Here is a 115,343-nt window from a genome sequence, read left to right as displayed (position 1 = left end):
ATGTGCGCGAAGAATGCTTCAGGCGATTGCGAATGATAATGCCCGCCTGCAATACCGCCGCCGTATGGCGTACGAATAGTCAATGTACCTGTCGTGAACTGCCCACCTGAGCGATAACGCCATTTAGCAGTTTCATTCACTATTTGATCAAATGCTGGGAATATATAATCGCCGAATTGAATTTCTGCAACTGGCACTGAGCCTTGCGATGCCAAACCATTTGCAAAACCAATAATGCCTTGCTCGGTCAATGGAGTATTAAAGCAACGACCTTTGCCGAATTTTTCTTGAAGATTACTGGTTGCACGAAATACACCACCAAAGTGCCCTACATCTTCTCCAAACACCATGACTTTTTCATCGTCAGTCATCGCAGTGATGAGTGCGTCGTTAATTGCTTGTAATAGGTTCATTTTAGCCATTAGCGTGTTCTCCCTGCAGTTTTCGGATAGGCTTCTGGATACTTTTCAATATGAGCCTGTAAGTCAGCTAATTGTTCTTTTAAGTGCCAAGGGGCTTCGTCATATACATCTTCAATAATATCAGGCAGTGCGCACACATCGATTTTTTCCGCTTTTTTGACCGCGGCTAATATATCTGCACGTGAGGTTTCAAGCAGCTTATCTGTCGCTTCTTTGTCAAACCAACCTTTGCTTTCAAGCCATAGATTAAAACGCAGAATCGGATCTTTTGCTCGCCACTTTTCTTCCTCGTCTTTTGAGCGATATCCACTTGGATCATCAGAAGTAGAGTGAGCAGCCAAACGGTAAGTCATTGCTTCAATCAACACTGGGCAGTTTTCAGCAAGCGCAATTTCACGAGCTTGCTTTGTCGCTGCATATACTGCAAGTGCATCGTTACCGTCGACTCTAATTGTTTTAACGCCGTAACCGATGCCTCTTGAGGCGATGCCATCACCCGCAAATTGTTCTTCTGAAGGAGTCGATATTGCGTACCCGTTGTTTCTGCAAAAGAAGATAACAGGACAATTTAGAACAGCGGCCATATTTACCCCTGCGTGGAAGTCGCCTTCAGAAGCGGCACCTTCGCCAAAGTAACATATTGTAATTGCCGGCTGCCCTGCCATTTTTTGACCATATGCATAGCCAGATGCTTGAGGAATTTGCGTGCCTAAGGGAGAAGAAACTGTCATAAAATTTAGTTTTTTGTCACCGTAGTGAATCGGCATTTGTCTGCCTTTATTTGGGTCTTTTTTATTGCTGAACATCTGATTCATAAACTGTTCAGTTGTGTAGCCTCGATACGCCAAAACACCTTGCTCACGATATTGCGACATCACCATATCTTGATCTTCGAGTGCCGCCGCGCTGCCAACAACAGCTGCCTCTTCGCCTGTACATGCTAAATAAAAAGAAATGCGACCTTGTCTTTGTGCACCTACCATGCGCTCGTCTAATAAGCGTGTATACTGCATGGTGTTTGCTATTTTAATAGCTTCTTCTCTTGATAAATTTGGCGTATTTTTAGTATTTGTTTCATTGCCATTTTCATCGAGAAGTTGCACCATCGGAATATCAATTAAGCCATTGCTTATTACCGCAACATCATGAGTAATGCCCACATTCGAAAGGTGGTTTCTGTCCTGCATAACATTTTTCCAAATAAGTGAATAATTCAGGGTATATACTAGTGAAGCTTGGTTTTAGCCTTGTTGCTATTTCAAGACTAATTATGAAATACATGATGATGAATATTGCGCGTGAATAGTCAAAATTAGTAATTTCCTCCTATTTGTAAAATAGATGTATATTTTCAGCTGAAATTTTGTAAGCAAGTAGGGCCTGTTGATCTCTGCTGTATGAATTTTGTTCGCTCTATGTGTTCAGCGATCGAGGCACAGACTCGCAGATGCAGTGGGCTGCTTCAAGAGGATGTAACGAAGAACGGTGAACACATTGAGCGAACCCTTTGGGCACTGACTGCTGCAAAATCATACAGCAAAGAACAACAGGCCCTAACCATTTAAAACGACTCAAAATAATAAGAAAACTGATGTTTCATGAATTAAAAGCACTACTAAAATTAGCTTGGCCATTGTTAATAGCGCAAGTTACGCAAACGCTGATGGGCGTGGCAGATACGATTATGGCCGGACGCTTTAGTTATACGGATATGGCAGCGGTTGCTATTGGCCATAGCATTACCTTTCCTCTACTGATATTCATACAGGGAATTACCCTTGCACTCTCACCGATTATTTCTAGATACCAAGGTGCTGGAGAGACTAAACCCGTCGCTAATGCCCTGCATCAGTCAATTTGGTTAGCCTTGCTAATGAGTATGTTTGTCCTTTTATTAGTGCCATTTTTACCATTTGTATTTTCTTTGTTAGATATGGAAGCGGATGTTAAACAGATATGCGTTGAATATGCTTCATTTGTTTTGCTAGCGGCACCTGGTTTTGCAGTTTATCAGAGTCTTCGGAATTGTTGCGAAGGACTGTCGGCGACTAGGCCTACAATGATCATTATGCTTATTGGATTGATGATCAATATACCCGCAAACTATATTTTGATTAATGGTTTATGGGGCTTACCTCAATTAGGAGGTGCTGGTTGTGGCTTAGCAACGATGATCGTGTTTTATCTTATGGCATTGATGACTTATTTTTACGCGACTCGTGCTCAAGTAATGCGACCTTACAAGCTTTTTATCAAAGTCCATAAACCGAATTTAACGCATATCAAACAACAATTTAAAATGGGTATACCCATTTCTTTGACACTAGTATTTGAAGTTACCCTATTTGCATTAGCTGCACTGCTACTTGCCCCATTGGGTGCAAAGGTAGTTGCTGCACATCAAATCGCTCTTAACTTTTCATCTTTAATGTTTATGTTACCAATGAGCCTAGGCATTGCCACCGCAATAAGAGTCGGTTACCAGATTGGCAACAAACAAAATGAAAAAGCAAAAATGGCGGTTAACTGCGCGTTGTTGGTTTCCATGGCAATCGCCTGCACCACGGCTACGCTAACAGTATTAGCTAATTATCAGATTGCGGGGTTGTACACGGATAACACTGAGGTTATCTCTATGGCTGCGAGTCTTTTGTTTTTTGCTGCTTTGTTTCAGTTTTCAGATGGTATACAAGTAGTATCAGCAAACTCCTTAAGGGGCTATAAAGACACAAAAGCGATGTTTATTATTAGCTTTGTTTGCTATTGGTTAATCGGTCTTCCAGTTGGTGTGAGCTTGTCTTTAACTGATTTGTTTGTACCCGCGATGGGAGCAAAAGGGTTTTGGATAGGCTTTATAACAGCCTTAAGTTGTGCGGCCGTGTTAATGTTTTGGCGCTTGCGTATTATCCAACAAAGAATCCGATTAAATTTACTCGATGCCAGCTAATGCAATTTTTAGCTGGCTCTATTTATCCAGCGATATTAGTCAATTAAAAGGGTAACTAATGCTATTTGACCTTAAAGAGTTTTCACCTTCGCAGGTTTATCACCTGATGACACAAACAGTCATTCCAAGACCTATTGCTTGGATCCTTTCCGAGAATGAAACAAAAGCCAGTTCAAGCAACGATAGATATAATCTAGCGCCGTTCTCTTATTTCAATGCAGTTTGCAGTCAACCCCCTTTACTGATGATATCAGTGGGTAAAAAGCCAGAGGGCGATACAAAAGATACTGCTCGTAATCTTACTTTAGGTGCTAAATGTGTTGTCCATATCGCACAAGAAGCGCAAGCTGCCGCAGTCACGCAATCTGCTGCCACCCTAGCTTATGGTGAATCAGAACTAAATTCGCTTGAGTTATCACTTTGTGAACAAGATAACTTTGCTTTGCCTAAACTACATGAGTGCCCTATCGCGTTTAATTGTGAAGTATATGAATTAAAAACGATCGGCGACGCTGCACAACAACTTATTTTCTTAAAAATTTTATCGATTAATGTCGATGAGTCAGTATTAGAAATTGATGATAAGGGTAGAACTAACGTATCGGCTAACATGGTACAACCGCTGGCTCGTTTGGGTGCCAATCAATACTCGGGGATCAGCAATATATTAGATTTAAAGCGCCCCAAATAATTATTGAATTTCACTACTAGAGTGCTTCAATGCCGCATTCATTTGAAGCATTTCTTGTTCAGTAAGGTGACGATACTGACCGACTTTAAGGCCTTTTAAGTCTATATGCATTATTCGTTTGCGCGTCAGTCTTGTTACTTCATAGCCAAAATATTCGCACATGCGTCTAATTTGTCGGTTCAGACCTTGCGTTAACACAATATCAAAGCCAAATTTCCCAGCTTGTTTTACAAGACACTTTTTAGTGATGGTATTAAGAATAGGAACACCATTACTCATATTGTGAATAAACTCAGACGTGACAGGTTTGTTCACAATCACGCGATAGTGTTTGTCGTGGGCATTTTCAGCACGCAAAATCTTATTCACAATATCGCCGTCACTCGTGAGTAAGATTAAGCCTTCCGAAGGTTTGTCTAATCTGCCGATAGGAAATATACGTTGCTTAAAACCGATTGCATCAATGATATTGCCCTTAACTTTTTTTTCAGTAGTACAGGTGATTCCAACTGGTTTGTTATAAGCTAGATAGACGCGGTCGGTTTTGTCAGCCTTGCTAGGTGTTATCGGCTTACCTTTGACACTAACGATATCATCTGGGCCAACCTTAGTGCCTAATTCTGGGACCGCACCGTTTATGGTGACATGTCCTTGTTCGATCAAACTATCGGCTTCTCTTCTAGAGCAATAGCCAGTCTCGCTGATGTATTTATTTAGCCGTTTTAGCACAAATCAAATCTCTTATTTAAGTCGCGCTATGATATATGGACTTAAGAAAAAGATCATTCTAAGTGGCAAACTTTCTTAATCAGACTATATTTACGTGAGACATTCAGACACTTCGTCAAACTTTATTAAGGAGGCAATGGTGGATGCTGAACGGCTTATCGCTATATTTTTAGCCTCTTTTTACCTATTCGTTGCTGGTTTCTATATTTCGCTCATCAAAATACGTCAACAAAAGAAGCAAAGTAAATTGTTGGTTCATACAGGTGTAAGATACTCAATGCACTGGTGGAACCACCTGTCATTCCGCATATTTAGAGTGGCAATCTTAAGTGTGTGTTTAACTCGCGTGTTTTTTCCACCCATAGATGCCTACTTGGGTATGATTAACTTGCCCAACGAGCTTTTGTTTAATATCGTCGGTTTATGCGCACTAGCAGTAGGGTTTACCCTTGCAATATTGAGTAACTTTACGCTGCAAAGTTCATGGCGCTCTGGCATAGACAATCGCCACATCGAATTAATTACTTCAGGACTGTATTCTTTAAGCCGAAACCCAGGCTATATCGGTGTTGGATTGGCACAAATTGGATTTTTCTTGGCGATGCCTAGCATATTTTCATTGGTGTGTATTTTGATCGGCCTTAACGCTCTGCGACTTCAAACGCAACTTGAAGAATCATTTTTAAGCCAAGTCCACCCACTTCGTTATCAAGAGTATTGTCAAAAGACACCAAAGTGGGTTTAAATCAACAAGCGTTATTTGCGTTTTAACAGTGTTTTTATGCCGTCAGTTAACCCTTCAACTGTTAAGGGATACATCCTATCTCGCATAATTTCCTTCATAATTTGAAGTGAAGCATGATAAGACCAGTAAGCTTCAGGTTGGGGGTTTAACCAAACTGCGTATTCAAAATGATTTAATAAGCGCTCCATCCATGCGCTTCCCGGCTCTTCATTCCAGTGTTCTACGCTGCCACCAGGATAAGTAATTTCATAAGGCCCCATGGTTGCGTCGCCCACAAAAATCACTTTATAGTCGCTGCCATATTTATGGATGATTTGGTGGGTATCAATAATATCGCTGCCACGTCGCATATTGTCTTTCCATACCCCTTCGTAAACGCAGTTGTGGAAATAGAAAAACTCAATGTGCTTAAACTCGCTATGCGCTGCACTAAATAGTTCTTCGCAGCGTTTGATATGCGCATCCATCGACCCACCGATGTCAAAAAACAACAAAAGCTTAATCGCATTGCGACGCTCGGGTGCCATTTTTAAATCAAGGTAACCCGCATTTTTGGCTGTTGAAGATATGGTATCGTTGACATCCAATTCATCGGCAGCGCCCGTTCTTGCAAACTTACGCAGTCTTCTCAACGCTATCTTAATGTTACGCGTACCTATTTCAACATCATTAGAAAGGTTCTTAAACTCGCGTTTATCCCAAACTTTGACAGCAGAAAAGTTTCGGTTTCCTTTTTGTCCAATTCTAACACCCTCTGGATTGTAACCATCAGCACCAAATGGAGATGTGCCGCCGGTACCGATCCATTTATTACCGCCTTGATGTCGTTTTTCTTGCTCTTTTAATCGCTCTTGCAGAGTTTCCATGAGTTTATCAAGACCACCCATGGCCTCGATTTTGGCTTTTTCTTCATCACTGAGTAATTTTTCCATTTCACTTCTGAGCCATTCTTCGGGGATGTCTTTGTCAAATAAATTGACGGCTTGAACGCCCTTGAAGTATTCAGCAAACGCTTTATCAAAACGGTCATATTGAGATTCATCTTTAACCAGCACGGTACGCGCTAAAAAATAAAACCCTTCTATGTCAGCATGCGCCATATCAGCGCTCATCGCATTCATTAAGTCTAGCCATTCAGTGATGCTAGTCTTTAATTTGTGCTTTCGAAGCGTGTAGAAAAAATCTAACAGCATGCTAACGACGCGCCATAAACATTAGTTTTTCAAATAGGTGAATATCTTGTTCATTCTTTAACAACGCACCGTATAATGGAGGCAGTGCATTTTTAGCTTCTTTGTTTTGCAATACTTCTGCTGGGATGTCATCCGCTACAAGCAACTTCAACCAATCAATCAACTCAGACGTCGACGGCTTCTTTTTCAAACCCGGTACTTCTCTTAATTGAAAGAATGAATTGAGCGCAGTTTCAAGCAAGTCTTTTTTAATAGTTGGAAAATGGACATTGACGATACTTTGCATTTCTTCACGTTCAGGGAACTGAATATAGTGAAAGAAACAACGTCTTAAAAACGCGTCTGGGAGTTCTTTTTCATTGTTTGAGGTAATGATAACAATCGGTCTTTGTTTGGCGACGACTTGCTCCTGCGTCTCGTAAACAAAAAATTCCATCTTGTCTAACTCTAACAGAAGGTCATTTGGAAACTCTATGTCCGCTTTATCGATCTCATCAATCAACAAAATAGGTCGAGTGTCAGCCGTAAACGCCTGCCAGAGTTTACCTTTTACAATATAGTTACTGATGTCGTGGACTTTATCATCGCCCAATTGTGAATCTCTGAGTCTAGATACCGCATCATATTCATAAAGCCCCTGCTGAGCTTTTGTTGTCGACTTTATATGCCACTGCAATAAAGGAACACCAAGCGCAACTGCGAGTTCTTCAGCTAGCATCGTTTTACCAGTGCCTGGCTCACCTTTAATCAATAAAGGTTTTTCAAGTGTAATCGCAGCATTGACCGCTAGTTGCAACTCTTTGCTAGCTATATAATTTTTAGTACCCGTAAACTGCATTAATGACCTCATTAGATAATTGGCTGCTAAATATGTTTATCAATTATATTTCAGTAACTTTGACGATAACTTATAGCAAAAAAGCACTTTGTTTTTTTCAAATTGTGCATACTCTTATAACTGTAAAAGTTTTACGTAATGAAAAACAGTAAAGTTTATTAATAAGCGCTCGTAACTTTAGATGATAGTCTGGATGACTAATTAACACTTGGAACCTACCACTTACTTAATTAGTGTCAATGCTCATCAAATTGACGTGCAATAACAATATATTCGACAGGATAAAAACATGAACGTATTTAACGATAATTCCTTGGCCATAGGCCGCACTCCATTAGTTAAGTTGAATCGAGTTACGAGCGGAAACGTTTACGCAAAAATAGAGGCAAGAAACCCAAGTTTTAGTGTTAAGTGTCGCATTGGTGCCAATATGATTTGGGACGCTGAAAAAAGTGGAAAGCTCACCGAAGGAAAGGAACTTATCGAAGCAACAAGTGGCAATACTGGAATTGCCTTAGCTTTTGTGGCTGCCGCTAAAGGTTATAAACTAACACTAACCATGCCAAGTAGCATGAGCTTAGAGCGTAGAAAATTGCTAAAAAGTTTGGGCGCTAACCTGGTATTGACTGAAGCTCCTAAGGGTATGAAAGGCGCTATTGCGAAAGTAGAAGAATTAATGGCTGCCGAGCCCGGTAAGTTTGTCCCGCTAAATCAATTTTCCAACCCAGCTAACCCTGAAATTCATGTCAAAACGACCGGACCAGAAATTTGGAATGATACAGATGGTAAAATAGATGCGTTTGTTGCAGGTGTTGGTACTGGTGGCACCATAACAGGTGTATCCAGATATATTAAAGAAATTGAAGGTAAAGCAATAACAACAGTAGCTGTAGAGCCTACTGATTCACCGGTTATCACTCAAGCAAAAGCCGGACAAGAGTTAACACCTGGACCTCACAAAATACAAGGTATTGGTGCGGGCTTCATCCCAGAAAACTTAGACTTAGACCTTGTTGATGAGGTAGAGCAAGTTAGTAATGAAGATTGCATGGCAATGACTAAATTGCTAATGAAAGAAGAAGGTATCTTAGCAGGTATTTCGTCTGGTGCAGCAGTTGTAGCAGCAAAGCGCTTCGCAGAAAAACCTGAAAACAAAGATAAAGTTGTCGTGGTAATTTTAGCGAGTGGAACAGAACGTTACTTAAGTTCTCCACTATTTACCGGTGAGTTTGGCGAGCAAGAAGAAGTCCAATAGACAACATTCAAACTAAATTATTAGCCAGTGTAGTAGGCTAAAAGCATTAAATGTGAGGCAACGAGATAATCGTTGCCTTTTTTATTTAAAAACAAAAAATTTTTGCCGATAAACTTTTATATTAAGGACTTTGTCAACAAAAGAGAAAACACCATCAAAAACTTATTAATAAAACTCACGATAATCACTGGTTTTTTGTTTGGTATAGCGGCATGCGATGACTCTCCGAATCGAGAAATTAGAGCGGGTAAATACGGAATGATGAGTGAGGAAAGCCCTCAATATGCCGCCATCGTTTTCCTGCTTACAATTTATGAAAATGAAAATCTAGACGAAACGATTTCGATGACAAGTCAATCATTCGGGCGCACAATAAAGGCATATCACACAAATAAAAGCGTTCAACGACATTTGCTTAACCTTCGTTTAGATAAAGTTGAAATTGAACCCATGTCAGGCGGATTCTCACCAAGAAATGAATTCACAAAGAAGTCCACTGTAGATTTAAAAATTACAGGATATTTCAATAACGAAAAAATAATTGACCTTCGCACCATTGAAATGGTTAAAAAAGGTGGCGACTGGCAAATTATCGGCGTTCGCAATACCGTACCGTAAAGACTCACTTAAACACGACTCATCCGAACAGCGTTATTTGCTCACTACTTTGCTACCGCAACCCCTTCTCTTCTTGGATCGGCGCCACCAATCAAAGTATCGTCGCGAATTTGTATTGCATGGATACCACTATTGAGGTCTCTAATTTGTACCTTGTGACCAAGAGCTTCTAGTGCTGGTTTTATATTCTCAATATTACTCCCTTTCTCTAAAGCCGTGTAATCATTACGATTAGTGACTCTAGGAAAGTTAATAGCTTGCTGCACATCCATACCGTAGTCTAAAACACCAATGATCGTTTGTGCGACATAGTTAATGATACGACTACCACCAGGGCTCCCTACTACAAGTTTTAGATTGTTATCTTTATCAAACACCATCGTTGGGCTCATAGAACTGCGTGGCCGTTTATTTGGTTCAACACGATTTAACACGGGACGTCCATTAACAGAAGGAGATAAAGAAAAATCAGTCAATTGATTGTTGAGTAAAAAACCTTCTACCATGACGCCAGAACCAAACATAAACTCAATACTGGTTGTCATAGAAACAGCATTACCTTGCTTGTCTACAATTGAAATATGACTCGTACTCGGCAATTCATATGCGTCGTCTTTCGCAACATTTGCGGTTAGGTAAGGTCTGCCCTCCTTCGCTTTTTCAAAGGGTTTTTCAAGCCCAATTAATGCACTTCTTCTTTTTAAATATGAGGGGTTTATTAATGCAACAGGAGCTAGACGACTAAAATCACTGTCCGCGATATACATACTGCGGTCTGCAAAAGCCAATGAGCTAGATTGGGCGAATAGATGGACAAACTCTGCGCTGCCAAATTTGTGTTTATTAAGATCAAAGCGCTCTAAAGACTTCAGGATTTGATACACATTTACGCCCCCTGAACTCGGCGGAGCCATACCGCAAATTTTGTAATCTCGATAAAATCCACAAATAGGCGTTCGTTTCTTCGCAGTATAATTGTTTAAATCTGAAACTTGCATATTACCTGGGTTGATCGGCGCAAGCCTTGTGGCTTTGGCAATTTTTTCTGCCAAAGGCCCATTGTAAAAGTAATCTGCGCCAGATTTAGCAATACCAAGTAAGGCCTTAGCATACAAATTATTTTGAAGTAACTGCCCTTCTCTAATTGCAAGCCCATTGGGTTTAAAATAGTTTTGAGTTTCAACGAAATTATTTAGACCGGGATGAATATCAAGCTTAACTAAACGTTCCAAACGCTCAGAGACAATAAAACCTTCGCGGGATGTATTAATTGTATCTTCAAACAACAACTCCCAATCCAAAGTGCCAAATTCTTTGTGGGCCATCTCAAGTGCTTTTAACACGCCTGGTACACCTACAGATAATCCACCAACGACAGCATCCCGCCATTTCATTGGTTTACCATCCTGAATGAAAGTATAAGCATTCGCACTTTCTGGCGCGGTTTCACGTCCATCATAAGTATGAAGTTGCTTCTTTTCATTATCCCAATAAAGAACAAATGCGCCGCCCCCAATACCACTTGATTGAGGCTCAACTAATGAAAGCATTGCTTGAATCGCAACAGCAGCATCTATCGCGCTCCCACCCTTTTCGATAATTTGTTTACCTGCCCAGCTAGCATAAGGATTAGCAGCTACAACCATGTAGTCTTTACCTACGACGGCTTGCTTTTGGTTAATACCTGTTGCTGCTTCAGGCTCTCTGTCTTCTCGTTGCTGAGCAAATAAAGCATCGCTAAAAAGAGTTAGAAAAAAAGAAAACTAAGAAGGCGAAAAAACTGGGTCATGTAATCACTCGTTATTTATAGATATCGGTATTAATTGGACGTTTCTGCATAAAGGCTTCAAAAGCTTCAATCGCTGCATCGCTTTGCATTGCTCTAGCAAATACCTTTAACTCATCGTCAATATGTTTTTGAACGCCGTGCAATTGATTTCTGATCAACGTTTTCGAAGCGACTAGAGCCTCTAATGGCTTTGCTTTCAATTTAGCGATCAGCGTGGTGACTTCTGCATCGAGAGATTCAGCGTCAAATGAGTTATTTATAATGCCACATTCTTTTGCCATATTCACATCAAATGTCTCACCAAGCAAAAGTAATTCGTTAGCCTTCAGATAGCCAGCTGTTCTAGGGATGATATAACTAGACGCATATTCTGGTACTAAGCCAAGATTAATAAATGGCATTGCAAATTTGGTATCTATGTTTGCTAATACAAAGTCACAATGTAACAACATAGTTGTACCTATACCTATTGCCAGTCCCTCAACCTTCGCCACAACCGGCAACTGACAGTTCAAAAGTGCAACCATAAAGCGATACGTGTCGTTTATTTCACCTTGACTATCATTTCTAATAAAATCTGCGACATCATTGCCAGATGTAAAACAGTTGTTTGCACCTGTCATTAAAATCACTTTAGCGCCTTTCTCTTGTGCTGTTTCAATAGCAATTGCAATGTCTTTGTACATACTCTGTACCAGCGCATTTTTTTTTTCAGGGCGGTCAATCACAATGCTTAATATTTGTTGGTCTAAATGCGTCTTGATCATGCTTTACCTATTGTTTTATCAATGAAATTAGAATTGAAACAACTATCTAAACTTGTTGTTACTAATGGATATATTGAAATTTACGCTATTTTGTCTGTTGCTACACTACTTTGTGGTGATAGCATTGCATTAATTTAATCAATGCTATCCGAGTCAAGATTTGCCGCAAACCAAGCTGCCACTGTCACTTTCTAATACACTCGTCATGGTCTGTATAAGCTTACTGAGTATTAGCTTGTTTTTATTTGAGCCATACAGTTCTCAAGCACTACAATATGATAGATTAGCAATTAATAATGGTGAATGGTTTCGATTAATTAGTGGGCATTTTTTACACACTAACTTTACACACCTAGCTTTTAATTTAATTGGTTTTTTATTGTTATGGGCATTGCATGGTGACGACTACACGATTACCAATAATTTAATTTTAATTGTATATCTTGGTTTTGCGGTATCGTTTTCAATACATTACTTTTCACCCGAACTCAGTCTTTATGTCGGACTTTCAGGTGTCTTGCACGGTCTTTTTTGTTGGGGCGTCATACAAGATATACGCAAAAAAATGACTACCGGATATCTGTTATTTATCGGTGCTGTTTTAAAAATAGGAAGCGAACAGCTTTATGGCGCAGGTGCATTAATGCCAACACTTATTGAAGCCGATGTAGCCGTGGATAGCCACTTATATGGTGCAATCTTTGGTACGATTGGCGGTATTGTATGTGCGCTTTTTTCTAAAAAAGAGAACACATAAAAAAACACCGCGATAACTCGCGGCGTTTTTATTATTTACTCAAAACCAAAAGCTGAATTAAAGATTCTGTTCAAACAATTTAAATATGCGGCGATACTCATCTAACCAAGAACTTGGCTGCACAAACCCATGAGGTTCTACTGGGTAAATAGCCGTTTCAAAATTTTCTTTTTCAAGTTCGATTAAACGCTGAACTAGACGCACTACATCAACAAAAAACACATTATCATCAACCATTGGTGCATTCATCAGTAGCGGCTTAGTTAAACCTTCTGCAAAATAAATCGGTGAACTACGTTCGTAAGCGATTGGATCAACATCGGGGTGATTTAAGATATTTGCAGTATACGGTAGGTTGTAATGCGCCCAATCAGAAACAGGTCTTAATGCTGCTCCAGCTTGAAACAGGTCCGGTTCATTAAACAAAGCCATAAACGTTAAAAAACCACCATACGAACCACCATATGTACCTATTCTTTGTCTGTCGACGTTTGCATTTTCAACCAGCCAGTTCACACCATCAACCAGATCTTGTACTTCTGGCGTTCCCATTTGGCGATAAATCGCGGTACGCCAATCTCGTCCGTAACCAGCAGAAGCTCTAAAGTCCATATCTAGCACCACATAACCTTTAGATACCAAGAGGTTATGAAACATGAACTCTCTAAAATACCCTGACCAGCCTAAATGAGCATTTTGTAAATACCCTGCCCCATGATTGAATACGACAGCTCTGCGTTTTTCAGTAGTAGTATCACTTGGCTGATAAACCCTAGAATAAATAGGTTGTTCGGTATGGCTCGACGGCACAGCCACAATGGCCGGTGCTTGCCAATCAATACTTAAAAATGCTTCGCTTACCGTGCTTGTCAGTTTTTGCGCCTTATTTGTTGAATTGATGGTTTTAACATACAGCTCAGGCGGCATTGTGAGTTTGGAATGCGTTAACAATAAAGTTTGTTCGTCATGCGACAACTCAAAATCAGTCATCCCATTTAGATCGGTTAGCGCGGTTGTTTCACCCGTTTGGGAATTGGTACGATAAATTTCATAGATTCCTGGGTGTTTTTTATTTGCTTTGTAATAAAAAAACTCATCGTTTTTACTCAAAACAACATCATCAACAACAAATCGACCTTGGGTCACTGCTTTAAGGTCTCCGTCTAGCGGTTTGGTGTACAGTTGAGAGTAACCACTTTCTTCTGACAGGAGATATAGTGTCTTCTGATTATCAAACCAACCAAATTGATTGAATCGATAGTTTACCCACGCTTCGTCATGCATACGATGTTGCGTTTCTAATTTCGCTTTATCTGTATCAACAGTGACAATCCAACGGTCTTTGTTGTCCCAAGCTTCCAGCATTAAGGCAACGTGTTTACTTTCATCATGCCATTTAATGGGCATTTCAGTTGCATACCAGTCAAAAAGCAAGCCAATATCTCTTGGTAACCTATTGGGTGTATAAGTTTCGCCTTTCGCTTTTGCGTTTTCTGCTTTGACGCTGGCTAAGACATCTTCATTATAGCCAGGTAAGTTCACATAACTTAATGACTTCTTGGTTCCCCTGCTGATATCCACTAACCATAGCTCATGACTTTGAGACTTAGCATCTGCGACTCGCTGACGAACAGCTTGAGCCTTAATGCGTCCGTTTTCTTCAATATAGTCAGGCATGATGTCGCTTTCGTCTCGGCTACTTCCCTTTTCTCTTGTCGCTACAACCGCAAATTTGCCATCGGGAGATAGGCTAGCTAGCAAGGTTTGTTGATCTTTCGAAAAATAGAAAGGTTGAGCGGCGATGGTTGAATTTGCGCTCGCGAGGGCTTGTTTTCGTGCTTCTCTTTCTGCTCTATTTTTGCGTTGCAATTGTATGTATTGAATGAGCTTAATTTGCTCTTGTTCTATGTAGTCTCTTGGTTTATCAACAGCGACGGGGGCGTCTTTAAACTCCCAAGAAAATACTTGCTCTTGAACGCCATTATTGATGTCGACGGAATAAAAAGCATTTCCTCTTTGAAACGATACTGCGGTGTCATTTAAAAAGGCAATGTTTGAAATAGCCTCTGATGATTTTGTTAGCTGCTTGACCGAACCGCTTATTTTATCTTTTATAAACAAGTTGCCTTCATAGATCCATGCGACAAATGTGCTGTCTTCATCGTCGATACGCTGCGAATACTCATAAAGATGTAAGGAGGCTAAATCAGCCTTTTCTCCATTTCCTTTATCTTGATCAGTAACGTATGTGTCCAAAAATGGAAAGCCAAACTGCTTGCGTTTATAAACGATGCTCCCATCTACAGCCCAGCTCGGATTACTAGGTTGTCTGCCTAACCAATCTGGATCAGACATAATCTGCTCCATAGTAAGGCTGACTTTTGCATCAAGCGCGTCGGAATTTGTGACGGGCTTGGTACCTTGAGTAATAGTCTGCGTATTGAAGTTTTCGCGAGCCGCACTTGGCTCTGTATTGTTTGAGCTTACACAAGCGGATAGTAAAGAAAACGTAACCGCACTGGCTAGTATTTTTATAGTTGTCTGCATTTTTATGTTCTTAATCGTTAGGTTTACCGTTATATTAGGTATGTTGATTTATGTATTTCTTTTTTACACTGAAAGCTAAAACAGTGATCAACACTCATAATAATAAGTATAAGAAAGCGAATAAACTACCGTTATTATTAAGTTAATCAAAATGACCGCTATTAAAAGAGTAGGAAGCGACCGATGAAAAAATATGTATTGATGTTAAGTCTGCTTATCTCAGCTGCCAGTGCAACTGCTGCCGAGTGCCCTGAGTTGCTTAAACACATGAAACGAAAACTTAACTCTCAAGAAACCGTTAACATGTGTGAAGCATATAAAGGAAAGACAATACTGTTTGTTAACACCGCCAGTAAATGCGGTTTTACTCCGCAATTTGAGGGGCTTGAAAAACTATACTCCGAATACAAAGACGACGGATTTGTTGTGTTAGGCTTTCCATCAAATGACTTTAACCAAGAACATGGTGATGAGAGCAAAACGGCTGAAGTATGTGAACTGACCTATGGTGTGCAATTTCCTATGTTCGAGCCACTTTCTGTGAAGGGTGATAATGCTGATCCTTTGTATGCGAAGTTGGCAGAGAAAGCAGGCACTGCACCAAAGTGGAATTTCTACAAATATTTAGTAGATAAACATGGCGAAGTGGTCGAATCTTACGGGTCATTTACCAAACCTGATGACAAAGCGTTTGTAAATGATATTAAGACGGCACTTGCAATGGACTAGGCTTTCGATTGTATGCCTTTTGAACTTGTAAAAAAAAGCCCCGCAACAATGGCGGGGCTATAAGCACACTCAACTAGGAACACACTATTGGTCTACAATGCTCTACACGTAACCACTAGTAACAGATTAGTCCTACAATTTTTCAATTAGTTCCAAAAATTCCTCATTAATTTTTGAAAGAGCTGCTTTTGCTGATTCTTCGCCCATGGCTAAGCCCTCTGCATAGGTAACTTCCACATCTTTAATACCAATGAATCCAAGGAAATTTTTAACATATGGAGTTTGAGTGTCCATCGGCGTTCCTTGATAAGCTCCACCTCGCGCAAAGATAACAACTGCCTTTTTTCCCTCAATCAAACCAATAGGGCCATTTTCACTGTATGAAAATGTCACTCCCGCGCGCGCTAATCGGTCAAAAAACGCTTTTACTACAGATGGACTATCAAAGTTATACATTGGCAATGCCAACACGATTAAATCAGCCTGCTTGATACGCGAAATATACCCATCAGAAATCGAAGCCAAAGTAGCTTCTTGTTCATTTCGAGCTTCCTCATCAACTCCCCACGCGGCCATTTCTGACTGACTTAGATGAGGTAAATCTTCGTTTGCTAAATCAAGATTTTCAACAATATGCTCGTTTTTTGCATTTAGTTTTTCAATAAATTGTTTGGCTAACTTTACCGAGTTACCTGATGCACCATTTAAGCTAGCAGTTATTACTAATACGTTTTTCATAAATATCTCCAATAAACACTTTATTTTGATGTTTATCAGTATAAGTTCAGATTTTTAAAATAAAATCGCTAAAATTAGAGTAAAGCTTTCTATTTTTTAGAACATTAATCAGCAGGTGAACGCTTGAAAAAGCATGTTACTCATTGGAGAGACTGTTTTTTAAATGCCTGTGAAAAATCGTTTTGTAAGTCTTCTATATTTTCTATACCGACTGACAGCCTTATCAGAGACTCATCAATCCCCATTTTGATTCGCTCCTCTAGGCCATTTTCATAGAAAATCGTTGTGGCGACAGGTAAGGCTAAAGTGCGCGTATCACCCAAATGAGTTGCACTAATCACAAGCTCTAGATCGTTTAAAAATGTTCGCAGGTCGACCTTGTCTGCTAAAGTAAAACTAAGAATGCCGCCGCACATACCTGATGTGAATAATTCGGTTGCGCGTTGATGTTGAGGATGCTCAGGAAGCCCTGGGTAATGAACAGTTTTGACTTGCGGTAATGCTGACAAAAATTGTGCGAGGGCTAATGCATTGTTGCATGTTTTATGCAACCGCATGGTCATTGTTTCCAAACCAATAGCAACTTGAGCGGCCGCTTCTGGGGCAAGTGTTGCCCCCATGTCACGTAGGCCTCTTTTTTTAATTTGAGTAAGCCCCCATTGCGCGGTGTCGCTGACTTTGTAGTGTTCGCTTATATTTTGATATTCAGTCCAATCAAAGCTCCCCATATCAACCAAAACACCACCCAACACTGATCCATGCCCTGCAACATACTTGGTTAAAGAAGTGATCAGTAATGAGGCTTTTACCGAATTTGCATCCAATAAAGCACTGGGCGTCATCGTATTATCTAGCGCAAATATAATCCCATTGTGCTCACAAATGTTACCAATGGTCTTTAAATCAGCAACTTGAGTCACTGGATTGGCAATGCTTTCGCAAAACAAGAGTCTAGTATTTTTTTTAACAGCAGCTTGTATATGATCTGCACGACTGACATCAACAAAACTAATTTGAATACCAAAGCCTTTGAGTGTTTCCATAAAGCTGCGTGTGTTGCCAAACAAAAATTGACTCACAATGATGTGGTCACCTGTTCTAAGCAAAGAAAAGAACATGGCACTTATGGCTGCCATCCCCGTGGAAAAACAGACAGCACCCACACCGCCCTCTAAATCATTTAACACTGTTTGCAAGCTTACAACGGTTGAAGAGGAAGATCTTGAATAGACATGCCCCACCTTTTTACCTTGAAAAACTGCCTCTAAATCAGCCACATCATCAAATTCAAATAAAACTGAGTTGTTAGTTGATGAATGCACTGCGCCGTGTTCAGGTTTATTTAGTTTTCTATCGGCATGTACTAATTTGGTTTCAAAGGAAAGCTTTTTCACAAATGCAGGTCTCTATATATCAGTGTATTAAAACGTCGATTAGATAAAGGCAGACTAAGAATCAGATTTTTTGATTATTGAAATCGCCACTCGTCAAATTGACTTATGATTAGGATAATACCATAGTTGCTTGGATCGATTGCTCACTCAACTATAAAAAACTAACTTAAGTTATGCTTTTACAGCTATTTTTATTAATTAAAAAGGATGCTTGAACCTAGATGTGCATTTTGTTTATCGCAGTTAACCAACACCCCGACTACCCTCTAATCATTGCAGCTAATCGCGATGAATTTCACCAAAGGCCGACTGCAATTTCCGCATATTGGGATGATGCCCCTCAAATACTTGCCGGAAAAGATCTTCAAGCGGGTGGTACATGGATGGGTGTTAGTAAGTTAGGTAGAGTCGCCGCACTTACGAATATTAGAGCGCCAGGCAGAGAAGTTGACAATGCAATTACGCGTGGAAATTTAGTGTTAGACTGGCTAAAAGGTACGTGTGAACCAAGCGCATCTGAAAAGTCTTATCGACAAGAAATTGGTCAGCAAAGAGCGTTTTTTAATGGTTATAACCTCTTGTTCGGCCAACTTGATAACTTGTATGTCTACAATAATTTTGAAGATTCTTTTATTCACTTAGAAGATGGTGTCTTTGGTTTATCGAATGATAACTTAGACAGTCCTTGGCCTAAAATCATGAAAGGAAGAGATGCGCTAGCTAATGCTTGCAAAGAAACCGGCCCGCTGGATAAAAATAGGCTCTTCGACATTCTTGCTGACAAGGAAAAGGCAGATGACGCTACTCTGCCGCAAACGGGTGTTCCAATTGAATGGGAACGACAACTTTCATCAATTTTTATAAAAGGTGAAACTTATGGTACGCGTTCATCAACCCTACTTACGCTTGACCAACATCGAAATGTCAATTGGGAAGAGCGAGTTTTTAATTCATCTGGTGATAGAGAAAACAGTCAAATGTTTAGTTTCAATATTTGATGCTACTCTCTCCATTCTTTTTGATAAATGAATAATATTTCACTTAATTTGAATATATTTTCATAATTATAAATATTTTCGCTAAATTTACTCGAATTAAAAACTAAAACTGGCATAATGCGCGCTGAAAATCATTCTTTTGCTGTTATTTGAGGAAATACTGTGTTTGAACAACTACCTGCCATTGCTCCCGATCCTATCCTTGGTCTCTCTGCTGCCTTTAAACAGGATACTAATCCATCAAAAATCGACCTTGGTGTGGGTGTATATAAAGACGAAAACGGTAATACACCGATTTTAAAAGCGGTCGCTGAAGCTCAAAGTCGACTGCTAGCCTCAGAAACATCAAAAGTTTATATCACTCCTCAGGGTGTACAAGGTTTTATTGACGGCATGCTCGGGCTTATTTTGGGTCAGCAAAGTTCAGTGATTAAAGATGGCCGTGTTGCTGCTGTTCAAGCACCAGGCGGTTGTGGCGCATTGAGAATTTTAGCCGAATTGCTTAAGCGAACTAATGCTGACACAAAAGTCTGGGTAAGCGATCCAACATGGGCAAACCACATTCCATTAATCGGAAATGCCGGACTTGAGTTGGCTACATATCCATACTTTGACAAAGCTCAGGCAAGCATCAAATTTGACGAAATGATGGCGTGTATCAATACCGAAGTAAAAGCCGGTGATGTTGTATTACTTCACGGTTGCTGTCACAACCCAACAGGGGCTGATCTGACTAAAGAACAATGGCACGTAGTGAAAGACGCAGCACTAAAAATCGGCTTTATTCCGTTTATCGATGTTGCTTACCAAGGTTTTGGTGTTGGCTTGGAAGAAGACGCTTACGGCATCAGATTAATAGCTGAAAACGTACCAGAGTGTTTAATAGCAGCTTCATGTAGTAAGAATTTTGGGCTTTATCGCGAACGTGTTGGCCTAGCGGCTATTATCTCTAGCAATTCAGAAACAAAGCAAATTGTACAATCACAAATTCAGTCAGTCGCGCGTGGTATTTATTCAATGCCACCTTCATACGGCGGTGCACTAGTAGATATTATTTTAGCGGATACTTCATTGAATCAATTATGGCAGAGCGAAGTCACAGAAATGCGTGAGCGAATGATTCAACTCAGAGCTTTATTAGTCGACAATTTAGCAAAACAAAACGCGAGTAAAGACTTTAGTTTTGTGAATGACCAAAAAGGAATGTTCTCATACTTGTGTATTTCACCAGAACAGGTACAGAAACTGCGCAAGGAAAATAGCGTCTACTTTGTTGATTCTAGCAGAGTGAACATTGCAGGTATTAACCACAACAATGTAGAAACATTAGCGGCTGCCATAGCTGGCGTTCTATAAACATTTCATACTTCTTTTGTTGACGCAAAAAGGCTTCTTATTTAGAAGCCTTTTTTATCACCGTCTCACATCAAACTTTCAATAACTCCTACCATATACAACACTCACGAGCAACTCATAGGTATAGCTTTTTATAACATTATATTAACTAAAATATAGCAACTTTAAATACATGGTGTCATATTTCATCATGTAAAGATTTACACATGCCAATACGCGTTATCTTTGAAGCGAAATTGAGCATATTCTGTGTTGTGTATAAAAATTAAAAACCATATGTTTGCCAAATTTTATGGATAGTCCATGTTGAAGTTTATATCAGCCCTGTTAATTCGCAGCTTGAATATTGGGACGACTTCAGAGAAGCACTCTGAAGCAAACCAACAAATAGTCGTTGCAAATCTTTTTGCAATGATTGGGTATTCGATTACCTTTTTAATGGCATTGAGCGCATTTTTAAGGAGCGATACGCTGCTGGGGCTTTCTCTTCTTTGTGCAAGTGGATTATTCTTTTTTGCACATTGTATCAATGGTTTTCAGCACAGAACTAAACACCCAACCCACCGTATATCGGCCAACATTATTTTGTATTGTTTATTAATCTTAATGATTTACTTACTTTACACGGGCGGTCACAACAATACAGGACCACTTTGGGTATATATCGTCCCACCGGTCGTTTTTTTCTTTGGTGGGTTGAAAAGTGGCGCTATACAGCTTCTACTATTTGCGTTTTTAGTAGCCTTTATTTTGTTTGTTCCTGATACCCTGATTGGTGCAACACAATATGACAATGACTTTAAATCTCGTTTTTATTACTCATTTTTAACGGTAGCCTTACTGTTTGGATTTTATGAGTTTAGTCGGCATAAATCTATTGAACGCATTCAGTCACTAAGCGATCAATTCGAGCAGCAAGCAATGCATGACCCTCTCACCAACCTTCCAAATAGAAGAGGCATGAAAGAGTTTTTAGTTCATGAGTTTAATCGTTCAAAGCGAAGTGGTTTACCGATGAGTATTCTACTTTGCGATATTGATTACTTTAAAAAAATAAACGACCAACACGGTCACGACGCTGGAGACGTGGTATTGGTTGAATTATCGAAATTACTAACTACCAATCTAAGACAGCAAGATAAAATTGCTAGATGGGGAGGAGAGGAGTTTCTATTTTTACTGCCAGAAACGGATGGAAGAGAGGCATTTGCAATTGCCGAAAAAATTAGAGCCCTGGTTCAAGATGCCACATTTACCCATGAACATTCTGAAATCAAAACGACACTAAGCTTTGGCGTGAAGCAAGTTTCACTTGAAAGCACCATTGACTATTCAATCAATGTTGCCGATCAATACTTGTATCAAGCTAAGGGTATGGGAAGAAATATGACATTGCCTACTGTCGGTAATAAGTCTACATTATCCGTTGTGTAGGCTAACTTGAGGCCAACCACCGATCTAGTTGATTCGCAAAATTCATTTTATCTTTCGCACTAAAAGCTTTGGGTCCACCCGTATGCTCTCCACTCGCTCTAATGGTGTCCATAAAATCTCGCATAGTTAAGGTAGCTTTTATTGTATCCTTTTCGTACGCGTTTCCTTTGAAGCTAATCGCTGCAACATTTTTTTCAATCACTTCAGCGGCAAGCGGGATATCATTTGTCACGACTAAATCACCGGGCTGACATCGCACTACAATTTCATCGTCTGCGACATCAAAGCCACTTGATACGCGTAAGCTATTGATATGTTGGTTGGGTGGCACGGGAATATGCTGATTAGCAACCATTGTAACAGGTACTAAAGTACGCTGGCTTGCCTTGTAAATAATCTCTCTAACTACTACTGGACAAGCGTCCGCATCCACCCAAATATGCATTAAGCTAACATGCCTCCATCGACAACCACTGCTGCACCTGTTGTATAACTTGATGCATCAGAACATAAATATAATACAGTACCTGCCATTTCGTCAGGGTCTGCAACTCGCCCAAGTGGAATCACCTTAAGGGCATGCTTTAATATAGCATCGTTAGTCGTCAATGCCGAAGCAAACTTGGTATCGGTTAAGCCAGGAAGTAAAGCGTTCACTCTAATATTAAGCGGGCCACATTCTTTTGCGAATGATTTAGTCATGCTGATCACGGCTGCTTTTGTGATCGAGTAAATACCCTGCATATCACCTGGCGATACCCCGTTTACCGACGCAGTATTTAAAATCACTCCGCCGCCCTGCTCTTTCATCATCTTTCCAGCTTCAATCGACATAAAGAAATAGCCGCGTACATTCACGTCCACTGTTTTCTGATAAGCCGCGAGGTCAGTATCTAGAATATGACCAAAATAAGGGTTCGCTGCAGCGTTGTTCACCAAAATGTCAACTTTGCCGAATTCACTTTTAACATGTTCAAAAAGTGCCGTTATTTGTTCCATTTCACCCACGTGACATGCAAAAGCAGTGGCTTGATGGCCTGCTTCTCGAATGCTGCTCGCGACTGCTTCACATCCGTCAATCTTACGGCTAGATACAATCACATGTGCGCCTTTGCTCGCAAGTAGTCGAGCTATCGATTCACCGATCCCTCTACTCGCCCCCGTTACAACCGCTACTTTCCCAGTTAAATCAAACAAATCTTTCATTCTTTTTCCTTTTCAAAATTTCACGTGGTTGGACTAAAACCAATCTACGTCCATCGCACTACATACGTCGTTATCACTCATTAACAATTGAACATCACGTTTTACAGCAGGTAGCTCCCACTCTACAAAATACTTAGCGGCTTGAATTTTACCTTTGTAAAAAGCAGTTTCTTTTTCGGTTGTTGACTTTTGCAGTGCTTGCTCGGCAGCAGATGCTTGTCTGATCCAAATCCAGCTGACTACAATCTGGGCAAAGATATTCATCAATGCTTGCGCATTAGCGGTCAATGTCAGTTGTTTTTCTGATTGTAGGCTTGCACCCACATGTTGAAGCACCGTATGCAGTTCTGACAAATAGGGCTGAAGTGAAGCTACCAGTTTTTGGCTTTCAGGCAAACTCGCCTTTTTAAAGTCATCTAACATATGTTGTTGCAAGATTTTTAAGCCAGTACCGCCTTTTTGCCAAAGTTTTCTAAATGTAAGATCTAAGGCTTGTATACCGTTTGTGCCTTCATGAATAGGATTAAGCCTATTATCACGCCAAAACTGCTCTGCGTAGTACTCTCGGGTATAACCAGAGCCACCCAAGACTTGAATCCCTAAATCATTTGCTTTAGGACCAAATTCAGAAGGCCATGCCTTCAAGACAGGCGTGAGTAAATCAAGCATCTCTGATAATTGCGTCTTTTCTTCTTCAGATTCACAAGTATTGATACGGTCAATAAGATGCGAACCATATAAACACAAGGCCATCCCACCCTCTGCATATGATTTTTGCGCAAGTAGCATGCGCTTAACGTCACCATGTAAGGCGATCGGCGCGGCCGACTTGCCCTTATCATGAATTGGGTGACGCCCTTGGGTGCGCTCTTTTGCATATTCCAATGAGTATTGATAACCACGATAACCTATCATGGCTGCACCAAAACCAACACCGATTCTTGCTTCATTCATCATCATAAACATGTAGCGTAAACCAAAATGCGGTTCTCCAACTAAATAGCCATGACAATCATCGTTTTCACCAAACGTTAACGCTGTTGAAGTCGTACCGCGGTAACCTAATTTATGAATCAAACCGGCTAAGGTAACGTCGTTGCGTTGATCAGGCTGACCATTTTCGTCCAAACGATACTTAGGCACAACAAACAAGGAAATACCCTTAACGCCCTCGGGGCCGCCTGGTATTTTAGCCAGCACTAAATGCACAATATTCTTCGATAGTTCGTGTTCACCACCAGAAATATATAGTTTGCTACCTTTTAACCGATATGTACCGTCTTCTTGCGGATGAGCCGTTGTCGTAATATCTGCCAATGATGAACCTGCATGAGGCTCTGTTAAGGCCATGGTACCCGTAAACTCGCCCGTCAGCATTTTAGGCATAAACGCTTGTTTTAATGAATCACTGGCAAAGTGACAAATTACGTTTGCAGCTGCCGCTGTTAAGAATGGATACGAAGTGGTAGAAGGGTTTGCCGCCATAAAATAAGCAGCCGTGGCAGTCATTACAACTTCAGGGAGCTGCATGCCACCGTCGTCAAAATCGTAACGCCCAGCGATAAAGCCGGCATCGCAAAAAGCGTCAAATGCGACCTTAACTTCTGGCATCATTGATACTTTATGACCATCGAATGTAGGTTCATTTTTATCAGCCAAATGATTATGAGGCAAAAACAAATCAGTCGCGATGCTATCCGCAGTTTCTAAAATAGCGTCAAAGGTTTCTTTGTTGTGTTCGCTAAAACGTGGTTTATCACACAAGGCTTCAGTATCTAAAACCTGGTAGAGCTGAAAATCCATTTCCATTTTATCGACTAGTGGTGAAGACATAGATTCACTCCGTATTTATGATGAGTATAATTTCGGGTTAGTTATCAAACTAAATAGCGCATTAAAATTATAGCGTTTAATATTTACATTATTTTAACGTAGTAAAGACCAACTCAAGATTGTCATATTTGACACTTGTTTGTCCATTTGCGACACGCATTAATGTTCTTTATACTCTTTAATTAATCAATATCACTAAGTCTTTTACCCAGTGAATAAAACCGACCCAATATCAGTTGTTATTCTAGCCTTTGACGGTGCACTTGCCTCTGCGATAACCGGTGCAGCTGATTTATTTTCATTGTCGGGTGTCTCATGGCAAAGGTTTCATAAACAAGCTATTCAACCTAGTTTTCATGTGCAAATTTGCAGTTCAAATGGCCAAGATGTGCAGTGTATTAATCAAATCAAGTTGAGTGAAAATCGAGACATCAACACTATCGAGAAATGTGATCTCTTGCTTATCCCTACAATAGGTGCTGATATTGATAAAACGATTAAGCAAAACCTAAATTTACTACCTCACATTACAAGACTAAGAAACCAAGGCGCCGAAATTGCCAGTAATTGCAGCGGTGCGTTCTTCCTGGCTGAAACCGGCTTACTTGATAACAAAGAAGCAACTACCCACTGGGGATATACTGATGTTTTTCAGACGCGTTATCCCAAGGTAAAATTACAAACAAATAAAATGATTACTCAATCAGAAGGTGTTTTTTGCGCAGGTGGTGGCATGGCTTGGTACGACCTTGCTCTGCTTTTAATTGAGCGCTACGTGTCGCGGCAAATGGCTCAAGAAACAGCAAAGTCACACTTAATCGATATGCAGCGAGGCAACCAAAGTGTCTATGCTAATCTGCGCCAACTCCGCCAGCATAAAGATGAAATAATATTATCCGCGCAGCAATATATCGAAACACACTACCATGAAGCTATCAGCGTATTGAACGTAGCAACTCATTTTCATTTATCCACTAGAACGCTTATCCGTCGATTTAAAAAAAATGTGGGAATAACGCCCATTGAATATATACAACGAGTGCGTCTTGAACAGGCAAAACGGATTTTAGAATCTGAACGAATTAATGTGTCAGTTGTTGCTCAAAAAGTGGGTTACGAAGATATCTCTTCGTTTAGTCGGATATTTAAACGCTCAACGGGGCTTTCACCCGCTCAGTACAAACTCAAATTTGCTAAACCCCTGTCATAAAACTGACACCAATAGTCACATACTTTCATTTTCTGCTATACTTCTCGCGCGAAAGTTAACGTGGCGTCAAGCGAATAAGTCCTAAACACATTTACACTTATTTTATTGGCGTCTTCTTATCAGTTTATCACGCTGATAGGCCGTTTTTATTCTCTCAATTGGACACAATAATGAATCGATTTAAGATCGCAACGCTAGCCCTCAGTATCTCAACTGCTTTGGCAAGTACGCAAACCATTGCTCAAGAAGCAACAGAAGCACAACTTGAACAGATCACGGTAACTGCAACCAAACGTACTCAATCCATCCAAGACGTTCCTATTTCTATCGCAACCTTAAACGGTGAGCGTTTTGAAAGCCTGTTTGCTGGTGGTGAAGATATTCTCGCCCTAGCCGTTCGCGTACCTGGGCTTTATGCCGAATCATCAAACGGTCGTGTTGCACCGCGTTTTTATATTCGCGGCTTAGGTAATACAGACTTTGATCTAGCTGCATCACAACCAGTTTCTATCATCATGGATGAAGTCGTGATGGAAAACGTTGTACTTAAGTCTTTCCCGCTGTTTGATATCGAACAGGTCGAGGTCATCCGTGGTCCACAAGGCACATTATTCGGACGCAACACTACGGCGGGTATCGTTAAGTTTGACTCAGTCAAACCTTCAGAAGATTTTGATGCTTACGCAAAGGTAGGGTTTGGTAGTTTTGGTACATTTAACGTTGGGGGCGCTGTAGGTGGCGAGTTAGCTGACAATCTAAGCGGGCGTTTTTCAGTCTTGTCACAAACCCGCGACGATTATATAGACAATGCGATTTCTGGTGAAGATGACGTGATTGGTGGCTATGATGAATTAGCATGGAGAGGTCAGTTACTATACTCACCATCAGCAGATTTAGACGTTTTGCTCAACGTGCATGGTCGTGATTTAGAAGGTACTGCGTCTATATTTAGAGCGAATGTATTTACACAAGGCTCTAATAATTTAAATGAAAACTACGATCGTGAAACCGTTTATTATGATGCAGATTTATTGGGTAATGGTTTTGATAACAACCCACAAGAATATGAAAACTTTGGCGCATCTGTAAAAATCGATTACGACATGGGTGATATCAGCTTTACGTCTATTACTGCAATGGAAACAGCGGAAGGCTTTTCTCTTGGTGACGTAGATGGCGGTTCAGGTAGCGGTGATACTTCATTCCCTGGTTTCATTCCATTTACTGCGGTCACGCAAGATTTGCTTAATGATTTAGAGCAAGTTACTCAAGAAATTCGCTTCGCGAGTAACACCGATGATGCGCTTCAGTGGCAAGCTGGCGCGTTTTACTTTGACTCTTCTTTTAACGTTACAAGCGTAGATGGATTTTTCGGTGCAACGACTGTTTTTCATGAAAACACGACTTGGGCTGTATTTGGTCAATCTACCTATCAAGTCAATGATGCGTTAAGTATCACCGGTGGTATTCGCTATACTCATGATGAGAAGTCACTATTTATTGGCGACCAAAACGTTGACGGGTTCGCCTTGGTGATTGGTGCCGCATCTATCCAAGACTATGATGACATCAATGTTGATGACGGTCAGGTTAGCTTAGAAGGTAGCCTAAACTACAAGCTTAATGAAAATACTTCACTATTTGCACGCTATTCAAATGGCTTTAGAGCGCAAAGTATTCAAGGACGTGACGTTGCCTTTGAAGGAGCGCCTTCAGTGGCAGACGCAGAAACCATTAATTCGTTTGAAATTGGTGCTAAATCTGACTTACTTGATAATAGCTTAAGACTCAATGCTGCAATCTTCATGTACACAGTCGACGATATTCAACTGTCAGCAATTGGCGGCGGTGCAAACAATACTGCACTAATAAATGCTGATAGAGGCGAAGCTTATGGCTTTGAAATTGACGCTACTTATGTCGTTAATGAAAACTTAGTAGTGACAGCAGGTTATAGCTATAACCATACTGAGCTTAAAGATGATAGTTTAACGGTTCGTCCTTGTGGTGCTAACCCAGACTTCGGTGCGTTGGGCAACTGTACGGTATTAGACCCTCGCGGCCCTAACGGATTTGACGCAGTGATTGACGGCAACCCGTTTCCACAGGCACCTGAGACTATCTTTAACTTTACAGCACGTTATACGATACCAGCGGGTGATAGCGGTGAATTCTTCGCATTCACTGATTGGGCATTCCAAGGTAAAACTAACTTATTCTTATACGAATCTGTTGAATTTCAAACCGATGACAATGTTGAAGGTGGTTTAAGACTCGGTTATGAAAACTACGATCACAACTACACGGTTGCTTTATTTGGTCGCAACATTACCGATGAAGACAACGTGAAAGGTGCAATCGACTTTAACAACCTAACGGGTATCGTTAATGAACCTCGCGTATTTGGAATTGAATTTAAGAAGTCATTTTTCTAGAAATTAACTTTTGAAATTAGTCTAAGAAACAAATGCACGATAAAAAAGCACCTAACGGTGCTTTTTTTATGTCTACTCATGAGTATCTAAAAAACGCTATGCTTTGCGCATGAACCTTGGGTTACACATTTTGCTCATGAAGCTCAATATCCGTATCAGTAGGCTTAGTTTTCTTGCGCTTAAACAGCCCTTTAATGTCATTCAGAATTAAGTAAAGAGACGGCACAAGAAGCAAGGTAATCACGGTCGCAAACAGAATGCCAAAAGCAAGTGATATCGCCATTGGAATAACGACTTGTGCTTGCAAGCTTCTTTCAAACACGATGGGCATCAACCCCATAAAAGTAGTTAAAGAAGTCAGTATGATTGCTCTGAAACGCTCACTACCAGAGCGCACAACTGACTCAATCAAGCTTAAACCTTCTTTGCGCGCCTTGTTAACAAAGTCCACCATAATTAATGAGTCGTTAACGACAACACCGGCCAATGCAATAATCCCACATATCGAAAGTACGCTTACCGCCTGCCCCAATACCAAATGCCCGAAAATAGCGCCTACCAAACCAAATGGAATTACCGACATAATAATAATCGGTTGAGAGTAAGACTGTAATGGAATTGCCATTAATGCATAAATCACGAGCATCGCAAACAAGAAACCAAAGGCCAGAGAAACAAGTGCATCACCCTCTTCTTGCGAACTTCCTACCAATCTTGATTGAACATCTGGATAACGCTCAAGCATTTCAGGGATCACACTGGTGGTCACGTCAATCATTAAATCTCGCAAATCAACTTCATCCGAGTTTACTTTTGCAACTACCGAAACAGCTCTGCTGTAATCAACGCGCGTAATCGTGCTGTAACCCTTGGCTAATTCAATATCTGCCACTTCGCTAAATGGAATGTCGTCGCCATTGGGTGCACGAACTCTCATATTTTCTAAGTTAGCAATGGAGTTACGTTCCTCTTGAGGGTATCTCACCATGACTTTAACTTCTTCGTCATCACGTTGAAGACGCTGAGCCTCAGCTCCGTAAAAGCCAAAACGTACCTGTTGTGCAAGTTGCGATAAATCAAGCCCAAGTACTTCTGCGCTAGGTTTAATATTCAGTCTAATTTCGTCGCTGCCCTCACTGAACGAGTCAGTGACTTCATTGATACCATTGTAGCCATTTAAATAAGACCGCATTTCTTGCGAAACTGCGCGCAATTGGTCCACATTGTTTGAACGAAACTCAAAACTTAGATCATTTCCACCTGGACCGCCGCCTGCAGCACCAATTTCAAAGTTTTTAACACCTGGCACTTCTGGTAAATAACTGCGCCAGATCTCTTGCATTTGACTATCGGTAACGGTTCTATCTTCGCCTTTGGTCAATTCCAAAAAGACTTGTCCCGCATTGGTGCCTTGATCAAACGCAAGGTAATGCTTAACTGCCTTCTCGCCATATTCTTCTTCAACCTGCTTTTCCATTTGCTTCATGGAGGTCAACAATATTTGTATTGCTTCATCACGCTGTTGAAGAGATGAGCCAGGCTCCAACTCAACACTTGCGATCATGAAGTCAGATGGAATAGTTGGAAAAAACTGCCATTTAACTAAACCACTTCCAAACAAACCAGCGGTCAAAAACAATAATCCAATGAAACTCGCTAGCGTGGTGTACCGATACTCGATGGCTTTTTTCAAAAACGGAACATATCTGTTTTTAATAAATGTTTTGATACCAATACTAAAGATGTCTCTAAATTTTTGAAACGCATTAGCTTTAGCAGGATCGTAGGGTTTGAGTTTCATATTCGCTAGGTGAGCAGGTAATATTAGCTTTGATTCAATCAACGAGAAAACCAAACACAAAATAACCACTAACCCAATGGTTTTCCAGATAACGCCAAAGGTCCCAGTAACCATCAACATAGGCGAAAACGCCGCTATGGTAGTCAAGACACCAAAGGTAGCCGGCATAGCTACTTTCTTAACGCCACGTATCACGTTGTCGATACTATGCCCTTTTTTGTCTATTTCGGAATAGGCGGACTCACCCATGATAATCGCGTCGTCAACCACTATCCCCAATACCAAAATAAAGCCAAATAGCGACAACATATTAATCGATACCGCGAAGTACTCCATTGGCATTAGCATCAGCGTACCTAAGAAACAAACAGGTAATCCAACAATCACCCACATCGCCACTTTGACTCTGAGGAATAAAGATAAGACGATAAATACAAGTAACGCCCCTGCTCCCATGTTTTTCAGCATCATGCTTAAGCGATCGGCCAAATAGAATGAGCTATCACCCCATGAGTCAGCGCTTAAATTAGCCGGCATAGTTTTACGCTTATCTTCTAAATAACGATTGACCGTTTTAGAAATATCCAGTGCGTTTTGATCGCCCACTGCACGCACACGAATGCTCATGGCAGGCTTACCATCAAATAGCGAAAATTGATTATCTTCTACAAAACCATCTTCAATTTCTGCAATGTCACCCAGTAATAAGCGGGTGCCGTCTTCTCGAGTCAACAAGACTATTTTTGCAAACTCCCAAGCCGTGTATGCTTGGCCATTGGCTCGCAAAAGAATATCGCCATTTTCAGAACGAATCGAACCTCCCGGGATATCTATTGAAGAAGCTCTGACCGCGTTAACCAATTGGTTAAACGTTAAATCATATTCTTGTAAGCGTTGCTCGGATATTTCGATAGAGATTTCATAATCGCGATCACCAAAAACCGTAACATCTGAAACACCTGGTAAGTTTGCAATCTCATCTCGTACCGCATTTGAATATTCTTTTAACTCGCGCTCGGTAGTATCACCATAAACAGACACCCACATCACATCCTGAGGGAACTTAACGCGATAAACGACAGGCTTTTCTGTATTAGCAGGTAAGGACGGAATGGCATCCACCTGCACTTTCACTTCATCAAGCAGGGTTTGCGTATCGTATCCGTCTTCTACCTCTATACTCACACTGCCCATACCTTCGCGAGCCGTGGTGGTAATTTTTTTAATACCTTCAAGGTTTTTGATTGCTTCTTCTAGCTTGAGCAACACACCTTGTTCCACCTCTTGAGGTGCTGCTCCCAAATAAGGCACTTGAATTGAAATTGCGTTGATCGTAATGGCAGGAAAGACCTGTTTTTGAATCTTAAATATACCATTGATACCGCCTAAAATAATCAGCACCATCAATAAGTTTGCCGCAACGCTATTACGCGTAAACCACGCAATAAGGCCTTTTTTTGTATCGATATGGGCACTCATACTAATTAACCTCTGTTAATGCAGTATCTTCTTCAGATGCTGTGGGTAATTTGTTGTCTTCCAAAAATCTCACTGGCATGCCTTGGTAAGGATTCGGTACTGCACTCATCACCACTTTTTCATCTCTTGGCAAACCATTTTTGACGTAGATAAAGTTTTCGTCTGCTTTTAATACTTCAACATCGTTAATTTTGATTTTCATATCTGAATCAACGGTCAAAATGGTGTTATCCAAGCGCAACACATTACGCGGCAAAGTCACGATATTATCTACCGCGATACCAGTGACTTCAGCACTGACAAAACGTCCAAAACGCAGAGGTACACCTTTGTTAGAAACTGTTGTGTCTACATTTCGTTGATAGGGGTCGTTTATCTCAACAACGCCATAAATCACGCGACTACGACCATCAAGCACCGCTTCATCTCTCACTAGCTTTCCCAACCATCTGATGTCTTCACCTGCCACATCGGCTTTCAAAACAACGTCAGCTTGTTGATTGCGAATGTCATTTAAAAAAGCAACATCATCGTCTGTTAAGGGAAGGCGAATTTGAGCAACATCAGTTGAGAATATCTCGCCGACTTGCCCACCCATCCCAAGAAACTGACCTAAATCTACGTTGCGGGATTTTACAAGCCCGTCATATGGTGCCCTAATTTTGGTGCGTTCAAGATTTCGCTTGGCTCTTTGAAGGCCTGCTTTTGCAGCTTTCAGATTAGCTTGCTCTCTTGCCAACTGCGGTTTACGCAACCCTAATTCGGGGGCGATTCCAGTATTTACCGAGCGCCATTCTTGTTCAGCAACGCGGCCTCGTGCAATTTCCTCATCTAAAGCGGCTTGAACTCTAGCTAACTCAGCTTCCGCAAGTAATAAGTCAGTTTGATAATCATCAGCTTCAAGCTCGACTAAAATATCACCTTTGTTAAAAAAGCCACCTTCAATAAAGTTATCGGCGATCGAAATAACCCGACCACTGACTTGTGCGCTTAGCATCGTTTGATTTTTGGGTTCAACGCTACCTTGCGAATAGACGAAAAAATCGACCGTACCAAATTGAATATCTTTCGCATCAACCAAAAAATCCTTGGTCTCAACCTCTTCCTTTACGGGCTTTTCCTTCATGCTAATTAAGCCGATCATCACAATAATTGCAACAATGACGATAATGAACGGTGCGCCTACTTTTTTTATTGACTTGCCCATTGGTAACCTTTTGGTGAATAACGATATTTTCCACTTACTATTGTACGCAAAATATCTGAAGTTAATGCTTAACTTTTCAATAAAATTGTTAATAGATGTTACAGGCTAATACACGATTAAAGAGTTGAATTTTTACAAGCGTGACAATTAGCCGCTCGGGTGACTTTAAACTCAGACCATTTGCTTGTCATTGCGTCGAATATCGAAAGCTTATTCGATTCAACATCACCATAAGTTGCGAGCAGTTTAATTGCTTGCAAGGCTTGCAGATTACCAATAACCCCAACGACTGGACTCAATATGCCAGACTCAGAACATGCCGCGTTTTGCTCAGTAAAAAACGAACTGATACATTCAAAACATGCAGAGTCTGTTTGCTTTGGCTCGTAAGTGAATAACTGCCCTTGCATCCTAATAGCCGCGCCACTGATAAGTGGGATGCGAGATTTTGCAGCAAATCGATTTATTTTAAGCCTGACTGCCATGTTATCAGTGCAATCTAAAATCAAGTCAATTCGAGCCCCATTAACGGCAGACATGTTTTCATCAAACTTATCAACCACACAATTAACCGTTGCTGGATAGTTTTGAGACAACAAACGGGCTTTTGCTTGCGTCGCTTTAGGCAAGCCAATATCAGCTTCACAGAATAATATCTGCCTAGACAGATTACTAAGCTGAACCGTATCGTGATCGACAATCGTTACTTCACCTACTCCTGCGGCACAAAGCGTTTGAGCGGCATAACAACCTAAACCGCCTACGCCAACAATCAGTACGTGCGCCCTCAGCAATTTCTCTTGACGAGCAAAATCAAAGCCTTCTAGATTTATCTGAGCTGCATACTTGATTGCATTTTTCGAGTCTATTTCCATAGCACCTAAGTTTATTCGCTCAATTTATGTGATGAAAAGTATATAATGAATAGACACTTAGCAACATTAGCTAGAACACTTAATTATAAAATTACGCGATATTAGGAAAACAAAGACCATGGACACTTCATTGAGTGTATCAATTCAAACCAATGATTTTGAACTTCATCAAGCCAATCAGGCCTTAGAAGCTTCGGCACAGAATATTAATCAAGTGGGTGCAATCGTCAGTTTTGTCGGTAAAGTCAGAGCGTTTTCAAAACAAAACAAACTCAGTGAAATGTACTTAGAACACTACCCAGGCATGACTGAAAAACAGCTTAACGACATTCTGCAACAAGCTAAGTCTCGCTGGCCGATCGCCAGTGCGAGTATTATTCATCGAATCGGCACATTAACACCCAATGAACAAATCGTATATGTCGGCGTCACATCAGCGCACAGAAAAGCCGCGTTTGAAGCTTGCGAATTTATTATGGACATACTCAAAACAACCGCTACTTTTTGGAAGAAAGAGCGTTTTGGAGAAAGTGAAGAATGGGTAGAGGCTAAGCAGAGTGATTATGAACAAGCGGGCAAGTGGTGATGCTTAGTGTTTATTATGTATTGCAAGAAATCTAGCTTACGATAAAAAAACAAACGACAACGGAGCGTCAACAAAATGATTCTGAATCTGACTTTAGTTTCAATCCTGTTTTTTTCAATTTGCACTTCTGTTTTTGCAAAGGAAAACGACCAAAACGTAAAGTCTTCAACTCTTCCTAAAATCGCACACGACATTGCAGTGCAATACGAAAATCTTGGATGGTTTTCAGGAAGTCTGCTAATAATGAAAGATGGTAAAGAAGTATTTTCATCTTCATATGGCTTGCAGAATATCGAAGAAAAAATACCTAATACGAGTCAAAGCCGATTTAACCTTGGTTCTATTATGAAAGACTTTACAAAGGTGCTGATTTTACAACAAATAGAAGAAGGCAAGCTCAGCTTGAACACTAAGCTCATTTCTTTTGATTTAGGCTTTAAACAGTCTTTTGTTGATGAAGTTACCATTGCACATCTTCTCAATCATAGTGCTGGGTTTGATGATATCTTTATTGCTGAATATCGCGAAAACCCACTTTCATTTGATACGCTAGACAAGAAGCTTGAGCTATTGATAGAAAAGCCACTTTTGTTTAAACCCGGCACTGATAATCAATATTCGAACTACGGGTATATAGTACTAGGTATCATTCTTGAAAAAGTTGCGGATAAGCCATTCGAAGAATTACTTAAAAACAAAATTTTCATTCCTGCGAAGATGGCATCTACAACATTAAAAGCTTCCAATTCATCTGAACATCAGTCAGTCAGATATGCCTATCAATATGACAACTCACTCAAAAAAGTAGGTGTTACTGAGCATCCTAGTCCCGATGGCGGCATTGAATCGACTGTTGCAGACGTACATCGATTTTATTATACCCTGTTTTATACCGATGAGTTACTGCAAATCTCTAACCGAAATAATCGCAAAATATTTGCTATGGATAACGCTCATTGGGGCGCGTATGGGGGTGGACTTGGCGTCAGTGCAGCAGTAGACATTGACCTATCGAGTGGTTATCAAGTAATAGTGCTCGCAAATACTGACAACTTGGTGGCGGAACTTATTTCTGGTCGAATACTGTCCTTTATCAAAAACGGAGACTATGAAGCAATTAGACAGTTGGAAAAAAACTTTGCCTTTGAGTTCTACAAAACTAAAGGTAAACACGAGTTTGCCACACACTTCAAACAGGCATATAGCGATAATGGCTACACACGGTTTATTGGTCGAACTATCAACGAACTCGGAATGGAACTGCTAAGAGATGATTTATTTACTGAGGCATTTGATATGTTCGAATATTTAGTGTCACTGTTTCCAGATGCACCGCAAGTATACGACAGCTTAGCCTTTGCGTATTTATCTAAGGGAGATAAGGAGACTGCACAAAAGACTTTCGGTCAGGCATTAGCAATCAAGTCCGATTTTAAAAGTGATTATGTAGCTGATAATTATAGTCACATTAATATGCGGGTTGATTGAACACGAGTAATTTCTTTCCAAAAACAGTATAACGCGAATTTTATTAAGAGAGTAAAGATGGACCTTTTCAAATACTTAGAAAAAATACAGAATATTTTTGACCTTCTTCCCTCCAAGTATATGCTTTTAAATGGAAACATTGAGAAAAACTTAAAATTTTACTGCGGGATGATGATCGAAAGCGATCAAGGTCCGACTTCCTACGTCATGGATAAAAAAATACAAGGTCACGAAATAGATCTTTTAGCATTCTTAGATTCAGAATGTTTAAACGCATCTGAGTTCAAATGCACATTTGCTTCCGATAGACGTTCAACTCTGACTAGCGCAAACGATGCGATAAAGAAAATTCAAAAAACAGTCGAAGTATCAAGCCTAAGTATGGCCAACAAGCAAATTATTCATTTCCTTAACAAGTCAGATCCTTGTAGCTCAACGAACTTAAATCCAGATTGGATAAAGAGTAAATACCCTACAAATCAACAATTATCAACTGAGACTCTTATCGAGCAATATAAAAAGCACCTTGGAACTCAGCTACAAAACAGTAGATTTATTACTTATAATTTCGCCGACAACGCCTTGGCACTAGACGTCATAGTTGTGGATATCGCCCGATAAACCGAGTTGATGTAATTATTAATTAAGTAAAAATAAACAAACGCCAAGGAGCAAAATATTGATTGCAAAAACCCCAAAGCCCCCTTACTACGCAGTTATATTCACCTCTATAAAATCTGAGCAAACAGATGGCTACGCTGAAACTGCAAAGCGTATGGTCGAATTAGCATCAAAACAAAAAGGATTTTTAGGCTATGAATCTGCTCGAGAAGAGCTTGGTATTACTGTATCGTATTGGTCAGATTTGGCTTCGATAAAAGCTTGGAAAGCAAACAGTGAGCATTTAGCTGCTCAAAAACAAGGACGTCTTTCATGGTATGATTGCTTTAAGGTAAGAATTTCAAAGGTCGAGCGTGAATATGGCGACCACATTTAACCGCACATAAAAACGAAGTATTCTTTGCACAATAACATCCTACACCAACTTTTATCCCTTAGGAGATGAACATAAATAACGTAAAAGGGATAGCGCTCATGATAGGCGCAATGGCTGGGTTCGCAGTGTCTGACGCCTTTATTAAGGTATTGACGCAAACCTTACCTGCGGGACAGATTTTAATAGTCTCAGGACTATTAGGGTTTATCTTTCTATTTGGTATCGCTCATCTAAAAAAACGGTCTCTAACTGGCTACTTTCTTCGCTTACCCATATTTTGGATGCGTCTTGCATCTGATATGTTTTCAGCTACTTTTATCGTAGCTGCACTTGTGATTACTGATTTATCATTGGTATCTGCGGTAATGCAATGTTCTCCGTTAATTGCTGCATTACTGGCATCACGATTGTTAGGTGAGTCTCTTTCTGTAACAAAAGTATGCGCAATCCTTGTTGGTTTGTTTGGTGTGTTAATCATTTTAAAACCGTGGAGTGCTGAAGTAGAAATCGGTGCACTATTGGCCCTACTTGGCTCTGTATCTATAGCACTTCGAGATGTGCTCACCCGAAAAATGCCAAAAGATATTCCCAGTACTGTGTTAATAACCTACGGTTATCTTGCGCTTGCGCCCGGTGGTTTAATGGTATTTTTACTCAAGCCCGAAGTATCTGAAATTAGCAATCAAGACGCCTTTTTAATTTTTGGCGCCGCGGTATCAGGCATGATTGCCTACGTGATGATCACCATCTCAGCAAGAACAGCCGAAATCGTTGCTATTGCTCCGTTTAGATATTCAAGGTTGTTATTTGCAATGCTTATCGGTGTTTTTATTTTTGGAGAAAGTCTGGAAACATCAGCGCTTGTTGGGGCCAGTTTGGTGATAGGCTCAGGACTTTACATATTCTTGCAAGAGGCATACAAGAAACAGCGTTTAAAAAGCCTTAAGCAATAAAGGGGAAATGTTCAATCATCCTACTTTTTAAGGCCTATTAACTGCTTTTTAACGCAATTACCTTTTCGTTAGCCAATGCACACCACTTAGCTTTTAGATTAATCGATTTGACTACACTCTGCCTCTGTTTTAGAAATAGGGGTAATTACGAAGTTAACAAAATATTCATTTGGTAGGACTTTACCACACCCACCTTTGAGCTCTTCACCGCCCTCAAACACTATTTCATAACGGTACATAGTCTCTATTTGCCTGACACCGCGATAAATTTGAATCGATTGCTTAGGAGCAACACTCGAAAAACTGAGTCTATTCTTACCCATATAGACATAGGCTTTTTTGATTGGCGAAGAAGTTTTGTTCACGATTGTGACGCTTGGGGCCGCCCAAAAATAAGTTTTGTACCCCCCGTAAGCAAGGCCACCGACGACAATGATAAGTATTAAGAGCTTCTTCATATTAACCTCAAGTAACAACCAAGCGATATGTTTATTGGTTTTTCATGTATTTACTGTATCTTTAAAATTTCTAAAAACTTTAGTCATCTTCTAAAGAAATACCAAACTCAACACGCTTTTTCTTCGATAGGCCCTGACAAACTAATTTGTAAGATGCATCGATGTAATAACGCAACTCTTCATCCAAGGTTTCACTTTGTTCTATTTGTTGAATCCACTTCATCCCGCGACTCGCCATGTAAGGAGCGGGTATGTAGCTTTCATGGTGCGATAGAAAGTCAAAATTTAGAGGCGATGTTTTGAATGTGTATGCCGGAGTGCCTTGTTTGGTTACAGTGCCCAAAGCAAACACTTTTCCGGCAACTTTCCACACATGCGACCCGCCCCACTGTTGGACATAAGTCGTCGCCATAAATTCGGAACAAAATTGATTAAACTGTTCGTGAGTCATTTTTCACTCTAACGCTTTATACATAATAAATGCATCAATAAAACCCAAAGATGGGTGGTTAAATGCGTTTGGCAAGGTCCCAACGCTTTTAAAACCAAGTTTATGCCATAGAGTAATCGCGTTTGTATTGCTAGAAACCACAAAATTAAACTGCATTGCACGGTATCCTAATGAAATTGCTTGTAGTTGAGAGTGTTCACACATTTGACGAGCAATTCCCTTACCTCTCGCATTTTCGGAAACCATATACCCACAATTGCAGACATGCGCACCGGGCCCAGCTTGATTCGTCTTTAAATAATAGGTGCCTAATACTTCGTTACCTTGCACGTAAACATAGGTTTTGCGAGGCAAGCTCATCCATAACTCAAAAGCATTTTGCTTATTTATATCTGGATCGAAAGCATAGGTATTACCTAGTCTAACAACCTCTTTAAAGATAGGCCAAATGTCGTCCCAGTCGTTTTCTTTTGCTTCTCTAATCATTGTCGGCTTTTTATTTGTTCAGTTGGGTCATATGCAGTAATTCACCACTTGGGCCCCAAAGATAGAACACTCTTCCCCAATGCTCATTTGAAATATCGCTAATTTTGCTTTTGTGCTGACTTTTACGGCACAGCTCAAAGGCTGTTTGAATATCTTCAACGCAAATCTGAAGCATGAAGTTTTCAGCCAGTGCTTCTTGATAGAAGTTTTGCAAGAAAAATAGGCATTCGCCATTTTGAAACAACGCTAATTCGTCATTAACGGGCATCAATTCAAAGCCAATTTCTGTATAAAACTGCTTGGATTTTTCAAAATTCTTGCTCGGTATAAATGCTTTTATATCGCTTACTTGCATTTTCGTCTCCTTTTGACCGTATAAGGATCTGTTGCCTTATTTTAAATTTGATTTATCTTTTTGCTTGAACAACCAAAACAACGAGAGGCATAAAATCCCAACCACAAAACCAACCAGCGTATTAACAAATACAATGCCTGCAACCGTTGCGGCAAATACCCATAAGTTAAGCTGTTGTCTTTCAGACCAAGCAGATTTACAAAGTGACAGACCCGCTACAATCAATAGTGGCGCGAGAACAGACTTTGGATAAACGCTCATCGCTTGAATTAAAAAACCAGTAAATAACAAGGCTAGTATTATCTTGATCATCCCTAACATAACAATACTTCCACCAGTACGAGCACCAAATTGATATTGAGCGGCTAGCCCTGAAGCACCATGGCACATTGGCAGTGCGCCAAATGGTGAACAAACGATATTCATCCAAGCCACACTTGATGCCATTTTGTCCGTGCCAATTGCGTTTTTAGGAAAATAATCGGCGCTTAAGGCACAAATCGCGATGACTGAGTTGAGTAAAGTCAGCGGAAGCTGTGGAAGTACTGCGTACCAAAATGAATAGGCGACGTCGTTTGCTTGCGGAAAGCTCAAAGTTTTAAAATGATATTGAAATGACTGATAGCTTGAATCGTCGTAATTGAGAGCATGAGTAAGTCCCACATATAACAAGCCTAACGAAACGATAAACAGTAAAACGGGAAACTTTGACTTTAGACTTAACAACAACACGAGCAAGATGACGATTGCACTTAAACTAGTATCAAACCATGAAAACCCTGCACCAGAACCAATAAAAGCCATTTCACTTACCCATTCAAAAGCAAGTAATATCAGTTTTAAACCCACCCCAACTTGTATACCGCGAATTAAAACTTTTGGCACTTTATCAACAACACATCGCAACCAGCCAGTGTGAGCGAGCAAAAGTAAAATTACCCCCATAAGCAAACCAGACGCCATTAATTGCGATTGGTTGAGGCCATCTGCAATCGCGACAGCCGCTATTGCTTTCATAGGCTGAACAGGGATGGGTTGATTAAATAGAAAACCCGTTGCAATGTTCATTGCACCTGCGGCAATTAATACAACGCCAATATGCATATCAGTACTAATACATACCGCCAGCACGATTGGGATAAACAGACCTAAGTCACCCAGCGAACCCGACAATTCACGTAAGTTAAAACGCATTTTATAAAGCGGATAAACGTTCAAGGTCTAGATATCAGAAAAAAGTTGAATATTGACAATTTCACCCGCATCCATTTTTCCATTATCTTGGGGTAAAATCACATAACAATTAGCAAAGGCAATTGAACTTAAAACGCCAGAATTTTGCTTTGGCATCGGCTTAACCAACAATTCACCTTTTTCATTTGTATAGGCAATACCGCGCTGAAAATCAGTGCGCCCAGCTCGCTTAAAAAAGGTTTTGGCTAATACCGCCTTGTGAGTCGCAATTGCGGTATTCAAACTACCAGACAGATGCCTTAATGCAGCAAGCGCTATTTGCTGAAAGGTAACAACTGAAGACACGGGATTACCCGGAAGCCCAATAAAATGAGCATTACCTAGTTGTCCAAAAGCAAGTGGTTTGCCGGGTTTCATTGCAATTTTCCAAAACCCAACTGTGCCTAATTCGTCTAACACATCCTTGGTATAATCAGCCTCGCCGACCGAGACGCCGCCAGAACTTAACAATACATCAACTTCTTTTGATGCTTTTAAAAAGCAGGTTTTAATAAGTTCTCTATCGTCTTTTAATACGCCATAGTTTTGAACATCAAAGCCTTTATCACGCAGCAAAGCTTCAAGCACAAAACGATTACTATCATAAATCTCTCCCGCCTTAAGTGTGCTTCCGGGTTGCATCAACTCATCGCCGGTTGACACAATTCCAACACTGATTTTTTTGTACACCAAGGTTTTTTCGATACCTAAAGATGCGAGCAAGCCCAAATCTATTGGCTTAATTAAGTGGCCTTTGTGAAACACTAGTGAGTTTTCAGCAATGTCTTCTCCCGCTCTGCGAACAGCAAGCCCTGATTTTGGGATAGAAGTAAAACTCACTTTGCTTGCCAAACTATTATCACGTTCAGCATTTTCTTGCATAATGACTGCGTCTGCGCCTTTAGGAAGTACTCCGCCAGTCATTATTCGAACACATTCGTATTCTGATATTTTTCCTTGAAATGGTTCGCCAGCAAACGCGGTGCCGACAATTGTGAAGTGTTTCACTTCTGCATTTTCGCTAAAGTCTTCACTTCTTACTGCATACCCATCCATCGCAGAATTGTCAAAAGGCGGAACATTGATGGGAGAACTAATATCATTTGCTAATACTCGATTAACTAGGTTTGGCAACTCAACTAATTCGGTCTCTGTAACAGGCTTGATTGAATCAAAAATCACTGATAATGCTGTTTCAACAGTTAATAAACCCTGTGTTAACGCTGGAGAATCACATGAAAGGGTTTGGCCTTTTGATGACATTAAAAAGATCCTTGTTTGATTGATGTTGAACTACGCTTTTACCTTGCCGCTAACTTATGCTGCACATTGCGTGTTCGAAACGCTTTAATAAAGACTTACGCAAACAAAAAAGCCGCTGAGGGGAAACCTCAGCGGCTTAAAATATATCATAACGCTTTATTTTAACTAGTTTTTATTCAACATTGAACGTGAATGATGAATAAAAACGTCAGTAAAATTTAAAGTGCACCTTCTAGCTCAGGAAGTACAGTGAACAAATCACCCACTAAACCATAATCTGCAACCGAGAATATTGGAGCTTCTTCGTCTTTATTAATCGCAACAATGACTTTAGAGTCTTTCATACCTGCAAGATGCTGAATCGCGCCAGAAATACCGACTGCGATATAAAGCTGTGGCGCCACGATTTTACCCGTTTGCCCTACTTGCATATCATTTGGCACAAAGCCGGCATCAACAGCTGCTCTAGAGGCACCGATCGCAGCCCCCAGTTTATCAGCAATGCCATTAAGTAGCGCAAAATTATCACCATTTTGCATACCACGGCCACCTGAAATGATAACCTCAGCAGCGGTAAGCTCTGGACGTTCGGACTCGGTTAACTCAGCCGACACATAAGATGACTTATCAGACGCGATGGCATTGTCGATTGACACAACTTCTGCACTGCCGTCGTTGGCTGCAGCATCAAACGAAGCGGCACGTACTGTGACGACTTTTTTGTTATCAGATGACTGAACAGTTGCGATAGCATTACCTGCATAGATAGGACGCACAAACGTGTCGTCTGATTCTACTTTAATAATGTCTGAAATTTGAGCAACATCTAAGAGTGCTGCAACGCGTGGCATAAAGTTTTTGCCTGTTGTGGTAGCCGCAGCAAAGATATGCGAGTAATCACCGCTTAATTCGATCACTAAATCAGCAATATTTTCTGGCAATTGATGTTCGTAAACTGCGTTATCTGCAACTAATACTTTGCTGACACCTGATACTTTAGCAGCGGCTTGTGCAACATCTGCACAGCTAGTGCCTGCAACAAGGACTACTACATCATCTGATGCACCCAAAGCAGCGGTTACTAACTTATTAGTTTCTGGTTTTAATGTGCTGTTATCGTGTTCTGCATATACTAAAACTGTCATTAGATCACCTTCGCTTCATTTTTTAACTTTTCGACCAACTCGGCAACATCTGCCACTTTTACACCACCACTGCGTTGAGCTGGCGCTTCAACCTTCAATGTTTTCACACTGGATTCAATGCTAATACCAAACTCACTCACCGGCTTCACATCAAGGGGCTTTCTCTTTGCTTTCATAATATTAGGCAAAGAAGCATAGCGAGGCTCATTCAAGCGAAGATCTGTGGTAACTACTGCAGGTAATGACAATGCAACTGTTTGCAAACCGCCATCGATTTCGCGAGTTACATTAACCTTACCGTCAGCAACATTAACTTCAGAAGCAAAAGTACCTTGAGGCATACCAGTTAAAGCTGCGAGCATTTGACCTGTTTGGTTATTATCTGAGTCGATAGACTGTTTACCAAGAATGACTAAATCCGGTGATTCAGCTTCCACCACTTTTTGTAATAACTTGGCAACTTGCAATGAATCAACCACTGCACCCGCCTCAGTTTCAATATGAATACCGCGATCAGCACCTAAGGCTAAACCCGTGCGAATTTGTTCTTGCACCGCCTTGTCGCCTACAGACACGACAACTACTTCTGTTGCGACGCCTTTTTCCTTCAAGCGAATAGCTTCTTCAATCGCGATTTCACAAAATGGATTAATCGCCATTTTCACGTTATTCAAATCCACGCCACTATTATCAGGCTTAACTCGTACTTTTACGTTGTAATCTATTGCCCGTTTGACCGGAACTAAAATCTTCATAATCACCCCTTCTCGCGGCATTTAAATAAAAAATTGCTTGTCATAAACAAATACTATTCGTACTTGGCGCGCTTTCGTTCCATTATAAATACATCGTCATAGCATATTTTAAAGATAGACGGTGAATTCAAAAAGTGAACAGGAATTTACTTGCAGTTGACGTAAACGTCAACCTAGATTACCTTTGCCGCCAATAGAATATGATCTTTATTGGAACATTGATTTTACAAGAATTTGACAACAAGTCGTATTCGAATTACTAATACCTGACTATAACTGGTCTGATTTGTACGGGAGTTTATAATGGAAAGAGAAGTCATGGAGTTTGATGTTATCGTAGTTGGAGCAGGTCCTTCAGGGCTCTCAACTGCCTGTAAACTAAAGCAATTAGCAAACGAAAACAATCAAGAATTAAACGTTTGCGTGCTTGAAAAAGGCTCCGAAGTTGGCGCTCATATCTTGTCAGGCGCAGTATTTGAGACACGAGCCTTAGATGAATTATTCCCCGATTGGAAAGAAAAAGGCGCGCCTTTGAGCACTGAGGTGACTGAAGATCATATTTATCTGCTCAAAAATGAAACAAGCGCGACCAAACTTCCAAATATCATTACGCCAAAAACCATGCATAACAAAGGGAATTATATCGCAAGTATGGCCAATATGTGTCGCTGGCTTGCTGAACAAGCTGAATCGCTTGGCGTAGAGGTTTTCCCGGGCTTTGCTGCTGCGAATGTTCATTACAACGAAGACGGTAGCGTCGGCGGTGTGATCACCGGTGATATGGGCGTATCAGAATCAGGTGAGGAAAAAGATGGTTACATGCCCGGCATGTTACTTACCGCAAAATATACCGTATTTGCAGAAGGTTGCCGTGGGCATTTGGGTAAACAAATTATGGAAAAATTTGAACTTACCAAAGATTCCTCACCGCAACATTATGCCATCGGGTTTAAAGAAATTTGGGATGTTCCACCTGAGCAACACCAAGAAGGATTGGTGGTTCATACGGCTGGTTGGCCGTTAAATGATGCGACGGGGGGGAGCTATCTCTATCACGCAGAAAACAATCAAGTGTTTGTCGGTTTGATTGTTGATTTAAACTATGAAAACCCTCACCTCAGCCCGTTTGACGAGTTTCAGCGCTTGAAGCATCATCCCGTTATTGCTGATACGCTAAAAGGCGGAAAACGCGTAACGTATGGTGCACGTGCAATCGCTAAAGGCGGTTTTCAATCATTGCCTAAAATGCATTTTCCTGGCGGCTTATTAGTGGGTTGCGACGCGGGCACACTCAACTTCTCAAAAATAAAAGGCAACCACACTGCTATGAAGTCAGGCTTAATAGCGGCCGAAACGATATTTGCAGAAATAGCAAAAGAAACGCCACAAGCTGATTTAACTAGTTTTGCAGACAACTTTAAAGCCTCTTGGCTCTATGACGAATTATACCGTTCAAGAAACTTTGGTGCTGCAATTCACAAGTTTGGTACCTTTGGCGGTGGCGTATTTAACACGCTTGACCAGAATATATGTGGCGGTAAACTTCCTGTTAGTCTTGAAGATTCAACACCAGACCACGTGACCTTGAAGAACGCTTCTGACATGCCAACAATCAGCTATCCTAAGCCTGATGGTGTTTTGAGTTTTGACAAGTTATCGTCAGTGTTTTTATCAAATACAAATCACGAAGAAGACCAACCTTGCCATCTTGTACTAAAAGACAAGTCGATCCCAATTCAAATAAACTTGCCAAAATACGATGAGCCGGCCCAACGTTACTGTCCAGCAGGCGTATACGAGATAGTCGAAACAGAAGGTGAAAAAACATTACAAATCAACGCTCAAAATTGCGTTCATTGTAAAACCTGTGATATTAAAGACCCCAACCAAAATATCAATTGGGTGGTGCCGGAAGGTGCTGGTGGTCCTAATTATCCAAACATGTAAAAAGAGTACTGGATGACACTGTTATATTCGCAATCTTACGGCAAGCTAGAAAAAAGCAAGCCAAGTTTAGTGCTCGTCCATGGCTTATTTGGAAATAGCGACAACTTGTCGGTGATTAGACGCCATTTTGAAGATCACATGCATGTATTGAGTGTGGATTTACCTGATCATGGTAAGTCCCCTCGCACGCAAATATGGTCGTTTCAAAATGCGGCTGAACAGTTAGTCGCGACGATTAGAAATGCAGGTATCGAAAAGGCCTATTTAGTGGGGCATTCACTGGGTGGCAAAGTCAGTATGCTAGCGGCTCATTTGGATAGCACGTTATTCGATAATGTAGCAGTTTTAGACATTGCGCCAGTGAAGTATGGTATACGCCACACAAACGTGTTAAACGGGCTTGGAAACGTAGATTTAAGTAAGTTGACGGGTCGCAAGCAAGCACAAGAAAAAATGGCTAAATATATTGTAGAGCCTGGTGTTATAGCCTTTTTATTAAAAAGTCTTTATCAAGACGAAGATAAAAATTGGAAGTGGCGCTTTAATTTACCTTTATTAGAGCGTGATTATCACATCCTGATTGATTGGCCATTTAATGGCGTTCTCTTTGAAGGTGACATTACCTTTGTCAAAGGTGCCAACTCTGATTATATTTTACCTGAGCATCAATCTACAATTCTTGAGCAATTTCCAAAGGCAAAGGCGAAAATTGTGCCTGCTGGGCACTGGCTGCATGCAGAAAAAACACAACTTGTTAATACCTTGTTAAGCCGCGTATTACTTGACAACTAAGCGTGACGTTTAATAACAAATTAAAGTCATTTTTAGCTTGCTTATTCTTCAATTAAGAGCGTTATTTTGATACTATCCGCGCTCAAAATTGAAGCCGAGGCTAAAAATGAGTCCAGAGACTTACCAACATATCGAAGCAATCGTGATGAATATATCACTGGTTGTGCTATTCGGTTTGATGGGCATGGCAGTGCATGATGTGCTTAAAAAGAACAAAGTACCGATGATCGGTCGAGTGGTCGCATACGGGGTACTAGGCTTGGGTGCCTTAGGTTTTCTTGCCAAAGGTATTATACAAGTATTTTATTTATCGGCTGGCGTTTCATAAATAAACATTCTGAATAATTCAGAAATAAAGTGAAGCGTTCGCATTAGTTGACGAGGTGGTAAATGGCAAGTGTAGGGCTATTTTTTGGCAGTGATACTGGTAACACAGAGCACGTTGCAAAGATGATTCAGAAAGAGCTAGGTAAGCAACTGATCGACGTGCACGATATTGCTAAAAGCAGCAAAGAGCAAATCGCTGAATATGACTTATTGATCTTCGGCATCCCTACATGGTACTACGGCGAAGCTCAGTGTGATTGGGATGATTTCTTCCCAGACTTAGAAGAAATTGATTTTGAAGACAAACTAGTCGCGATTTTTGGCTGCGGTGATCAAGAAGACTATGCAGAGTACTTTTTAGACGCAATGGGCATGGTACGAGATATTGTTGAGCCAAAAGGCGCGATTCTTGTCGGTCAATGGTCAACTGAAGGTTATGATTTCGAAGCGTCTAAAGGCATGGCCGACGATGATCACTTCGTAGGTTTAGGTATTGATGAAGATCGTCAGCCCGAACTTACTGAAGAGCGCGTCAAAGCTTGGTGTAAGCAGATTGATGAAGAACTATGTTTGGCCGAGTTAGCATAAACAATAACTAATCAGTTAGAACAAAGCGGGTGCACCTATTTGGTACACCCGCTTTGTTATGTCTATCCTTTTTTTACTACCAAGGCTTTTTTATTTTAGGGTCATTGTGTACTCTTATTGGAACTCTCATTATATTAATGATGAGAATTAACTCTTTGCCACTATCGTTCCTCACGAAAATTAGAGTTAAATCAATTCAAAAACGACAGAAAATATAATTAAAACAATAAAGACAAACCAACAAGGAAAGCACCATGAAATTCATCAACGCTAATACGTTGAAAAATAGCTTAGTCGCGCTTGCGCTTAGCAGTGCCATAGGCTTATCTGCCAATGCTGGGGTTATCATGAAACCCACCTACTCTGCTGATATTGATTATCAAGTTTCGATGTTGACAGGCGAATATTCTGATTCGATTACACACCCTGATCAAATAATTGGCTTTGAAGTGGGTCATCGCGTCGCTTCGCCAGCCGAGATATCGAAAGCAATTGAAGTATGGAAAACGCAATCAGACAGAATGAAGGTTGTTGAATACGCAAAAAGCCATGAAGGTCGGCCCTTGTATGCGATATATATGTCAACTCCTGAGAATCTAGCAAAACTAGACGATATCAACAAAGACATTACTGCCTTATCAGATTCCAGAAAAACCAGCGATGCTCAAGCTCAAGCGATTATTGATCGACTGCCTGCAACTGCATGGATGGCGTATTCAATTCATGGCAATGAAACCTCTGGTGCTGATGCGGCCTTAGCCGCTATATATCACTTGGCGGCAGATCAAAGCAAAGCAACCACTGATTTATTAGACGACATGATCATCGTGATAGATCCGATGATGAATCCAGATGGGCGGTCTCGCTTTTCTAAATCACTCGAACAATATCGAGGAACGGCGCCTAATGTAGATGATCAATCCTTATTGCACAGAGGCGATTGGCCTTTTGGACGATCAAACCACTACTTTTTTGATCTAAATAGAGATTTCTTTTACTTAACACAACCTGAAACCAGAGGCCGTGTTGAGTTGATTAATAAATTCAGGCCTCAACTGATGATTGATGGCCATGAAATGGGGGCACAAGATACCTATTTGTTTGGGCCAGCAAGAGAACCCAAGAATTTTAACTTATCGCCTGCTGTTAAAAAATGGGCGCAAACATTCTCAGTCGAACAAGGCACAGCTTTTGATAAAAAGGGCTGGCGTTACTACACAGGTGAATGGTTTGAAAACCTCTACCCCGGTTATTCAAACTACGCTGAGTATCGTGGCTCAACTCACATTTTATATGAGCAAAGCCGCATGGCGGAAGATGGTGTAAGACGTCCTGAAGGCACCGTGCAAACCTATAAAGAATCGGTTCATCACCAGTTTGTATCAACGATTGCAAACCTTGAAAGCTTAGCGCGCTACTCAAAAGATATGTATAAGGACTATTGGCAAGATCGAAAGAGTGTCTTAGGTTCAAACAGTCGTTACTCAAAACAAAGTTTTGTTGTACTGGCCAATGAAAATCACAGCCGAACACAAAGACTGGTTGATATTCTGCAGGCTCAAGATATTGAAGTTTATCAAGCCACTAGCATTTTTAAAGTAAAGAAAGCGAAGAACCACTTAGGACAAGTGCTCGACACCACTGTACCTGAGGGCAGTTTGGTGATTCCCAATAAGCAACCCGAAGCCAGATTATTGGCAGCAATCATGGAGTTTGATGCGGGTATCTTACCTGAAGTCATTATGGAAGAGCGCCAAAAAGTACTTCGTGAAGGCCGATCGGTGATGTATGACACCACGGCATGGAATCTCACCATGATGTATGGACTTGAAGCACTGACCGTTCCTCAAAACATCACTAAAAATATTACTGAGTACACGGCAGCAGCGATTACACAAAGTGATATCGATACCAACGCTATCGCTTGGTCAGTGTCTGGTGCCGATGACAAATCTCTAGCCTTTGCCGCAAGACTCATGGAACAAGGTGTGATTGTGCGTGCCGTCGATAAAGCGACTCAGCTAGGCAATGTGAGTGTTGGACGAGGAGATATCGTTGTCACTGTGACAGATAACGTTAAGCTAGCAAACTACCTCGATATCGTTAATCAAACCAAAGATGAACTTGGCCTAAATGTATCTTCTATCACGACAGGCTATGGCACAGGCGAGATGCCAGAATGGGGCGGCGACCACTTTGTTCTGCTCTCAAAACCGCAACTAGCAATAGTGACACAAAGCGGCGTAAGTAGCTTAGATGCTGGTTCTACTTGGTATAGCGTCGATAGTAACTTGGGTATCAGACATTCGCACATTGGCCTATCTGATATTGCTCGTACAGACTTACGCAGATACAACGTATTAGTGATGCCATCAGCTTGGCGCGTTAGCGAAGCAGTCGTCAATAAAGTTAAATCGTGGGTTCAAGAAGGCGGTACTTTAATTGCGCATGACAATTCAAGTGCAGCACTAATTGGCAAAAATGGACTTAGTCGTATCAAAGCAGTATCAGATATTTTTGAAGAGGCCGGTGACTATAATTTAGCTTTACATCGCAGACTATTGGCGGAATCTCCTGTCTATAAAACTGAGCAGATCAAAACTAACAAATTAGTCACTGATGTCACTTACCCTTGGACGAGCACACCAAAACCACTTAAGAAAGATGAACTTGAAAAGCGTGATGAATGGCAAAAATTATTCATGCCTTCAGGTGCCATGGTGGCGGGTAACGTAGACCAGCAACACTGGTTAAGCTTTGGCGTTAATCCTGTATTGCCACTCTTGTACAGCGATCAGCCTGTTATGATCGCCCCCCAAAATGCGGAAGTGGTAGTAAGCGTTGGTGTTTATCAAGATAAAAAAGGTAAAACTGAAGCTGCTGATGAAGCATTTGCTTGGTATACATTGCCTGAGAACAAAGATTTGTATGTGCGTATGAGTGGCCTGTTATGGCCTGAAGCCGCTCAACGCATTGCAAACTCAGCTTACCTAACACGTGAGCGTCTAGGGAACGGCCAAGTAATTCTATTTTCTGGACAACCTAATTTCCGTGGCGCGGCCTTAGGTACTAACCGCTTGCTGCTTAACGCAATTGTGTTGGGGCCTGGCATGGGGACTCGGTTGAATATTGATTTGTAAGTTAAAACTAGGTTGGGGTATAAGCCTCAACCTTTTCGTCTTAATTATTATAGACTTTTCAAAATTAACAAAGCGCTCCGTAAGTTTTATTCAGCTTTTGCCAGATAGACCTTTTCCCTTTATAAAACCGCTTTTCGGCATCCTTGCCCGCTTCTGATTCTACGTCCTTGTGGCATAAGATTTTATAAAGGGAAAAGGTCTATCTGACGCGCTGAATGTTCTTTAGTACGACAACTCGATAGAAAAAACATCGCTCAAAAACCAAAACAATCACCTTTCCGCAGAATCTGATATAATCCGCCATGGTTATAATTGCAATGAATATTGCACACACACAGTAGTCAAACATGCCAAGTCCTCAACGCGTTTCTAAAGCCAAACCAACAGCCAGAATGAAGGCTGAAAGAAGTCTGTTTTCTTATCCAAAATATTGGGCTGAATGTTACGGCCATGCGCCATTTTTACCCATGTCACGCATTGAAATGGATATATTGGGTTGGGACAGTTGTGACATCATCATTGTCACCGGAGATGCTTATGTGGATCATCCAAGCTTTGGTATGGCAGTAATAGGTCGCACACTTGAAGCTCAAGGCTTTAGGGTGGGCATTATTTCTCAACCTGATTGGCATTCAAAAGATGATTTTATGAAGTTGGGCGAGCCTAATTTATTCTTTGGAGTGACTGCGGGTAATATGGACTCAATGATCAACCGTTATACTGCTGATCGCAAGTTGCGACACGATGACGCATACACGCCAAATAACGTTGGTGGCAAGCGTCCAGATCGCGCGGTAACGGTCTATACACAACGTTGTAAAGAAGCCTATAAAAAGCCTGTTGTAATCGGTGGAATTGAAGCCAGTCTTCGACGTATTGCCCACTATGATTATTGGTCGGATAAAGTGCGTCGCAGCGTGTTGTTTGACTCCAAAGCCGATATGCTGATGTTTGGTAATGCGGAACGTCCCCTATTGGAAATGGCTAGCCGTTTTGCAAATGGTGAAACGATTGATCAAATGCAAGACATACGTGGCACGGCAGTTATCCGAAAAGAACCGCTTCCAGGTTGGCAAGGTGTCGATTCAACACATGTCGATACGATAGGGAAAATTGATCCTATCGTTAGCCCATATGAATATATCGAAGACAAATGTGCCATTGCATCTGAAGAAGACAAGCAAGCCGCCATTGAGGCAGAAAAAGCCCAACCTATCGTCATTCAAAAACATCGTAAAAAAGAGCGCCGCAAACCTTGGGAAAAGACCTACGTATTATTGCCTCCATACGATGTAGTGCGCGCAGAAAAAACACTTTATGCGCATACTTCAAGAATTTTGCATAAAGAAACGAATCCAGGTTGCGCGCGCGCATTAGCGCAGCGTCACGGCGATCGTATCATTTGGATAAACCCACCTGCTTACCCGCTTGAAACCGAAGAAATGGATGCGGTGTTTGATTTGCCTTATGCACGTGTTCCCCACCCTAGTTACGGTAAAGCAAAAATACCTGCATATGACATGATTAAAACCTCCGTGAATATTATGCGTGGTTGTTTTGGTGGCTGTACATTCTGTTCTATTACAGAGCATGAAGGACGAGTTATTCAAAGTCGTTCTGAAGAATCAATTATTAGAGAAATCGAACAAATCCGTGACAAAGTTCCCGGCTTTACAGGCGTTATTTCGGACCTTGGCGGCCCCACTGCGAATATGTACAAACTTCGATGCAAAAGCGCGAAAGCAGAACAAGCATGCCGTCGACTATCCTGCGTTTGGCCATCGATTTGTGGGCATTTAGATACCGATCAAACGCCAACAGTCGAGCTATACAAAAAGGCTAGAAAAGTAGAGGGTGTGAAAAAAGTCCTAATTGCATCTGGCGTACGCTACGACTTGGCAATTGAAGATCCAAATTACGTCAAAGAATTGGTCACGCATCACGTCGGTGGATACTTAAAAATCGCGCCCGAGCACACCGAAAAAGCGCCCTTAGACAAAATGATGAAACCAGGCATGGGGACTTACGATCGCTTTAAGGAGCTATTTGAAAAGTATTCAAAAGAAGCGGGCAAAGAACAGTATCTCATCCCCTACTTTATTTCTGCTCATCCGGGTACCACTGATGAAGATATGTTGAACCTAGCGTTATGGTTAAAAGAACGCAATTTCAAGCTTGATCAGGTTCAAAATTTTTACCCATCGCCGATGGCAAATGCAACAACGATGTACCACACTAATAAGAATCCGATTCATAAAGTGACGCATAAAAGCGAAGCGGTAGAAGTAGCCAAAGGTGAAATTCACCGACGCTTGCACCGTGCATTTTTGAGGTATCACGATTCGGCTAATTGGCCTTTACTCAGAAAAGCATTGACCGATATGGGTAAAGCGCATCTGATTGGCCATAGCAAAAAATGCTTGGTTCCACCTGAAGGTAAAGACGAACTAAAGGGTCGTGATGCGAGAGAAAATGCTCGGAAATCTATAAATAAGGCGCATGCTAAAAGTAAGACAAGCAAAGCTGCCAAAGCTCAAAAAGGATTAACTCGATTTAGCGACAATCAAGGCCATAACGAATTAGCCAATCGAACTGAGCGAAAGCCTAAAAAATGGAAGCCTAGTAAACAAAGATAGTTAGCCGAAAGGGTAGAATATTGATTAGATCACTTTTCAGTTTTAACGACAAATCAAGTGTTGTTCTGTCTTTATGATTGTTCATGCGGGTAATCTCAAAACCCCCATATGGATCTATGATATAGATCGTGATTGTATTTTTTGGGCTAATGACAGTGCCCTTAAATTATGGCAAAGCCCCTCACTTCAAGAATTAAAATCACGAGACTTCTCTAAAGGCGCTTCTAAAGCAGTCACTCAGCGGATCAAACAATATCAAGAAGGATTCAAACAAGATCGTATTTATTATGAGACTTGGCAATTTTCACCAAACGGTATAGACACAAAGGCGTTGTGCGTTTTTTCGGGATATATTTTGCCAGGGGGAAGAATGGCAATGCTCGTCGAAGCAACACCATCAAGTGACTTTAGGGGAAGCGTTCAGGCATCTTCAAACCTGCTTGCAAGTTTTTCTGTTTCGAGTGAATTTATTAGTGGTAACCCCGCTTTTATTAAAGCATTTGGTTCACAGATCCTTAGTTTACAATCAATTTTTTCGAGTCTCTCTGATTATCAGGAAATTATCGCAAAGATTATGAAAGAGCATCATTATGAAAATGATGTGCGCCTAGAGACCATTAGCGGAGAGCATTGGTTTCACCTAAATGGTGAATTAGTCAATGATGTGACCGGCACAGAGCATATTCTTTTAAACCTTTACGATGTGGACGCACGAAAAAAAGTAGAGCAACACCTAAAAGAACAAGCTTCAAGAGACCCTCTAACTGGACTGTTAAATCGAAGAGGTTTTTTGACTGCGCTTTCAAAGTATATCGATAACGCACAGGCGTTTTCACTGTTTTATATCGATATCGATGGTTTTAAAAGGGTTAATGACTCACTGGGGCATTCAATCGGCGATAAAGTACTCGTTGAAGTTGCAGAGCGATTAGTTGAACATAGCTATCAGTTTGAACACATTGGCCGTTTCGGTGGTGATGAATTTTTAATAATAATGCCTATTATCACAAATGAAATAGAGCCGCTCTCTATCGCAAGGACACTTGTAAGAAAACTGTCAAGGTCCTATCGAAATATTCAAGACACACCACTTTTAGTATCTGCAAGCATTGGAATCGCCAATTTTCCAAGCGACTCTATTAATAGTGATGATCTAATTATGTTCGCTGACGCTGCAATGTATCATGCAAAAGTAGCGGGTAAAAACAGGCTACAGCAATACGAGATAGGCCTAGAGTTAGCATTACGACGCACAAGTGATATTTCTCGCTACTTATCTGTTGCAATAAAAAACAATGAACTATCACTACACTACCAACCAATCATAGATTCAGTATCAAAAGAAATTGTTAGCTTCGAAGCACTTTTGCGATGGTCAAATCCTCAGTTAGGTGAAATCAGACCTGATGAGACTATTAAGGTAGCGGAATCAACCGGATTAATCGAAGTTATTGAGCATTGGGTTCTTAATCAGGCTATGAAAGACTTAACCATTTTACGCACCGCTATGGATTGCGATGCCAATATGTCTATCAACATTTCAGGTATGCATATGGCTCAAACTAATTTTGTTGAAAACCTACTAATGATAATTCGCTACAACGACCTTCAACCAAAGGATATTGCAATTGAACTGACAGAAGGTGTCTTGTTAGAAGGACTTGAAAGAGAGAACTCTCCGGTCAAGCAAATGACATCGCTAGGGGTTGCACTGCACATTGATGATTTTGGAACGGGGTATTCCTCTCTCGCGTACCTTCATCAAATTCCTGCTAGTGTGGTAAAAGTGGACAAAGCTTTTTTAAGTAGTAATTCTGATGTTTCAACAACCCTAGACGTTATCAATACGTTGTTACATAAGCTAAACATGAAAAGTACGATTGAAGGTGTTGAAACCAAAGCTCAAGAGATTGCAGTACAGGCCTTAGGATTTTCATATCAACAAGGTTATTACCATTGTCGGCCAAAACCACTTGCTGAACACTTACGAACAGCTAAGAACCCTACTATTTGATCAAAGTTTGAAGCGATCAACCGCTTGCTTCAAAGACGACATTTGAATACCCATTTGACGGGTAGCTTCGTTTGTTTCGTGTGTGCTATTCGCAGCCTGTTTGGACAATTCAACAACATTTTTCAAACTGTTATAAACATCATTCAAAAGTCCGTCTTGACTCTCTGTATCTTCCACAATCTTGCTATTCACATGTGAAAGTGCTTGGATTATTTCTTTGATTTGAATCACTTGTTCTGTCACGCTTTCGGTGATTTCTACGCCTTTTTGAACCTGTTCGCTGCTTTCGTTAATTGCCCCGACAGCCTCATCTGAATCTTTTTGTAAAGCCGTGATCATTTCTTCAATTTCTTCCGTGGATTTATGAGTGCGAGTTGCCAGTGTTCTTACTTCATCGGCGACCACCGCGAAGCCTCTTCCCTGTTCTCCTGCCCTGGCCGCTTCGATTGCAGCATTCAACGCTAACAAATTTGTTTGTTCTGCAATGGTCTTAATCACGTCTAAAATTCCGCCGATTCTTCGACTGTTTTCGCCTAATCGGTGAATAATGTTTGCTGAATTTGAAGCTTGAATAGCTTGTTGATTAACTTGATTTTTAGATTCTTCAACGAGGTCAACGACATGTGCACTTTGCTCAATTGCAAGTCGAATCTGTTCGTTAGCTTGTTGTATTTGGCTCAAGTTATTTAAGCTAGTTTGTTTGATTGTTTGTGTGTGTTCTGAGGTATTTTCAACTTGAGCTTGCTGAGACGCAGCCATCTGAAGGTTGGCTGAACCCAACTCAATTGACTTTTGCGTTATATGAGTTAACTCTTCCTCCTGATTATGAATACTTCCAATCAATGAATGCAAGGAATCAATTAATCGATTTACATTTCGAGAAAGTTCAGAGAATTCGTCGTTACCGTCATCTCTCATACGTTTAGTCAAATCACCACTGGCAATTACCTTTAGTCGTTTGTTAACCCTTGCTAGTGGTTTGGCGATACTGCGTGTCACGATGAACGCAAACCCTATTGTTGCGCCAACGCCGAAAACCGATACAAGAATATTTTGAGCGGTATTACTCGAAACTGTATCCAAAATATCTTGTTGCCCCTGCAACGTATCATCGCTAACTTGCTTATTTAAAGCCGTTATTTGGCTGATTGTCTTTGCCAGTGCCTCGTTAATTGCAACTTTGGATTGAGAAGCCAATGTATTTAATTCGATTTTTTTGTTTTGTATCGCAAATAAACCTGTTTCACCATTTAATGATTGTTTTAAGCTTTCAATTTCTTCATTAAATAACGCGAGTAATCCATCGGTTTCAACGGATTCGGCTAGCCTATTCATATACGTTTGATCGGCTTCGATATTGCTTAAATTGTAGCTGACATCATCGATACTCGACGCACTCAACTCAGGGTCTGATGTTGACTGGAGTTCCTTTAATATCGGTAACACTAGCCCTAATTGATTATCTACTTTTGTACTAACACCTATCAGCGTTTCAAGGTCTCTAGAATTCCCTTCTAAATATGATAGGTCCATCATTAAAGCACTTGCTTCATCCGCATGATTTAACGCAATATTTGACTGCGCTTCCAAATCATTCGTGGTTTGTATCAAGTTCAATTTACGTTCAAACATTATTAAAGAGTTTTCAATATATGCTTGTGCCGAGTTAAGAGCTTCTTCAATCAACGATTTGTTTGCTGAAGAACTTTGTTTTCGCAAAAGCTGTTCGTTTAATTGGTATTCATTGGCGATTTGTTTAAACTCAATTAAACTATTTTTAACTTCCAGTGCGTCACTTTCGAAATAGGCATTACTTGTCAGATTTGAGAGCGTCAAAAATTGTGATTGAATTTCAGACATTGCGCGTTGCAAGGGCATTTTTTCAGCTACCACTTTTTCTGCAGAACCTTTGATATCCTGCAAGCCGAAGTAGGTTAAGAAGCTAGTAAAAACAAGTAAAATAGCCAAGCTAGAAAAGCCAAGCACCATTTTTCTTACAACAGTTAGTTGAACGGAATTAAGCTGCATTCATCTACCTTTTTTATCGCCACAAATGATTACAAAAATAAATTATGACAAACATTGAATTTTGCTCAGTACCTTCTATGCTTTGCAAGAAGATAATCGTATAGTTTAATTACGGCAAATGCTGATAAATCTTTACAACTAACTTATAATGCACCCAACGAAATAAGATGATGACGCGTAGTTATGGACCAAAATAAAGAATTAAAAAAAGCAGGTTTAAAAGTCACCCTTCCTAGATTGAAGATTCTTGAGATTCTACAGAACCCGAGTAACCAGCATATAAGCGCTGAAGAAGTTTATAAAATCCTTCTTGATCAAGAAGAAGATATCGGTTTAGCAACTGTATATCGAGTATTAAACCAATTTGATGATGCAGGCATTTTGAATAGACATCATTTTGAAGGCGGTAAATCGGTTTTTGAAATTAGCCATAAGCAACACCATGATCACCTTGTTTGTTTATCTTGTGGAAAAGTATTCGAGTTTGAAGACGAGGTTATCGAACGTAGACAAGAAGAAATTGCGGCAAGGCACAATATGAAACTCACAAACCACAGTCTATATTTATATGGAGAGTGCACAGATAGCAACTGCGGTTTAAAAGAGGAAAACTAAAAGAAAATCAGTCTCTGAATTTTTCGTGGTTGTAAGCAGTTTGAGCGGTCAACCACGCTTCTCCAACTTGACCATCACCTATTACGTTTCCGTCTACTTCTACAACAGCACCGATTTCCTTGCTGGAACTGGTAATCCACACTTCCTGAGCATTTATTAGTTCATCCACACTAAAAAACGTTTCCTCAACAGTAAGTTGAGTGTGTTTCCTTAATGCATCTAACACCAGTTTTCGCGTAATACCTGGCAGTAACTGATGATCTAATGGTGGTGTTTTGACAACGCCGTTATTCACAATAAATACATTACACGCGCTTGCTTCAGTAATAAGCATGTTATCGTTATAAAGAATGGTTTCATCAACACCAACTTCCCGCCCTTGTTGAAAATGCATAACATTGCCAAGCAATGAGGTAGATTTGATGTGACAACGTTGCCACCTTAAGTCTTGGGCTAGAGTTACTCTAAATCGTTTTGCCGTTTTGCAATCTAGTGCTTGGCTTGCCGGTATTTCAAACGCATATGCAAAAACCGTAGGCTCAATATTGTCAGGGTACGCATGAAAGCGTCGAACATCTGCTCCTCTGCTTACATGCCAATAGATACCAACTGATTCACTGCTCACTTCCTTAATCAATCGCTTTGCTATCGCTTCTATTTCTTGGTAGTTGGCTTTATAGTTAATGCCAATTGCGTCAAGCCCATTTTGCAAACGTTCGATATGATCACTTAATGCAACAGCTTTTCCTGAAAACGTTGGGATGACTTCATAAATACCATCACCAAACAAAAAACCTCTATCCATTGGCGATATAGACGCTTCATTAGCTTCTACAAAATGACCATTTAGGTAGACTTTAGGCATTTCTCATTTCCTTTTAATACTGATGCTAACACTTTAAGTGCTCTATTATGCATTAAGAATTCTTGTCGCGCTGAGTATAAATCTGTTTGCTTAAACTCGACACTATTTTCGGGTAAACACTGTCCCATTTTGCTTATACTTCTTGGTGTTAAACAGCCTATTTTGGGGTACCCCCCAATTGTTTGCCTTTCTTGCATCATAATTGTTGGTAATCCATTGGGCATAATCTGAATAGCGCCCAAAGTCATTCCCTCTGATAGCAAACCAAAATCGATATGCCGAGTATTCAAAGGTTTAGCGTGTAACCTAACCCCCATCCGATTTGAATCACTGCTGACGGTGTACACTTGATTACAAAATCTCACAAAGTCTAAATGAGTGAATAATGACGATTGATATGCACTAATGAATTCAAGGGAATAATGCTGTTTAGGATGTACTTGCGAGCTTGTTATAAGTGGAAGTATTTCTTTAGAGTGCTGATTAAAAACACAAATACGACGATTGATTTCACTCGTTTTTATTTTAGGCCTTAAATCAAGCTTGCTTGAGACGCTTAACGCATTTCCATTGCCCTCTAGTCCTCCATTATTCTCACTTAAACACGTCGTTTGGCTATTTGCAAATTGCGAGGTATTTATACTTGCGCTGAACGCTAAATACGAACGAGCTCCCTTTCCTTTGTGCACAATCAGCAACTTACTCCCATATGCGGCGAAAATGGGCGTATTGCTAGCAAATCGCTCGTCATTCACAAAAATATCGCAGTCCGCGCCAGTGACACTGACTAACAAATCACAAGTGAGAATCGCTTCGAACCTACCGATTAATATTTCAATGGCGGGAGCAGAAATGCTATTACCTACTAACGTATTTGCCAAGTAGAAACTATGCTTGTCCATCGCCCCGGCTTCAGTAAAGCCTTGATGGCGAACAGCTTTTCTTCCCTCATCAACAAGGATTGCTAGAAAGCCGGTTGAGGTAATATTCAAAACATCACCCTATTTTGCTTTCATTTTGTGAGCTCAAAATGGCCTCATATTGAGCCGCGTCAATAGCTTCAAAACGAACGCTATCACCAACTTTGAATGCATTAATTGCTGTTGCTTTTTGTCTCAAATCAAGTGGGCACAACCCCAAAATATGCCACCCACCAGGAGATGAATTAGGATATACCGCAGTTTGCTTATCCGCGATTGCCACTGCTCCTCTTGGTACCTTTACACGTGGTTTAGCTAAACGAGGCATTGATAACTCAGCGGCCAATTCTCCAAGATATGCAAATCCGGGCTGAAATCCAACGGCATAAACCTTGTACTCTTTTTTAGTGTGCAGTTTTATTATCTCGTCAACACTCAGGTTCTTTTCAGTGGCAACTAATCCAAGATCGTTTTGTGCTTGAGTGACGCAATACCAGACGGGTATGCGATGAACACTTGGCTGATTTACAAGCCTGTCATTTAAGGAATGGTCTGGTATTGTATTCGGCATTTCTGTCAATTTAGCCAATACTTGATGATGATCTGATGCAAACGCATCATATTCTACTAAGCAGCTGGCATAAGAGGGAACGAGCTCCGTTACCCACAAAGCACAATGGGATTGTATGGTTTCATAAAATCGACTTACATTAGTACTTTTAGTGTTTAAATCAGTGCCTTTAAAGTAAAAAATGAGCCCATTAAAGGACGCCACCTCAAAATGACTGATTTCATAAGCTTGCATCCATTGATTGAGTGTACTTTTCACTAATGACTACCAATTAGTAATCTAATTTGATTTGTCATTTCTAATGCTCCGGGAGAGTCGCCATGAACACAGATACTATCCGCCTGTAAATTCAATTTAGTACCAGAATTACTGATTACATAACCCTCATTTATGATCAGCTTAGCTTGTTCGATAGCTTGCTTTTTAGACAACACGGCTCCGTCTTGTTCACGAGGTGCGAGCTGGCCATTTTCGAGATAGAGCCTGTCGGCAAATGCTTCGAAAAATAATGAAACATTGTAAGCCTTTGCAAAAGCTATATGTTCTTCTGATTTTGCGGTCGCTTGCATCATTAATGTTAAAGGTTGATAAAATGAAGCAATGGCTTGTAATACATGATCAAATACACTCGGATACTTGATCATGTCATTATAAAGAGCTCCGTGTGGTTTTACATATTCAACGACGGCCCCCATGCTATTGGCAACGCCAATTAATGCCCCAATTTGAGCGTGAATAGTCGGGACTAATTCGTCTTTCGGCATTCGCATCGAACGTCGACCAAAGCCAGTAATATCAGGATAAGAAGGGTGCGCTCCAATTTGTACTTGGTATTGCAACGCTAACTTTACGGTACGAGCCATTGTGATTCCATCGCCTGCATGCCCGCCACAAGCTATATTCGCTTGATCAAGATACGGCATTACATCTAAATCTGTATTAAGTTGGTTTAAGTCCGATTGCTCGCCGATATCGGCATTAAGTTTCATGTTGCCCCTTGCAGGTGATGATTATTGTAAGTTTGCTATCAATAACTTGATATACTAAGCAAAATTCAAATTAATGAGTAGCCCAATGCTGGAAATTGGTAAATTTAATGATGTTATTGTTGTCGATAGTTCGCCTGTTGGATTGTTAGTCGAAAAGTATAATGACACCCCTTCGGAAGAAAGAGAAACCGCCCTTTTACCTTCAACAGAACTGAATCAACTAAAAAATGAATCGCTAGGTGTAGGCAGCAGGTTCAATGGGTTCGTTTATTACTCTGAGACCACAGACTTGCTTGTAAGTACGTCAAACATACCAATTCAAATTGATGAATTTGCTATTTTAACTGCAACAGGTTCAATTGATTCAGGCGCATTTTTTGATTGGAAACTGCCAAGAGATCTGTTTGTTCCTCAAGGAATGCAACACCGACCGATAGACGCAGGTTTGAATTATGTTGTGCGATTAATCCATGACGAAGAACGTCAAAAGCTAATTGGCACAACCAAGCTTCACCGATACTTGAACGAAGATGGTGAGGGCCAGTTTTCTCTTGGTGAACCAGTGGACCTCATTATTTATGACAAAACTGATTTGGGCTATAAAGCGATAGTCAATAATACGCACCAAGGTTTATTATTTCATTCCGATATGTTCAAGAAGCTAGCTATTGGTGAGCGTACAAAAGGCTTCATAAAACAAATCCGAGAGGATGGAAAAATAAACTTGAGTCTACAACTTACTTCCAAAAAAGGAATTATGTCATTGTCAGACCAAATATTAGAAGATTTAGTAGCACACGGCGGTATCTCAAGTTTAACGGATAAATCCCCGTCGGAAGAGATCCATGCCCGCTTTGATGTCAGTAAGAATGCATACAAAAAAGCCTTAGGTACGCTTTATAAGGCGAAAAAGATAAAAATTGAAAAATCGCATATTAGTTTAATTACGAAAATTTAGGAGCAGCAATGAAAGCAAGTGTTAATTGGGTGCCTTCACAAGCCGGCCTAGCCTTTGAGGGCAAAACTGAGACTGGCCATACCCTAAAGCTTGATGGAAATGGCGAAGGTCTGTCACCGATGGAATCAGTTTTGTTATCGGTAGGTGCTTGCTCATCTGTTGATGTCGTTGAAATTATGCGAAAAGCCAGACAAACGCTTGAGTCGTGTGAAGTAGAATTAAGCGCACAACGCGCCGAAAATCCGCCCCGTATTTTTACCGAAATCCATGCTAATTTTGTGGTGCGCGGACAAGATATAAATGAAAAACACCTAAAACGTGCAGTCGAACTATCTACTGAAAAATATTGCTCAGTCATGTTGATGCTAAATAAAGCAGTCAAAATAACAACGTCTTACGAGATAAGATAGGTAAAGCGTGTATCTTAGAGTTTTGTTTGTCGTTATCGCTTTATGCCTAAGTTTTTACTTAGGCTATAAGTTAGGGGTTTCAGATAGTAAACCACGGTTATCAACAAATACGATATCTACATCAAACTCTGATACTCATGAGAGCGCGCTGGGCATCACGCAAACACATGAAGTTGCAACAGATGCATTAGATACACCTGCAAATGCTCTCGAAACTAATGCGCTTGAAGTCGATGAGTTAATTGAAACACAAAACAATACAAATATAAGCAACGACATCGTTGATTTGTTTTCGGAACTTATATCACTGCAACATTCTAGTTCAGACTATAGGCTTTACGGCAGTAAAATTGACGAAATTCGACAGCGTCTGATCGATAACCCTACTGACATTGCGATAATTTCAGAGCACTTTGAAACACTTGCAACCGATAGCAACGAAAGTTATGTGATCGTTTCAATTCTACAAGGTTTACCCGATAAACAAGGAGTAAACGCATTGACGCAACTAGCCCTGCAATCGTTAGACTATTCAAATGAAAAAGGTAACCAACAGTTTTTAGAAATTGTAGGCCGTACAGGTCTTACAAATGAATCAATAACAAACGGGCTAAAAAACATTGCATTGTACGGAGAACTCAGCGAGCAGCGACTCTATGCATTGGATATGCTTATGCCTTTTCAACTTACGCAAAACGAAAATCAAGCAGTGCTAGCACAACTATCACAAATGCAACTAAGCAATGAAGATCAAGGCAAGGCAAATTATTTATTCGGTCAGACCCTTCGTTTTTCTGACAGTCAAAGCCGAACAGAGTTGGCTTTGAATACATTGCAAGATGATAGTATCGACATTAACAGGCAATCCATCGTACTAGACTTTATCGAGCTTGGACAAATTGAAAAGTCACAAGCAACTAAAGAGACACTATTCGCCCTTGCCAGAAGCCAAGGTCACCCTTTACAAGAGAATGCTATCAAAGTATTGGTCAGTAGCTTTGATATCAATCAGGAAGAATATCAAGAGCTACTTACTTTTGATGGTATTGAACTCCCAGTTTTGCGATAAGCTAAAGAACTAGAAATTAATACTTCCTTAATTCAGTTTTAACTATTTCATTAGTTGACGCACGTGATTAAAGTGCCAGTACGAAGGGAGAACAACAAGCACCACAATCAACATCAACGCCATTTGATAGTGCTGACTGAAAACGTCGAAATTTGCTAACTGATAGGCAAGTTCATTGTTTACTTCTTTTGCATAAGATATCGGCCCGATAGCAGCATCATGTGCGATTGAAAAGCCATTGCTAAATGCACTTTCCCATCCTAATGAAGAAATAGAGGAATAGGCCTTATAGGCAACTGCTGTCAGACCAAAGCCAATTACCCCAATAGCGACCGTACTTAAGCTTAAGACACCGACACCAACAGCACCGATAGAAATAACACCAAAAGAAATGATGCCCACGCTAATCGGCGCAACAGCCACCCCTCCCCAAGCAAACAGAGCACCATATGCTTTCACCCCTCCGGCAACCCATCCAATTGTAGGCTCATCACCCTGTTCTGGCGCACCTAATTGAAAGTGAAACAACGGTAGGCCGAATAAAACCAATCGACTTTTGTAAACTCGCTTTTTCGATGATATTTGATCTATTTCTCTTTTGAATGCCTCGGGATGAAAAATTCTCTCATGTGCTCGTAAGGTACGAACACGCTTGAATCCCACAGATGTCATCAAAAAATAGCAAATCACAAAAAGTAAAATTAAAGCTTGAGCTATTAGGGTGTATAGGATCCGGTTTTCATGATCAGTCATCGCTATATGTTTTAATGCATACATGCCCGCAACAAATATCACTGCAATGAGTAAAAACGAGGAAACGAGTTTAATCGTTAGCTTTCTTTCGTTATTTGTTCTAGATTGATAAAGGCTCGCGCGCAAACCAAAAAACAAGCTAATAAATCCAGAAATGGATGCAAGAAAAGTAGCAATGAAGCCCATTTTAAAAAGAGAACTTGTTTTTATTGATGTCGCTCCTAAGGCAGCAGCGGCTGCTGACTTAGTAACATCTTCAAGCGCAAAAGCAACTGCGGTTGTAAACGCTGCTCCTGGTTTGGTTTTCTCGAGTGTCTCTTCGACCAATCCCATCATGGCTTTCTTTAACATAGCTCTGCCACGGGATAAACGTTGCTTAGCCGTCCCTATAGTTAGATCTAGCTCATTGGCAACATATTCAACTGATTGTTGTTCTCGATAAAACAAAACCAAAGGTTCTCTATAAGTAATATCGATATTACTTAGCGTATTCCATAACAAACTTTCTTGTTGATCTTTGATAGCGTTATTTTCTAAATCAATATTAGAAAAATCCTCGGTAATTTGTGCATCTATATCTTGAGCAGCTGTGAGAGGCTGTTTTTTCTGTTTACGAAGATAATGGCTTATTTTAAAACGCAAGATGCCGCATAACCATGGCCTAAGCTTTTCAGGATCGCGAAGCGTATCTAACTTTTGCCATGCCTCTACAAACACTTCTTGCGCCAAATCTTCACTTTGCTTGATATCTCCGATAGAGGCATAAGCTAGCGAACACAATAGGTTTTGATATTTGGATACAACCATACAAAAAGCATCTCTATCACCACCAAGTGAGGTCATTACCAAGCTTGTATCGTCGGTTGCTTCAATTGATTTTCGCTGTTTAAAAACTGTCATTTTTGCTTATTCCTTCATACGAATAATCAATAGGTGTACCCCACCGCTTAAAAGGTGACACAGTTTATTGAAAAAAACATTCTTTTTGTATTTGAGTCTAATTTGAATGGTTTTGTCACCTTTTTAATCAATCTTGTCACTTACCTACTAATCGCACTTTGAATCGAATGTTTTATTCCCTTTCAAGTGCGCAGATCATTAATTTAATAAAGGAAAACAAATGACACAGTTACTATCTATTTTTAGTTCAAATAGTCAAAAGAAACGTCTATTCGTTATTGTCAGCAGTATTGCTTTGATCATGCTTTCATTTTGCTCGAATGCAAAAACAGACATCACCTTAGTAGACGATTTTTCAAATAGCCTTAACAACAGCTTAGGTTTACCCAGACAAATCATGGACGACAAAATGGTTGGTGGGAAGACAACTGCTGCCGCTCAAGTAAATAATGGAGTCATGCATCTAAAAGGCACGATTGAGCCACCACGAGGCCAGATTGGATGGGCCAGTGCGATATTACTGCTTGATCCAGAAGGAAAAGCTGTTGATACAAGTGCTTACAAAGGAATTCGTCTGTTAATAAAAGTTAATCATGGGCAACTTTCTGTTTCAGCAAACAGTACCGAAATTACTAATTTTGACTATCATTCTGCAGTGATTGCAACGCCAACTGATGGCAAATTTCATGAGGTGAAAATACCATTTGATTCAATGAAACGGACGTGGTCAGAACAAATTACGCTAAATAAGCAAAGCATAAATAGTATCAGTCTTGTGGCATTCAGCCTTCAAAAAGCACCTTTTAGCTATGAAATAGATGAACTCAGCTTTTACTAAACCCTTCAATGATGGGATAAATTGACATGCAAAATCAAATTCAAACAAGACTATACTACTTGGATGCTGTGAGAGCGTTTGCATTGATCTTAGGCCTTGTTTTTCATGCAAGTTTGTCATTCATGCCCATCTATATAGGCTGGGCAGTAATGGATATAAATACGAGTGAAGCCATACCGCCATTTGTTTTGATCAGTCATTCTTTCCGAATGGCCCTATTTTTCCTAATAGCAGGTTATTTTAGTCGCATGGCTTTTAAGAAGAAGGGACTACAGGTTTTTCTAAAATCTCGTGCAATTAAAATTGCTATTCCTTTGCTAATTGGTTGGTTTTTGTTGAGACCGCTTCTTGTATCAGGATGGGTAATTGGCGCCGAAAGTATGCGAGGTGAAGCAAATATTCTAAATGGATTAAAAACAGGCTTTGCAAGCTTATTAGACCTACCCGCACATTTCCTGATTGGTACTCATCTATGGTTTTTGTATTATCTATTGTTGATTACGCTAACTGTTGTTTTCATTAGCAAGCTTTTTGAGCAACGCACTCAAAGTAAATATTATTTAACCAAAATAATTGATAGTTCAGTTGATTTTGTCAGTAAATCATCATGGTCGCCGCTATTTTTAGCCATCCCCACAATCGGAGCGTTATGGTTTATGCAAAACTGGGGAATCGACACGCCGGATAAATCGCTTGTACCTGTACTTCCTGTTTTTATATTGTACGGAGCTTGTTTTACCTTTGGCTGGTATTTGCAGCGCAACCCCACCTACGTAGAAAACTTAAGCACTCTCTCTGCACAAAAGATCCTGCTTAGTTTAGGTGGTATTGTGTCGGCTATACTCTTGTCAAAATATGAAATGAATGTCTCACACGCTCACTTTACTATGCTTAAATCTGCATTTTTGTTTGCTTATGCGATCATGTTGTGGGGCTTAATAACGCTCATATTTGGCATCTTTAAGGTCTTCTTTTCCGAGCCCAATAAAATAGTTAAGTATTTTGCAGATGCGTCATATTGGCTATATTTAATCCACTTACCTTTGGTGATTTATCTACAAATATTCTTTGCCGAAATACAGCTTCACTGGTTAGTAAAATTAGTTTCGATACTGTCCCTAACCCTTGGTATTTCTTTATTGATGTATCAATTATTTGTGAAGCGCACATTCATAGGTAGGATAATATCTGCCAATGATTCTCCTCAACGAAAGTAAAGCTAATATAATAAGCGCTGGCCAAGAAAGGGATCCACCAGTGCTTTGCTCATCACTTGAAACCGAATCAGAAGGTTGACTAGCTTCAGGGGCAGTGGGTAATGGTGTTTCTTGCTCTTCAAAAAAACTAGCTTGCTGACTAAAGAAGATGTTATCAAAAAAGAAACTTCCATTGCCTTCAAACTTCAATTGGAATACCGATGATAGATCAGGGCTAGTGTATTGACTCAAAGGTATTGATAACCTTTGCCACTCGCCCTGTTTGACTTCAATTTCCACAGGGTTTTCTCGGGGACCAGGGCTAATTACAAAAACTTCGAGCTTGGTTGAATTATGAGTCCAGTAATTGAGATTTAGATAATTCATTTCAGTCAGATCTTGGGGTGCCCCTTCAAAATCTATACCTTGATAATTCATATTCTTGTAATTAAGAGTGGGATTATTGTCTACTTCAAGTAATTCAAATTGAGTAACCTGCCCCCAGTTTGGAAAATAGTCTATTGCTTCTATATTTTGGTATTGCTCACTAAAAATGGAAACAACAGTATCAACCTCATTTAATGGGTCGGGTGCACTTGAAGTGGGTATCGTACTTAGTAGACACCCCAAGGTATCGACTGGCGTATTGATAGGCGTGTTTGGACATTGATCATTGACATTGCTAACGCCATCATTATCGTCATCCGCTATCGGTGGCGTCGCCTCATTACAGTTAGATAGTTGGTTATTATCTGAAGGAACGCAATGTGCAACATAATCGACTTCTAAAGTAGCTTTATCTAAACTGGAATCAATTTGCCCGCCTATATTTCCTCCCATGGCAACATTTAAAAGTAGGAACATAGGCTCTTCGTATTGCGGGCAATTACTCAAGTCGTGACTAGCCACTAAGGTATCGTTAAAGTAAAACGCAATATTATTAGCATTGTATTCAATGGCGTAAATATTAAATGATTGCACATCTGGTGAGCCACCCGGGTAATTATAACGAATTTCACTTCCACAGTTGTTCACATTAAAAAAGTTAGTAATAACACTGTTTCCATTTGCGCCATACCACTCCCAAATATCTATTTCGCCAGCCCCAGGGTTGGGCCAGTTTACTGTGTCGTTGTCCCCCTTTATGGGCTGTTCTGCGATACGATTTTCCAGCATCCAAAATGCCGGCCATGTACCTGCTCGCAATTCATCAAATCGCAAACGAGCTTCGATACGACCAAAGGTAAATTCAGCTTTATCTTTGCTATTTAGCCGCCCTGAAGTCCAATCGAGGGCACGCCCATTTTGTCCTGGACAAGAGATTGGTTGACGCCTTGCGATTATTTTTAATGTGCCATTTGAGACTTCGTAGTTTCGTAAGTCAGAGTTTTCATCATCGGTATAACACTGCACTTCATTGTTGTAGTTTGCAGTTGTTTGAGCAGTCCAATTGTTCCATTCGACACTGTTACCCGAGAAATCATCTATCCAAGTGCGTTCCCAGCCGGCATGCAACCAGCTTGAAAAAAGGCATAGACATAAAAAAGCGCTTATTTGGCGAGAATTCAGGAAGTTGTTAAACAATAAATGAAGGTTGGTGTGCATGACTTCTTTAATATTTTGTTAAATTTATGAGTAGTAACCTATCTCTTGACAACTAAACTAACAAGTCATGTGAGGTAAAGTGCATAAAATCGCGTTAGACGGGACTTTTAGTTCACTTAATTCTTATAAGCAGAAAAGTACACTATTTACCGCCAGTATTTTTGCTTAAACCAAAAATAAAACAAGTGACTAAAAGCAGCTTAGCTCAATCCATAAAATAATGTACTCAACGTGAGCACTAACATTCCGTAATTAGTTTTCGAAGTAAAATTACCGATTTTAATTAATATTTGGATTTCTAAGAAACTCATTCTTCTATTTTCAGATGATTGGCAAACCAATTTAGTAACTCAGTATTCGCTGCTTCTCTATTATTAGTTAGCGAATGGTTATCACCCTCAAATATTCTTAATTTGTAAGGTCGACCATTTTTTTCAAATTTTTCTGCCAGTTTAATTGAATTTGACACATCCACCCGTTTATCTAGTTCGCCATGAAGCAATAATATAGGCAAATTAGTCTCTATTTCATCTGACCAATAAATAGCTGAACGCTTTTTTAATTGTGAGGATTTTTGTGATTCATAGTTTGGTATGCGATTTTTGTAGACGTTTTCCATCTCTGGCCTAAACGCTAATTGCGCTTCCAGATCATAGATACCAGCGCTTAAAACAACCGCTTTTAATGGTTTACTTCTCTCACGCAGTACCATCATAGACTGCATGCCACCTCGACTACTGCCATAGAGTCCCACTCGCTCAAGATCGGCATGATGTAAAAACTCAAGATTATCAATTAAAGTAAGTACATCTTGAACATCAGCGCCACCAAACTCATCTTGAACTTCGCTTTTTCGATGATTTCCACGGTATTGAGAACCTATCACGATAAAGCCCTCGTTTGCCAAGGGCATTAAACTGCCAATCATTGCAGCAAAACCTACCGAACCATAACGTCCGTTTCCGCCCCTGTTATACACAATAACGGGAAGGTCTTTAACTGCTTTGGGCTTGATTGCATAACCGTCAACCCAAATGCCATCGACCTTATAGCGAAACGTTACGCATGAGATATTTTTCTTGAAGTTTTCATACTCAGATTGAGGAAACCTAGTTTTGAACCCATGTATTCGATTAGATAATTCAAATTCATTGCTACTGCGTTTTTTAGAGGATTTGGTGATCATGGCTAACCATGATTCATACGAATCAAAAGGTGCTCTAAAGCAATTTTTTTCATTGATGATGTGTGTTTGAGGAGAAAAAAACTCAGACTGAGATGCTTGTGAATCTAACGACGAAAACATGGCAAACTGAGCCATAAAAAACGATACGGTAAGCTTATACACTTTAGGTTATTCCTTTAACACTTTAAAATGTTGATGTTTTTTTGGAGATTAACATAATTTCACGGAAGTACACAAAGCTATAAATAATCTGATGGTTTATGACAGATCCATTCGCTGCCTAATTTTAATCATACCTAATCCTCACTCTCCAAAAACTTCCCATCTATGTTCTTAGTCGGCTGAACGCCTAGAGATTTAAACTTTTCAGCTTGAGAAAGTAAATTGCCGCGCCCCTTAGAAAGCTTACTTATTGCGCCATCATAATATGTATTTGCACTTTCTAGCGACTTGCCCATTTTATCCATATCAGTGACAAACCCGGCTAGCTTTTCGTACAACTTTCTAGCTTGCTCAGCAATCTTATTCGCATTTTGATTTTGATATTCGTATTGCCAGATATTGTTTATTGTTCTTAATGCAACCAGCAGGTTAGTCGGGCTTACTAACATAATTTGATTGTCTAAGGCCAAATTGATCAAGCTTGAATCATTTTCAACCGCACAAATAAACGCAGTCTCTATTGGTACGAACATCAACACGTAATCCAATGTTTGAATACCTTCAAGTGCTTGATAGTCTTTCTTACTCAGGCCTTTAATATGCCCTTTAAGTGAAGCAATATGTTCTTTTAATGCACTTTTTTGAACCTGTTCATCATCAGAGTTCACATAGCGTTCATATGCATTTAATGAAACTTTAGAGTCGATGACAATGTCTTTTTGATTAGGGAGATGAACCACAACATCTGGTTGATAACGCTTACCTGCTTCGTTCGACAGCGACTTTTGAGTTTCATATTCATGCCCTTTACGCAGGCCAGATTCATCCAATATGCGCTCTAAAACAAGCTCACCCCAGTTTCCTTGTTGCTTGTTATCTCCTTTAAGCGCATTGGTTAAGGCTGCAGCTTCTTGCGTAATTTGTTTATTGAGCGCTTGTAAGCTTAAAATCTCCGATTTCAAAGATGCTCTATCTTTCCCTTCTCTGATATGTTGCTCATTTATCTGTCGCTTAAAGTCGTCCAGTTGATGCTTAAGCGGAGCGACTAATTGAGTTATTCCTTTTTCATTGTTTTCAGTAAAGGCTTTTGCTTTGCTTTCAAATATTCGATTGGCAAGGTTTTCGAATTGTTCGCCCAATTTTTGTTCTGCTTGTTCGAGCATATAGAGCTTCTCTTCAAACGCTTTGCGCTCTTGTGTAAACGAAGCTGTTTTGACTTCCAGATCAGAACGAGCCTGCAAAAGCTCCGTCTTAATACTGTCCAGCTCAAATCTTAACTCTGCGTTTTGATCTTGTTGACGACTCAATTCATTCGCCTGCTCTTGTAATCGCCCAAGCTTTAATTGATGTTGAGAAATTAGCGATTGCATGTTGTGTTTTTGAGTTTCAAATTCTTGCTTCTGGTCACTTATAAATTGCTCTGCTTTGACTAGTTGCTCACGAACAAATTGGTTGTCTTGTGACTGGGTTTGTAACTTAAACTGCAGAAGATTTAGTTCATCATTTAATTGTTTATTTGTTTCATCGAAGTTGTCATTTGCTGTTTGATTAGCTTTAGACAAATTAGCTAACTTGATGATTAAAAACGAAAGTGCAACCAGAAGAAGCGCAAGTACGCCTGCCGCTATGTAAAAATATATAGGTTCGATTGAGTGGTTTTTTAGTATTTCTGACAATGGTTAGCCTTTGCATTAGTTTTTTTGAAACGAACACCACCAATGATAACTGTATTTATATACAGTTTGTAGTGTTTGAAAGAGTTTTTGTGCGTTGTTGTGTTTTGTGGTTTAACACGCTTGTTTGATTATCGATTGTTGTGTTCCAAGGAGGTTCCCTTTTTCAAGGGAATGACGTTTCGCTGTTGTTAATAATTGTGGGTTTCAAGGAGGTCCCCGCATTCGCGAGGATGACGTTTCTTCGGTGTGACAAATTTCATCGTCATTCCTTCGCAGGAAGAAATCTCGTAAATCAACAACCATTCAATCAAACTATTGAGCATACACTACCAGAGAACATTCAGCGCGCCAGATGAGCCCTATGCATTCATAAAAACTTCCAACACAGGACGTGTTGGCAGTAGCGGTCATGGATGGCGAACAGCGGTTTTATGAATGCATAGGGCTTATCTGGCAAAAGCTGAATATTGCTTACAAAGAGCGGTGGTTGATTTTAGGGGATGCTAGGTTCCAAGGAGGTCCCCGCATGCGCGGCAATTACGTTTCTTTGTTATTAACTGCGGTGTGTTTCGTGGAGCTCACCGCTTATGCGGTGAGCTTGTTTTTTTATCAGCAATCAAGGCAAACTTACTTGCTCATTTTAGCATCAAGTTCTTCGATTTTAGCCTTCCAAATCGCAGGACCGGTTTTATGCGCATTTGCACCGGTACTATCAACTGCTACGGTCACAGGCATGTCTTCAACTTCAAATTCGTAGATTGCTTCCATCCCCAAATCTTCAAACGCAACCACACGAGACTTTTTGATCGCTTTTGAAACTAGATACGCTGCACCACCAACGGCCATCAAATACACAGCTTTGTGTTTAGCAATACTGTCGACTGTCGCTGGGCCGCGCTCAGCTTTCCCAATCATGCCAATTAGCCCTGTTTCTTCAAGCATCATGTCAGTAAACTTATCCATGCGCGTTGCTGTTGTGGGTCCTGCTGGCCCAACGACTTCATCGCCAACTGCATCAACAGGGCCGACGTAATAAATAAAGCGATTAGTTAAATCGACGCCATCAGGTAAGCCTTCACCGTTTTGAAGCATGGTTTGAATACGTTTGTGGGCAGCATCGCGTCCCGTTAACATTTTACCAGACAGTAAAACAGTCTCACCGACTTTCCACTCTTGAATATCTTCTTTTGTAACGTTATCAAGGTTAACCCGACGAGTGCCTTCGCTGACTTCCCAAGTGACTTCTGGCCAGTCTTCTAGCTTAGGTGGTTGCAGTTCAGATGGACCCGAACCGTCTAAATAAAAGTGAGCATGTCGTGTTGCAGCACAATTTGGAATCATTGCAATCGGTTTAGAGGCAGCATGTGTGGGTACTGATTTAATCTTGATATCAACAACTGTTGTTAAACCACCCAAACCTTGCGCGCCAATGCCTAACGCATTTACTTTTTTGAAGATATCAACGCGTAGTTTTTCTTCAGTCGTTTCAGGGCCTCTAGCAATTAATTCTTGGATATCAACGGGATCCATGAGGCTTTCTTTTGCAAGCACTGCAGCTTTTTCGGCAGTACCACCAATCCCTATTCCCAACATACCAGGAGGACACCAACCTGCCCCCATTGTCGGCAGTGTTTTAACCACCCATTCTGCAATATCGTCACTCGGGTTTAGCATGACCATTTTCGACTTATTTTCAGAACCACCGCCCTTAGCGGCTATCATCACTTCAATTTTATCGCCTGCTACTGTATCGATGTGCACAACAGCCGGTGTATTGTCTTTGGTATTAGTGCGCGCACCAGCAGGGTCTGCAACAATTGATGCTCGCAGAGGGTTATCAGGATTTAGGTAAGCGCGTCTTGTGCCTTCATCAACCATGTCCTGAACCGTCATATCGGTCTTATCCCACGTGACCCCCATGCCTATTTTTACAAAACAAGTCACGATGCCGGTGTCTTGACATAAAGGTCTTTTGCCCTCAGCTGACATTCTAGAGTTTATGAGGATTTGCGCCATCGCATCTTTTGCAGCTTGGCTTTCTTCTCGCAAATACGCTTGTTCAACTGCTTTTACGTAATCTAGCGGGTGATAATATGAAATGAACTGTAACGCATCTTCGATACTGTCAATAAAATCTTGCTGGCGAATCACTGTCATGTGGGCCTCTTTATTTAAATTTTAGTGATGTTAAAAATTTTACCTAGTATACTACGTAACATACTAAAAAACCGCCAAATTTCTATTCAAACTTTGGTCGCGTTATGCAAATTTGATGTCTTTTTGTTGCGCTAAAGGAAGTGTATTTATTGTCTTCACCTACTAAATTAATTATTGAAGCTCCACAAGACTTGCAGAACAAAACACTAGAAGAAGTGTTTGAGTGCTTACAACACTTGCCTTGGTCTGGTCTTTTGGATACTTGTGAAAATAAGCTAAGCGATGGACGATTCGATATTATTGTTGCCCAGCCTGTCTCTACTATAAGGGCTAAGAACGGACAATTATCATTGTCCAGTGATTTAGAAAATGCACTCAATACCAACTGCCCGTTTGATTACTTAGATAAAGCAGTAAGCCAGTTTTCAAAACGTATTTCAGTGCCTGAATCTATTCAATTAGAAGACGATTGGTTACAAGCGCACAAGCTACCCTTTTTAGTCGGTGCGCTAGGCTTTTTTGCTTATGATCTAAACACCCAAATAGACGGCATCACTAACCCAGATATTATTAAAACAACACCTGAACATTTTGCTGATGATTTCGCGGTTGGTATTTATGACGAATCCATCATTTTTGATAATCATACAAATCAAGTTTTGTATTGTCACTTAGGTGAACGTAAGCTTTTGACACAAATTTCACAACGTGTCAGCAAACCGCAGCAACACACTCACCAAGCGTTTAGTATTGACGAGCACTGGCAAGCTAACGTTGACCAAGCCACCTATATAAAAAACATTGGGCGCATTAAAGACTACTTAGTTGCGGGTGATTGTTATCAAATAAACTATGCACAACAATTTAGAACGCAATACGAAGGTTGTGAATGGGAAGCTTATAAACACCTAAGAACGATTAATAAAGCGCCTTTCTCAAGTTTTCTTCGGCATCACGACTATTCGATTCTTAGCTTGTCCCCTGAACGATTTTTGCAAGTTAAAAATGACAACGTAGAAACCAAACCGATAAAAGGTACAAGACCTCGCTCAAACGATCCTGTTGAGGATAAACGGAACAGCGATGAACTATTAAATGCAGAGAAAGACAGAGCCGAAAATTTGATGATTGTCGATTTGTTAAGAAACGACATTAGTAAGCATTGTCTTGCTCACTCTGTCAAAGTACCCGCTTTATTTAAGCTTGAAAGCTATCCCGCGGTGCATCATATGGTGAGTACCGTCGTAGGAAAAATAAAGCCTGATTCGAGTCCGGTCAAACTGCTAAAAGGTGCATTTCCTGGCGGTTCAATCACGGGTGCGCCAAAAGTGCGCGCCATGCAAATTATCCAAGAACTAGAACAAAACAAACGGGCAATATATTGCGGTAGTATTGGTTACATTGGTATTCGAGGCGATATGGATACAAGTATTTGCATTCGTACAATATTAGCTGAAAATAATCACTTGTATTGTTGGGCTGGAGGCGGAATCGTATTAGATTCAGATGCGCAAGACGAATATCAAGAAAGCTTGCACAAAGTTGCAAAAATACTGCCCGTGTTGAGTAATGACTTCGCTGATAAAACAGCAAGGAGTGATTAAATGCAATTAGATGAATTACTCAAAAGGTTTAATCAAGCATGGCAAGCTAACCCGGTGCATGACTACCCTCACTTGACTTCAAAGCGCCCTGCAGCTGTTTTAATTGCATCTCAATTGATCGATGGTGAACTTCAGATACTTTTCACCAAACGAGCTGAACACTTAGTGCATCATGCAGGACAAATTAGCTTTCCGGGCGGTAAATACGAAGAATCAGATAACGATATTGTTTATACAGCGCTGCGTGAAGCGGAAGAAGAAATTGGGCTACCAGCAGACAGTGTCTCAGTCATTGGCAAACTACCTGAGTTTAAAACCATCAGCGGATTTGAAGTCACGCCTATTTTAGCCCATATCGAAACACCAGTAGATATCGATACTCAACTTTTCATTGATCAAAACGAAGTTGCAGAAGTATTTCAAGTTCCGCTCAGTTATTTGATGGATGAAAAGAATTTATTGGTTCAATATGTTTCACGAAACGGAATCGAAGCGCCCGTTTATTTTATTCCTTATAAAGATCGATACATTTGGGGTGCCACAGCAGGTATCTTGGCCATGCTCAGAGCTCATCTTTTCAATGTTAGTTAGCATGAGCAAAAATAACTAATTTACAATTCATTAGCAATTTTAATGCATTTGATTAGCAATAATCATTTGTTAATCTGTTAAGTTCTGCCAAACTGAAAAATCATAAAAACCGTAAGAGAAGCAATATGATCAGCGTATTTGATATGTTTAGCATTGGAATTGGCCCTTCGAGTTCACACACCGTTGGTCCCATGCGCGCCGCTTTTACTTTTTGTGAATTGTTAAAAAATCAAGGTCCACTTGAAAGCATTGATGAAGTCGTAACTGAACTTTTTGGCTCGTTAGGGCAAACGGGTAAAGGACATGGCACTGGAAAAGCTGTCATCCTTGGGTTATTGGGTTATGAGCCTGAAAGTGTGCCTGTTCAATTGGTCGATAAGATGTTGTTAGACATCGAAAATTCGCAAGCGCTCATGCTGTTAGGCGAGCACAAGATCAAATTTCCTAAACAAAATGCAATTGTTTTTCATCGCCGTAAAACCCTCCCCTTACATGCAAACGCAATGACTTTACGTGCGTTTTCAAAGGGCGAAGCTGTTTTAGAGAAAACCTACTACTCAATTGGCGGTGGGTTTATTGTAGAAGAAGCTGATTTTGCAACTCAAAAGAACGAGAAATTGGCGCAGCAACAGATTGACGCTCCATTTCCATTCAGCAAAGCATCTGAATTACTCAGTATTTGCCAAGAAAACGGTTTCTCAATTAGTAGCCTAATGATAAAAAACGAAACTGCATTTATGCCAGAAACAGAATTGCGCTCAAGACTCGTTGATATATGGCAGGTAATGCAAGAGTGCGTGCAAAACGGAATTAGTACCGAAGGCATATTGCCAGGTGGTTTAAAAGTACACCGCCGTGCCTCTGCATTGCATCGACGTCTACTGAATGAACATAGCACAGATCCAATGCTCGCAATGGATTGGGTGAACCTATTTGCACTGGCAGTGAATGAAGAAAACGCAGCAGGTGGCCGAGTAGTTACAGCACCCACAAATGGCGCGGCTGGTATTATTCCTGCGGTGCTACATTACTTTGATAAATTTATTCGACCAGTGGATGATGATACTGTTTGTAGATATCTATTAACCGCCGCTGCGATTGGTATTTTGTATAAAAAGAACGCCTCAATCTCTGGTGCCGAAGTTGGTTGCCAAGGAGAAGTCGGTGTAGCCTGTTCTATGGCTGCTGGTGCATTAACTGAAATTTTGGGCGGGTCAATTCATGCAGTTGAAAACGCAGCGGAAATCGGCATGGAACACAACCTTGGTTTGACGTGTGATCCGGTTGGCGGGCTAGTCCAAGTGCCTTGTATCGAACGAAATGCGATGGGTGCGATAAAAGCGATTAATGCATCAAGACTTGCAGTACGTGGAACGGGTAACCACAAAGTATCGTTAGATAAAGTCATCAAAACGATGTGGGATACAGGCAACGACATGAAGACTAAATATAAGGAAACTGCCAGAGGTGGACTGGCAGTTAATATTATTGAGTGCTAAATCTACGCAATATTGCACCCCTAAATTTGAAGTAAAAACCTTACTTTACTGGCAGCGTTAAGCCCTTAAACATTTTCTCTACTTCATCATTGTTCTTTTGCATCATTGCACGTTCTACCACTTCTTTGGTTAAGTGCGGTGCAAAACGCTCAATAAAGTCGTACATATAATTACGCAAAAAAGACCCTTTTCTAAAGCCAATCTTAGTCGTGCTGTAATCGAACAGATGACTCGCGTCAATTTTAACCAAGTCAGAGTCTAATTCATCATCAACGGCCATCGAAGCTATCACACCGATTCCTACGCCTAATCTGACATAGGTCTTAATTACATCTGCGTCGGTCGCGGTAAATACAATTTTGGGTTCTAAGCCAGCGCGATCAAACGCTTGATCTAATTCAGAACGACCAGTAAAGCCAAAAACATAGGTGACTAACGGGTATTTAGCAATGTCCTCGATACTAATTGTGCCTCGTTTAGCCAATGGATGTTGTTTATTGACGATGACACTTCTGTTCCAGTGATAGCATGGCAACATCACTAAGTCGTTGTACAAATGCAGTGACTCAGTGGCAATCGCAAAGTCTGCCTCTCCTTTCGCTGCTAAGTCACTAATTTGCGAAGGCGTACCTTGATGCATATGCAAAGATACTTTAGGAAACTTAGTCATAAAGCCTTGAATCACGTCAGGCAGCGCGTAGCGTGCCTGAGTGTGTGTTGTCGCAATATTCAACTTGCCTTGATCGGGCAACGTATGCTCGCGCGCAACCGCTTTTATGCTTTCTACTTTCGCGAGTATCTCACGCGAAATATTAATCACATCTTTACCAGATTCGGTCACGTGAGTCAGATGCTTTCCACTTCTTCCAAAGATTTGAATACCCAGTTCATCTTCTAACATTCTTACCTGTTTACTGATCCCAGGTTGAGAGGTATATAAACTTTCTGCAGTTGCAGAAACGTTTAAGTTGTTGTTCAGCACTTCCACGATGTATCTGAGTTGTTGTAACTTCATTATCCAGCCTTGATTTGAGAGCGATTTGACGCAGAAATTAGGTAAGTCGGCTTACTTAATTTGGTATATGCATTTTTATATCTAAATTTTGCTTAAAAAGCTATAAAAATGCATAAGAATTTTCATTAATTTTACGACGCCCTAATTATTACTCCATTTCTCGTTTAATTTGCCGATAAAGGTCTAATGAAGAAATTGTGTAGTCGCTAAAGAATGAATCAAGAAGAACAACCTGGTTTAGCCGATATTGATTTTCCAACAATCATGGCCGTCGCGGTTCACGATATGAAAAACTCATTAAGCCTCTTGATGCAATCTGTTGAACAACTGTCTAACGAAATTTCCGACAAGGAATATCAGGCAAGACAACATCTAACTGACGTTCATTATGAAGCAAATAGAATGAACACAACACTAGTACAGGTTTTATCGCTATATCGAGCCGATATGGATGCATTACCAACGAATATAGATGAATGTTTTTTAGATGAATTGGTCGAGGAATTAGTTGACACGAACTTAAGTTATACCAAACAAAGAGACATTAATGTAACGGTTGATGTTGATGAAGACCTATCTTGGTACTTAGATAAGGATCTCGTGTTCTTGTTGATGCATGACGTTATCGTCAATAGCGTAAGATATGGCGCTAGTACAATATCCATTGCTGTTAGTATTGAAAATGAATACCTAGTTATAAGTGTGAGAGACAATGGACCGGGCTATCCTGATAACATGTTGCATATGAGCAATGTTAAATTAGACAAATACTGTATAAACGAAGGTAGAACTGGTTTAGGGCTTTATTTTGCGAGAATGATCGCACAAACACACAAAAACAAAGATAAACAAGGTTGCATAAAGCTGTCCAATTGCGCTGCAACTGGCGGTAGTATTTTTCAGTTGTACTTACCATAGCGTTGCGCCTAGAAATAAAGGAAACATCAAAACCATGTACGCGATGATCATCATTCTTATAGTTGTATTGATACTTGCAGGTATTGCGGCAAGTGCTATTCAGCAACATAAGGAAAGAAAGGAAGCCGAACTTCGTGATGAAATGGCAAGGCAAAAATCAATCATTGATGACACCGAAAGTGCAATAACCTTAGCAGGCCAAATGCCCGTTTCTCAGCAGTTGATTGCCCTTCTCCACAAGCGCATTTTAAATGCTTTAAAGCAAAGCCTTGAATCAAACCCTCAACCTGACACAAAGCAGAGAATTGCTGACATCACGGCCGTTATCAAAAATATCGACGAGACTGAACCAGCCCCTGATTTAAGCACTTTTCGATTGCCTCAAAGTGATAAAGTTATTATTAAGTACATTCAGGCGATTAAAAAGCTTCGCGTGATATTGCGATCTGAAAATCAAAAAGGGAATGTGCCACCAAAAGTATTTACAGCGGAAGACAAAACTCTAGAAAAGCTTCAATTACGTGTAAACGTTGAAACCCTTGGTAAAAGAGCAAATGATGCCATCCGCACCAATATGCAGGGTTCTGCCAAACAGTATGTAGAAAAAGCCATTGGTGCGTTAAAGAAACAAAACCCTCAAGATGAGTATACGACTTCTCGTGCCGCAGAGTTTGAACAGATGCTCAGTGGTATTGATTCCGCCGCCGCTAAAAATATAATCACTCAAGCTCAAGCCGGAGAAGAAAAGAAAGAGGACATCGACTCACTATTTGCTCCTAAGAAAAAGTGGTAGAGACTCTTAGGTTTTTACTTAGTTCTTTGAGAAATAATTGAGCAGCGCTCGATAATTTTCCGCGTTTTTTCATTAACACACCAATTTCTTTAGTAAACTCATTACTTGAAAAATTGACGCAAACACAACCTTTTGAAAGCATCAGTTGACGACATATCTTTGGTGCAATCGTTACACCCATGCCATTCGCTACCATCTGACCTAAGGTGCTGAACTGTGAAGTTTCTGCGATCATATCTGGCTTTATATTAAGACTTTCAAGGTTATTATCAATCCAAGTTCTTATACTAGAGCCATGATTCATGAACACCATGGGAATACTATTGAGTTGCTCAATCTCAACTCGATCATAACTTGCATATTTATGCTCTTTATTGACGACGAGCATAAAACTATCTTCTATGAGCGGCGTAAATATTAACCCAGTCAAATCATTGGGTCTGAAAACAAACCCTAACTCGGTCCTTCCATCTTGTACATGCTGTATGACTCGCTCCATGACTTCATCGAGTAAACGTATTTGAATATTGGGGTTATTATTATGATAGTTAGCAAGGTTGGTAGCCAAGATTCCATCAGCAAAAGATGGCATTGCAGCGATATTCAAAACCCCTCTTTGTAATTTAAATAAACTAGTTACATCGCTAAGCGCTGTCTCCCAGTCGTTCAAAAGACGCTTTGCAACAGGTAAAAACTCTTTACCCTCGGGTGTTAAACTAACGCGTCGAGTAGAACGCGAAAATAGCTTGCCACCGATGCTTTCTTCCATGTTTTTAATCGCAGTCGAAAGCGCAGGTTGTGAAATAAATAGGCGTTCTGATGCTTCGGCAAAACTGCCTAATTCTGCAATCGTAACAAAGGCGACTATATTTTTATGGGTAACATTCAAAACAACACCTAATTGATAAATATAATTTATTAATATACATATTAATTCAATTTTACAAAAAGCCAACTTTATTAAATACTTTAAGCATATATGCGTTAAATTTTGAAAAAGGGGAATCAAATGGCAGGGTTTGACAAAGTAGTAACTAGCTACGAAGCAGCGATGGAGGGCCTAAAAGACGATATGACAGTTATCGCCGGAGGGTTCGGCCTATGTGGTATTCCAGAGGGTCTAATTGGTCAAATAAAACACATGGGAGTGAAAGACTTGACGATTGTTTCAAACAATTGTGGCGTTGATGGATTTGGACTTGGGGTTTTACTAGAAGACAAGCAAGTAAAAAAGATGGTGTCTTCATATGTAGGCGAAAATGCCCTTTTTGAACAACAATTATTAAATGGCGAGCTTGAAGTAGAACTTACACCGCAAGGCACGCTCGCCGAAAAGATGAGAGCGGGTGGCGCTGGTATTCCTGCTTTTTACACTGCAACTGGATACGGTACTCCTGTTGGCGAAGGCAAGGAATCGAGAGAGTTTAACGGGCGCAACTATATTCTAGAAGAAGCTATCACAGGCGATTTTGCAATCGTTAAGGCCTACAAAGCTGACCGTTATGGAAATTGTATTTATCGCCATACCGCAATGAACTTTAATCCAATGGCGGCGACAGCCGGTAAAATCACCGTGCTGGAAGTAGAAGAAATCGTCGAACCCGGGGAACTTGAGCCAAGCCAAATCCATACACCAGGTATATATGTAGACCGCGTTATTCAAGGTAGTTTTGAAAAGCGTATAGAAAGATTAGTGACTGCTAAGGGAGGTAAATAATCATGGCCTTATCAAGAGATCAAATTGCAATGAGAGTAGCAAAAGAGTTCAAAGATGGAGACTATGTGAACCTAGGTATTGGTATTCCAACCTTGGCGGCAAATTTTGTTCCAGACGATATCTCTGTCATGCTTCAATCAGAAAATGGATTGTTAGGCATGGGCCCGTATCCAAACGAAGAGGAAGTCGATGCTGATATGATCAATGCAGGAAAAGAGACGGTAACCGCGTCAACCGGAGCATCAATTTTCAGTTCTGCGGAAAGCTTTGCCATGATTCGAGGTGGGCACGTTGACTTTACAGTGTTGGGAGCTTTTGAGGTCGATGTCAATGGCAGCATCGCTTCATGGATGATTCCTAACAAATTGATAAAAGGAATGGGTGGTGCAATGGACTTAGTGGCTGGCGCTAAAAACATTATAGTCACGATGACCCATGCGGATAAGCATGGTAACTCAAAGCTCCTACCCGCCTGTACTCTCCCCCTAACCGGCGTTAACTGCATTACGCGTATTATTACTGATTTAGCGGTGTTAGAAGTCAAAGACCAAGCTTTTCACCTTAAGGAGCGCGCTCCTGGTGTGTCTATCGAAGAAATTATAGAAAAAACCGCAGGCAAGTTGATTGTTGGTGAAAACGTTCCTGAAATGATTTTAGATTAAATAGTGAATATCGATACTTTTATCGAGCTATGAATTTCTATTGCTCGATAAAAGTATTAAAAGCAAACTACCCCAAATCCTTTTCAAATAACCATACCATCTTTACTAACATTCATTGTCATGCATACCCAGACAGCCTTGGATAGATGAAAGATAGATAAAAGTTGGTTAATTATCTCAATTACTAGATAATACGCGCAAATGAATTAAAGAGTGCCATACGTGTTATTTGAAGATCTTCCGATAGACCACAGAATCAAGAAATGTTTAGAGATAATGCAATTAACTCAACCCACTATGATTCAGCAAAAAAGCATACCTGCTGGTATCTTAGGAAAGGATATTTTAGCATCATCAAAGACAGGTTCAGGAAAAACGCTGGCGTTTTTAATTCCGGCAGTCAATCGCTTACTGACTCAAAAACCGCTATCTCGACAAGATCCAAGAGCAATTATCCTTGCTCCTACTAGAGAACTGGCTAAACAAGTGTTTATGCAAGCCAAGAAACTCACACAAAAATTGCCGACTTCAGTCACACTCGTCGTCGGCGGTGAGAATTATAATGACCAGGCCAAAGTGCTGCGCAAAAACCCGGATATCATCGTTGGCACGGCTGGTAGGATTGCAGACCATATTGGCGATAAGCATTTCTTTTTAGACGGGATAGAATTATTAATCCTTGATGAAGCTGACCGAATGCTTGAACTAGGATTCTCTCAACAACTGCATCTTATTAATGACAAAGCAAAACATAGAAAGCGCCAGACTATGATGTTTTCAGCGACCATTGATAGTGCAGCGATTCACAATATGACACATCAAATGCTAAATGCGCCTGAAAAAATCATAATAGATGAACAGTCGAGTCCACATATTGATATTCAGCAGTCTTTCTACTTGTCTGATGGGGTAAGTCACAAAGATATGTTGTTACTCAAAGCGCTAACGATAAAAGATCGCGAACAAGCTATCGTATTTACAGCTACCCGCGAAGATACCGCTAGGATTGCCGGACAACTAGAAAAAGCAGGAATGATTGCAGCTGTATTACATGGTGAACTCGCACAAAATCAACGTTCGGCTGTTATCAATAGCTTTACCAGTGGTAAACAAGATGTATTGGTCACCACAGACTTAGCAGCGCGTGGCTTAGATTTACTTAACGTCGCACTCGTCATTAATTACGACATGCCTAAGTTTGCAGATGAATACATCCATAGAATTGGCCGAACCGGACGGGCTGGCAATCAAGGTGAAGCAAAGTCATTTATTAGCCGCAAAGACTGGGGAAGCTTCCAAGCAGTCAAGACTAAATTGAATCAGGAATATGAATTTTCTGAAATTGAAGGTGTGACTACAAAGTTTTCTGGCGTGAAAGCAAAGAAAAAAATCACATCTAAACAGCAAAGTACTAAGTCTAAAGCTGGTAATAAAAAAGCCAATAGTTCCTTTGATTCATCTTTAAAAAAATCATCAAAACGTTTGCTTACTGAGGGTTCAGTAGATGCTGGATTCATTCCTGTGAAACGGAAAATTAGGCCACTTGATAACAGTGCTTCAATTGATACTGAAGAACCAACAGAAAACCTTAAGCATTCAGATTAAAAGAATAGCGCAGAAGCAAAATCTATATAATTCGTGCATATCCATTAATTAAATTGATAGTAAACCAACATTTTGTATAAGTGTTGGTGCTGTTAACGGCATGTTAACTTATCGGGATATTGAACAACCGATGAGAATAAAAAATGACAACACCTACCCAACTGTTCACCGAAATAAGCTCTCAAGGCGAGTTAAAAATAACATTAGACGAAGTTAAAATGCCGACACCAAAACCACATGAAGTGGTTGTGGAAATTCAAGCTGCGCCAATCAACCCCTCAGATATGTGGCCAATGTTTGGCCCAGCAGATTTACGCGAAGCATCATTGTCTGGCAACACACTAAGCGCACCGGTTCACAAAGGTATGCTGCCTCGTATTAAATCTCGTTTAGACCAAAAACTGCCGATTGGAAATGAAGGCGCAGGCATAGTTGTTGCGGCAGGCGAAGATCCAAAAGCTCAAGCCTTAATCGGCAAAATGGTTGCAGTGTTATCTGGCGCCACTTATGCAAAATACTGCTGCGTACCTATTCAAGCTGTGATGCTTCACAACGAAGGTACTACTGCACTTCAAGCTGCGTCTTCATTTGTTAATCCTCTTACCGCATTAAGTATGGTTGAAACCATGCGCCAAGAAGGCCATAAAGCACTTGTGCACACCGCTGCTGCCAGTAGCTTAGGCATTATGCTCAACAAAATTTGTATGGCGGAAGGTATTGAGCTAGTCAATATCGTTCGTAAACAAGAACAGGTCGAAATACTTGAGTCACTTGGTGCAAAATATATCTGCAATTCTTCAAGTGATAGCTTTAAAAAAGACCTTTATTTAGCGATCGAAGAAACAGGCGCGACGCTCGCGTTTGACGCCATTGGCGGTGGTGAGTTAGTCAGTGATATTTTAACGGCAATGGAAATGGTAGGTAGTAAAGACGCGACAGGCTTTAATACTTACGGTTCAGCTGACAATAAACAAGTCTATATTTACGGTGGTCTTGATTTCTCCCCTACTACATTAAACCGAGCATACGGCATGACGTGGAGCATCGGTGGATGGTTATTAATGCGTTTCTTAGGAAAACTCGATATTAAACAAGTATTGGCCATGCACAAACGCGTAGCCGATGAAATCGACAGCACATTTAAGCTTGATTTTAGTGCTGAGCTAACACTTGCAGAAGTCTTGGAGCCGAAGAATATAGCTGCCTATAATGCGAAAAAAACGGGTGAAAAATACTACGTTAATCCATCTAAATAAAGTGAATTAAAAAAGCTAATTAGAAACACCGAGCCCAAACTTACATGCGTTTGGGCTTTTTTATATTGCGAAGGCAAATTGATAACACTTCCCCTCGGCCCTTTCAAAATAAAGGGCTCGAACCGCAAAATCAATAAGAATTTAAAATACTAACTCGATTTAAACGCTTCTTTCAAATATGCGTGAAATGCAGGTGTTGCTGCTTTTCTAGCTTCACTTATTGCAATCACTTCCGGCATCTCATTCAAACGTTTCATCAATTCTTTTGAGCCCGGTGCATGCTCGAATAAATCCACATCAAATAACTTTTTTGCCACCGATGACGCTAGGTCAACTGAGTATAAGAAAAAGATATCAGCTGCTGAAAAAGTATCACCAGCTACATACGGCTTAAACGATGCCGCACGAGACAGAGATTGCATGCCATTAAATAATGCTCTTTTAACCTCTTTTTTTGTATTCTCATGAACGGGGACACCCCAAAACGCCTCTGTATGGCAACGCCGAGCCGGCAGTTCGATATATAATTCAATCATTTTGACAAGCTCTTTAACTCTAGCGGATTCAAAACTATCTTTAGGATAGAGAGGATTTTTTTCTGACATGGCGTCGATATATTCCAAAATCACATTTGTTTCAATTAACACACCATGATCTGTTTTTAATGCGGGTACCTTGCCTGTTGGACATATCTGTAAATACTCTTTTGTTTGATTTGGGTAAGTATCAACTTGTGTGTACTCTACCCCTTTAAGCGCAAAACCGAGTTTTAGCATATTGTGGTAGTTACTAACGTCGAAACCATAAAGCGTAAGCATAGAGATGTCCTTGATTATGAGTTGTATTTTCATCAATACTTTGGCGCGAGAAACGACAGTGTGCAACATTCATATAGTGATAGTTGTCTATTAATCTTGATTAATTTAAAACATACTAAGGTTTTGGAATATAAATTTTGTCCACAAAAAAAGCGCTTTAAAAGCGCTTTTCGTATTACCTTTTTTAGATGGTTTAAGCACTTAGTACTCCCACCAACCTTCTTTCCACCATTCTAAGAATTCTTCAAAATCAATTGCACCATCATTATTCGTATCAATCAGCGAGAAACCATCCTGAACGTGACTTGCTTTTGTTTTTGGCGATAATACAGTCAAAAGCTCTATAAACTCTTGCATATCAATAGAACCGTCTTTATCTCGGTCAAAAAAGTCAAAATCGGAGCGTACTTCAGCAATTTGCTCTGCTGTTAGTTGTTTATCTTGCGCCATGCTATGCCCTTGTTATTTTTATACAAGTTTACTCTTTTATCGCGGGCAAAGTCTAGGCTATTGCTCGTTTAATGCTTGGTTTTTCTCCAAAGCACGCTCACTTTGAGCCTTTGCTTTTTCACGACGTTTATGACTGAGTATTTTTTGTGCCTCACTACCTACATGCTCTTCATTGCGCTGTTTGGCAAGCCTTACTTGCTTTTCTCGCTCGCGAAAACGGGCTAGTTGCTCTTCGGTGTGTTTTCCAAAACATTTAGGACAAGTGACGCCTGCTTCAAATTTTTCAGAAAGCATATCGTTTTCAGTTATCGGCAAACGACAACCATAGCACTGTTCATAATGGCTTTTTTCTAAGTCATGATTAACCGCAACGCGATTATCGAAAACAAAGCATTCACCTTCCCACATTGATTCTTCTTTGGGCACGTCTTCTAAGTATTGTAATATGCCACCTTCTAAATGATAAACTTCTTCAAAGCCTTGTTCTTTCAAGTAAGCGGTTGATTTTTCGCATCGAATCCCCCCCGTACAAAACATAGCGACTTTCTTGTGTTTAGTGCTATCTAAGTTTTCTGCCACATACTGAGGGAAAGCTCTAAATGTTTCGGTATTTGGATTAATCGCATTTTGAAACGTCCCTATTTCAATTTCGTACTCATTGCGAGTATCAATCAATGTGACATCTGGGTCAGAAATGAGAGCATTCCAATCCTTTGGCTTTACATAAGTCCCTACCGTATGGCGAGGATCAATACCCTCTACCCCCATTGTCACAATCTCTTTTTTGAGCTTTACTTTGGTGCGGTAGAAGGGTTGCTCCTCATGAATGGACTCTTTATATGAGACTGGAAAAATGCGTTCATCCGCATTTAAGTATGCAAGTAAACTATCGATACCTTCACGTGTGCCTGATACCGTGCCGTTAATCCCCTCTGCAGCAAGTAAAAGAGTGCCTTTGATATCTTGCTCGCGCATAAAGTCTAACAGTGGTTGACGGAGAGATTTGTAATTTTCAAGCGCGACAAATTTGTACATCGCGCACACGATATATGAGTTCATAAAATTCCTATTTGCTAATTGGAGCGTAAGACCAGTGCAAAATTGCGCGCGCAAGATAGCAGAAATGGTGGTGAATGGTCAATTGATCTGTATCAATCTACAGTCTTATTTGGTCCATAGATTCTAAAATATCAAACAGTAATGTGGGCTCTTGATCGATTTCATTTCCTACTTCTATTGAATGATCTAAATTGGATAATGCTTGGGCTTGTTTCGCCAACCGTTGCTTGGCAGGTAGCGCACTATTTTCTAATACTTCCTGGTCTATATGCAACGGGTCATCAAATGCAGATAAGGATTGTGGGTGAATACACTTAAGCAATGTTATGTGTGTGAAATCTTTAATCTGAACACTTTTTGAATATTCGTTTTGAAGAGAGAAATCTGCGCTAGATTGTTTGAAAGCTGGATTGCGATAATAAGAAACGGGTTGTGAGACAACAAATCCATCATTATTATCTGACTTTATTTTTAAAGTCTGGGTCGCATCTCCATGTGCCATCGCGAGCAGCAGACGAAACAAAGAAGCGTCTGATTGTTTAGATGCAGATGCTATGCTGTTGTTGAACCGCGTTTGCTCAACTATCTGAATGGGGGTGATGTTAGCCATCGATAAACATTAATAAATTGCCTTAATTGTGATATCGGCAAAATGCCACAAAAGCTCAAGAAAACCGTTTAATCATCGATATATAAAGCTATAGACTCATTTCAGATGTAATGCCTTACATCAAATCTATTTTAGGTAAACTTAGTTAATGGAGAAGCTAGACTACTCAAGTAAGCGATGCTTAGTGGTAGAAGACCGCAGGCCCTTTGCTATGCTACTAAAAGGCTTATTGATTAGCTTAGGTGCTAAACGCATTATCACTGAATTATCGGCGGAAACTGCATTGAAAACATGCAAGAAGACTGCATTTGATGTTGTTGTATGTGACCTCCACTTGGGTACAAACCGAAAGAATGGATTTGAATTTTTAGAAGAAATAAGAAAAAGACGCCTTATTAGCCCAAGTACTGTTTTTATTATGATTAGTGGAGATAGCGCACGATCAATGGTGCTAGGTTCGCTAGAAAAACAACCCGACGACTATCTAATAAAGCCATTTTCTCAAGCACAGTTAAACTCACGAATTGCGAGAGCCAGTAACCGTCGAGTGTCGCTCAATGCGCTATACAGCCAAATTGAACACGGCAACTACAAATTAGCGATTGAAACCTGTAAGCACTATTTAGAAACAGGCTCTAAATACACAAAGCATTTGATTCAGATAATGGTCCAACTGTATTGGAAGTTAGAAGAGTTTGATAAAGCAGAGAGTATCCTTGATGACATCCTTAAGGAGCGAGAAATTCAATGGGCGCTCTCGTCAATGGCAAAAACGCAACTGCTCAAAAAGAATTATTCAAAAGCCATTGAACTTGGCAAAAGGTCCATCGAAAACTCAAAGAATAATGTCGAAGCGTATGACATCATTGCAGATGCTTGCTTACATAACAATATGAAACCAGAAGCGCTAGGCTATATTCAAGAGGCACTTGCATTATCCCCTCTTTCGATTGAACGTCATTATCGTGTGTGTGACATTGCACGAGCCAACGAAAACTACCAAGCTGCTATGGATTCAGCAAAAGCAATATGGGAGTTATCCCAGCGCTCTGTTCATAGAAATATTAATCACATGTGCAGCTACATTAGAAGTATTCTAGACGCCGCTGAGCAGGCTGAAAATAGAAATGCGAAAAACAAACTAAAACAAGAGGCCTTACTTGCTTTACAACGATCGCAACATGACGATATCGCCGCAAAGCATCAGGACGGTTTTGATTTTGAAATTTTTGAAGGCATTATTCACTCTAGAATTTTTTACCTTGAAGGCAAGCATACCGAAGCGAAGCGAGCATTAGAGGAAGCACAGATCAAAATTGAAGATAATTTTACTGAATACCCCTTGGGACTTGCGCCGGATAGTCTCAAAGCAATGTTTGATTTAGGCGATTATGAAGAAGCAAATAAAGTCGCTAACGCACTCAAATCCCAAGAAATAGAGGTTGATTCTAACATTCAATATTTAATGGATAGTGAGTTAGAGAGTGCTAAAGATAAACGCACTCGATACATTACTCATAATAAAAAAGGTATCGAACTATATAGCACTGGTAACTTTAAAGCTGCATATACTGAATTCAAAAAAGCGAAGGTAATTTCAAACACCAATATTGGTGTGACTCTCAATTTGATGCAATGCCTTATCAAGTTAATGGAAAGTACCGATAAACCTGAAGGTGCCTTTATTAAAGAGTGTCGAGAACTCTATCGATTCACTAATTGCATGCCATTAAGAGCAGCACATAAAAAGAAGTTTGAAATTATAAAACCAGACGCAGAAAAATTTATCCACGCATAATCCCACTTACCTGAGGTTAACTTTCATCAATATGCGCCTTGGGAGCTCAATGGTAAAGCGAATTAAGTATCGAAACCTCAACACTCATGCTTATTCAGTTTTGTATTGAGGACTTCCCAACAAGGGATAAGCGCAAGAGGACAAATCAACTATAATTGTTGATTGGCCATAATAAGGTAAAGCATGAACCGGATCGACCATTTGATTCAATCGTCACTTCACCCTCGTAATAATCCATGACTTTTTTAACTAACGCTAAGCCAAAGCCAGTTCCGTGTGTTCTTGATTTTTTAAGCCTAATAAACCGCTCAAAAATTCTCTTTTGATCGCTTAATTCAATGCCAGGGCCATCATCAATAATTGAAATTTTATGCTGTGCTTGTAAACGTTCATACTTGACTTGAACATGACCATCGCCCCTATCGTGATGCTTGATTGCATTGGAGATTAGATTGGTGAGTATCATTGTCAATGGGAATTTCGGTAGCTTAAAGCTTGCTTGGTCACAAGAAAGTGTAAATGTATCGGGCATCTCTATACGATGCTTACATGCATCAACTACTTGCTCTAATGCTAATAATTCATACTCGTGGTTTTCACGTCCCACCTTTGAATATAGCAATAAGTCTGACAACAAGGCATCCATTGAGTTAAGGCGTTTAAACGCCATAGCTATATGACTTCGGCCTTCATCCCCTAAATCTTCCTCAAGCTCAACGAGTTGCAGCAAGCCTCTCACGGCATTCAGTGGCGCACGCAAATCATGAGATGCGATATTTGCAAATTCATCTAAATCCTTATTTGAAAGACTTAGCGCCTCAATAAGCTTTTCTTTTTCTGTTATATCTCTAGCAACACCCAGTATAAATGGTTCTCCCGCATCATTTTTAAAACGCGTTTTTATCGTCAAAAGTGATTTCATTTCACCATTTGGCATTAAAAGCTTCTCAATGACTTCTGACCGGCCTTGCTCAAATGCAATACGATCGTTTTCTAAAAATGCTTCGACTTCATCTGGTCGATATTTTTCAAGTGTTGTATAGCCAATCACTTCATCACGCTGGTCTTCAGGATACATATTCATAAAGGCCTTATTAGCCATCACCAAGCGAAACTTTTCATCTTTTACAAAAATTTTATCGTTACTTGCATCATAGGTAAGCTCGTGCAAGCGCATCATTTGCTTGATTGAGTCTTGTTGCTTAAATAAACTGACTTGGTTTGCAAGTATTTGAGCAATCATTTGTATGGATTGACGTTGTTGCTCGGTCAAATATACATCTTCTGATATTGCAATATAAGAACGTTCGTTTGTTAGTCTTTCTTCATCATCATGCAAGGCGAATACATTACTGCGTTGATTTGCAACGCCAAGCGTTAATGATGGTTTGATATCAGAAGGGTTAGCATCAATTGTGCTATTTAAGCTCAATGCTGTGTTGAATATACTGTGGTATTCAGTATTTAAATGCCAAGTGAGAGGCGCACCTATTATAGTTTCGACTAAGCGCTCACAATTCAAAAAAGAACTAGCAAGGCTGCGATAAGCTAATTCAAAAAACTTATCATTAGATGTTTGATTGCTGTTCTCAAAGTCAGAAGTCATATTTTTAATTAAAAATGTTTTGTAGGGTTAATGATAAATCACTAATAGAAGTGCCTTTCGATAAGCATGCATCAAAGGTGTTTTGCTCGTTTTCTAATTCAGCGATGCTCGCACTACTCATGAGCACTAGAATAGGACATTTGAAATCCACTTGCTTAAACAAGGCTTTTATTTGGTTAGCGCAAACACTTCCGGTAGTATCGCCGAGGTAATAATCTAGCAATATAAGGTGAGGAATATTTGCACCAGATTCCATACTTAATCGAAGATGCGACATCGTTTCATCAAGACTTGCTAACTGAGTAATTGAAGCAATATTTAAATCACTTAGCTGACGGCAAAGGATATATCGATCCATTTCGTTATCATCAACTACCATTACTACCAGCTCGGATAAATCCATAATGACTGCAAGTTGTTCTTAATCCGCCTATAGCTTAAATGCACAGCCTAAATTGGTCAACAAAGATACATTCTTGGTCACCAATATCAAATCATCCACTAAGTAATCAGTTCAATAAATCGACAAAATCTTCTTTGTACTCAGCGACTTCCTCAACAAAATGTGTACGTTGCTTTTCGGTTGATAGTACCATCATCGTCAACAGCATGTTTTTATAAAGCTCAGCATTACTTTTATTCCGGTCAACGAGTTCTTCGCTTCTGAACTGTTCTGGGTTGAGCAGTAAATCTTGCAAGGCCATTTTGAATGAGGTTCCTCGGTCACTTTTTGCAAACAACAAACGTAATTCATTCTGATAAGCTCTTGTATATTCGAGCCACAGCGGCGAATTTGAGTAAAACTGAGGTAGTGTATTCTCGATTAAACGCTCCTGCTCTTCGGTTAATTTACCCAACCAAGTTTGCGCATCTTTTAAACTGTTTTTCAGTCTTTTTTTGCTCGTTTTTCGGGTATTTGTTCATTTCGTTCTTGTATTTCTTCCTCTCTTTCCAAGTTCCTTTTCTCTAGCGCAGCGAACAGGTATGTGACTTGCTCATCAGTAAGCATTGGCGACATTTCAACCGCATCAGGAACGACGCGAGCACGCAATCGCTTCCAATGTGCTTGCGCTTTGTCTTGGTGATATTGAATCCTTTCTAGACTTAGTTGTTGGTCAAATACATCAGTGCTCAATTCAGCGATATGATCAATGTATTTGGGTAATTCAATTTGCTTATGCCAAGCAAGCCATTCATTTAGTTTTACATCAAACACTTCTTTTTGTTCATTATTGAGTTCAATGTAATCATCTAGATACCAATAGGCTAACCAATCTATATTTTTATATACAAACTTCGTTGAACAACCACTAATAAATAAAACCAGACAAAGTATTATTATTTTTTTCACTTTATGTTTTCCATGTTAAAACTTTTGGTATGCTAATCGGACTAATCTATATACGACAATAAAAATAATAAAGGTTTCAAATGACAGTCAAGAAAATTGGGATTTTGACATCGGGTGGCGATGCGCCGGGGATGAATGCGTGTATAAGAGCTATATGCTTAACTGCTGAGCACGCTGGTATCAAAACAGTTGGATATAAACATGGCTACAATGGTTTGCTTAACCAAGAGTTTATCGAATTAGATCCAACGCGCGTCTATAACCTAATTCAACGAGGCGGTACGATTTTGTATAGTGCTCGCTGTGACAAATTTAAACAAGACCCATTTGTCGAACTTGCTGCTCAAAATCTTGATGCTAATAACGTTGATGCACTCATTGTGATCGGCGGAAATGGTTCATTTAGGGGCGCAGCTAAACTGCAAAGCGTTTGGAACAAGCCCGTTGTTGGTGTACCCGGTACTATTGACAATGATATTTGTGGTACCGATTTTACGATTGGTTACCACACAGCGATTCAAACTGCTGTAGAGTCGATCGATAAGGTCAGAGACACAGCAGAAGCCTTTGAACGCATATTTCTAGTCGAAGTAATGGGCAATAAAGCGGGCTTCATTGCCCTAAATTCAGCAATTGCCGCAGGGTGCGATCACGTGTTAGTCCCCGAGCGCTTTACCACTGCTGGAGAAGAGCTAGTTAAGATTATAGACAAATTGGATAGCCGTAGAAAAAATAAAAAGTTCGCTAGCTTGGTCATTACTGTGACTGAAAACCTGTGGCCTGGCGGCTTAAATGTTCTAGCTGACTCGCTGGCATCCGAAACGGGAGTCGATGTAAGAGTGTTAACACTCGGTCACGTTCAACGTGGCGGTTCACCATCTTCTGAAGACCGCTTGTTAGCAACTCGTATGGGGACTTATGCTGTGAAATGCTGTGTAGATAAAATGCAGAACATAATGGTCGCAGAAGCACAAGAAAAGCCAATAGCGGTACCAATAGAAAAATCGTGGTTAGAGAAAAAGAATTTAAACGATTATACCGTTGAAATTTTGGATAAAATTACGTTATTGGGGTAATCGACACAAATGTGCCGACTCAGTAACTAATGTTCATCTTTTTAAACCAGTGTCCCCACCACCAACATGGCCCGACTAAAAGGTAACGAAGGTCTTCAAAAAACGATGGCTTTTTGCCTTCTATATGATGGCCCACAAACTGTAGAATCCACATCACAACAAATAAACCCAAGCAAAAAACCCAAACAGATATATCAAGGGCAACTAATAACTTAATTAAACCAAAAGAAGCTATTATTAAAAGCGTCATGGCCGCTCCCATAGGACCGGATAACTTAAAGTAGTAAAACAATACCGGGATTGATGCGACGTGAGCAAACGTGACATCCATTGCTGCCATAAATTCTGGTATTGGGATCGACCAAACCAACCCAAGTGTGACAAAAAAGATGCTCGGAACCGCAATAGTGTGAATCAAAACATTCATTTTATTTTGATGACTCTCACCATAGTGTGACATTAATCTATCTATTTCTCGCATATTATTTCCTGCTTTGGCAGTGCTACAAAGATAACTAAACAAGATGTTTAGGTGAATAGCCCATTATTTAACCTTTATTTAACATCTCATTGTAACTTTGCTCCTCATCACAAACAAGTTTTGATCTTATAAATTGCTTTGATGATATGATTTAGTCAAGGTAAACCATGTTTAGAAAACTAAATGACCATTTCATATCAATTATCAGTTTTATCCATAAGCGAACATCTTTTTTCTGTCAAAATAAGTGTCCCACACAATGAATTCAATGCCTTGACGCTTCAGTTACCGGCTTGGATTCCGGGTAGTTATATGATCAGAGACTTCGCGAAAAACGTTCATCGCATACTTGCGCATACTCAGGACGGCAGTGTACTTAAGGTAGAGCAACTTGATAAACAAACTTGGTCTGTTACCAATAATAAACAGGCTTGTTTTGTAGAATATGTTATTTATGCTTTTGACTTATCTGTAAGAAGTGCTTATTTATCAGATGAATATGGTTTTATAAATGGCACGAGTGGTTTTCTACACGTAAGAGAACTCGAAGATGCGAAATGCGAGGTAATGTTTGAAAAATCCTCAATTCCAGACACATGGACAATTGCAACTTCATTACCCTTAGAAAATGAAACTTATACCGTTGCTAATTATGACGAACTTATCGACCACCCCATTCTAATTGGGTCGCTTGAGCAACAAAGCTTCGATGTATCAGGTACGAAATTTCATTTGGTATTCACTGGCAGAACCGAAACTGACATCGCCAAAATTTGCGAAGACCTCGTTCCAATTTGTGAACATCATATCGAGTTATTCGGCAGTATTCCTTGTAAAGAGTACTGGTTTTTAACTTTGCTCGCCGATGATGGTTTTGGTGGGCTAGAACACCGGGCGTCAACCGCATTGCTATTTCCACGCTTCCATTTACCTATGAAACATGAATTTTCAAACAGAAGTGAACAATATCAACAGTTTCTAAGCCTTTGTAGCCATGAATTACTACATACTTGGCATGTCAAAAAGTCACGCCCACAATTGATGTTAAAACCCGATTTAAGTGCTGAGGTGTATACCAATCAACTTTGGATTTATGAAGGGTTTACTAGTTTATACGATGATTTAAGCCTCGCGCGTTGCAAATTAATAACGCCCAAGCGCTATGCACAGATTCTATCTGAAGCAATTACTCGTTTATTGCGCACGCCAGGGCGACACCATCAAACAGTTGCCGAATCTAGCTTTAATGCGTGGCATAAGTTTTATAAGCAAGATGCGGGTTCAGTTAATCATATCGTCAGTTATTACAACAAAGGTGCTGTAATCGCGCTTTGCTTAGATATTACACTGCGACAACTCAGTGATAATAAAGTCTCGTTGGACAATATAATCACTGATATTTGGCATCAGTTTGGTAAGGATGAGCTAGGTACAAATGATGAAGTCGTTATCGAAATATGCAAACAAAACTATGGCATTGATATTAAGCCATTTTTGGACATAGCAGTACACACGACGATGGACTTACCTTTGCAAACCTTACTAGATTCAATTGGTTTGAAATTAACGATGCGGGCGCGTCTGTCAGCCAGTGACAAAGGCGGATTAGTAGACAGTACACAAACAAGCAATGAGTTTGGCGCAGTATACAAGGCCAGTGACAGTGGATTACTTATTCAATCGGTTACGTCCGAAAGCGCGGCGGCTAATGCAGGCATACAAGTTAATGATAAATTGATAAGTTTTGATGGATGGCAAGTCACAGCTGACCACTTTCCTCGCCTATTAAACGCGAAAGAGGCAGACAGCACTGCCAATATTCATCTGTTTAGAGCGGGCCGCCTACTAAAAGTGAAACTGTCTGTAAGGCGTGCACCTTTTGATACGGCTGCTATAGAGATCCGTGATTCAGCAAAATTCGAGTCATGGATTGGCTTAATCAACTGATCCTGCAGACGGCAATTCAACCAGTAACGCGGGGTCGAGTCTTTCTTTAAACCAATTAATCCGCCAATCAAGGTGCGGCCCAGTCACCCTGCCAGTCGCACCAATATCCGCTATCAACTGACCTTGCTTAACGACTTCGCCTTCTTTTACATGGATTTTGCTTAAATGAATAAAGGTAGAAGATACCCCCATTCCGTGATCCATGATCAACGTGCCGCCAGAGTAATACATATCATTATGAACTAAGGTGATTACACCATCAGCGGGCGCAACCACCGCGGTGCCTATTGGTGCAGCAACATCTAAACCAAAATGAGGACGCCTTGGTTGCCCATTAAAGACACGCTGACTGCCATAAACACCTGATATTCTGCCCTTTGAAGGTAAAATAAAATCGGACTGAAATGCGGTTAAATCAGAAACTGTCGCCCTAGCTTTCGCAATCTTTCGATTATCAGCTTGAATACGCTTGGTCACTTCTGCAGGTGGCGATACATATTTTTTAGCCACCCCCTCGATTCGTTGAATATCATATTCACGAGCACTCAAGGTTAAGGTCTTTTTTTGAAACGCACTTTGAGTTGGTAACCTATATTCAACAACATGGTTAAGCTTTGCATCTCTTCCAAAGCCAAAGACAAAATCGCCAGCACTGCTAATTTTGATATTTTTGCCGTTGAGTTTTATCTCACTACCAACGGGTAAAGTGCCTCTGATCAGGCTGCCTTGGGTTAACTCACCTGTTAATTGCAGTTCATTTGCTAGCACTTCATCTTGTGCACTTGCACTTGCACTTGCATTTGCATTTGCATTTGCACTTGCACCCAAGAGTAAAACCCAACCCACGAATAATAGTTTTTTAAGCGTGCTTGAACGTCTATTCATCTCGAACAATTGCACCTTTACCCACTCCCTCAAACGCACGCACTTCGATTAAATTACTATTTTCCGTCTTAATTTCATCGTAAATGTATTGCGCTAAGCACTCTACCGTAGAGTCAGTCTCAATAATTTCACAAACAGACTTTGGAATAGCCATTTCAAATACGCCTTGCGAAGATTCGTATTTAAATGCGAAGTAATCATCATCAGACAACCCAAGAGAATGAGATAAGGCTTTTACAGAGACCAAGTCTTCGCGGGTACCAATATAAATATCAGCCCACCTTTCTGCCCATGCTTGTTGAAGAGCAAGGCTTTCTTCGCCATTTTCATAAATCAACACTTTTGAACGGTGGCCATGAGCAATTCGCTGACAATTACCTTCATGTTTTTTGAGACCATGCGTGTAGTGATAAAAAGGTGTGGGGATCTCTTCATCTCGTAGCGTAATTTCAACTGATTGAACGTTTTCGGGTAGATGAATTGCAATGACTTCTTTCAAATAAGCATTAACACTTTGTTTGTCGACTTGCTCAGAATAAACAAATGCATACGCTTCAGGCGGACAATAAAGATGGATATGCTGATCGTTTGCAAATTCAAAATCAACACTGACCCTTTCTTGTTCTTCTTGATGAACGACTTTAGTACCATGATATTCAGCCGGAACAACCAGCTTATGGTCGACATAATCATCAATCACGCGTTTGAGCTCTTTTTTGACGATACCAAAATCTTGCACCATGCTTTCTTCGTTCAAGCCGCCGTCAAGGATGATGTCAACGATCCAGCTTTCTCCGACCATACCACGCTGTGGGCACAAGTAAGAGAAGTCCATTACGGTTAAATCATTTACAAATAACTTCATCTTTACTCTTGCTCATCTGTGCTTGCGCGCATTAATTGGTCTTTAAGGTTAGGTGGTATTCCCTTTATCATCAAGGTATCTGTATGAGGATTGTAGATTACTCTCTCGCCCAAAAGGTTGCGGTCGAAATTAATTGTGACTCCCCCGCCGCTTCCACTAAATTTTGCCAACCCTTTCAACATGGTTTTATCTGGTTGAAAACTGGGTTCTAACGGCGTTTCAACCTGTGCATTAAAGGCTTCGAAATCGATTGTCTCGTCTTCATCTTTTGGCAAAATTTGCGCGAGGTCTTTTATGCTTACGTCTTCCTCATTGGCAATTTGTTCTTTGTAGTAATTTGCAACTGAAGCGCGGTGTTCATTTTTTTCTTTGGGATCCGCTTGTTGGGACGCTAAATAAGTATCGACTTGAGTCATTAACTGTTTATTTTGCTGTTTAACGTCAACTTGCTCTTCACAACCAATAAACTTCATAAAGAAATCCGATACTTTGCGTCCCATTCGTCCTTTAATGAAACTGACATAACGAAATTGATCTGGCGTTATTTTCCACTGTGTCATATCAATACGTACTGCAATTTGCATTTTTGACAGTTCAAGTTGTTCAGAATAGTTAAGATTTAAATCTTGATTAACCGCGATTTGTTGCTTGCTATCTAACAAGCAAATCATTAAATATTCTGTCGCTAAATACTCATAGTGCGCAAAAATCAAAAAACCAGTTTCGACCATTTCATCATTAACGAGCGTTTCTAACAAAGACTTACCACTGCTGACACTGAAATCATAAAATTCAAGCGTTTTATCACTTACTGCTTTTAACTCATCAGAGAAAGTAGACTCATTGTCATCAGAAAAACCACCTAACCCCCTTTGCTGGTTTTGCATTATATGCGGCATGCATTTGCTGAGATAACGTTTCTATTTGACTCGATAATTCGAAGCAACTAGAGCGAGGAATAAAATGCAATTTGCCATCATCAGACAATGACAAACGATGAACCACAAAATTGTGAACCATTAGGGACATATAAAACGATTACCTTTGCTAAACAATTGTCGATTAATTGCACGTTCTGTTGCAAAATCAGTGAATTAACTTAACAATTGATTGTGATTGAAATTTGTAGGCTTATACTTTCAGCCTTATACTCTTAATTGTACTCACTTTCTGAAGAAAAATCACAGGACTTATCAATGCCGCAGCAATCAAAATATTCAGACGAATCATTCGAAAATTTAATGCAGGACGTTATCGTTGCATTAGAGAAGCACAATGCAGGCACTGATTTGTCATTAATGGTATTGGGTAATGTCGTTACAAATATTTTTGCCAATCAAGTCGCACCGCAAAACCGAGAAGCGATGATTGAAAAATTTTGCGAAATTTTAAAGCGCAGTACTAAAGGCAATTAGGTAAGAAATGATTTATACCGAATCACCACGTCGTAAATTAATTAACGACCAAGTTAGTTGGGGACACTGGTTTGCTTTTGCTAACATAGTTTTAGCGATTATAATTTCGTCTGTGTATGTGATTGCATCACCGGCACCTACTTCCTTCATCAGTACTGTTTATTTGTTCATCACTTGGTTTGGTCACATCAGCTTTATTACTTTTTTTGGTTTTATCGTGTTGTTACTTCCATTGTGTTATCAAATATCAAACACTCGTGTGCTAAAAATAGTTGGCTCTGTTACCGCAGCTATTGCATTAGCTCTTCTAGCATTTGATGCACTTCTGTTTAACAAGACGGGCTTTCATATCACATTGAGTTCTGCGGAACTTTTAAGAACTGAGACGCAAGGCCAGATTAGCGCGTTTAGTTGGTTACAATGGTTTTATTTGGTGCTTTTATTTGTTGTGTGGTTAATGTTCCAACTGGTTATCGCAAATGCCATTTTTAGACATCTAAAACGATTCCAAAAAATCAAGATTGGAAAATATGTCACTACCGCATTTTTAGCCTGTTTTGTTACCAGTCATGCAATTCATGTATGGGCCGATGCAAAACTATATGCGCCAGTGTTGCAGCAAGACAACATGTTCCCGCTTTCATATCCGGCAACGGCCAAAACACTGATGTCTAGAGCCGGTTTATTGGACCTTCAAGACTATCGCCAAAGACAAAACCTTCAGTTTGACGACAATGCATTTAGCATTAATTATCCACCTGAGCAGATTTATTGCAGCGTTGACAATACCAAGAAAACTGTTTTTTTGCGTGTAACAGGATTTGAAGAAAATACTTTGAATTCACTTTCAGACAGTGGATTGAAAAATAATGGCTACCACTTTATCAGTGACACGCTTGAAAGTGATTATCTTGCATCAGTGATTTACGGCATGCCTCAAGCTTTTTTAGACGGCATTAGCGCTGAGATGCCGGTTAGCTTGGCTTTACCCAATGCATTTAATGTTGATATCAATATTTTTTCAAACGATGCCTTATCTCACAGTAGAAGATTCGAAGACTTTAGAATCGCTGAGGCCATTGAGTTTATAGATAAACTCGAGCAAATGCCTCAAGGTATGTTTATCGCTAGTATTACTCTAGAACAACTTAAATCAATTAATTTAAACGTATTGTCTCAACAAGCGAGTGTTCTCATTGCGATTGACTCTGCAAATACTTATTACAAAGAGCTCTATAGCAACATTGACACTGCAGCACAGATGTCTACGACTGAAGACATTGCCCCTACGCTTATAAACGAGCTGGGCTGCAATGCACAAGCTGAACAATTTTCTATGGGGCAAGCACTTCAACTACCGAAAAGAAAATGGTCAATCAGTACGCAAGGTCCTCATTTAGTTGTGGTGCATGATGGTCTTATTACAGAAGTAAGCCGTGATGGTAGCTTTGAAATTAGAGACTACATGACCAACCAAAAGGTCCTTACAGAAATAGACACTAATCTACTTAGTCGTTCAATTAAGCATTTCTCTACTTTCACACAAAAGTAAAAAATGCTTAATTGCTTAATACGACCTCAGCAAGACTCTGTATTATTTTTATACTCGCATTGTTGGAATTAACTATGTTCATACTTTTGATAGTGGAAGAATGATCTAACCAATAATTATTCTTGATCCCTGCATTAAGGCCCGCTTTCATATCAGAGTTTTTATCGCCGACCATAATTGACGTAGATAGATCAATGGCATACTTTTTTTTCGCTGAGATAAACATGCCAGTCTCTGGTTTTCTGCAATCACAGATACGAGTATATTCACTATCCCCATGCGTCGGGTGATGAGGACAGTAAAAGACATCGTTAATGATAGCCTGCTGTCGAGCAAACTGAGATTTCATCCAATCTGAAAGCAATAAGAACTGTTCTTCAGAATAATATCCTCGCGCAATGCCCGATTGGTTGGTGACAACGATAACTAACAGTCCGAGTTGATTCGCTTCCTTAACTAACTCAAAGATACCTTCGCAAAACACAAATTCTGACGCGTCGATAACGTAGCCATAGTCTTTATTGATAATGCCATCTCGATCTAAAAATAAAGCGCGCTTAGTCATATATAAACTCATCGTTTCTTATAAATGTTTATTGAAAAATCAGTGGTGACCTTTCTCAAATGATTATTAATGTAAGCCTTTTGAGCTTCGTCCGCGCTCCAATAATATGGAGTCATTTTCAATAAATTAAGTGCGCAATTAGGCGTAGAAAACTCAATTGTCTGAGATGCGTTTAACATGCTCAATAAGTCAAAGCCTTCTATATTATTTTGCTTTGTTTGGTGTGCTTGAACAGTCTCATAAAGCATTGCTTTTAGCTCTTTCAAATGAGACGTTGCTGGCTCGACAATGACCAAAATACCATTTTGCTTGAGTAATCGGCGATATTCATTTTCACATGGTGGCGAAAAAACTTGAACAATAAGGTCTTGGGTCTCGTCCATAATAGGGACGTTGACCGTCGACGCTACGCAAAACGAGATATGTTTATACTTTTTTGATGCACAAATAATCGCTTCTTTCGAAATATCATGGCCTGAAAGTTGAGTGCCATTTAGTAGTGAGCCCAACTGATTAAGATAATAACCTGTTCCACAACCAGCATCATACAGAGTATTTAGTGAATTTTGATATGCTTGCAAGTACCCGTAAATTGTGTGGATTAAATGATCATAATAACCCAATGACAAAAACTCATGCCTAGCCTGTACCATTGATTTATCGTCGCCGGGAAGCTTCGAACGCTTATTTTGTACCGGCAGCAAATTGAAGTACCCTTGCTTAGCTTGATCAAACGTATGGTTGTTATCACACTGCAAAGCACGATACTTACTTGAACTATTAGGATTGTCTGCCAAATGCTTGTGACAGATTGGGCAACGCCACATCAGACATTAACTCTATGTATGTTTTTGTGAATAATACAAAAACATACATAGTAAACCCAGCTTTGTTTTTATTTTGATGTTTTGAAGGCTTCAAAAATACTTGAAAAATCCTTAGCGCCGTATCCTTGTTGAGCGTGAATTTGATACAGCGATTTTGCCAAAGCCCCCATAGGCGTAATCGCAGATTTATCACTCGCGTTATCCATTGCAAGTCCTAGATCTTTGTTCATCAAATCAACCATAAAACCGCCGTTGTATTCATTTGAAGAAGGCACGTTGGGCATAACATCAGGGCAAGGGTTATAAAGCTCCAAAGTCCAATTACGCCCGGAACTTTGTAGCATAATCTCAGACATGACCTTGGGATCTAGGCCGTTAGCAATGGCTAGATTTAGTGCCTCTGACGTCCCCGCCATTAAAATAGACAACAGCATATTATTGCAAATTTTCGCAGCCTGACCAGCTCCAACACTTCCTGCATGAAAGATATGCTTCCCCATGTTAGCTAATATCGGCTGTGCAATTTCAAAATCACTTGTTGCGCCACCCACAATAAACGTTAGTGTACCGGCGGCCGCACCCGCTACTCCACCAGAAACGGGCGCATCAACAAACCTATGACCGTTTGCACTTAATTGTGAGCTAATTGATTTTGATGTGTTTGTTTCAATCGTACTACAATCGATAAACAGCGCATTCGTTTGCACAACATCCACAAGTCGTTGACCATCGCCATGTTTTGTGAAGTATAAACTCTCTACGTGTTTTCCAGCCGGCAGCATAGTAATAATGATGTCTGCACCCATTCCAGCCTCAGCCGAAGAAGAAGCCCCCTTAGCACCTGCGTCTATTAGTCTCTTAACTTGCTCGTCTACTAAATCGAAGACAGTGACATCAAACCCTGATTTTATGAGGTTTGTCGCCATCGATGCCCCCATATTACCCAGGCCGTAAAATGCAATTTTTTGTTTTTGTGTACTCATTGCCGTGTTCCTAATTAAAGTCTTCTGCTAACGAAAATAAAGGATGTGTTTGGTCTTTAAAAAAGCTAAAGAAGCTATCAATCACTTCTTTGGGTACTGATTCAGGTGAGTCAAAATGCCACCTAGGCGATTTGTCTTTATCTATTAGCAGCGCGCGGACCCCCTCACAAAACTCACCATTAAATAATGACTGAAAAACCATATTAGTTTCTTGTTCAAAACACTCAGCAAGCGACAGTTCGCTACCCTGTATAAGCTGGCGATGAGTGATAGCTATTGCGGTTGGGCTAGCACTCGTGTATGAATTCTTTGCTTTACAATGCCATGCTGAATCTAGCTTAGACTCGAATAGCTCGTTAAATTTGCTATCAAGTTTTTTTACATCCTGTTCATCATACAAAGACTGATAGGCTGATAACGCGCCTAGGTGAGATTGAAGGCCTTGCCACTCAGTGGATTCATCCATAAACTCAGACGCTAAATCATTTAAACTACGTGTTGTAAATTGTTCACAAGTTAACAAACGCGCTTTAAACTCAGCTTGTTTCGCGGCATCAATGATATGAGTACACATCGTCGCACAGTGCGCATCTCTGGCGTTTAGCTGGACACCCGTTAGTCCCATAAACATCCCAACACCCTTGGGTAATTGATTTAAAAAATAGCTCGCGCCGACATCTGGGAATAAACCGATACTCACTTCGGGCATTGCCATCTTAGTCTTCTCGGTAGCAATTTTGATATCCGCTCCCGAATAGATACCCATACCACCGCCCATAATATAACCATTACCCCATGCAATAATTGGCTTTGGGTAAGTGTGTATCATGTAATCTGTTTGATATTCATATACAAAAAAATCGTCAATCTCTTTGGGCACAAATTCAAAATTGGCCGCATCAGTATTATGTTTAACTTGCTCGGACTTAATAGCTTGCATACCTTTGTAAAGCGCCACCACATCACCGCCTGCACAAAACGCTTTATCACCTTGTGAATTTATCAATATGGCAACAATAGAATCATCTGTGCGCCATTCACACAAAGCCGAATGGATAATTTTCAGCATTTCTAGGTTCAGAGCATTTAGAGATTCAGGCCTATTCAACGTGAGGCATGCGAGATATTTTCCAGCATGCTTAGTCTCGAGTTTTTCTACATTAACAACTGCCATTAATACCCTCACCTACCCATCAAAATAATTAACATCAAAGGTTGTGTTAAAGCCCATGTATGATTATAAAACCTCAGCTTCATCACTTAATAGACGACGAGAAACGATGACGCGCATGACCTCATTCGTCCCCTCCAAAATTTGGTGAACTCGCACGTCTCTAACATATCGCTCTAATGGATATTCTTTAATGTAACCATAGCCACCATGTATTTGTAGCGCTTGATTGCACACCTCAAAACCTACATCGGTAGCGAAACGCTTTGCCATTGCACAATAAGTCGTTTTATCAGCATCGTTGTTGTCGATTTTACTCGCTGCAAGTCTAATCATTTGTCTAGCAGCGACCAATTCCGTTGCCATATCGGCAAGCTTAAATTGCAGCGCTTGAAAGCTGGCTAAGGTTTTTCCAAATTGTTTACGCTCTTGCATATAGGCCCTAGCCGTTTCTAATGCTTTTTGCGCAGTACCCAAAGAGCAGGTGGCAATGTTAACGCGTCCTCCATCTAGCCCTTGCATTGCAAACTTAAATCCTTCTCCTTCGTTACCCAATAAAGCACTTGCAGGAACGGTTACATCAACAAAAGATACCATTCGAGTTGGTTGTGCATTCCAACCCATTTTTTCTTCTGCTTTGCCATACTCAATACCTTGTGCATCGGCAGGCACAACAAATGCGCTCACGCCACTAGGGCCTGCTCCACCAGTTCGTGCCATGACGATCAAAACTTGCGTCGAGCCAGCGCCTGAAATAAACACCTTCGCACCATTGATAATGTATTCATCGCCTTGTTTGCGCGCAGAAGTTCTCAGCGAACCGGCATCAGATCCGGCATCGGGCTCCGTCAGACAATAGCTAGCTAGCGCATCCCCTGTCACTAAACGTTCCATCCATGTATGTTTAGCGTCTGAGGTCCCCCACGTTGCAAGCATCCATGTCGCCATATTATGTATGGTCAACATAGCAGTCGTTGCTGTACAGCCGGTAGCCAACTGTTCAAATATAATGGACGAATCTAGCCTTGATAATCCCAAACCGCCTTCAGATTCTGGTGTATACAAACCACAAAAACCCAACTCACCGGCTTCTTTAATCGTATCAACGGGAAAAATATGCTCACGGTCCCATTTTGAAGCATATGGCGCTAGCGCTTGATCAGCAAATTGCTTAGCCGTTTCAGCAAATGCTTTTTGGTCTTCATTTAATTCAAAATTCATGATTACTTCCTATTACGCTTACTTCAGGTCAATCGTCATGTTTGGTCCACTTGGGATATCATCGTCCAACCAACGTGATGTGATCGTCTTCGTCTCAGTATAGAAACGCACCGCTTGCTTTCCATAAGCATGTAGATCACCGTAAAAACTATTTTTCCAACCAGTGAAAGAAAAGAAGGGAAGCGGCACTGGAATCGGTACATTGATACCTACCTGGCCAACCTCAACATTTGACTGGTATTTTCTGGCAGCCGCGCCACTCGCGGTAAATATTGAAGTACCATTTCCGTATGGATTATTATTCACCAACTCAAGTGCTTCATCTAAAGTATCTACTTCAATACAGCACAGTACGGGACCGAAAATTTCTTCTTGGTAAATAGACATATTTGGTGTGACATTGGCAAACACAGTAGGCCCGACCCAATTGCCAGATTCATAACCGGCAACGGTAGTGTTCGAGCCATCAACCAATACCGTTGCGCCCTCTTCTTTACCTTGTTGAATAAGAGAAAGCACTCTAGCTTTCGCAGCTGGGCTGATTAAAGGACCAAAACCCGCCTCTTTATCATCCCATAGGCCTGGTTTAACCTTTGCGATTTGTTCTGCAAGCGGTTTAATCCACTCTTTACTGTTGCCAACAAAGACAGCAACGGAAATCGCCATACAGCGCTGTCCAGCTGCGCCAACTGATGCACCAACCAAATTGTTGATAACGTGCTCTTTATTTGCGTCTGGCATGATAACCGAATGGTTCTTTGCACCAGCGAAACATTGAGCTCGTTTCATATTATCAGTGGCAGTTTTGTAGATATGCTGACCAACTGGCACACTGCCGACAAACGAAACAGCGCGAATCGCCCGGTGGTTCAACAAATAATTGACTTGATCTTTTGAACCGTGAATAACATTCAATACACCTTTAGGGGCGCCTGCCTCTATAAACAGCTCTGCAAGTCTAATTGGCGTAAGCGGGTCTTGCTCAGAAGGTTTGAGTATAAAGGTATTACCCGATGCAATTGCCATCGGAAACATCCATAAGGGAATCATTGCAGGGAAATTGAAAGGTGTAATACCTAAACAAACACCCAATGGTTGAATCATGCTGTAGGTATCAATGCCCTTTGCAACATTCTCAACCGTTTCGCCCATCATCATTGAAGCGATGTTAGCAGCTTGCTCAACGACTTCAATGCCGCGCCATACGTCACCTTTCGCATCATCAAACGTCTTCCCTGTTTCACTCGATAATATTTTTGCTAATTCATCGTGATGCTCTTTGAGTAAATGTTGATATCTAAGCATCACTCTTGCTCTTTCTGAAACGGCTACCTTTTTCCATGTCTGAAATGCCATTTCAGCTGCTGCTATTGCTTGGTCAATTTCGCTTTGCAAAGCAATGGGGGCTTTTGCAATTTCTTGATTATTCGCAGGGTTTGTTACTGAAATCCATTCTTGAGTTGAAGATTGGACGAATGCTCCGTCGATTAACTGTGGAACCTTGTTCATTGAGCCTACCTTTTAAAGAATACTGAGTGCTATCGAATTAATGAGTAAAGTAACCAAGGTTTACCTTTACGTAAACGTAAAGTTTAGCAGTAAGCTGACAATTTTGTAAATTAAATGTGACAAGAATGGTGGCGCTTCACACTACTTTTAAATTTTTTATTTACAAAATAAAAGGGTTCTATTCCTATATTTGTATATTTATACGACAAACATGCTGTATTAAATGGATTAGATTGGTAAGCTTTAGGATATATTGTTTAAAAACCACTGAGTTGCCGTGCAAAAAAATCGTATCGCCATTGTTGAAGACAATACGACTGCAAGAATTAATCTTCGAAGCCATTTAATAACAATGGAAAATCTTGAAATATCAAGTTATAGCAATGGTAAGGAATTAAGAAACGGCCTGCGTACTAAAAACTTTGAAGTCATCTTCATTGACTTTCATCTCGGGCAGAATAAAAATGGTGTTGAGTGGGCGCAATCGCTCCTAGAGTCTGAAATATTAAATCCTTCAACCAGTTTAATATTCATCACGTCGGATAGGCTACCACAAACCATTGGTCAAATATTAGACCTGCATCCCGACATGATTCTTCTCAAACCCTATACAATTAAGTCAGTTGTGACTGCGCTAAGAAAATGTTTGGCAGTCCGAAGCGAACTGTTACCTGCACTGGACTTTTTAGACAAAAAAAACCGAAATTAGCTCTCAATTACATCCAATCCAGATTGTCTAACAATTTAAAAAAACGCTTCAGAACCGATTTTATAAAGCTTCAAGGTCGTTTATTCATCGAGCTTAAGGACTATGATTCAGCCATTGCGCTATACAGAGATATATTAGAACACTCTAACAGTATTTTATGGGCACACTGGGGGTTAATTAAAAGTGAGTATTTAGCGGGCCGTTGGCAAAATTGCGAAGCGATGATTGATTCGTTACTTTCAGCACAATTAACCAAAGAGAAAGCATTCGAGTGGCTCGCTTGTCTTGCCATTTCACAACAGGACTATGAGAAAGCTGAGCGTCAATTAGACAATATTAATGACAATGATCTGACTATCCAAGCAACTAAGCTAAAAATATTAGCTTTTCAAATGCAAAATAAAGACGATGAAGCTATCGAGTTGTTAGAAAAGAAACGCCTTAGCAACTTTACGGTTAAAGAACGCTTTGACGAATTCACAATCGAATTAGCTCGCTACTATCTTTTACAGGCAGAACAAGTCGATATTGACGATCGACTAGACGATTTACTCTCTGCTAAAAAGCTAATCGGTAATGCCAGCCACTTTATGATAGACCGGCAATCCGAACAACAAAGAACCTACATGCTTGCTCATGCAAGTCTTTTAGAAGGTGATGAAGATAAAGCGTCAAGGCTATTAGAAGCTAACCCATATAAAAACGATATCATAAATAAAATACCTACAATGTCAGATGCGATAAAAGTTTGGTTTGGGCTCGGATACCCCGACAAAGCGAAAGAGATTTTATTAACGTGTGAAACTCGTATGGCGGAACAAAACAACCAGATAGATATGGTACTTGCAGACTTTTTGATACAAGATACCGAAAGTAAGCTAGGCTTAACCAAAGACAAAGCTATTCGTCACAATGATCAAGGAATGCAACATTACCTCAACGGCGACCATCGAAAGGCTCTAGAGTGTTTTTATAAAGCGTATATTTTGTATCCTGATGTGCCAGCATTTGCACTTAACTTATTGCAATCTATGTGTGAATTAAAACAAAAAGACTATAAAAAAGTAGATGCAAATGCACTTATTAATGACCTAGATGCTATTACCCTATCCGATACTAACTTGGACAAACTATCAAAAATCAAACCCATGATTGCCCGTTTTTAATCGATTGCCTTTTAAAATATTCATGTATAAAACAAACAAATATTAAGGTAGAAGCGTAAATAGTATGATGGAAGAAAAATAATTAGGAACGAATATGACACAAACGATTTACGACTTTGATTACACCAATAATAAAGGCGAAACAATAAGCTTTAGCACTTACAAAGGCAAAGTACTATTGATTGTTAACACTGCCAGTAAATGTGGTTTTACACCACAATATGACGGCTTAGAGGCACTTCATAAAACACATCAACACGATGGCTTAGAAGTCATTGGCTTTCCATGTGATCAATTTGGTCACCAAGAGCCTGGTAATGATGACGATATTGCTAGCTTCTGTGAAATGCGCTTTAACTTAAGTTTTCCGCTTTCAACCAAAATTGAAGTCAATGGCCAAAACGAAGCACCTGTTTACACATGGCTAAAACAAGAAGCCCCCGGCCTATTGGGAAGCAAAGGAATTAAATGGAATTTCACTAAGTTCTTAGTCGATCAAAATGGGAATGCAATTAAGCGTTATGCGCCCACGACAAAACCTAAAGATATTGAGGCGGATATATTAAAGCTATTGGGCAAGTAAAAACCAAAATCATTTGAGAATAAAGACATAAAAGGACTAAAACTTGAACCAAAAGTACAAACACCCACCCTGTATTATTGATATAGAGGCCAGTGGTTTTGGTTCGCATAGCTACCCAATCGAAATAGGTGTGATAGATGAATATGGAGAGCGCTTTTGCAAACTCATCGCGCCATTCGATGATTGGGTTCACTGGGATCAAGCGGCAGAGGATCTGCACGGTATATCCAAACAGACACTTCACGATAATGGCGTTCCGGGTGTTGAAATCTGTCTCGAGCTTAATGCATTATTTGCCAAAAAAACCCTATATTCGGATGCTTGGTCTGTAGATGCTGTTTGGTTAAATAAACTGTTTGACCGAGCTGGTGTTACAAAAGCGTTTTCAGTCAGCGCACTAGAGATGATAATGACAGAATCTCAGATTGACAAATGGGACTTTGCCAAACAAGCTTTCATTAAGCAATCTGGGATTCAAAGACATCGTGCAAGTAGTGACGCGTTCATTATTCAAGAGACGTTCTTGAGTACGACTAAGTGATCATCAAGCATAATTTACTGTATTAAGTTTGCCCAGCGACTACCTCTATCTGCGAAATGTCCTGCACTTTTATATGCGTTTGATAATAATACTTTTCCGTTCTCTCTCCTTTCGAATAAAAGTAAATTTTTGCTCTCTTCGCTTCACCATTTATCTTAATTGATTTACCAATAAAGAATGTTTTGGGGTTCTGTTCATAATTTTTATAAAGCTGGAGAGCCACTTTCGGACCCAGTGCAACTGTTATATTTCTTTGGTCGCGGTAATCCAGTTCAGTATTAAGATAAATACCCGAGCGATCACTTCCTGAAGCTTTGACATTTAAAATATACTCGCCTTTTACCCCTTTTGGTGCCGAAGCTGCAGCGCTTCTAATCACTTCCATGGTGTCTGAATATAAAGGCCCTGTCGTGGTTGAACTGGTTGAAGAACAACCACATAAGACCAAAATTAAACCTAGTAAAACAAATCTCATTAAAATATCCTTATACATACTCAAATTCGAGCAGCGTTACTAAACATCTAACACCCTCATGACATGCCCTGATTAACTACATTGATTGACTTATTATCTGAGAATTTAGCATGAAATATCTTTGCCCTCTGCAAGCATTGATATTGCTTGTGTAATAAATTCGTTAGTTCGAGTTTTAGCGATATCTTTCGTCTTGCTAATCGTTTCTTGGATATCAGCATCTTGCTGAGGGATCAACTGTCGTAGTTCTAGCAGTTTTTCTTTTCTCCAGTCCGCATCTAGAGATTCAATATATTCTGAAGGGCTACTAGCATCATATTGCATTTGATATTGACCGATTTTTAACACCTAGTGCTTTAAACAAGCGGCCATTTCCCGCTTTTGTAAATGATCCGTCTTCATGTTTTTGTTTATGATTTATCCGAGTAGCAAAAGCTACGCCTTTTTTATTCAAAAAAGCAAGAATCTAAGGAGGCTAACGCTTGTTATTCGTTACCTTGGCCTTAACAATAGCTGCCTGATGTTCAGGCTTTAGAGGCAATTTTTGAAATGGGCTAATGTTTGAACCACCAGTATTTCCGATGGGCACTAGGCCTATTGCTGTCTTTGTTAAAGCACCAAACATTCGCAAGATTTGCCCAAAGAATTCCTTGGGACTTCGGTTTCTGATTGACCACAAAAACATAAGAAAATGAACTTTAACGTGCCAGTAAGTTGATTCCTGACCAAGTACATGAGCATTTTCAAGATGGCTAAAAGCTATATCATTTTGATTCTTAGCGCTGGCAACCTGAGAGAGTTGAATCTCATCCTCTACAAATTGAGCAATATTTTTAGTGAATTTGATGTTCATGTTTTCCAGTTCTACAAGATGCAACGCCCAAATAACAGGCTAAAAATAATGGGTTAAAATGGAGTGAAGCGAACAGCCCACTTTTTTAGTCCTTATTGATTTGCTTGTTAGAGGCCTTGGCAGACAAAGCTAATTCTTGTGTATGCTTTAGCAAGCTAACATCTCCAACTTCACCATGCCCTGGAACAACCAATTTGGCATCAGGATAACGATTAATGACTTTTTGCATAGAGTTTGGCCATTCACTAATATTTGCATCGCCCGTATAACCCAAATTTTTATTTTCAAGGCTTTTTACAAAGCAACCTCCAAACAATATCTTTTCATTCGGAAGCCAAACAACAATATTGTCCTCTGTATGCCCCGCTCCGGGATAAAACACACTGGCAACACCGTCAATAAATTCAAAGGTATTACTTGATATTTCATCACTAGACGCTTCTTTCTGGTTTAATTTAAGAAGCTTATTAGTTAGTGATGTTGCATAGGTTTTTATTTTTAAATCAGTTAAAAAAGGTATATCTCCACTAGCATCCTCATGGAAATGAGTAACTACTGCACTTTTTATAGTTAGACCTTTAGCCTCAATCCATTCAATTAGTTGTTCTGTTCCTTGGGTTGTCCAAGGGGTATCGATCATATGCGCTTCAGTACCATTAATAACAACTAGACCTGAGGCTCCAATTAAGCCCCATGGCTCAACCTTCTTATATGAGATATGCTGATAAACGTTATCGCTTAATTTTTTTATTTTAAGCTCTTTAGTGCCTTCGTTGCTTGCAAATACAATACAAGGAATGTAGAGAGCGAATAGAATAATATACTTCATGATGAAACTCATAGTTGAGTGGCCTCTAACACCTTCTATAACCGACGTTGGCCGCACTTTGCCAAGGCCCGGTTAATAGTTTTGTTAGCTAGCCTATGCATAGTAGTCCTTCTAACCCTAACATTTATACAGAAAAACATAAGTAATATCATCGATACCCTAAATAAACTAAAGCTCCAAATACAATTATAGGTATCACCAAAAAATTCAATGTACCCATCACATCATTATTAATTATAGCTATTACGCCTAGAAAAATATGAAAAAGAGACACCGCGCTCGCAATAATACCGAATATTAATAGTCTAAGAGTAAACTCGACATCAGGGTAAAACAAGTAAGCGACAACGCATATTGGTAGCAGAATCACTAGCTCCGTTATTACGAATGAAGCATCATTTACATACTTAACGTATTTCTGAATTAGTGTCATATAGAACCATTGAAGCTAACACTAATCTGACGGGCATAAACGGAATGCGAAAATTGGCGCAACCTCGCATTGCGTTTGTGTCCCAGTGACCGAAGGGAACGAGTTTAGCGCTTTGATACTCATTGAGCCTCCTCCTCATTAGCATAAACAGAGTTTATCCTAATAGGCGACCAAACCAACGGAGAAAACTCAATGAATTTCTATACTAATACACATCCATACTATTGTGGAATCGATTTACACACGCGTCTACTTTATGTCTGCATTATTGACAATGAAAACAATGTGCTCGTGCATGAGAAAATAAATGATTCGCCCGAAAAGCTACTCACTTTGCTTCGACCCTATCTTGGTGCAGTCGTAGTAGGTGTCGAGTGTATGCATTGTTGGTATTGGGTATCGGATTTTTGCGAACAGCACAATATTGACTTTATTCTTGGCCATGCCCTTTACATGAAAGCCATTCATACAGGTAAAACTAAGAATGATAGAATCGACGCGCTTAAAATCGCTAAACTCATTCGCGGAGGTAACTTCCCTCTTGCTCATGCTTACCCCAAAGAGCATCGCTCTATCAGAGATGCATTAAGAAGGCACACCCACATCATGCGTATGAGTGCTCAACTCAAGGCTCATGTGTCCAGTACCGTCAGTCAATATAATTTACCGGCCCCAGAAACACGTTTAAACCTGCAAAACCAAAGCACTATCCGCTTTGGCACATAAAATAGGACGCTGTGTTTATTTCATGCTAAAGAACCAGCAGGTATTTAATGAAGACAAGTTTTTAAACGGGTAAGCCGCGCAATGGCATGAGCTTCATCGTCTAACTGGGAAAATGGCGAGTATCTTGTTATCGCACATCAATCTGCCACTAGCAGCTTCGATAACTATACCAATATGCCTTAACCAAATCGCTTTGATTAGACATGCCATTGTCGCGCAACATACCCGTTTATCAGATTTTGCTTACACCTTCACTGAGCCCGATACTAACTGGACCTATAAACCATGTAACTTTGAATAGGACAGATGAAGGTTAACCGATGAATGTCTAGTGACCCAATAATGCGTAGGGAGATGCAAACATATTGGCAGCAAATATGCGTAAGACGATCCGGTGACCGGCGCAGCTCTATATGTGTTTGACGTAAGCAACCTGCTTAACATCGACCATGACAGACGAAGTAAACAAACCTGATACTAGGATTCAGATTGATCTTGAAAAAGTGATCAAAGGATATTCTTTGGTTATTGACAGGCTGGGGGCTCATATGTGTTAGAAGCCACTTGCATAGTACGGTTCAATTTCAAATAGTCCATTATCAACTGATAAAACTGCTGGGTAATATGCTCGATAAGTAGCATCAAGAATTTCATCGACAACCCATAGTAAATAC

The 115,343-nt window shown here is 40.2% G+C and carries 106 protein-coding genes and 2 pseudogenes (1 of these 108 running past the window's edge); 50 read left to right on the top strand and 58 right to left on the bottom strand.

Annotated elements, in window-relative coordinates:
- Window positions 1-422, bottom strand: partial view of an alpha-ketoacid dehydrogenase subunit beta gene (locus KUL10_RS00540; protein WP_110426962.1) — the beginning only. It extends 556 nt beyond the left edge of the window; the window shows 422 of its 978 coding nt (coding positions 1-422); it begins with the start codon at window positions 420-422; its stop codon lies beyond the left edge, outside the window.
- A complete protein-coding gene (locus KUL10_RS00535) occupies window positions 422-1,609 on the bottom strand; it encodes a thiamine pyrophosphate-dependent dehydrogenase E1 component subunit alpha (protein ID WP_110426961.1) in 1,188 nt (395 codons plus the stop codon). The genes KUL10_RS00540 and KUL10_RS00535 overlap by 1 nt, the downstream gene beginning before the upstream one ends.
- Window positions 1,610-1,819: 210 nt before the next feature.
- Between KUL10_RS00535 and KUL10_RS18570 the strand changes: the two genes are divergently transcribed.
- Genes KUL10_RS18570 through KUL10_RS00525 form a run of 3 tightly spaced genes read left to right on the top strand, consistent with a single transcriptional unit; the run spans window position 1,820 to window position 4,060 of the window.
- Window positions 1,820-1,987, top strand: coding sequence for a hypothetical protein (locus KUL10_RS18570; RefSeq protein WP_158525287.1), 168 nt, complete (start codon window positions 1,820-1,822; stop codon window positions 1,985-1,987).
- A 26-nt stretch (window positions 1,988-2,013) separates the two neighbouring features.
- Window positions 2,014-3,369 (top strand): MATE family efflux transporter, encoded by a 1,356-nt coding sequence (locus tag KUL10_RS00530; RefSeq protein ID WP_110426960.1) that lies wholly within the window; start codon window positions 2,014-2,016, stop codon window positions 3,367-3,369.
- A gap of 58 nt (window positions 3,370-3,427) precedes the next feature.
- Window positions 3,428-4,060, top strand: coding sequence for a flavin reductase family protein (locus KUL10_RS00525; RefSeq protein WP_110426959.1), 633 nt, complete (start codon window positions 3,428-3,430; stop codon window positions 4,058-4,060).
- Here the strand turns inward: KUL10_RS00525 and rluF are convergent, their stop codons facing one another.
- Window positions 4,061-4,789 carry a 23S rRNA pseudouridine(2604) synthase RluF gene (rluF, locus tag KUL10_RS00520; RefSeq protein WP_110426958.1) on the bottom strand — a complete coding sequence of 243 codons (729 nt, stop codon included), beginning with the start codon at window positions 4,787-4,789 and terminating at the stop codon, window positions 4,061-4,063.
- A 136-nt stretch (window positions 4,790-4,925) separates the two neighbouring features.
- Here rluF and KUL10_RS00515 point away from each other — a divergent pair, with 136 nt between their 5' ends.
- Complete coding sequence (locus KUL10_RS00515) at window positions 4,926-5,534, top strand: isoprenylcysteine carboxylmethyltransferase family protein (protein ID WP_110426957.1); 609 nt, start codon at window positions 4,926-4,928, stop codon at window positions 5,532-5,534.
- Between the two features lie 11 nt (window positions 5,535-5,545).
- On the opposite strand, the gene KUL10_RS00510 is transcribed toward KUL10_RS00515, so the two are convergent.
- Window positions 5,546-6,727: a VWA domain-containing protein gene (locus tag KUL10_RS00510; protein WP_110426956.1), complete on the bottom strand. Its 1,182-nt coding sequence runs from the start codon at window positions 6,725-6,727 to the stop codon at window positions 5,546-5,548.
- Between the two features lies 1 nt (window position 6,728).
- Window positions 6,729-7,565, bottom strand: coding sequence for a MoxR family ATPase (locus tag KUL10_RS00505; protein ID WP_110426955.1), 837 nt, complete (start codon window positions 7,563-7,565; stop codon window positions 6,729-6,731).
- Window positions 7,566-7,854: 289 nt separating this feature from the next.
- On the opposite strand from KUL10_RS00505, the gene cysK reads away from it, so the two are divergent.
- Together cysK and KUL10_RS00495 are read left to right on the top strand one after the other, a co-directional pair.
- Window positions 7,855-8,820, top strand: a complete 966-nt coding sequence (gene cysK / locus KUL10_RS00500) for a cysteine synthase A (RefSeq protein ID WP_110426954.1) — start codon at window positions 7,855-7,857, stop codon at window positions 8,818-8,820.
- Window positions 8,821-8,892: 72 nt separating this feature from the next.
- A complete protein-coding gene (locus tag KUL10_RS00495; protein WP_233499658.1) occupies window positions 8,893-9,438 on the top strand; it encodes a hypothetical protein in 546 nt (181 codons plus the stop codon).
- Window positions 9,439-9,482: 44 nt separating this feature from the next.
- Here the strand turns inward: KUL10_RS00495 and ggt are convergent, their stop codons facing one another.
- Together ggt and KUL10_RS00485 are read right to left on the bottom strand one after the other, a co-directional pair.
- Entirely contained in the window at window positions 9,483-11,084 is a 1,602-nt protein-coding gene (gene ggt, locus KUL10_RS00490) for a gamma-glutamyltransferase (protein WP_110426953.1), read from the bottom strand.
- A gap of 154 nt (window positions 11,085-11,238) precedes the next feature.
- Window positions 11,239-11,994 (bottom strand): enoyl-CoA hydratase-related protein, encoded by a 756-nt coding sequence (locus KUL10_RS00485; RefSeq protein WP_110426952.1) that lies wholly within the window; start codon window positions 11,992-11,994, stop codon window positions 11,239-11,241.
- A gap of 160 nt (window positions 11,995-12,154) precedes the next feature.
- Here KUL10_RS00485 and rrtA point away from each other — a divergent pair, with 160 nt between their 5' ends.
- Window positions 12,155-12,751: a rhombosortase gene (rrtA, locus tag KUL10_RS00480; RefSeq protein WP_233499657.1), complete on the top strand. Its 597-nt coding sequence runs from the start codon at window positions 12,155-12,157 to the stop codon at window positions 12,749-12,751.
- Between the two features lie 57 nt (window positions 12,752-12,808).
- On the opposite strand, the gene KUL10_RS00475 is transcribed toward rrtA, so the two are convergent.
- Window positions 12,809-15,298, bottom strand: coding sequence for a prolyl oligopeptidase family serine peptidase (locus tag KUL10_RS00475; RefSeq protein WP_110426951.1), 2,490 nt, complete (start codon window positions 15,296-15,298; stop codon window positions 12,809-12,811).
- 183 nt (window positions 15,299-15,481) lie between these two features.
- Here KUL10_RS00475 and KUL10_RS00470 point away from each other — a divergent pair, with 183 nt between their 5' ends.
- Window positions 15,482-16,027 (top strand): glutathione peroxidase, encoded by a 546-nt coding sequence (locus KUL10_RS00470; protein ID WP_110426950.1) that lies wholly within the window; start codon window positions 15,482-15,484, stop codon window positions 16,025-16,027.
- Between the two features lie 132 nt (window positions 16,028-16,159).
- Here the strand turns inward: KUL10_RS00470 and KUL10_RS00465 are convergent, their stop codons facing one another.
- Both KUL10_RS00465 and KUL10_RS00460 read right to left on the bottom strand, forming a co-directional pair.
- Window positions 16,160-16,765, bottom strand: a complete 606-nt coding sequence (locus KUL10_RS00465) for an FMN-dependent NADH-azoreductase (RefSeq protein ID WP_110426949.1) — start codon at window positions 16,763-16,765, stop codon at window positions 16,160-16,162.
- Between the two features lie 140 nt (window positions 16,766-16,905).
- The gene (locus tag KUL10_RS00460) at window positions 16,906-18,159 is read right to left on the bottom strand and encodes a cystathionine gamma-synthase family protein (RefSeq protein WP_110426948.1); all 1,254 of its coding nucleotides are present in this window, start codon (window positions 18,157-18,159) and stop codon (window positions 16,906-16,908) included.
- A gap of 221 nt (window positions 18,160-18,380) precedes the next feature.
- Here KUL10_RS00460 and KUL10_RS00455 point away from each other — a divergent pair, with 221 nt between their 5' ends.
- From KUL10_RS00455 to KUL10_RS00445, 3 genes are all read left to right on the top strand, one after another.
- Entirely contained in the window at window positions 18,381-19,157 is a 777-nt protein-coding gene (locus tag KUL10_RS00455; protein WP_110426947.1) for an NRDE family protein, read from the top strand.
- A gap of 162 nt (window positions 19,158-19,319) precedes the next feature.
- On the top strand, window positions 19,320-20,513 hold the full coding sequence (locus tag KUL10_RS00450) for an amino acid aminotransferase (RefSeq protein WP_110426946.1): 1,194 nt from the start codon (window positions 19,320-19,322) through the stop codon (window positions 20,511-20,513).
- A gap of 303 nt (window positions 20,514-20,816) precedes the next feature.
- Window positions 20,817-21,947: a GGDEF domain-containing protein gene (locus KUL10_RS00445; RefSeq protein WP_110426945.1), complete on the top strand. Its 1,131-nt coding sequence runs from the start codon at window positions 20,817-20,819 to the stop codon at window positions 21,945-21,947.
- A gap of 1 nt (window position 21,948) precedes the next feature.
- Here the strand turns inward: KUL10_RS00445 and KUL10_RS00440 are convergent, their stop codons facing one another.
- From KUL10_RS00440 to KUL10_RS00430, 3 genes are read right to left on the bottom strand one after another with little or no spacing between them, the layout of a single operon-like run.
- Window positions 21,949-22,392: a YaiI/YqxD family protein gene (locus KUL10_RS00440; protein WP_110426944.1), complete on the bottom strand. Its 444-nt coding sequence runs from the start codon at window positions 22,390-22,392 to the stop codon at window positions 21,949-21,951.
- A complete protein-coding gene (locus tag KUL10_RS00435) occupies window positions 22,392-23,153 on the bottom strand; it encodes an SDR family oxidoreductase (protein ID WP_110426943.1) in 762 nt (253 codons plus the stop codon). Before KUL10_RS00435 ends, KUL10_RS00440 begins: the two co-directional genes overlap by 1 nt.
- A gap of 33 nt (window positions 23,154-23,186) precedes the next feature.
- The gene (locus tag KUL10_RS00430; RefSeq protein WP_110426942.1) at window positions 23,187-24,986 is read right to left on the bottom strand and encodes an acyl-CoA dehydrogenase; all 1,800 of its coding nucleotides are present in this window, start codon (window positions 24,984-24,986) and stop codon (window positions 23,187-23,189) included.
- 211 nt (window positions 24,987-25,197) lie between these two features.
- Here KUL10_RS00430 and KUL10_RS00425 point away from each other — a divergent pair, with 211 nt between their 5' ends.
- Both KUL10_RS00425 and KUL10_RS00420 read left to right on the top strand, forming a co-directional pair.
- On the top strand, window positions 25,198-26,196 hold the full coding sequence (locus KUL10_RS00425) for a GlxA family transcriptional regulator (RefSeq protein ID WP_110426941.1): 999 nt from the start codon (window positions 25,198-25,200) through the stop codon (window positions 26,194-26,196).
- A gap of 170 nt (window positions 26,197-26,366) precedes the next feature.
- The gene (locus KUL10_RS00420) at window positions 26,367-28,631 is read left to right on the top strand and encodes a TonB-dependent receptor (protein WP_110426940.1); all 2,265 of its coding nucleotides are present in this window, start codon (window positions 26,367-26,369) and stop codon (window positions 28,629-28,631) included.
- A 121-nt stretch (window positions 28,632-28,752) separates the two neighbouring features.
- Here the strand turns inward: KUL10_RS00420 and KUL10_RS00415 are convergent, their stop codons facing one another.
- From KUL10_RS00415 to KUL10_RS00405, 3 genes are all read right to left on the bottom strand, one after another.
- Window positions 28,753-31,911, bottom strand: coding sequence for an efflux RND transporter permease subunit (locus KUL10_RS00415; RefSeq protein ID WP_110426939.1), 3,159 nt, complete (start codon window positions 31,909-31,911; stop codon window positions 28,753-28,755).
- 1 nt (window position 31,912) lies between these two features.
- A complete protein-coding gene (locus KUL10_RS00410; protein WP_110426938.1) occupies window positions 31,913-33,118 on the bottom strand; it encodes an efflux RND transporter periplasmic adaptor subunit in 1,206 nt (401 codons plus the stop codon).
- Between the two features lie 116 nt (window positions 33,119-33,234).
- Window positions 33,235-33,993 carry a molybdopterin-synthase adenylyltransferase MoeB gene (locus KUL10_RS00405; protein ID WP_110426937.1) on the bottom strand — a complete coding sequence of 253 codons (759 nt, stop codon included), beginning with the start codon at window positions 33,991-33,993 and terminating at the stop codon, window positions 33,235-33,237.
- A 118-nt stretch (window positions 33,994-34,111) separates the two neighbouring features.
- Here KUL10_RS00405 and KUL10_RS00400 point away from each other — a divergent pair, with 118 nt between their 5' ends.
- From KUL10_RS00400 to KUL10_RS00380, 5 genes are all read left to right on the top strand, one after another.
- Window positions 34,112-34,579, top strand: coding sequence for a molybdenum cofactor biosynthesis protein MoaE (locus KUL10_RS00400; RefSeq protein WP_110426936.1), 468 nt, complete (start codon window positions 34,112-34,114; stop codon window positions 34,577-34,579).
- A 75-nt stretch (window positions 34,580-34,654) separates the two neighbouring features.
- Window positions 34,655-36,067, top strand: a complete 1,413-nt coding sequence (locus tag KUL10_RS00395; protein ID WP_110426935.1) for a serine hydrolase domain-containing protein — start codon at window positions 34,655-34,657, stop codon at window positions 36,065-36,067.
- Window positions 36,068-36,124: 57 nt separating this feature from the next.
- Complete coding sequence (locus KUL10_RS00390) at window positions 36,125-36,688, top strand: hypothetical protein (RefSeq protein ID WP_110426934.1); 564 nt, start codon at window positions 36,125-36,127, stop codon at window positions 36,686-36,688.
- Between the two features lie 58 nt (window positions 36,689-36,746).
- Window positions 36,747-37,064, top strand: coding sequence for an antibiotic biosynthesis monooxygenase (locus KUL10_RS00385; RefSeq protein ID WP_110426933.1), 318 nt, complete (start codon window positions 36,747-36,749; stop codon window positions 37,062-37,064).
- Window positions 37,065-37,129: 65 nt separating this feature from the next.
- Window positions 37,130-38,017: a DMT family transporter gene (locus tag KUL10_RS00380; protein ID WP_110426932.1), complete on the top strand. Its 888-nt coding sequence runs from the start codon at window positions 37,130-37,132 to the stop codon at window positions 38,015-38,017.
- A gap of 98 nt (window positions 38,018-38,115) precedes the next feature.
- Here the strand turns inward: KUL10_RS00380 and KUL10_RS00375 are convergent, their stop codons facing one another.
- The 8 genes from KUL10_RS00375 to KUL10_RS00340 form a co-directional block, all read right to left on the bottom strand.
- Complete coding sequence (locus tag KUL10_RS00375; RefSeq protein WP_110426931.1) at window positions 38,116-38,475, bottom strand: hypothetical protein; 360 nt, start codon at window positions 38,473-38,475, stop codon at window positions 38,116-38,118.
- Between the two features lie 79 nt (window positions 38,476-38,554).
- Window positions 38,555-38,926, bottom strand: coding sequence for an MmcQ/YjbR family DNA-binding protein (locus tag KUL10_RS00370; protein ID WP_110426930.1), 372 nt, complete (start codon window positions 38,924-38,926; stop codon window positions 38,555-38,557).
- Between the two features lie 3 nt (window positions 38,927-38,929).
- Window positions 38,930-39,412: a GNAT family N-acetyltransferase gene (locus tag KUL10_RS00365; RefSeq protein ID WP_110426929.1), complete on the bottom strand. Its 483-nt coding sequence runs from the start codon at window positions 39,410-39,412 to the stop codon at window positions 38,930-38,932.
- 10 nt (window positions 39,413-39,422) lie between these two features.
- Complete coding sequence (locus KUL10_RS00360; RefSeq protein ID WP_110426928.1) at window positions 39,423-39,767, bottom strand: lactoylglutathione lyase; 345 nt, start codon at window positions 39,765-39,767, stop codon at window positions 39,423-39,425.
- A 36-nt stretch (window positions 39,768-39,803) separates the two neighbouring features.
- Window positions 39,804-40,961: a putative sulfate/molybdate transporter gene (locus KUL10_RS00355; RefSeq protein ID WP_110426927.1), complete on the bottom strand. Its 1,158-nt coding sequence runs from the start codon at window positions 40,959-40,961 to the stop codon at window positions 39,804-39,806.
- 27 nt (window positions 40,962-40,988) lie between these two features.
- Window positions 40,989-42,263 (bottom strand): gephyrin-like molybdotransferase Glp, encoded by a 1,275-nt coding sequence (glp, locus tag KUL10_RS00350; RefSeq protein WP_110426926.1) that lies wholly within the window; start codon window positions 42,261-42,263, stop codon window positions 40,989-40,991.
- A 218-nt stretch (window positions 42,264-42,481) separates the two neighbouring features.
- Entirely contained in the window at window positions 42,482-43,408 is a 927-nt protein-coding gene (locus KUL10_RS00345) for an electron transfer flavoprotein subunit alpha/FixB family protein (RefSeq protein WP_110426925.1), read from the bottom strand.
- Complete coding sequence (locus KUL10_RS00340; RefSeq protein ID WP_110426924.1) at window positions 43,408-44,163, bottom strand: electron transfer flavoprotein subunit beta/FixA family protein; 756 nt, start codon at window positions 44,161-44,163, stop codon at window positions 43,408-43,410. The genes KUL10_RS00345 and KUL10_RS00340 overlap by 1 nt, the downstream gene beginning before the upstream one ends.
- A gap of 303 nt (window positions 44,164-44,466) precedes the next feature.
- Between KUL10_RS00340 and KUL10_RS00335 the strand changes: the two genes are divergently transcribed.
- From KUL10_RS00335 to KUL10_RS00305, 7 genes are all read left to right on the top strand, one after another.
- Window positions 44,467-46,110, top strand: a complete 1,644-nt coding sequence (locus KUL10_RS00335) for an electron transfer flavoprotein-ubiquinone oxidoreductase (RefSeq protein WP_110426923.1) — start codon at window positions 44,467-44,469, stop codon at window positions 46,108-46,110.
- A gap of 12 nt (window positions 46,111-46,122) precedes the next feature.
- The gene (locus KUL10_RS00330; RefSeq protein ID WP_110426922.1) at window positions 46,123-46,902 is read left to right on the top strand and encodes an alpha/beta fold hydrolase; all 780 of its coding nucleotides are present in this window, start codon (window positions 46,123-46,125) and stop codon (window positions 46,900-46,902) included.
- A 106-nt stretch (window positions 46,903-47,008) separates the two neighbouring features.
- Entirely contained in the window at window positions 47,009-47,230 is a 222-nt protein-coding gene (locus KUL10_RS00325; protein ID WP_110426921.1) for a DUF2788 domain-containing protein, read from the top strand.
- Between the two features lie 62 nt (window positions 47,231-47,292).
- Complete coding sequence (gene fldA / locus KUL10_RS00320) at window positions 47,293-47,817, top strand: flavodoxin FldA (protein ID WP_110426920.1); 525 nt, start codon at window positions 47,293-47,295, stop codon at window positions 47,815-47,817.
- Between the two features lie 254 nt (window positions 47,818-48,071).
- Window positions 48,072-50,957 (top strand): M14 family metallopeptidase, encoded by a 2,886-nt coding sequence (locus KUL10_RS00315; protein WP_110426919.1) that lies wholly within the window; start codon window positions 48,072-48,074, stop codon window positions 50,955-50,957.
- Window positions 50,958-51,304: 347 nt separating this feature from the next.
- The gene (locus KUL10_RS00310) at window positions 51,305-53,593 is read left to right on the top strand and encodes a YgiQ family radical SAM protein (RefSeq protein ID WP_110426918.1); all 2,289 of its coding nucleotides are present in this window, start codon (window positions 51,305-51,307) and stop codon (window positions 53,591-53,593) included.
- Between the two features lie 73 nt (window positions 53,594-53,666).
- Window positions 53,667-55,607, top strand: a complete 1,941-nt coding sequence (locus KUL10_RS00305; protein WP_110426917.1) for a bifunctional diguanylate cyclase/phosphodiesterase — start codon at window positions 53,667-53,669, stop codon at window positions 55,605-55,607.
- On the opposite strand, the gene KUL10_RS00300 is transcribed toward KUL10_RS00305, so the two are convergent.
- A complete protein-coding gene (locus KUL10_RS00300; RefSeq protein WP_110426916.1) occupies window positions 55,608-57,635 on the bottom strand; it encodes a methyl-accepting chemotaxis protein in 2,028 nt (675 codons plus the stop codon).
- A gap of 183 nt (window positions 57,636-57,818) precedes the next feature.
- Between KUL10_RS00300 and fur the strand changes: the two genes are divergently transcribed.
- Window positions 57,819-58,250 carry a ferric iron uptake transcriptional regulator gene (gene fur / locus KUL10_RS00295; RefSeq protein WP_110426915.1) on the top strand — a complete coding sequence of 144 codons (432 nt, stop codon included), beginning with the start codon at window positions 57,819-57,821 and terminating at the stop codon, window positions 58,248-58,250.
- A gap of 7 nt (window positions 58,251-58,257) precedes the next feature.
- On the opposite strand, the gene KUL10_RS00290 is transcribed toward fur, so the two are convergent.
- Genes KUL10_RS00290 through KUL10_RS00275 form a run of 4 tightly spaced genes read right to left on the bottom strand, consistent with a single transcriptional unit; the run spans window position 58,258 to window position 61,595 of the window.
- Window positions 58,258-59,115: an aminotransferase class IV gene (locus tag KUL10_RS00290; protein WP_110426914.1), complete on the bottom strand. Its 858-nt coding sequence runs from the start codon at window positions 59,113-59,115 to the stop codon at window positions 58,258-58,260.
- The gene (locus tag KUL10_RS00285; protein WP_110426913.1) at window positions 59,097-60,107 is read right to left on the bottom strand and encodes a biotin-dependent carboxyltransferase family protein; all 1,011 of its coding nucleotides are present in this window, start codon (window positions 60,105-60,107) and stop codon (window positions 59,097-59,099) included. Before KUL10_RS00285 ends, KUL10_RS00290 begins: the two co-directional genes overlap by 19 nt.
- Window positions 60,108-60,111: 4 nt before the next feature.
- Window positions 60,112-60,864, bottom strand: coding sequence for an allophanate hydrolase subunit 1 (locus tag KUL10_RS00280; protein ID WP_110426912.1), 753 nt, complete (start codon window positions 60,862-60,864; stop codon window positions 60,112-60,114).
- Window positions 60,864-61,595 (bottom strand): 5-oxoprolinase subunit PxpA, encoded by a 732-nt coding sequence (locus KUL10_RS00275; RefSeq protein ID WP_110426911.1) that lies wholly within the window; start codon window positions 61,593-61,595, stop codon window positions 60,864-60,866. Before KUL10_RS00275 ends, KUL10_RS00280 begins: the two co-directional genes overlap by 1 nt.
- Window positions 61,596-61,668: 73 nt before the next feature.
- Here KUL10_RS00275 and KUL10_RS00270 point away from each other — a divergent pair, with 73 nt between their 5' ends.
- From KUL10_RS00270 to KUL10_RS00260, 3 genes are read left to right on the top strand one after another with little or no spacing between them, the layout of a single operon-like run.
- On the top strand, window positions 61,669-62,553 hold the full coding sequence (locus KUL10_RS00270) for a S1 RNA-binding domain-containing protein (RefSeq protein ID WP_233499656.1): 885 nt from the start codon (window positions 61,669-61,671) through the stop codon (window positions 62,551-62,553).
- Window positions 62,554-62,561: 8 nt separating this feature from the next.
- Window positions 62,562-62,963, top strand: coding sequence for an OsmC family protein (locus KUL10_RS00265; protein ID WP_110426910.1), 402 nt, complete (start codon window positions 62,562-62,564; stop codon window positions 62,961-62,963).
- Window positions 62,964-62,970: 7 nt separating this feature from the next.
- Entirely contained in the window at window positions 62,971-64,032 is a 1,062-nt protein-coding gene (locus KUL10_RS00260; protein WP_110426909.1) for a hypothetical protein, read from the top strand.
- A gap of 42 nt (window positions 64,033-64,074) precedes the next feature.
- On the opposite strand, the gene KUL10_RS00255 is transcribed toward KUL10_RS00260, so the two are convergent.
- On the bottom strand, window positions 64,075-65,685 hold the full coding sequence (locus KUL10_RS00255; protein WP_110426908.1) for an RNA polymerase sigma factor: 1,611 nt from the start codon (window positions 65,683-65,685) through the stop codon (window positions 64,075-64,077).
- Window positions 65,686-65,905: 220 nt separating this feature from the next.
- Here KUL10_RS00255 and KUL10_RS00250 point away from each other — a divergent pair, with 220 nt between their 5' ends.
- Both KUL10_RS00250 and KUL10_RS00245 read left to right on the top strand, forming a co-directional pair.
- Window positions 65,906-66,523: a CIA30 family protein gene (locus tag KUL10_RS00250; RefSeq protein WP_199509168.1), complete on the top strand. Its 618-nt coding sequence runs from the start codon at window positions 65,906-65,908 to the stop codon at window positions 66,521-66,523.
- Between the two features lie 26 nt (window positions 66,524-66,549).
- On the top strand, window positions 66,550-67,740 hold the full coding sequence (locus KUL10_RS00245) for an acyltransferase family protein (RefSeq protein ID WP_110426907.1): 1,191 nt from the start codon (window positions 66,550-66,552) through the stop codon (window positions 67,738-67,740).
- Here the strand turns inward: KUL10_RS00245 and KUL10_RS00240 are convergent.
- The 4 genes from KUL10_RS00240 to KUL10_RS00225 all read right to left on the bottom strand — a co-directional run bounded on the left by KUL10_RS00240 (window position 67,675) and on the right by KUL10_RS00225 (window position 74,505).
- Entirely contained in the window at window positions 67,675-69,324 is a 1,650-nt protein-coding gene (locus KUL10_RS00240; RefSeq protein ID WP_110426906.1) for a family 16 glycosylhydrolase, read from the bottom strand. The two genes, KUL10_RS00245 and KUL10_RS00240, sit on opposite strands and share 66 nt — an antisense overlap.
- Before the next feature lie 307 nt (window positions 69,325-69,631).
- On the bottom strand, window positions 69,632-70,672 hold the full coding sequence (locus tag KUL10_RS00235) for a S9 family peptidase (RefSeq protein ID WP_110426905.1): 1,041 nt from the start codon (window positions 70,670-70,672) through the stop codon (window positions 69,632-69,634).
- A gap of 134 nt (window positions 70,673-70,806) precedes the next feature.
- Window positions 70,807-72,348 (bottom strand): DNA recombination protein RmuC, encoded by a 1,542-nt coding sequence (rmuC, locus tag KUL10_RS00230; protein ID WP_233499655.1) that lies wholly within the window; start codon window positions 72,346-72,348, stop codon window positions 70,807-70,809.
- A 627-nt stretch (window positions 72,349-72,975) separates the two neighbouring features.
- On the bottom strand, window positions 72,976-74,505 hold the full coding sequence (locus tag KUL10_RS00225) for a fumarate hydratase (protein ID WP_110426904.1): 1,530 nt from the start codon (window positions 74,503-74,505) through the stop codon (window positions 72,976-72,978).
- 149 nt (window positions 74,506-74,654) lie between these two features.
- On the opposite strand from KUL10_RS00225, the gene pabB reads away from it, so the two are divergent.
- The 3 genes from pabB (at window position 74,655) to KUL10_RS00210 (ending at window position 78,199) form a co-directional block, all read left to right on the top strand.
- The gene (pabB, locus tag KUL10_RS00220; RefSeq protein WP_233499654.1) at window positions 74,655-76,109 is read left to right on the top strand and encodes an aminodeoxychorismate synthase component I; all 1,455 of its coding nucleotides are present in this window, start codon (window positions 74,655-74,657) and stop codon (window positions 76,107-76,109) included.
- Complete coding sequence (locus tag KUL10_RS00215; protein ID WP_110426903.1) at window positions 76,110-76,700, top strand: CoA pyrophosphatase; 591 nt, start codon at window positions 76,110-76,112, stop codon at window positions 76,698-76,700.
- A gap of 125 nt (window positions 76,701-76,825) precedes the next feature.
- Window positions 76,826-78,199, top strand: a complete 1,374-nt coding sequence (locus KUL10_RS00210; RefSeq protein ID WP_110426902.1) for an L-serine ammonia-lyase — start codon at window positions 76,826-76,828, stop codon at window positions 78,197-78,199.
- Window positions 78,200-78,239: 40 nt separating this feature from the next.
- Here KUL10_RS00210 and cysB read toward each other — a convergent pair whose 3' ends face one another.
- Window positions 78,240-79,214 carry an HTH-type transcriptional regulator CysB gene (gene cysB, locus KUL10_RS00205; protein ID WP_110426901.1) on the bottom strand — a complete coding sequence of 325 codons (975 nt, stop codon included), beginning with the start codon at window positions 79,212-79,214 and terminating at the stop codon, window positions 78,240-78,242.
- 213 nt (window positions 79,215-79,427) lie between these two features.
- Here cysB and KUL10_RS00200 point away from each other — a divergent pair, with 213 nt between their 5' ends.
- The gene (locus KUL10_RS00200) at window positions 79,428-80,132 is read left to right on the top strand and encodes a sensor histidine kinase KdpD (protein WP_110426900.1); all 705 of its coding nucleotides are present in this window, start codon (window positions 79,428-79,430) and stop codon (window positions 80,130-80,132) included.
- 34 nt (window positions 80,133-80,166) lie between these two features.
- Window positions 80,167-80,925 carry a hypothetical protein gene (locus KUL10_RS00195; RefSeq protein WP_110426899.1) on the top strand — a complete coding sequence of 253 codons (759 nt, stop codon included), beginning with the start codon at window positions 80,167-80,169 and terminating at the stop codon, window positions 80,923-80,925.
- Here KUL10_RS00195 and KUL10_RS00190 read toward each other — a convergent pair.
- A complete protein-coding gene (locus tag KUL10_RS00190) occupies window positions 80,909-81,814 on the bottom strand; it encodes a LysR family transcriptional regulator (protein ID WP_158525285.1) in 906 nt (301 codons plus the stop codon). The two genes, KUL10_RS00195 and KUL10_RS00190, sit on opposite strands and share 17 nt — an antisense overlap.
- 120 nt (window positions 81,815-81,934) lie before the next feature.
- On the opposite strand from KUL10_RS00190, the gene KUL10_RS00185 reads away from it, so the two are divergent.
- From KUL10_RS00185 to KUL10_RS00170, 4 genes are all read left to right on the top strand, one after another.
- The gene (locus tag KUL10_RS00185) at window positions 81,935-82,642 is read left to right on the top strand and encodes a CoA transferase subunit A (RefSeq protein WP_110426897.1); all 708 of its coding nucleotides are present in this window, start codon (window positions 81,935-81,937) and stop codon (window positions 82,640-82,642) included.
- A gap of 2 nt (window positions 82,643-82,644) precedes the next feature.
- A complete protein-coding gene (locus KUL10_RS00180; RefSeq protein ID WP_110426896.1) occupies window positions 82,645-83,304 on the top strand; it encodes a CoA transferase subunit B in 660 nt (219 codons plus the stop codon).
- 222 nt (window positions 83,305-83,526) lie between these two features.
- Window positions 83,527-84,909, top strand: a complete 1,383-nt coding sequence (locus tag KUL10_RS00175; protein WP_110426895.1) for a DEAD/DEAH box helicase — start codon at window positions 83,527-83,529, stop codon at window positions 84,907-84,909.
- Between the two features lie 143 nt (window positions 84,910-85,052).
- On the top strand, window positions 85,053-86,165 hold the full coding sequence (locus KUL10_RS00170; RefSeq protein WP_110426894.1) for a zinc-binding dehydrogenase: 1,113 nt from the start codon (window positions 85,053-85,055) through the stop codon (window positions 86,163-86,165).
- A gap of 149 nt (window positions 86,166-86,314) precedes the next feature.
- Here the strand turns inward: KUL10_RS00170 and KUL10_RS00165 are convergent, their stop codons facing one another.
- From KUL10_RS00165 to KUL10_RS00150, 4 genes are all read right to left on the bottom strand, one after another.
- Entirely contained in the window at window positions 86,315-86,983 is a 669-nt protein-coding gene (locus tag KUL10_RS00165; protein WP_110426893.1) for a glutathione S-transferase, read from the bottom strand.
- 201 nt (window positions 86,984-87,184) lie between these two features.
- On the bottom strand, window positions 87,185-87,433 hold the full coding sequence (locus KUL10_RS00160; RefSeq protein ID WP_110426892.1) for an EF-hand domain-containing protein: 249 nt from the start codon (window positions 87,431-87,433) through the stop codon (window positions 87,185-87,187).
- 57 nt (window positions 87,434-87,490) lie between these two features.
- Complete coding sequence (locus tag KUL10_RS00155; RefSeq protein WP_110426891.1) at window positions 87,491-88,492, bottom strand: rhodanese-related sulfurtransferase; 1,002 nt, start codon at window positions 88,490-88,492, stop codon at window positions 87,491-87,493.
- Between the two features lie 97 nt (window positions 88,493-88,589).
- Entirely contained in the window at window positions 88,590-89,102 is a 513-nt protein-coding gene (locus KUL10_RS00150) for a hypothetical protein (RefSeq protein ID WP_110426890.1), read from the bottom strand.
- A 148-nt stretch (window positions 89,103-89,250) separates the two neighbouring features.
- Here KUL10_RS00150 and KUL10_RS00145 point away from each other — a divergent pair, with 148 nt between their 5' ends.
- Complete coding sequence (locus tag KUL10_RS00145) at window positions 89,251-90,900, top strand: tetratricopeptide repeat-containing response regulator (protein ID WP_110426889.1); 1,650 nt, start codon at window positions 89,251-89,253, stop codon at window positions 90,898-90,900.
- Between the two features lie 145 nt (window positions 90,901-91,045).
- Here KUL10_RS00145 and KUL10_RS00140 read toward each other — a convergent pair whose 3' ends face one another.
- From KUL10_RS00140 to KUL10_RS18915, 4 genes are all read right to left on the bottom strand, one after another.
- Window positions 91,046-92,506 (bottom strand): ATP-binding protein, encoded by a 1,461-nt coding sequence (locus KUL10_RS00140; protein WP_110426888.1) that lies wholly within the window; start codon window positions 92,504-92,506, stop codon window positions 91,046-91,048.
- Window positions 92,507-92,510: 4 nt separating this feature from the next.
- Entirely contained in the window at window positions 92,511-92,909 is a 399-nt protein-coding gene (locus KUL10_RS00135) for a response regulator (protein WP_110426887.1), read from the bottom strand.
- Between the two features lie 106 nt (window positions 92,910-93,015).
- Window positions 93,016-93,363, bottom strand: coding sequence for a hypothetical protein (locus KUL10_RS18920; protein ID WP_110426886.1), 348 nt, complete (start codon window positions 93,361-93,363; stop codon window positions 93,016-93,018).
- 29 nt (window positions 93,364-93,392) lie between these two features.
- Window positions 93,393-93,857: a DUF6279 family lipoprotein gene (locus tag KUL10_RS18915; protein ID WP_110426885.1), complete on the bottom strand. Its 465-nt coding sequence runs from the start codon at window positions 93,855-93,857 to the stop codon at window positions 93,393-93,395.
- A gap of 80 nt (window positions 93,858-93,937) precedes the next feature.
- On the opposite strand from KUL10_RS18915, the gene KUL10_RS00120 reads away from it, so the two are divergent.
- Window positions 93,938-94,933, top strand: a complete 996-nt coding sequence (locus KUL10_RS00120; protein WP_110426884.1) for an ATP-dependent 6-phosphofructokinase — start codon at window positions 93,938-93,940, stop codon at window positions 94,931-94,933.
- A gap of 19 nt (window positions 94,934-94,952) precedes the next feature.
- Here KUL10_RS00120 and KUL10_RS00115 read toward each other — a convergent pair whose 3' ends face one another.
- The gene (locus KUL10_RS00115; protein ID WP_110426883.1) at window positions 94,953-95,414 is read right to left on the bottom strand and encodes a DUF962 domain-containing protein; all 462 of its coding nucleotides are present in this window, start codon (window positions 95,412-95,414) and stop codon (window positions 94,953-94,955) included.
- A gap of 183 nt (window positions 95,415-95,597) precedes the next feature.
- Here KUL10_RS00115 and KUL10_RS00110 point away from each other — a divergent pair, with 183 nt between their 5' ends.
- Window positions 95,598-97,361 carry a M61 family metallopeptidase gene (locus KUL10_RS00110; RefSeq protein ID WP_110426882.1) on the top strand — a complete coding sequence of 588 codons (1,764 nt, stop codon included), beginning with the start codon at window positions 95,598-95,600 and terminating at the stop codon, window positions 97,359-97,361.
- Here KUL10_RS00110 and KUL10_RS00105 read toward each other — a convergent pair.
- The 3 genes and pseudogenes from KUL10_RS00105 to yejK form a co-directional block, all read right to left on the bottom strand.
- On the bottom strand, window positions 97,350-98,246 hold the full coding sequence (locus tag KUL10_RS00105; RefSeq protein ID WP_110426881.1) for a M23 family metallopeptidase: 897 nt from the start codon (window positions 98,244-98,246) through the stop codon (window positions 97,350-97,352). The two genes, KUL10_RS00110 and KUL10_RS00105, sit on opposite strands and share 12 nt — an antisense overlap.
- A complete protein-coding gene (locus KUL10_RS00100; protein ID WP_110426880.1) occupies window positions 98,239-99,111 on the bottom strand; it encodes a 6-carboxytetrahydropterin synthase in 873 nt (290 codons plus the stop codon). The genes KUL10_RS00105 and KUL10_RS00100 overlap by 8 nt, the downstream gene beginning before the upstream one ends.
- 2 nt (window positions 99,112-99,113) lie before the next feature.
- Window positions 99,114-100,140 (bottom strand): annotated as a pseudogene (gene yejK / locus KUL10_RS00095) (nucleoid-associated protein YejK).
- 167 nt (window positions 100,141-100,307) lie between these two features.
- On the opposite strand from yejK, the gene KUL10_RS00090 reads away from it, so the two are divergent.
- The gene (locus tag KUL10_RS00090; protein ID WP_110426879.1) at window positions 100,308-100,526 is read left to right on the top strand and encodes a DUF1414 domain-containing protein; all 219 of its coding nucleotides are present in this window, start codon (window positions 100,308-100,310) and stop codon (window positions 100,524-100,526) included.
- A 7-nt stretch (window positions 100,527-100,533) separates the two neighbouring features.
- Window positions 100,534-102,078 carry a DUF3413 domain-containing protein gene (locus tag KUL10_RS00085; RefSeq protein WP_110426878.1) on the top strand — a complete coding sequence of 515 codons (1,545 nt, stop codon included), beginning with the start codon at window positions 100,534-100,536 and terminating at the stop codon, window positions 102,076-102,078.
- A 7-nt stretch (window positions 102,079-102,085) separates the two neighbouring features.
- Here KUL10_RS00085 and gmhB read toward each other — a convergent pair whose 3' ends face one another.
- From gmhB to KUL10_RS00055, 6 genes are all read right to left on the bottom strand, one after another.
- Window positions 102,086-102,643 (bottom strand): D-glycero-beta-D-manno-heptose 1,7-bisphosphate 7-phosphatase, encoded by a 558-nt coding sequence (gene gmhB / locus KUL10_RS00080; RefSeq protein WP_110427561.1) that lies wholly within the window; start codon window positions 102,641-102,643, stop codon window positions 102,086-102,088.
- 8 nt (window positions 102,644-102,651) lie between these two features.
- On the bottom strand, window positions 102,652-103,470 hold the full coding sequence (locus tag KUL10_RS00075; RefSeq protein WP_110426877.1) for a putative RNA methyltransferase: 819 nt from the start codon (window positions 103,468-103,470) through the stop codon (window positions 102,652-102,654).
- Window positions 103,471-103,538: 68 nt separating this feature from the next.
- On the bottom strand, window positions 103,539-104,453 hold the full coding sequence (gene mmsB / locus KUL10_RS00070) for a 3-hydroxyisobutyrate dehydrogenase (RefSeq protein ID WP_110426876.1): 915 nt from the start codon (window positions 104,451-104,453) through the stop codon (window positions 103,539-103,541).
- 10 nt (window positions 104,454-104,463) lie between these two features.
- Window positions 104,464-105,627: an enoyl-CoA hydratase/isomerase family protein gene (locus tag KUL10_RS00065; RefSeq protein WP_110426875.1), complete on the bottom strand. Its 1,164-nt coding sequence runs from the start codon at window positions 105,625-105,627 to the stop codon at window positions 104,464-104,466.
- Window positions 105,628-105,690: 63 nt separating this feature from the next.
- Complete coding sequence (locus tag KUL10_RS00060) at window positions 105,691-106,845, bottom strand: acyl-CoA dehydrogenase family protein (protein WP_110426874.1); 1,155 nt, start codon at window positions 106,843-106,845, stop codon at window positions 105,691-105,693.
- 18 nt (window positions 106,846-106,863) lie between these two features.
- A complete protein-coding gene (locus KUL10_RS00055) occupies window positions 106,864-108,354 on the bottom strand; it encodes a CoA-acylating methylmalonate-semialdehyde dehydrogenase (protein WP_110426873.1) in 1,491 nt (496 codons plus the stop codon).
- 277 nt (window positions 108,355-108,631) lie between these two features.
- Here KUL10_RS00055 and KUL10_RS00050 point away from each other — a divergent pair, with 277 nt between their 5' ends.
- The 4 genes from KUL10_RS00050 (at window position 108,632) to KUL10_RS00035 (ending at window position 111,353) form a co-directional block, all read left to right on the top strand.
- Window positions 108,632-109,063 carry a response regulator gene (locus KUL10_RS00050; protein ID WP_110426872.1) on the top strand — a complete coding sequence of 144 codons (432 nt, stop codon included), beginning with the start codon at window positions 108,632-108,634 and terminating at the stop codon, window positions 109,061-109,063.
- A 23-nt stretch (window positions 109,064-109,086) separates the two neighbouring features.
- Window positions 109,087-110,229, top strand: coding sequence for a lipopolysaccharide assembly protein LapB (locus tag KUL10_RS00045; RefSeq protein WP_110426871.1), 1,143 nt, complete (start codon window positions 109,087-109,089; stop codon window positions 110,227-110,229).
- Between the two features lie 94 nt (window positions 110,230-110,323).
- Window positions 110,324-110,812 carry a glutathione peroxidase gene (locus KUL10_RS00040; RefSeq protein WP_110426870.1) on the top strand — a complete coding sequence of 163 codons (489 nt, stop codon included), beginning with the start codon at window positions 110,324-110,326 and terminating at the stop codon, window positions 110,810-110,812.
- Between the two features lie 43 nt (window positions 110,813-110,855).
- Window positions 110,856-111,353: a hypothetical protein gene (locus KUL10_RS00035; protein WP_110426869.1), complete on the top strand. Its 498-nt coding sequence runs from the start codon at window positions 110,856-110,858 to the stop codon at window positions 111,351-111,353.
- Window positions 111,354-111,375: 22 nt separating this feature from the next.
- On the opposite strand, the gene KUL10_RS00030 is transcribed toward KUL10_RS00035, so the two are convergent.
- The 4 genes from KUL10_RS00030 to blaVMB all read right to left on the bottom strand — a co-directional run bounded on the left by KUL10_RS00030 (window position 111,376) and on the right by blaVMB (window position 113,510).
- Complete coding sequence (locus KUL10_RS00030) at window positions 111,376-111,828, bottom strand: hypothetical protein (protein WP_110426868.1); 453 nt, start codon at window positions 111,826-111,828, stop codon at window positions 111,376-111,378.
- A gap of 105 nt (window positions 111,829-111,933) precedes the next feature.
- Entirely contained in the window at window positions 111,934-112,176 is a 243-nt protein-coding gene (locus KUL10_RS00025) for a hypothetical protein (RefSeq protein WP_110426867.1), read from the bottom strand.
- A 127-nt stretch (window positions 112,177-112,303) separates the two neighbouring features.
- Window positions 112,304-112,681, bottom strand: coding sequence for a DUF3703 domain-containing protein (locus KUL10_RS00020; protein ID WP_110426866.1), 378 nt, complete (start codon window positions 112,679-112,681; stop codon window positions 112,304-112,306).
- A gap of 85 nt (window positions 112,682-112,766) precedes the next feature.
- A complete protein-coding gene (blaVMB, locus tag KUL10_RS00015; RefSeq protein ID WP_158525283.1) occupies window positions 112,767-113,510 on the bottom strand; it encodes a VMB family subclass B1 metallo-beta-lactamase in 744 nt (247 codons plus the stop codon).
- Window positions 113,511-114,135: 625 nt separating this feature from the next.
- Here blaVMB and KUL10_RS00005 point away from each other — a divergent pair.
- A pseudogene (locus KUL10_RS00005) lies at window positions 114,136-114,648 on the top strand (transposase); the annotation flags it as partial.
- Window positions 114,649-115,343: the final 695 nt, after the last annotated feature.

The sequence above is a fragment of the Glaciecola sp. KUL10 genome, assembly GCF_003203515.1.
Taxonomy (GTDB): Bacteria; Pseudomonadota; Gammaproteobacteria; order Enterobacterales; family Alteromonadaceae; genus Glaciecola.
Note: the sequence above shows the minus strand (reverse complement) of the source record. Positions and strands in the feature narration are given on the sequence as shown.

Excerpts from the sequence above, each read along its gene's own strand:
- KUL10_RS00535 (WP_110426961.1), bottom strand. The coding sequence starts at position 1,609 with ATGCAGGACAGAAACCACCTTTCGAATGTGGGCATTACTCATGATGTT.
- KUL10_RS18570 (WP_158525287.1), top strand. The coding sequence starts at position 1,820 with ATGAATTTTGTTCGCTCTATGTGTTCAGCGATCGAGGCACAGACTCGC.
- KUL10_RS00530 (WP_110426960.1), top strand. The coding sequence starts at position 2,014 with ATGTTTCATGAATTAAAAGCACTACTAAAATTAGCTTGGCCATTGTTA.
- KUL10_RS00525 (WP_110426959.1), top strand. The coding sequence starts at position 3,428 with ATGCTATTTGACCTTAAAGAGTTTTCACCTTCGCAGGTTTATCACCTG.
- KUL10_RS00515 (WP_110426957.1), top strand. The coding sequence starts at position 4,926 with ATGGTGGATGCTGAACGGCTTATCGCTATATTTTTAGCCTCTTTTTAC.
- KUL10_RS00510 (WP_110426956.1), bottom strand. The coding sequence starts at position 6,727 with ATGCTGTTAGATTTTTTCTACACGCTTCGAAAGCACAAATTAAAGACT.
- KUL10_RS00505 (WP_110426955.1), bottom strand. The coding sequence starts at position 7,565 with ATGCAGTTTACGGGTACTAAAAATTATATAGCTAGCAAAGAGTTGCAA.
- cysK (WP_110426954.1), top strand. The coding sequence starts at position 7,855 with ATGAACGTATTTAACGATAATTCCTTGGCCATAGGCCGCACTCCATTA.
- ggt (WP_110426953.1), bottom strand. The coding sequence starts at position 11,084 with ATGGTTGTAGCTGCTAATCCTTATGCTAGCTGGGCAGGTAAACAAATT.
- KUL10_RS00485 (WP_110426952.1), bottom strand. The coding sequence starts at position 11,994 with ATGATCAAGACGCATTTAGACCAACAAATATTAAGCATTGTGATTGAC.
- KUL10_RS00475 (WP_110426951.1), bottom strand. The coding sequence starts at position 15,298 with ATGCAGACAACTATAAAAATACTAGCCAGTGCGGTTACGTTTTCTTTA.
- KUL10_RS00470 (WP_110426950.1), top strand. The coding sequence starts at position 15,482 with ATGAAAAAATATGTATTGATGTTAAGTCTGCTTATCTCAGCTGCCAGT.
- KUL10_RS00465 (WP_110426949.1), bottom strand. The coding sequence starts at position 16,765 with ATGAAAAACGTATTAGTAATAACTGCTAGCTTAAATGGTGCATCAGGT.
- KUL10_RS00455 (WP_110426947.1), top strand. The coding sequence starts at position 18,381 with ATGTGCATTTTGTTTATCGCAGTTAACCAACACCCCGACTACCCTCTA.
- KUL10_RS00445 (WP_110426945.1), top strand. The coding sequence starts at position 20,817 with ATGTTGAAGTTTATATCAGCCCTGTTAATTCGCAGCTTGAATATTGGG.
- KUL10_RS00440 (WP_110426944.1), bottom strand. The coding sequence starts at position 22,392 with ATGCATATTTGGGTGGATGCGGACGCTTGTCCAGTAGTAGTTAGAGAG.
- KUL10_RS00435 (WP_110426943.1), bottom strand. The coding sequence starts at position 23,153 with ATGAAAGATTTGTTTGATTTAACTGGGAAAGTAGCGGTTGTAACGGGG.
- KUL10_RS00430 (WP_110426942.1), bottom strand. The coding sequence starts at position 24,986 with ATGTCTTCACCACTAGTCGATAAAATGGAAATGGATTTTCAGCTCTAC.
- KUL10_RS00420 (WP_110426940.1), top strand. The coding sequence starts at position 26,367 with ATGAATCGATTTAAGATCGCAACGCTAGCCCTCAGTATCTCAACTGCT.
- KUL10_RS00415 (WP_110426939.1), bottom strand. The coding sequence starts at position 31,911 with ATGAGTGCCCATATCGATACAAAAAAAGGCCTTATTGCGTGGTTTACG.
- KUL10_RS00410 (WP_110426938.1), bottom strand. The coding sequence starts at position 33,118 with ATGGGCAAGTCAATAAAAAAAGTAGGCGCACCGTTCATTATCGTCATT.
- KUL10_RS00405 (WP_110426937.1), bottom strand. The coding sequence starts at position 33,993 with ATGGAAATAGACTCGAAAAATGCAATCAAGTATGCAGCTCAGATAAAT.
- KUL10_RS00400 (WP_110426936.1), top strand. The coding sequence starts at position 34,112 with ATGGACACTTCATTGAGTGTATCAATTCAAACCAATGATTTTGAACTT.
- KUL10_RS00395 (WP_110426935.1), top strand. The coding sequence starts at position 34,655 with ATGATTCTGAATCTGACTTTAGTTTCAATCCTGTTTTTTTCAATTTGC.
- KUL10_RS00390 (WP_110426934.1), top strand. The coding sequence starts at position 36,125 with ATGGACCTTTTCAAATACTTAGAAAAAATACAGAATATTTTTGACCTT.
- KUL10_RS00380 (WP_110426932.1), top strand. The coding sequence starts at position 37,130 with ATGAACATAAATAACGTAAAAGGGATAGCGCTCATGATAGGCGCAATG.
- KUL10_RS00375 (WP_110426931.1), bottom strand. The coding sequence starts at position 38,475 with ATGAAGAAGCTCTTAATACTTATCATTGTCGTCGGTGGCCTTGCTTAC.
- KUL10_RS00370 (WP_110426930.1), bottom strand. The coding sequence starts at position 38,926 with ATGACTCACGAACAGTTTAATCAATTTTGTTCCGAATTTATGGCGACG.
- KUL10_RS00365 (WP_110426929.1), bottom strand. The coding sequence starts at position 39,412 with ATGATTAGAGAAGCAAAAGAAAACGACTGGGACGACATTTGGCCTATC.
- KUL10_RS00360 (WP_110426928.1), bottom strand. The coding sequence starts at position 39,767 with ATGCAAGTAAGCGATATAAAAGCATTTATACCGAGCAAGAATTTTGAA.
- KUL10_RS00355 (WP_110426927.1), bottom strand. The coding sequence starts at position 40,961 with ATGCGTTTTAACTTACGTGAATTGTCGGGTTCGCTGGGTGACTTAGGT.
- glp (WP_110426926.1), bottom strand. The coding sequence starts at position 42,263 with ATGTCATCAAAAGGCCAAACCCTTTCATGTGATTCTCCAGCGTTAACA.
- KUL10_RS00345 (WP_110426925.1), bottom strand. The coding sequence starts at position 43,408 with ATGACAGTTTTAGTATATGCAGAACACGATAACAGCACATTAAAACCA.
- KUL10_RS00340 (WP_110426924.1), bottom strand. The coding sequence starts at position 44,163 with ATGAAGATTTTAGTTCCGGTCAAACGGGCAATAGATTACAACGTAAAA.
- KUL10_RS00335 (WP_110426923.1), top strand. The coding sequence starts at position 44,467 with ATGGAAAGAGAAGTCATGGAGTTTGATGTTATCGTAGTTGGAGCAGGT.
- KUL10_RS00330 (WP_110426922.1), top strand. The coding sequence starts at position 46,123 with ATGACACTGTTATATTCGCAATCTTACGGCAAGCTAGAAAAAAGCAAG.
- KUL10_RS00325 (WP_110426921.1), top strand. The coding sequence starts at position 47,009 with ATGAGTCCAGAGACTTACCAACATATCGAAGCAATCGTGATGAATATA.
- fldA (WP_110426920.1), top strand. The coding sequence starts at position 47,293 with ATGGCAAGTGTAGGGCTATTTTTTGGCAGTGATACTGGTAACACAGAG.
- KUL10_RS00315 (WP_110426919.1), top strand. The coding sequence starts at position 48,072 with ATGAAATTCATCAACGCTAATACGTTGAAAAATAGCTTAGTCGCGCTT.
- KUL10_RS00310 (WP_110426918.1), top strand. The coding sequence starts at position 51,305 with ATGCCAAGTCCTCAACGCGTTTCTAAAGCCAAACCAACAGCCAGAATG.
- KUL10_RS00305 (WP_110426917.1), top strand. The coding sequence starts at position 53,667 with ATGATTGTTCATGCGGGTAATCTCAAAACCCCCATATGGATCTATGAT.
- KUL10_RS00300 (WP_110426916.1), bottom strand. The coding sequence starts at position 57,635 with ATGCAGCTTAATTCCGTTCAACTAACTGTTGTAAGAAAAATGGTGCTT.
- fur (WP_110426915.1), top strand. The coding sequence starts at position 57,819 with ATGGACCAAAATAAAGAATTAAAAAAAGCAGGTTTAAAAGTCACCCTT.
- KUL10_RS00290 (WP_110426914.1), bottom strand. The coding sequence starts at position 59,115 with ATGCCTAAAGTCTACCTAAATGGTCATTTTGTAGAAGCTAATGAAGCG.
- KUL10_RS00275 (WP_110426911.1), bottom strand. The coding sequence starts at position 61,595 with ATGAAACTTAATGCCGATATCGGCGAGCAATCGGACTTAAACCAACTT.
- KUL10_RS00270 (WP_233499656.1), top strand. The coding sequence starts at position 61,669 with ATGAGTAGCCCAATGCTGGAAATTGGTAAATTTAATGATGTTATTGTT.
- KUL10_RS00265 (WP_110426910.1), top strand. The coding sequence starts at position 62,562 with ATGAAAGCAAGTGTTAATTGGGTGCCTTCACAAGCCGGCCTAGCCTTT.
- KUL10_RS00255 (WP_110426908.1), bottom strand. The coding sequence starts at position 65,685 with ATGACAGTTTTTAAACAGCGAAAATCAATTGAAGCAACCGACGATACA.
- KUL10_RS00250 (WP_199509168.1), top strand. The coding sequence starts at position 65,906 with ATGACACAGTTACTATCTATTTTTAGTTCAAATAGTCAAAAGAAACGT.
- KUL10_RS00245 (WP_110426907.1), top strand. The coding sequence starts at position 66,550 with ATGCAAAATCAAATTCAAACAAGACTATACTACTTGGATGCTGTGAGA.
- KUL10_RS00240 (WP_110426906.1), bottom strand. The coding sequence starts at position 69,324 with ATGCACACCAACCTTCATTTATTGTTTAACAACTTCCTGAATTCTCGC.
- KUL10_RS00225 (WP_110426904.1), bottom strand. The coding sequence starts at position 74,505 with ATGACAGTGATTCGCCAGCAAGATTTTATTGACAGTATCGAAGATGCG.
- KUL10_RS00215 (WP_110426903.1), top strand. The coding sequence starts at position 76,110 with ATGCAATTAGATGAATTACTCAAAAGGTTTAATCAAGCATGGCAAGCT.
- KUL10_RS00210 (WP_110426902.1), top strand. The coding sequence starts at position 76,826 with ATGATCAGCGTATTTGATATGTTTAGCATTGGAATTGGCCCTTCGAGT.
- cysB (WP_110426901.1), bottom strand. The coding sequence starts at position 79,214 with ATGAAGTTACAACAACTCAGATACATCGTGGAAGTGCTGAACAACAAC.
- KUL10_RS00200 (WP_110426900.1), top strand. The coding sequence starts at position 79,428 with ATGAATCAAGAAGAACAACCTGGTTTAGCCGATATTGATTTTCCAACA.
- KUL10_RS00195 (WP_110426899.1), top strand. The coding sequence starts at position 80,167 with ATGTACGCGATGATCATCATTCTTATAGTTGTATTGATACTTGCAGGT.
- KUL10_RS00185 (WP_110426897.1), top strand. The coding sequence starts at position 81,935 with ATGGCAGGGTTTGACAAAGTAGTAACTAGCTACGAAGCAGCGATGGAG.
- KUL10_RS00180 (WP_110426896.1), top strand. The coding sequence starts at position 82,645 with ATGGCCTTATCAAGAGATCAAATTGCAATGAGAGTAGCAAAAGAGTTC.
- KUL10_RS00170 (WP_110426894.1), top strand. The coding sequence starts at position 85,053 with ATGACAACACCTACCCAACTGTTCACCGAAATAAGCTCTCAAGGCGAG.
- KUL10_RS00165 (WP_110426893.1), bottom strand. The coding sequence starts at position 86,983 with ATGCTTACGCTTTATGGTTTCGACGTTAGTAACTACCACAATATGCTA.
- KUL10_RS00160 (WP_110426892.1), bottom strand. The coding sequence starts at position 87,433 with ATGGCGCAAGATAAACAACTAACAGCAGAGCAAATTGCTGAAGTACGC.
- KUL10_RS00155 (WP_110426891.1), bottom strand. The coding sequence starts at position 88,492 with ATGAACTCATATATCGTGTGCGCGATGTACAAATTTGTCGCGCTTGAA.
- KUL10_RS00150 (WP_110426890.1), bottom strand. The coding sequence starts at position 89,102 with ATGGCTAACATCACCCCCATTCAGATAGTTGAGCAAACGCGGTTCAAC.
- KUL10_RS00145 (WP_110426889.1), top strand. The coding sequence starts at position 89,251 with ATGGAGAAGCTAGACTACTCAAGTAAGCGATGCTTAGTGGTAGAAGAC.
- KUL10_RS00140 (WP_110426888.1), bottom strand. The coding sequence starts at position 92,506 with ATGACTTCTGACTTTGAGAACAGCAATCAAACATCTAATGATAAGTTT.
- KUL10_RS00135 (WP_110426887.1), bottom strand. The coding sequence starts at position 92,909 with ATGGATTTATCCGAGCTGGTAGTAATGGTAGTTGATGATAACGAAATG.
- KUL10_RS00120 (WP_110426884.1), top strand. The coding sequence starts at position 93,938 with ATGACAGTCAAGAAAATTGGGATTTTGACATCGGGTGGCGATGCGCCG.
- KUL10_RS00115 (WP_110426883.1), bottom strand. The coding sequence starts at position 95,414 with ATGCGAGAAATAGATAGATTAATGTCACACTATGGTGAGAGTCATCAA.
- KUL10_RS00110 (WP_110426882.1), top strand. The coding sequence starts at position 95,598 with ATGACCATTTCATATCAATTATCAGTTTTATCCATAAGCGAACATCTT.
- KUL10_RS00105 (WP_110426881.1), bottom strand. The coding sequence starts at position 98,246 with ATGAATAGACGTTCAAGCACGCTTAAAAAACTATTATTCGTGGGTTGG.
- KUL10_RS00100 (WP_110426880.1), bottom strand. The coding sequence starts at position 99,111 with ATGAAGTTATTTGTAAATGATTTAACCGTAATGGACTTCTCTTACTTG.
- KUL10_RS00090 (WP_110426879.1), top strand. The coding sequence starts at position 100,308 with ATGCCGCAGCAATCAAAATATTCAGACGAATCATTCGAAAATTTAATG.
- KUL10_RS00085 (WP_110426878.1), top strand. The coding sequence starts at position 100,534 with ATGATTTATACCGAATCACCACGTCGTAAATTAATTAACGACCAAGTT.
- gmhB (WP_110427561.1), bottom strand. The coding sequence starts at position 102,643 with ATGACTAAGCGCGCTTTATTTTTAGATCGAGATGGCATTATCAATAAA.
- KUL10_RS00075 (WP_110426877.1), bottom strand. The coding sequence starts at position 103,470 with ATGTGGCGTTGCCCAATCTGTCACAAGCATTTGGCAGACAATCCTAAT.
- mmsB (WP_110426876.1), bottom strand. The coding sequence starts at position 104,453 with ATGAGTACACAAAAACAAAAAATTGCATTTTACGGCCTGGGTAATATG.
- KUL10_RS00065 (WP_110426875.1), bottom strand. The coding sequence starts at position 105,627 with ATGGCAGTTGTTAATGTAGAAAAACTCGAGACTAAGCATGCTGGAAAA.
- KUL10_RS00060 (WP_110426874.1), bottom strand. The coding sequence starts at position 106,845 with ATGAATTTTGAATTAAATGAAGACCAAAAAGCATTTGCTGAAACGGCT.
- KUL10_RS00055 (WP_110426873.1), bottom strand. The coding sequence starts at position 108,354 with ATGAACAAGGTTCCACAGTTAATCGACGGAGCATTCGTCCAATCTTCA.
- KUL10_RS00040 (WP_110426870.1), top strand. The coding sequence starts at position 110,324 with ATGACACAAACGATTTACGACTTTGATTACACCAATAATAAAGGCGAA.
- KUL10_RS00030 (WP_110426868.1), bottom strand. The coding sequence starts at position 111,828 with ATGAGATTTGTTTTACTAGGTTTAATTTTGGTCTTATGTGGTTGTTCT.
- KUL10_RS00020 (WP_110426866.1), bottom strand. The coding sequence starts at position 112,681 with ATGAACATCAAATTCACTAAAAATATTGCTCAATTTGTAGAGGATGAG.
- blaVMB (WP_158525283.1), bottom strand. The coding sequence starts at position 113,510 with ATGAAGTATATTATTCTATTCGCTCTCTACATTCCTTGTATTGTATTT.